At 53.0% G+C, this 85353-nt stretch carries 63 protein-coding genes and 4 tRNA genes; 32 read left to right on the top strand and 35 right to left on the bottom strand.

The annotated features are described in order from the left end of the window. A partial coding sequence (locus IAD09_02585) for a hypothetical protein (protein HIT81115.1) occupies window positions 1-599 on the top strand: 599 nt, incomplete at its 5' end. Window positions 600-754: 155 nt separating this feature from the next. Here the strand turns inward: IAD09_02585 and IAD09_02580 are convergent. After that, window positions 755-925 carry a 4Fe-4S binding protein gene (locus IAD09_02580; protein ID HIT81114.1) on the bottom strand — a complete coding sequence of 57 codons (171 nt, stop codon included), beginning with the start codon at window positions 923-925 and terminating at the stop codon, window positions 755-757. A 151-nt stretch (window positions 926-1076) separates the two neighbouring features. Here IAD09_02580 and IAD09_02575 point away from each other — a divergent pair, with 151 nt between their 5' ends. Together IAD09_02575 and IAD09_02570 are read left to right on the top strand one after the other, a co-directional pair. Beyond that, window positions 1077-1811, top strand: a complete 735-nt coding sequence (locus tag IAD09_02575) for a PorT family protein (GenBank protein HIT81113.1) — start codon at window positions 1077-1079, stop codon at window positions 1809-1811. Between the two features lie 121 nt (window positions 1812-1932). After that, window positions 1933-2005: transfer RNA gene (locus tag IAD09_02570), tRNA-Met, on the top strand. 187 nt (window positions 2006-2192) lie between these two features. Here the strand turns inward: IAD09_02570 and IAD09_02565 are convergent. Together IAD09_02565 and IAD09_02560 are read right to left on the bottom strand one after the other, a co-directional pair. After that, on the bottom strand, window positions 2193-5462 hold the full coding sequence (locus IAD09_02565; protein HIT81112.1) for a UvrD-helicase domain-containing protein: 3270 nt from the start codon (window positions 5460-5462) through the stop codon (window positions 2193-2195). Window positions 5463-5468: 6 nt separating this feature from the next. Next, on the bottom strand, window positions 5469-5816 hold the full coding sequence (locus tag IAD09_02560) for a translation initiation factor (protein HIT81111.1): 348 nt from the start codon (window positions 5814-5816) through the stop codon (window positions 5469-5471). Between the two features lie 124 nt (window positions 5817-5940). On the opposite strand from IAD09_02560, the gene IAD09_02555 reads away from it, so the two are divergent. Genes IAD09_02555 through IAD09_02530 form a run of 6 tightly spaced genes read left to right on the top strand, consistent with a single transcriptional unit; the run spans window position 5941 to window position 13152 of the window. Beyond that, complete coding sequence (locus tag IAD09_02555; protein HIT81110.1) at window positions 5941-6594, top strand: redox-sensing transcriptional repressor Rex; 654 nt, start codon at window positions 5941-5943, stop codon at window positions 6592-6594. A 57-nt stretch (window positions 6595-6651) separates the two neighbouring features. Next, window positions 6652-7269, top strand: coding sequence for a fumarylacetoacetate hydrolase family protein (locus tag IAD09_02550; GenBank protein HIT81109.1), 618 nt, complete (start codon window positions 6652-6654; stop codon window positions 7267-7269). Window positions 7270-7305: 36 nt separating this feature from the next. Next, complete coding sequence (porU, locus tag IAD09_02545; protein ID HIT81108.1) at window positions 7306-10725, top strand: type IX secretion system sortase PorU; 3420 nt, start codon at window positions 7306-7308, stop codon at window positions 10723-10725. A gap of 48 nt (window positions 10726-10773) precedes the next feature. Then, window positions 10774-12003 (top strand): type IX secretion system outer membrane channel protein PorV, encoded by a 1230-nt coding sequence (porV, locus tag IAD09_02540; GenBank protein HIT81107.1) that lies wholly within the window; start codon window positions 10774-10776, stop codon window positions 12001-12003. A 15-nt stretch (window positions 12004-12018) separates the two neighbouring features. Further along, a complete protein-coding gene (locus IAD09_02535; GenBank protein HIT81106.1) occupies window positions 12019-12498 on the top strand; it encodes a 2-C-methyl-D-erythritol 2,4-cyclodiphosphate synthase in 480 nt (159 codons plus the stop codon). A gap of 15 nt (window positions 12499-12513) precedes the next feature. After that, entirely contained in the window at window positions 12514-13152 is a 639-nt protein-coding gene (locus IAD09_02530; protein HIT81105.1) for a hypothetical protein, read from the top strand. 51 nt (window positions 13153-13203) lie between these two features. Here IAD09_02530 and IAD09_02525 read toward each other — a convergent pair whose 3' ends face one another. The 6 genes from IAD09_02525 to IAD09_02500 form a co-directional block, all read right to left on the bottom strand. Then, entirely contained in the window at window positions 13204-13572 is a 369-nt protein-coding gene (locus tag IAD09_02525; protein HIT81104.1) for a GtrA family protein, read from the bottom strand. A 3-nt stretch (window positions 13573-13575) separates the two neighbouring features. After that, window positions 13576-15306, bottom strand: a complete 1731-nt coding sequence (locus IAD09_02520; protein ID HIT81103.1) for a glycosyltransferase family 39 protein — start codon at window positions 15304-15306, stop codon at window positions 13576-13578. Window positions 15307-15319: 13 nt separating this feature from the next. After that, window positions 15320-16081 carry a TIGR00159 family protein gene (locus IAD09_02515; protein ID HIT81102.1) on the bottom strand — a complete coding sequence of 254 codons (762 nt, stop codon included), beginning with the start codon at window positions 16079-16081 and terminating at the stop codon, window positions 15320-15322. Between the two features lie 2 nt (window positions 16082-16083). Beyond that, entirely contained in the window at window positions 16084-16944 is an 861-nt protein-coding gene (gene folP / locus IAD09_02510; GenBank protein ID HIT81101.1) for a dihydropteroate synthase, read from the bottom strand. A 103-nt stretch (window positions 16945-17047) separates the two neighbouring features. Further along, window positions 17048-17326: a hypothetical protein gene (locus tag IAD09_02505; GenBank protein ID HIT81100.1), complete on the bottom strand. Its 279-nt coding sequence runs from the start codon at window positions 17324-17326 to the stop codon at window positions 17048-17050. A gap of 8 nt (window positions 17327-17334) precedes the next feature. Continuing rightward, entirely contained in the window at window positions 17335-18681 is a 1347-nt protein-coding gene (locus tag IAD09_02500) for a sodium-dependent transporter (GenBank protein HIT81099.1), read from the bottom strand. 152 nt (window positions 18682-18833) lie between these two features. On the opposite strand from IAD09_02500, the gene IAD09_02495 reads away from it, so the two are divergent. Beyond that, entirely contained in the window at window positions 18834-19259 is a 426-nt protein-coding gene (locus tag IAD09_02495) for a VanZ family protein (protein ID HIT81098.1), read from the top strand. Between the two features lie 16 nt (window positions 19260-19275). Here the strand turns inward: IAD09_02495 and IAD09_02490 are convergent, their stop codons facing one another. Both IAD09_02490 and IAD09_02485 read right to left on the bottom strand, forming a co-directional pair. Further along, complete coding sequence (locus IAD09_02490; protein ID HIT81097.1) at window positions 19276-19728, bottom strand: MerR family transcriptional regulator; 453 nt, start codon at window positions 19726-19728, stop codon at window positions 19276-19278. Between the two features lie 16 nt (window positions 19729-19744). Beyond that, complete coding sequence (locus IAD09_02485) at window positions 19745-20716, bottom strand: M23 family metallopeptidase (protein ID HIT81096.1); 972 nt, start codon at window positions 20714-20716, stop codon at window positions 19745-19747. 169 nt (window positions 20717-20885) lie between these two features. On the opposite strand from IAD09_02485, the gene alaS reads away from it, so the two are divergent. Further along, the gene (gene alaS, locus IAD09_02480) at window positions 20886-23510 is read left to right on the top strand and encodes an alanine--tRNA ligase (protein HIT81095.1); all 2625 of its coding nucleotides are present in this window, start codon (window positions 20886-20888) and stop codon (window positions 23508-23510) included. A gap of 180 nt (window positions 23511-23690) precedes the next feature. Here alaS and purB read toward each other — a convergent pair whose 3' ends face one another. Further along, complete coding sequence (gene purB, locus IAD09_02475; protein HIT81094.1) at window positions 23691-25037, bottom strand: adenylosuccinate lyase; 1347 nt, start codon at window positions 25035-25037, stop codon at window positions 23691-23693. A gap of 158 nt (window positions 25038-25195) precedes the next feature. On the opposite strand from purB, the gene IAD09_02470 reads away from it, so the two are divergent. The 5 genes from IAD09_02470 (at window position 25196) to IAD09_02450 (ending at window position 27431) form a co-directional block, all read left to right on the top strand. After that, a tRNA-Val gene (locus IAD09_02470) sits at window positions 25196-25270 on the top strand. Between the two features lie 108 nt (window positions 25271-25378). After that, a tRNA-Val gene (locus IAD09_02465) sits at window positions 25379-25453 on the top strand. A gap of 50 nt (window positions 25454-25503) precedes the next feature. After that, a tRNA-Val gene (locus IAD09_02460) sits at window positions 25504-25578 on the top strand. A gap of 343 nt (window positions 25579-25921) precedes the next feature. Continuing rightward, window positions 25922-26377, top strand: coding sequence for a hypothetical protein (locus IAD09_02455; protein HIT81093.1), 456 nt, complete (start codon window positions 25922-25924; stop codon window positions 26375-26377). A gap of 103 nt (window positions 26378-26480) precedes the next feature. Next, window positions 26481-27431, top strand: a complete 951-nt coding sequence (locus IAD09_02450) for a nitronate monooxygenase (GenBank protein HIT81092.1) — start codon at window positions 26481-26483, stop codon at window positions 27429-27431. Between the two features lie 6 nt (window positions 27432-27437). Here the strand turns inward: IAD09_02450 and IAD09_02445 are convergent, their stop codons facing one another. The 3 genes from IAD09_02445 to IAD09_02435 all read right to left on the bottom strand — a co-directional run bounded on the left by IAD09_02445 (window position 27438) and on the right by IAD09_02435 (window position 30759). Further along, the gene (locus IAD09_02445; protein ID HIT81091.1) at window positions 27438-28898 is read right to left on the bottom strand and encodes an ATP-binding cassette domain-containing protein; all 1461 of its coding nucleotides are present in this window, start codon (window positions 28896-28898) and stop codon (window positions 27438-27440) included. A 113-nt stretch (window positions 28899-29011) separates the two neighbouring features. Further along, complete coding sequence (locus IAD09_02440) at window positions 29012-30163, bottom strand: serine hydrolase (protein HIT81090.1); 1152 nt, start codon at window positions 30161-30163, stop codon at window positions 29012-29014. Between the two features lie 389 nt (window positions 30164-30552). Then, window positions 30553-30759: a hypothetical protein gene (locus tag IAD09_02435; GenBank protein ID HIT81089.1), complete on the bottom strand. Its 207-nt coding sequence runs from the start codon at window positions 30757-30759 to the stop codon at window positions 30553-30555. A gap of 31 nt (window positions 30760-30790) precedes the next feature. Here IAD09_02435 and IAD09_02430 point away from each other — a divergent pair, with 31 nt between their 5' ends. The 10 genes from IAD09_02430 (at window position 30791) to IAD09_02385 (ending at window position 56243) form a co-directional block, all read left to right on the top strand. Next, a complete protein-coding gene (locus IAD09_02430) occupies window positions 30791-35023 on the top strand; it encodes a response regulator (GenBank protein HIT81088.1) in 4233 nt (1410 codons plus the stop codon). 461 nt (window positions 35024-35484) lie between these two features. Then, complete coding sequence (locus IAD09_02425; GenBank protein HIT81087.1) at window positions 35485-37584, top strand: pectate lyase; 2100 nt, start codon at window positions 35485-35487, stop codon at window positions 37582-37584. Window positions 37585-37700: 116 nt separating this feature from the next. Beyond that, complete coding sequence (locus IAD09_02420) at window positions 37701-40088, top strand: fasciclin domain-containing protein (protein HIT81086.1); 2388 nt, start codon at window positions 37701-37703, stop codon at window positions 40086-40088. Beyond that, complete coding sequence (locus IAD09_02415; GenBank protein ID HIT81085.1) at window positions 40085-43357, top strand: TonB-dependent receptor; 3273 nt, start codon at window positions 40085-40087, stop codon at window positions 43355-43357. The genes IAD09_02420 and IAD09_02415 overlap by 4 nt, the downstream gene beginning before the upstream one ends. Before the next feature lie 11 nt (window positions 43358-43368). Then, window positions 43369-44937: a RagB/SusD family nutrient uptake outer membrane protein gene (locus IAD09_02410; GenBank protein HIT81084.1), complete on the top strand. Its 1569-nt coding sequence runs from the start codon at window positions 43369-43371 to the stop codon at window positions 44935-44937. A 116-nt stretch (window positions 44938-45053) separates the two neighbouring features. Then, entirely contained in the window at window positions 45054-46733 is a 1680-nt protein-coding gene (locus IAD09_02405; GenBank protein ID HIT81083.1) for a DUF5108 domain-containing protein, read from the top strand. 5 nt (window positions 46734-46738) lie between these two features. Next, window positions 46739-48757 (top strand): hypothetical protein, encoded by a 2019-nt coding sequence (locus IAD09_02400; GenBank protein HIT81082.1) that lies wholly within the window; start codon window positions 46739-46741, stop codon window positions 48755-48757. 19 nt (window positions 48758-48776) lie between these two features. Then, on the top strand, window positions 48777-51926 hold the full coding sequence (locus IAD09_02395) for a SusC/RagA family TonB-linked outer membrane protein (protein HIT81081.1): 3150 nt from the start codon (window positions 48777-48779) through the stop codon (window positions 51924-51926). A 6-nt stretch (window positions 51927-51932) separates the two neighbouring features. Continuing rightward, window positions 51933-53723, top strand: coding sequence for a hypothetical protein (locus tag IAD09_02390; GenBank protein ID HIT81080.1), 1791 nt, complete (start codon window positions 51933-51935; stop codon window positions 53721-53723). A gap of 1290 nt (window positions 53724-55013) precedes the next feature. Continuing rightward, window positions 55014-56243 carry a hypothetical protein gene (locus IAD09_02385; protein ID HIT81079.1) on the top strand — a complete coding sequence of 410 codons (1230 nt, stop codon included), beginning with the start codon at window positions 55014-55016 and terminating at the stop codon, window positions 56241-56243. Between the two features lie 249 nt (window positions 56244-56492). Here IAD09_02385 and IAD09_02380 read toward each other — a convergent pair whose 3' ends face one another. Continuing rightward, entirely contained in the window at window positions 56493-57404 is a 912-nt protein-coding gene (locus IAD09_02380) for an NADPH-dependent 7-cyano-7-deazaguanine reductase QueF (protein HIT81078.1), read from the bottom strand. Then, window positions 57401-58639, bottom strand: coding sequence for an S-adenosylmethionine:tRNA ribosyltransferase-isomerase (locus IAD09_02375; GenBank protein ID HIT81077.1), 1239 nt, complete (start codon window positions 58637-58639; stop codon window positions 57401-57403). Before IAD09_02375 ends, IAD09_02380 begins: the two co-directional genes overlap by 4 nt. A 60-nt stretch (window positions 58640-58699) precedes the next feature. Here IAD09_02375 and IAD09_02370 point away from each other — a divergent pair, with 60 nt between their 5' ends. The 3 genes from IAD09_02370 to IAD09_02360 all read left to right on the top strand — a co-directional run bounded on the left by IAD09_02370 (window position 58700) and on the right by IAD09_02360 (window position 61843). Further along, window positions 58700-59773 carry a DUF2027 domain-containing protein gene (locus tag IAD09_02370; protein ID HIT81076.1) on the top strand — a complete coding sequence of 358 codons (1074 nt, stop codon included), beginning with the start codon at window positions 58700-58702 and terminating at the stop codon, window positions 59771-59773. A 185-nt stretch (window positions 59774-59958) separates the two neighbouring features. Then, window positions 59959-61323 (top strand): histidine--tRNA ligase, encoded by a 1365-nt coding sequence (locus IAD09_02365; protein ID HIT81075.1) that lies wholly within the window; start codon window positions 59959-59961, stop codon window positions 61321-61323. Window positions 61324-61333: 10 nt separating this feature from the next. Then, complete coding sequence (locus IAD09_02360) at window positions 61334-61843, top strand: GNAT family N-acetyltransferase (protein HIT81074.1); 510 nt, start codon at window positions 61334-61336, stop codon at window positions 61841-61843. A 68-nt stretch (window positions 61844-61911) separates the two neighbouring features. Here IAD09_02360 and IAD09_02355 read toward each other — a convergent pair whose 3' ends face one another. The 3 genes from IAD09_02355 to IAD09_02345 all read right to left on the bottom strand — a co-directional run bounded on the left by IAD09_02355 (window position 61912) and on the right by IAD09_02345 (window position 65537). Beyond that, window positions 61912-62823, bottom strand: a complete 912-nt coding sequence (locus IAD09_02355; GenBank protein ID HIT81073.1) for a glycosyltransferase family 2 protein — start codon at window positions 62821-62823, stop codon at window positions 61912-61914. Between the two features lie 14 nt (window positions 62824-62837). Continuing rightward, complete coding sequence (locus IAD09_02350; protein ID HIT81072.1) at window positions 62838-64805, bottom strand: OmpA family protein; 1968 nt, start codon at window positions 64803-64805, stop codon at window positions 62838-62840. 207 nt (window positions 64806-65012) lie between these two features. Continuing rightward, on the bottom strand, window positions 65013-65537 hold the full coding sequence (locus tag IAD09_02345) for a hypothetical protein (GenBank protein HIT81071.1): 525 nt from the start codon (window positions 65535-65537) through the stop codon (window positions 65013-65015). 364 nt (window positions 65538-65901) lie between these two features. Between IAD09_02345 and IAD09_02340 the strand changes: the two genes are divergently transcribed. Then, window positions 65902-66771, top strand: coding sequence for a nucleoside phosphorylase (locus IAD09_02340; protein ID HIT81070.1), 870 nt, complete (start codon window positions 65902-65904; stop codon window positions 66769-66771). A 151-nt stretch (window positions 66772-66922) separates the two neighbouring features. Here the strand turns inward: IAD09_02340 and IAD09_02335 are convergent, their stop codons facing one another. The 6 genes from IAD09_02335 to speA all read right to left on the bottom strand — a co-directional run bounded on the left by IAD09_02335 (window position 66923) and on the right by speA (window position 73806). Then, on the bottom strand, window positions 66923-68494 hold the full coding sequence (locus tag IAD09_02335; GenBank protein HIT81069.1) for an Rne/Rng family ribonuclease: 1572 nt from the start codon (window positions 68492-68494) through the stop codon (window positions 66923-66925). 273 nt (window positions 68495-68767) lie between these two features. Then, on the bottom strand, window positions 68768-69088 hold the full coding sequence (locus tag IAD09_02330; protein ID HIT81068.1) for an integration host factor subunit beta: 321 nt from the start codon (window positions 69086-69088) through the stop codon (window positions 68768-68770). A 132-nt stretch (window positions 69089-69220) separates the two neighbouring features. Further along, complete coding sequence (locus IAD09_02325; GenBank protein HIT81067.1) at window positions 69221-69844, bottom strand: DUF3256 family protein; 624 nt, start codon at window positions 69842-69844, stop codon at window positions 69221-69223. A gap of 368 nt (window positions 69845-70212) precedes the next feature. Next, window positions 70213-71112, bottom strand: a complete 900-nt coding sequence (locus IAD09_02320; protein ID HIT81066.1) for an EamA family transporter — start codon at window positions 71110-71112, stop codon at window positions 70213-70215. Window positions 71113-71124: 12 nt separating this feature from the next. Continuing rightward, window positions 71125-71901: a tRNA pseudouridine(38-40) synthase TruA gene (truA, locus tag IAD09_02315; protein ID HIT81065.1), complete on the bottom strand. Its 777-nt coding sequence runs from the start codon at window positions 71899-71901 to the stop codon at window positions 71125-71127. Between the two features lie 6 nt (window positions 71902-71907). Continuing rightward, a complete protein-coding gene (speA, locus tag IAD09_02310) occupies window positions 71908-73806 on the bottom strand; it encodes a biosynthetic arginine decarboxylase (GenBank protein ID HIT81064.1) in 1899 nt (632 codons plus the stop codon). Window positions 73807-74060: 254 nt separating this feature from the next. Between speA and IAD09_02305 the strand changes: the two genes are divergently transcribed. Then, complete coding sequence (locus IAD09_02305; GenBank protein ID HIT81063.1) at window positions 74061-75071, top strand: class II fructose-1,6-bisphosphate aldolase; 1011 nt, start codon at window positions 74061-74063, stop codon at window positions 75069-75071. Window positions 75072-75549: 478 nt separating this feature from the next. Here IAD09_02305 and IAD09_02300 read toward each other — a convergent pair whose 3' ends face one another. The 7 genes from IAD09_02300 to IAD09_02270 all read right to left on the bottom strand — a co-directional run bounded on the left by IAD09_02300 (window position 75550) and on the right by IAD09_02270 (window position 81791). Next, window positions 75550-77289, bottom strand: coding sequence for a hypothetical protein (locus IAD09_02300; GenBank protein ID HIT81062.1), 1740 nt, complete (start codon window positions 77287-77289; stop codon window positions 75550-75552). 28 nt (window positions 77290-77317) lie between these two features. Then, entirely contained in the window at window positions 77318-78268 is a 951-nt protein-coding gene (locus IAD09_02295) for a substrate-binding domain-containing protein (GenBank protein ID HIT81061.1), read from the bottom strand. A 14-nt stretch (window positions 78269-78282) separates the two neighbouring features. Beyond that, window positions 78283-78519, bottom strand: coding sequence for a hypothetical protein (locus IAD09_02290; protein ID HIT81060.1), 237 nt, complete (start codon window positions 78517-78519; stop codon window positions 78283-78285). 252 nt (window positions 78520-78771) lie between these two features. After that, complete coding sequence (locus IAD09_02285) at window positions 78772-79596, bottom strand: energy transducer TonB (protein ID HIT81059.1); 825 nt, start codon at window positions 79594-79596, stop codon at window positions 78772-78774. Between the two features lie 22 nt (window positions 79597-79618). Beyond that, window positions 79619-80287, bottom strand: coding sequence for a biopolymer transporter ExbD (locus tag IAD09_02280; GenBank protein HIT81058.1), 669 nt, complete (start codon window positions 80285-80287; stop codon window positions 79619-79621). Between the two features lie 23 nt (window positions 80288-80310). Continuing rightward, on the bottom strand, window positions 80311-80931 hold the full coding sequence (locus tag IAD09_02275; GenBank protein ID HIT81057.1) for a biopolymer transporter ExbD: 621 nt from the start codon (window positions 80929-80931) through the stop codon (window positions 80311-80313). A 23-nt stretch (window positions 80932-80954) separates the two neighbouring features. Further along, entirely contained in the window at window positions 80955-81791 is an 837-nt protein-coding gene (locus IAD09_02270; GenBank protein ID HIT81056.1) for a MotA/TolQ/ExbB proton channel family protein, read from the bottom strand. A 456-nt stretch (window positions 81792-82247) separates the two neighbouring features. On the opposite strand from IAD09_02270, the gene IAD09_02265 reads away from it, so the two are divergent. After that, window positions 82248-83066, top strand: a complete 819-nt coding sequence (locus IAD09_02265; protein ID HIT81055.1) for an inositol monophosphatase — start codon at window positions 82248-82250, stop codon at window positions 83064-83066. 75 nt (window positions 83067-83141) lie between these two features. Here the strand turns inward: IAD09_02265 and IAD09_02260 are convergent, their stop codons facing one another. Next, the gene (locus IAD09_02260) at window positions 83142-84380 is read right to left on the bottom strand and encodes a DUF4861 domain-containing protein (protein HIT81054.1); all 1239 of its coding nucleotides are present in this window, start codon (window positions 84378-84380) and stop codon (window positions 83142-83144) included. Window positions 84381-84415: 35 nt separating this feature from the next. Further along, window positions 84416-85084, bottom strand: coding sequence for a PorT family protein (locus tag IAD09_02255; GenBank protein ID HIT81053.1), 669 nt, complete (start codon window positions 85082-85084; stop codon window positions 84416-84418). Between the last annotated feature and the right edge of the window lie 269 nt (window positions 85085-85353).

Here is an 85353-nt window from a genome sequence, read left to right as displayed (position 1 = left end):
ATGCCGACAGTGTAAAGACGACGCTGAACTGTACGGGCAGCCGCATGACGCCGGCCACGTTGCCCCGGTTGTCGCCGAAGAACTACAACTATGCTCCGCTGGCCGCCTATGAGTTGAGTGAAGACATAAAGGCGGGCGAAGCGCTCGACCTGTCGGGATTGGTATCGGCCGGAGACGAAGCCACCTACACCTGGAAATATGCCAATGGCACGCCGGTACCGGCCGACTCCTACAAGGTAGAATCCGGGGTGACGACCTTCACGACCGCCCTCGACAGTGCCGTTTACTGTGAAATCACCTCGACGCTCTTCCCGAAACTGAGCGGCGACAATGCCTACAAGACCACGGAGATAAAGGTTTTGGCAACCTCTACGTCTATCGACGAGACCGAGGCAAGTGCCGAAATCCGATTCTATGCCCTTTCCGGTCGCATCGTGGTTGAGAACGTGGCTGCCGGCACGCCGGTTGCCGTCTATTCGCTTTCGGGCGTGAAATGTGCCGAAGTCGTTTCGGCCGAAGGAAAAGCCACCCTTGAAGTGCCGCAAGGTTATTACATCGTTGTCGCCGGTACCACCGCGCGGCAAGTGATAGTGCCTTAGTGGGTATTGATACCGTAAAAAATGCCGGAAGTTCGCTTCCGGCATTTTTTTATTCATTCGATAGAGGTGGGGTTGGCTTACTTTTGTGACGATGGGGCCCGGAAATAAAAAAGCTCTGCCAAAGCAGAGCTTTTTATTCTTTTCATTTTTGCGGATTATTCACCCGGGTGGATAGCACCAGTGGGGCAAGCATCGGCGCAAGTACCGCAATCAACGCATTTGTCGGGGTTGATTTTGTAGATATCGCCTTCGGAGATAGCGTCGGAGGGACATTCGCTCATGCAGGTACCGCAAGCAATGCAGTCATCGCTAATAACGTAAGCCATAGTTTTGAATTTAAAAATTAGTACTAATTAGTTGTAATGTGTTTGGCAAAAGTACGGTTTTTCTTTTTTCTGACAAATTAAATCGAATGTTTTTTGAACAAAAGACGATTTGCCCAAATATCTTTTTCCCTTACTGGCAATAATTCGATAGATTCTGCGTTTTATTCATACTTCGAAACAACGCGTGAAAAAGATACTTTTCATATTGACGGGACTTGTAGTCGTTCTCTCGGCATGGGGGCAGCAGCAGAAGTTGCAGCGGCTGCCGTTTGTCGACCAACGTCGTCTCCATTTCGGTTTTTCCGTGGGTACGCATGTGCAGGACTTGGCCATCAGGCATACCGGCGCGGTGACCGATGGCGGGGAGACGTGGTATGCCGAGGTGCCTTCTTTTTCGCCCGGTTTCAATGTGGGCTTGGTGAGCGACCTTTACCTCTGCCCCTATCTCAATTTGCGTTTCACCCCCACACTTATGTTCGGCAATAAGACGGTGGAGTTTCGCGAGGACCAAAGCGACACCCGCCGCACCGTCGATTTGAAATCGACCTATATCATGATGCCGGTGACTTTGAAATACAGCGCCAAACGGTTGAATAATTATTGCCCCTATCTTTCGTTGGGCGTGGCTCCTACCATCGACATTTCGAAGAAACGCAATGACCTGTTGCGGCTTAACACCTACGATACCTATCTCGAAGTGGGGGTGGGGTGCGACATCTATCTCTCGTTCTTCAAACTGATTCCCGAATTGAAATTCTGTTTCGGCCTGAGTGATGTTGTCCGCCACAAACGTACCGACCTGGTCGACCCGCTCGATATTAAATATACTCAGGCGGTGAAAAGGGCTTTTTCGCGGTTGGTCGTGTTGAGTTTCTATTTCGAATAGCGCAGAAATTCAGTAAGATAGCACTACGCAAGGATAATGTAACCGAAAAAGTGAGAATATTTAACAGTTTATTGTTTGGATTTTTTGTGCAAGAGCCGTATCTTTGCACCACGAAAAACATCGCGGGGTGGAGCAGTTGGTAGCTCGTTGGGCTCATAACCCAAAGGTCGCTGGTTCGAGTCCGGCTCCCGCAACTCAGATAAAGGCATCGTTCATCGATGCCTTTTTTTTATTTGTGGCCGGAGAAGAGTGCCGGCTTCTGTCCGGTTTTGCGACTTTTGAACCTCTCCCGCTCGAATGCGACGCGCATTCCTGTCACAAATGATGCTTCGCCGTTCATTTTTCAGCGACTTTTGTTTTTTCTTGTTTGGGGGAGGGGTGCTATCCTTCGACGGGAACGACTTTCCCCGAAGGAACGTACCAGATGTACCCCCGGGTTTTGTAGCCCATCTCTTCGAGCAGGTGCATATAACCCGCCACTTGCCTGTTGTGGGCGGTGCGTTCGGCGCCGAACTTGTAGTCGATGACCGTGGCCCCCTCGCCGTCGATGACGACGCGGTCGGGACGGTAGGTGCCTTGCCGGGGGTGGAGAATGTCGCGCTCATTGAGTATGCGGTTACCGGCTTTGAACCAGCGTTGTTTTTCGGGCTCGGCCAGTTGCTGCCGCAGCATGGACTCTATTTCTGCGGCATCGGTTTCGGAGATTTCGCCTGCCTGTATGTGCTTTTGCATGGCCGGTGTTATGTCGTCGGCCGTCGCGATGGAGCTGAGCACGCGATGGCACACCGAGCCGTGGTGGCGTCGGTCTTCGGGGTCGAAGAACCCTTGCCCCATGAGGCGCAAGTGCAGGCGTTTGCCCGGAGGTGTCGAACGGTAAGGGGCGGGTGCCTGTGACGGGGCATGGCGGCTCTTCTCTTTGAGCGGGGCGGGGGTGCCCAGCATGTACCGGCCTGCCTCGGGGTCGTAGCCGTCGTGCAGGTTGGCATAGGGCCTGTCGGTAGCCGAGGGCACAGGCGTGTCCTCTTCGATACATTGTTGCAGGAGGGTGCCGATGTTCAATCCCGAAATTTTGGGCACGAAGATATGGAGTTCTTCGCGGGCGCGCGTGAATGCGACGTATGCCAGGTTGAGGTTGTCGATGTAGGTGTGTATTTGTTCGGTGAAATAGGTGCGGGCATACTGTGTCGCGGCCAGTTCGCTGTTGTAGGCGATGGGGACGATGGGCAGTGTGTCGAATGGCGCCGTCGTTTCGGCCCACAAGATGGGGGCATGTGTCGAGCGGTGGTCGATGGTCCAGTTGCAGAAGGGAATGATGACGATTTTAAATTCAAGACCCTTTGACTTGTGTATGGTCATGATGCGCACGGCATCTTGCTCTTGGGGGGTCGAGAGCGAGCGGGTGACGCCTTTGTCGTGCCACCAGAGGAGGAATGAATTGAGGTCGGAAGAGCGTTTCTCGGTATATTGCAGCACGAGGTCGAGGAAGGCTTGTATGAAGACGTTTTCATCGCCGGTCGTGTCGACGGGAAAGAGGTCGATGATTTTTTCGCATATCTCATAGAGAGGTTCCCCCCGGAACTTTTCGATGCGGCACAGCAGCTCTTCGGCATCGTCTTTTTGCAAGCGGTTGCATATTCCGGGTATCGCTTTGTCGGGCACGGTCTTGCGGTAGGCTGTTTCTATCGAATAGAGAGCCATGAAGCGGGTGAGCGCTTCTTGTGGCGCACGCAGGTAATCGAGCAAGGCGATGATGAGTTGTACGGTCGATGAGTTGCTGATATACAGGGCTTCGTCGGAGATGACGTCGTATCGGTACTTGTCGTTTTCTGCGGAGGCTTGTTCGTGGAGCAGGTATTGCACGATGCGGTTGCCCTCGTCCTTGGTGCGTACCAGTATGGCGATGTCGCGTAGGGCGACGCCGCGGTCTTGGAGGTCGCGCAGCACTTCGACGGTGCGTCGCAGGGCTTTGTCCTTGGCGCGGCTTTCTTCTTCGTTTTCCCGGGTGTTTTCAAAGAAATCGATTTCGACATAACCGCCGTCGGCCGCATTTTTACGGCCTGTCTTTTGGGCGGCGTTGCGGTAGGCCAGCTCTATTTTTTGACACAGGCTTTCATCGTCGCGCAAGTTTGGCGGCAGGTTCTCGTTGAGGACCTGTTGCAGACGGGCGGCGGCACGGTCGAAGAAGGTGTTGTTGAAGCGAACCACCTCTTTTTCGCTCCGCCAGTTGGTGTCGAGGGTCTCGTCGTGCAGTTCCCGTTGGGGAAAATAGTCGGGGAGTTTCTCGTTGAGCAGCTCCCAGTCGGAATTCCGCCATCGGTAGATGCTCTGTTTCACGTCGCCTACCAGCAGGTTGGAGAGTCCCCGGTCGTTGCTCTCTTTGATAAGCGGATAGAAGTTTTTCCATTGTGTGGCCGAGGTGTCCTGGAACTCATCGATGAAGAAGTGGTCGATGTAGGTGCCTATCTTCTCGTAGACGAACGGGGTGTCGTCTTGGCGGATAATCTTGCGCAGTAGGTCGTTGGTGTCGGAGAGCAGGAGGGTTCCGTGTTCGCTTTGGTAATCTTGTATGTGGGTGACGATGTCGTTGATGATGCCCAGCGTGTAGAGGTATTTTTTGGTGTGGAGGGCCGAGAGATAGTCGGCATAAGGCGCTCCGTAGAGACGGACGATTTCCCGGCACACGTTATGGAATACCGGTTCGATGCGCGACATGGTTTCGACGATGTCGTCGGGGGTTTTGCCTTTGGTGTACCACTTGTCGGCGCTGTTTTCGGCCATTTGCCGGAAACGGTCGTTCGGTTGCAAGGCGTAGTTCCCGCCGGCCCATTTGCGCAAGAGGGTGGCGCCTGAGCGGTTGCCGTATTTGAAATCTTCGGGAGAGAGCCCGTTTTGGGAGAGGAGGGTGAGCGCGGCCTCGGCCCGTTCGTGCACCTGCTTCTCGAATGTGCGTTTTTTCTCGTCGAGCGATGCGATGAAGCGGGCGAGGAATTGCTTGTCTTGCAGTTTTTTTTCGAGAATTTCGCTTTGGCTTTTGAATTCTTCTTTGAAAATTTCTTCGGCCAGTTCGTCGATTTTCTTCCGGAAGTTCTTGTAGGAGTCTTCCTCGACCTGTTGCCGGGCATAATCGACCAGCCATTTGAGCAACTCCCGGTTTTCTCGTTTTTCGAGGTCGAAGAACAGGTTGTCGATTGCCTCGTTGAGGACCATGGAGCTGTCGAGCTCGATGTTGTAGCCGCCCGAGTAGCCGATTTCGTGCATGAACGAGCGGGTGATTTGCTGGAAGAAGCGGTCGATGGTGCTGATGTTGAAGCCCGAGAAATCGTGCAGCAGCGTGTAGAGTTGTTCGGCGGCTTGTCGTTTCAACGCTCCGATGTCGGCGGTGATGCCGTCACGGCCGAGCAGTTGGCCGATGTATTCCGATGATTCGGGGTCGTGCGCCAGAATGTCGAGTTGCCTGACGATGCGCTGCTTCATCTCGTCGGTGGCCTTGTTGGTGAATGTCACGGCCAAGATGCGGCGGAAGAGCCGCTGGCGTTCGCCGGGCAACAGTCCCTCCTCGTTTTGGGGCGGGGCGAGCAGGAGCTTGATATATTCGAGGGTAAGTTGGTAGGTCTTGCCCGAGCCGGCCGATGCACGATAGACGTTGAGCATGGTGTCTTATATGATGCGGGTGCGGGAGTAGCCTTCCCGGGTGAGAATCTCTTTTACTTTTTGGCGCAGGTCACCCTGTATGAGGATTTCACCGTCACGGGCCGAACCGCCTACGCCGCATTTGGTTTTCAGGAGCTTGGCCAGCTCTTTCAAGTCGTCGTCCGTGCCGACAAATCCGGTGATGAGGGTGGCCGTTTTGCCGTTGCGATGGCGCTTGTCGAGTTCGATGCGCAAGGCTTGTTTCTCGGCGGGAAGGGTTGCCGGTTGGGGCTCCTCCTCGGTTTCGTAAGAGAAGTCGGGGTTGGTCGAGTAGACGATATTGAGACGTTCTTTCCAGTCGTTGTTCTTGCTCATGGCGGGAGATTGTTTGCTGTGGAAATACCGATAAGGGGGAAATAATCCCCTCAAATTTAAAGCGGAATATGCAGTTTGCCAAAAAAAATATTACTTTTGTGGGTCAAAAAAACAATAACAGGAAATGGCAATCGGAAATTCGAGGACATCAATGAGCTTGCCCGAACCTTCATTGCGGCGTCTGCCTTGGTATTTGGCCTATGTCAAACTGCTGCGCGATAAAGGGGTGGAGTATGTCTCGTCGACACAAATATCGAAAGAGCTCAATGTCGATGCCTCCCGGATTGCGAAGGATTTGTCGTTTATCAACATCTCGGGAAAGACCCGCGTGGGATATGAAGTGGCGTCGCTGGTCGACGCCCTTGAACAGTTCCTGGGTTTCGGCGAGAAACACAAGGCGGTCATCTTCGGTGTCGGGAGTTTGGGCGCGGCCTTGTTGCAGGATACGGGACTGGCGCAGTATGGCATGAACGTCATTGCCGGTTTCGATGTCGACAAGCAGCTTGTCGGCACCCATATCAACGGGATTCCGGTGTATGATGTGGCCGACTTTCCCCGGCTGCAACCTCAGCTCGGCGCTTGCATCGGCATTCTCACCGTGCCGGTCGATAGGGCGCAGGAGGCCTGCAACGACATGATAGCCGGCGGGGTGCGGGCCATTTGGAATTTCACCCCTTACCGCATCAAGACCCCCGATGATATTGTCGTGCAGAACACCTCGATATATGCTCACTTGGCCGTGATGTTCAACCGGCTGAACCATACGCTCGGGAAATAACCCGTAGTTTCCTTTTCAAAATCCCGCAGGCACCCGAGCCTCTCAAAAATCCATGATATGAAAATTTTTGCAGTGGGGTGGAATTACCTCCGCCACAATAAAGAGATGAATCGTGCGTTATTACCTCAGGAGCCGGTTCTCTTCATGAAACCCGACACGGCGTTGCTCAAAGACGGGAAACCTTTCTTCCTGCCGCCGTTTTCGGAACGGGTCGAGTATGAGACCGAGCTGGTTGTGCGTATTTCACGACTGGGTAAGAACGTGGCGCCCCGTTTTGCACACCGTTATTACGATGCGGTGACTGTGGGCATCGACTTTACGGCCCGCGACTTGCAGGCCCGTCTGCGTGCCGAAGGTTCCCCGTGGGAAATTTCCAAGGGTTTTGACGGTTCGGCTGTCGTAGGAGATTTTGTCCCGGTGGAAGAGTTGGCCGGGGGAGTGCAAGACCAACACTTCTCCCTGCGTGTCGGGGGGAAGGAGGTACAGCGGGGACACACGGCCGATATGATATTCCCCATTGACGAGATGATTGCCTATATCAGCCGATTCTATACCTTGCGCATGGGCGATTTGCTTTTTACGGGAACCCCCGAAGGGGTGGGCCCGGTGGCTATCGGAGACCATCTGCAAGGCTTCCTGGGTGAACGTCAACTGCTCGATTTCCACGTTCGGTGATTGTGCCTGATCCGGTAATGACCGAGAGATGAACGTATGAGAAAATATATCCTCTTTGCTACCTTCCTCATTTTATGGCAAGGCGTTTCGGCGCAGGCGTCGGAGCGTTATGCCGCTTCGTCGCGGTTGGCCGCGGGGCAGTGGGTGAAGATACGGGTCGATGATACGGGCATCTATCAACTTGCTTATGACCAGTTGCGGGAGTATGGCTTCTCCGATCCCTCCCGGGTCGCCGTTTTCGGGTATGGCGGAGCCATGCTGTCCGAAGATTTCTCCCAACCTTATGTCGACGATTTGCCTCAGGTACCCGTCTTGCACACCGGCTCCAAGTTGCTTTTCTATGCCCAAGGGGTGCTTTCCTGGAATGTGAGCAACAACCGTTTTGTGCGGACACGCAATCCCTATTCGATGTATGGGTATTATTTCCTCACGCAACTTGCTGAGGCGCCCGCCTCGCCCGAGGTCGTGGCCTCGGCCGCTGCCTCCGAGGCCCAGCTCACGGTCTCCACGTTCCATGACCGGGTGTTGCACGAGCAGGAATTGTCCAGCCCCGGGCGAATGGGTCGGAACTTTTATGGCGAAGATTTCCTCTACCAGTCGTGGCGTGAGTTCTCGTTCGACCTGCCGGGCATCACCTCTACGCCGGTGACGGCCGAAGTCGTCTTTTTGGCGAAATCGACCTCTTCGGCTTCGACGGTCTCGGTGCAAATCAACGGGGGCGAGATAAAAGATGCCTCCATATCGCCGATTCTCGACTCCGACGGACAGAACTACAAATGCGGTGTCGAGGCCAAGATAGAAACCTCTTTTGTGCGGAATGATGCTGACCCCGATGTCGTGCGCATTCTTTTCGACGGTAACGGCGCTTCGGCCGCCTATCTCGATTATATCCTCCTCAATATGGAGCGCGAGTTGCGCCTCTACGACGGATATGTGGCTTTCCGTCACCGTTCGTCGGCGACCTCCCGGTTGCGCTATGAAATTGGCGACGGGGGGGTGTCCTCACCGTGCGTATGGGACGTGACGACCGGTTATGCCCCGCAGGAAATTGCGGCCGAACATGCCGGTGGCGTGATTTCGTTTGTCCCCCGGCAGACGGGCTTGCGCGAATATGTGGTTTTCGACCCTGTCGCGACGTTCCCTTCGCCCTCTTGGGTCGGGACGGTTTCCAATCAGAACCTGCACGCTTTGGCGGCAACCGATTTCGTGATTGTGGCGCCGCCGCTTTTCCGCGACGAGGCCGTTCGCTTGGGCGAGTTCCATCTCGCGCAGGACTCCCTCACCTATCAAGTGGTGCAACCTGCACACATCTATAACGAGTTTTCGTCGGGGACGCCCGATGCCACGGCCATACGCCGCTTCATGAAGATGTTCTATGACCGGGCGGCCGGCGACGAGTCGCAACGTCCGCGGTATCTGTTGCTCTTGGGCGACGGCAGCTATGACAATCGCCGGGTGACGCAAGAGTGGGCATCTTATGACCGTTCGGGCTACCTGCTTACCTTCCAGTCCGACGAGAGCATCGACGAGAGAAATAATTATGTCACAGACGATTACTTCGGTTTCCTTCACGACGACGAGGGCGCCGACCTTTCCCGGGCGACGCTCGACCTCGGCATCGGCCGTTTTCCCGTGCGCACCAAGGCCGAAGCCTCGGCCATGGTCGACAAGCTCATCGCCTATGCCACCAACACCGATTACGGATATTGGAAAAACGACATCTGCCTGGTCGCCGATGACGGCAACTCGGGCACGCACATGTCGCAAAGTGAAGATTTGGTCGAAATCCTCGAAACGAAAAATCCCGAATTTTTAGTCCACAAACTTTACATCGATGCCTACAATCGGGTGAGTGCGGCCACGGGAGCCACCTATCCCGATGCCAAGGAACAGATGCTCAATCTCTTGAAGCGCGACGGGTTGCTCGTTATCAATTATGTGGGGCACGGCAGTACCAAGGGGTGGACGGCCGAGAAAATCCTCGAATGGAGCGACATATCGAACATGTATGTTTCGCGCCTGCCCCTGTGGATTACGGCCACCTGCGATTTCAGCCGCTTCGATGACCGGCCCAATTCGGGCGGCGAGGAACTGTTCCTCAACACCCAGGGCGGCGGTATCGCCCTTATCTCGACCACCCGCGTGGTATATATCCATGCCAACGGCTACATCAACAAGGCGATTGTCGAGCACCTTTTCGACCGTGATGACGACGGCCGGATCGTGCGGCTGGGCGATGTCGTGCGTAGGGGCAAGAACAGTGTGGCCAGCAATGCCAACGATGTGCTGATGAACAAACTCAACTACATTTTGCTTGGTGACCCGGCCTTGCGGCTTAACGCCCCCTCTTACAAGATGGAGGTCACGGCCATCAACGACACGCTGCTCTCCGAGGTCGAGGCCGACAGCCTGTTGCTCCGCGCCCGCTCGTGGGTGACGGTCAAGGGCGAAGTGCGGTCGGCCGACGACCAGAAGCTCCCCGATTTCGACGGACTGGTTTATCCCCGTCTCTATGACTCCGAGCGGGAGGTGGTCACCGGCGGGAACGGGAACGACAACGGGGAGGTGACACCCTATACCTTCTTTACGCGCGACAACATGCTGTATACGGGACGTGATTCGGTGCGTGGGGGAGAATTTGAATTTACCTTCAAAATGCCGAAAGAGTTGAATTATTCCAACGAACCGGGATTGTTCAACCTCTATGCCTGCGACAGTCGGGGTCGGCAGGCCCAGGGCATGAACAGCCATTTCCTGGTCGGCGGCATGGACAACGATACCGAGGCCGACGATGAGGGCCCGACGATACATTCCATGTATCTTAATACGTCGGACTTCGAGGAGGGGGACAAAGTGAACGAAACGCCTCTCTTTGTGGCTCGCGTCGAGGACCCTTCGGGCATCAACATCTCGGGCATCGGGCTCGGCCATGATATGACGCTGTGTGTCGACGACGACCCCGCTCAGGAATATGTCATCAACTCCTATTTTCAACCCGAGGCCGGAGCTTTCGGGCTGGGTGACGTTTACTATGAGTTGCCCACGCTTACCGATGGGAAACATTCGCTCCGTTTTACCGTGTGGGACACCGAGGGCAACTCTTCGTCGCGGACCCTGCAATTTGCCGTGCAAAAAGGGTTGAAGCCTCAGATTTACAGCCTCTATCCCGAAAAGAGTCCCGTGAGCGATGTGGCCCGTTTCTATTTGCGGCACGACCGACCCGACATGCTGATGACCATAAAACTGTCGATATTCGACTGGTCGGGTCGTGAGGTATGGAGCACCGAGCAGACGGCCATGTCGACGATGTGGGTGTCGTCGCCCATCGAGTGGAACCTGACCGACAAGGCCGGCCGCCGCGTGCGTGACGGCATCTATCTCTACCGGGCCATCATCTCTGTTAACGGAAGTAGCGAAGCCACAAAAACACAAAAAATCATCGTTACGCCACAATAAACATCGTAAAAGGAAAGTTATTACCATATTGATATATCTCAACGGAATATGAAACATTCGATAAAATATCTCCTTTTCTCGGGTCTGCTGGCCCTCCTTGCTTTCCCTGTCTATGCCGATGGTGACGGGAAAGACATGTTCAACCCCATCACCACGGGCGTGACCACCCTCAATATCGCGCCCGACGCGCGCGGCGGTTCAATGGGCGATCTGGGTGTGGCCACCGACCCCGATGTCAACTCGCAGTATTGGAACCCGTCGAAATATGCTTTCGCGTTCAGCAGCGCCGGCTTTTCGGTTTCATACACGCCGTGGTTGCGTAAGTTGGTAAACGACATCAACTTGGCTTATGCGGCCGGCTACTGGAAATTCGGCGGCAACGATTTGCAGGCGTTGAGCGCCTCGTTGCGCTATTTCTCGCTGGGTTCGGTGCCCACTTATGATGTAAGTGGCGCATTGCAAAACACGGTCAATCCCTATGAAATGGCTCTCGACTTGGGCTATTCCCGCAAGTTGTCGTCGACGTTCTCGATGGGCGTTGTCTTCCGTTTTGTCTATTCCGATATGGGTTTCGGGGGCTTGTCGTCGGCCGAAGACATGTCGGGAGCGGCCGCTTTTGCCGCCGACATTTCGGGTTACCAGACGGTCTATCCCATCATCGGCCGCAGTGAATGCCAGTTCTCGTGGGGATTCAATATCTCCAACATCGGTTCGAAAGTTTCTTACGACGGCGGTACCAACAGTTCGTTCCTGCCCACCAACTTGCGTCTCGGCTTCTCGTTCCTCTTCCCGATTTACGACTACAATACCCTCTCCATCAACTTCGACGCCAACAAGTTGCTCGTGCCGGCAGCTCCCCGCCAAAGCGACTATACTTACATCGATGGTGACGGGTATGAACAATATGACACCGAAGCTTACAACCAAGCCAAGGAAGACTTCAACAATACCGGTTCCATATCGGGTATCTTCAAGTCGTTTTCCGACGCTCCCGGCGGATTCAAGGAAGAGTTGCAGGAAATTTATTTCTCGACCGGTCTCGAATACTCCTACAACCGCCGCTTCTTTGTGCGGGCCGGATATTACTACGAAAACAAGTACAAGGGCAATCGCCAGTATGCCACGTTTGGCGCAGGTTTTTCGCTGAACGTCTTTTCGCTCGATGCGGCTTATGTGCTGGCCACGGCCCAAAGCAGCCCGCTCGACCAAACGATGCGTTTTACCCTCTCATTTGACATGGACGGAATCAAAGACCTCATCGGTCGCCGTCGCCGCTAAAAACAAGACCAAGAAATGAAAATACGCGTAGGAATGGGCTTTGACGTGCACCGCCTGGTCGAAGGCCGTGAACTGTGGTTGGGCGGCATACGCATCGACCACACCCTCGGGCTGTTGGGTCACTCCGACGCCGATGTGTTGATACATGCCCTTTGCGATGCCTTGCTCGGCGCCGCGGCGATGCGCGACATCGGTTTCCATTTTCCCGATACGGCGGCCGCCTATAAGAATATCGACAGCAAGATATTGTTGCGCGACACGGTGGCTCTCATTCGAGAGCGCGGGTATGAGATAGGCAATGTCGACGTGACGGTGTGTGCCGAACGACCGAAACTCAACCCTCATATTCCGCTCATGCAGGAGACTCTCGCGCGTGTCATGGAGATTGACCCCGACGACATTTCCATCAAAGCCACGACAACCGAGAAACTGGGATTTACCGGTCGCGAAGAGGGCATCTCGGCGTATGCCGTGGCGTTGCTCCAAAAACCTTGAAAGAGTCGTGTCGCCATGCGCCTGTTTGTTGTTTTTGGACTGATTCTGTCGCTCTCTTTTGCCGGGGAGGCGATGGCGGGGCGTCGTTCTCCTCAGAAAAAGAAGACGCCGCTGCCTCGTGTCGAGTATGTGGGGGTGGTCTCGCCCGACTCGTCGAAGATGTTTTTGCTCCGTGATTTCCCTTCGGCGTTGTCGCAATCCGAGTCGTTGTTCACTTCGCTCGAAGAGAGTGTGTTTATCTCGCCCGATTCCCTGTCGTCCTATCCGTCCCGCTGCCGTTATTTGGCTTATGTCAAAGTCAATGGGCACACTTATGGGTATCCCGGGCCTGTCAAGGGTGAAGAGGAGTTGCAACTGGTCATGTTGACTTTGTTCCCGGTGATTCCGCCACAGGCATATATGAAAAGCTCCTACACGACACCACCCTTGCAACTCTCGGTCGATTACACGCTTTGCCTTTACGATACGCAGCGTCGCATGACGCTGGTGATGCACCCTTTCCTTTTTGAGGTGGAACAGACGAAGAAAGAGCGGCGGGCGGTGCAAATCATGCAACCCGAGGGGGTGAAAATTGACTATCCGCTGGTCGATAAATTGCAGGCCGCCTTGGTGGCTGAGTTTGAAACCCTGCTTCAAGACTTGGGCGTCCGATAACCGGCGCCTCTCCTATTCCCTGCCTGACCCTGTTCCCCGGGGGCTTCCCTTTTAGAAATTGAAGAAGTAATTCATAAAGAAGTTCCAGAACGTGACAATGCCGATGGCCAACAGCTTCGAAAAGTAGAAGTTGAGTTTCAGCCGGTCGTTGAAAAGGTATATGGCGGCATTGTTGATGAGGAGCCCCATGACCGATATGCCGATAAAGCGGGCATATTGCCAGGCGATTTCGGGGTCGTGGCTTTCAAAGGTCCAGATGCGGTTCAGGAGGTAGTTGCTCGTGGCGGCGCATATAAAGCCGATGGAGTTGGCCACATATTTGTTGATGTGGCACACCTCCTTGAAGAACCATGTCAGACCGAAATCGACAAAAACGCCCGACCCGCCGACAATGCAGAATTTGATGAATTGAAAAAACATGGCTTACTTCCCGGATAGAATCTCGATGCGGTGACGGGGTGAGTTGTACCAGAATCCCAGTGGCGCCCGGCTTATGGCAAACCCCATGTCATAACCGCTCTCGGGCAGGTCGGCCGGTATGCCGGCTTTGATGCGGGTCATGAGGGTGATGGTCTCGTCGGGGTTGCTGGGCGGAAGGGTGAGGTGCAGGTCTATCGGGACGGCTCTTCTCAGTTTCTTGTCGGCGAGCAGCAGGAGCAGTTGGGTGTTGTCTTCGCCGATGGTGAGCGTGTCGGGATAGGGGTTGGTAAACCCGAGTATGCAGGTGAGGGTGTCGCCGGCCTCGGTTTCATCGGGCATCAACTTTTCGTTGTAGTAAATGTCGACGAGGCGCACCGGTTTGAAATCGGGCAGCACGGTGTAGATGAATTTCTGACCGTTGGCCAGGTTTACGTCGTTCATGCCGGCCGGAGTGGCTTGCTTCTCTTTGATGAGGGTGCCCCAAAGAACCTCTTTCCCGGCGGCTTGCGTGTCATCGTCGCGGAATTGCCACTGGCTGGTGCGGTAGTAGAAGTCGGGCTGGCAGAAGGCTTTGCCTCCCGTGTAGAAGAGGTATTTGGAGGCGACGGCGTAACTGCCGCCGAAGATGACCGGCCGACCGTCTGCGACCTCGGCTATGGCCTCGAACGAAGGCCGGTTGTCGAAAATCTCAAAACGTATGCCCAGCGGGTTGACAACCATTTCGATGCGCATCAGCAAAGCCAAGAACAGGGTGACCCACCCGGCCGTCATGGCGTAGCGGAAGACGCGTCGTGAGGCGTATTCCCGCAGGTAGTAAAAGAGTATGTAGATGAGCCCGAACGAGGCAATGATGAGCCATTGCGGTTGTACGCGGCCTTTCAGGGTCGAGAAGGTGAAGAAGATAAAGAAGAGTATCGGCAGGAAGATGAGGCTTCGCTCGGTGGCATTGCGCGGTCTCACCCGTCGCCAGGCCATGAAGTAGAGCGGGAAGAAAAGCGGGTTGAATACGGCAATCGTGTTGAGCAGGTGCTCGGTGATGTTCGACCATGCGAAAGAACCGTTGCGGTCGTGCAGATGGTAACTCAGCGAGGGCCAGTCGTGTGCCTGTTGCCACCACAGGTGGGGGGCGATGAGCATGAGGGCGAAGATGCCGCTCAGGTAGAGGCGCGGACGGGTGAACAGCCGCGGGTGGGTGAGCAGCGTGAAGAGCACGAGCAGGGCTCCGTGGTATTTGCTGTATGCCATCAGGGCCATGGAGAGGCCGAGCAACAGCATGTTCAGGACCGACTCGTCTTCGGTGAAGCGCTTGTAACAGAGCAGGAAGAGCGCGGCCGTCATCATGAGCGGCACGTCGGGGACGGCGAGGAATCCGTAGAGTTGGAGTATGGGCAGTGCGGCCGAAACGACCAGGAATATGGTGGCGTCGCGGCGGTGCGGGTTACGGGGACGAATGATGCACCAGAGAATCCACAGGTAGAGGGGTTGCAGCAGGGTGAAGAAGATGCGCACGCCCAATTCTCCGCCGATGAAACTTCCCAGCCAGATGAGCAGTGCCGTCATGGGCGGGTGGTCGAAATACCCCCAGTCGAGGTTTTGGGCAAACATGTAGTAGTAGGCTTCGTCATGGGCCAACTCGGTGAATGCCGCTTGCAGCAGGTTGAATATCCACCAGATAAATAGTCCGACAGCCACTCGCTTGTCGACCACTGTTTGTATGTAGGAGCGGTTTTTCATGGTCTTGTGGGGGTTATGCGGTTGTGAGAATCTGTTCCAGTTCCTTGGTCGAGAGGCGCAGTTTGAATTTCCCGTTCATGGCCACCGATATGTTGCCGGTCTCTTCCGAGACGACGACAACGATGGCGTCGGTCTCTTGCGAGATACCCAGGGCGGCGCGGTGCCGCAGACCCAGTGATTTGGGTATGTCGAGGTTGTGCGAGACGGGAAGTATGCAGCCGGCTGCGCGTATGCGGTTGTCGGCGATAATCATGGCGCCGTCGTGCAACGGGCTGTTTTTGAAGAAGATGTTCTCGATGAGGCGGGGATTGACATCGGCATTGATGATGTCGCCCGTCTGTTCGTAGGCGGTGAGGGGCATGTCGCGCTTGATGACGATGAGGGCGCCTACTTTCCCTTTCGACAGGCTGATGCAGGCATACACCACCGGAGCGATGTAGTCGCGTGTTTCGTCTTTGACCTTGTTGGGCCTGAAAAAGTGGAACAGGAAGCGCCATCGCTTGTGCGACCCCAGCTCCACGAGGAACTGCCTGATTTCGTCGTGGAAGAGTATGACCAGAATGATGACGCCGACGCTGATGAGCTTGTCCATGATGGCGCCCATGAGTTTCATGTCGAGAATGCGGGTGACGACCACCCACACGCCGATGAAGATGAGGACGCCGGTGAAGATATTTATCGACCCCGACTCTTTCATGAGGCGATACAGGCTGTATAGCAGCGTCGCGACAATCAGAATGTCGAGTATGTCTTTGATTCCGAAATGAGCAAACATGGTTATGCCGATAATGTTTTGGTTACGATTTGGGTGGTCTCGACGGCTTCGCGCACGTCGTGTACTCTCAGTATGCGGGCGCCGCCCAGCAAAGCAAGAGTATGCAGCACGGTGGTGCCGTTGAGGCTCTCTTCGGGAGTGGTGCCCAGCAGACGGTATATCATCGACTTGCGCGAGACGCCTGCGAGCAGGGGCTTTCCCAGGGGGAGGAACTCGTGCAGCCGTTGCAACAGCAGATAGTTGTCGTCGAGGGTTTTGCCGAATCCGAAGCCCGGGTCGAGAATGATGTCGCTTGCACCGAGTTGGTGCAGGCGGTCGATGCGGCGGGCAAAGTAGTCGGTGATCTCGGCCATGAGGTGCTCGTAGCGCGGAGCCTGCTGCATGGTTTGCGGGGATCCTTGCATGTGGGTTAGGATATAGGGCACATGCAGCGATGCCACGGTTTCGAACATGGCCGGGTCGAGCTCTCCGCCCGAGATGTCGTTGATAATCTGCACCCCGTATTGTTCGACGCTGCGACGGGCTATGTCGGCCCGGTAAGTGTCGACCGACAGAACGGCGTCGGGGTAAAGCCGGCGTATGGCGGCAAGGGCGATGTCGAGCCGTTGCCACTCCTCTTCGGCCGTGGGCCCGGTCGCGCCCGGACGGGTCGAACAGGCTCCGACGTCGATGATGTCGCCCCCTTCCTCGATGATGGCTTGCGCCCGGCGGGTGATGGCCTCTTTGTCGACATGGCAGCGGCTGCCGGCAAAGAAGGAGTCGGGAGTTGCATTGAGTATGCCCATGACCCGCGGACGGTCGAGCGGGAGGAGCCGGCCTCCGATGTTGAGGGTGTATGTTGTTGGGGGGACAGGTTGTGTCATCACTTCGGGCGGTTGCATATATTTTCTCGACGAAGATACTTCTTTTTCATCGAAAAAAAACTATTCTGTCACGGTTAATTTTTGCACGATGGCCGGGTGGGGGTCATTCGAGGTCTTTTTCCATCTCGATGGGTTGCAACTTTTGTTGCCGGGGCCGGTAGGTTTTCTCCGGTTTCTTTGTGTCACCGGGTTTTGAGAGTTGCTTTTCAAAGGCGGGAATCTCCTCTTGAATCCAGGTGGTGTCGCAGAAACCCGTCTCGGGGTTCCTCTGCATGTGGCGGCGGACCAGAAGCGTGGCCGCGATGGCGATGAGCAGTACGATGACGGCCCACCGTTCACCGCGGGAGAAATGCCATAGCCGTTGTCGGTCGTCGAGGTTCATGGCGGTGGTCAGAGCACATGCAGCCCCGAGAGGAAGATGAGAAATATCGACACCGGTGCCACAAACCGCAGGCAGAAAAGCAGGGGCATGTGGTACCAGCGGGCTTTTTCACTGCCGTTGTAGAGCTCGCGTATCACAAACTTTTGGTCGATTTTCCACCCTACGAATATCGAGATGAAGAGTCCGCCGGCCGGTAGGAGAATGTTCGACGAGAGGAAGTCGCAGAAGTCGAATATCGTGAGACCGAAGAGCCGAATGTCGTTGAGCACGCCGAACGAGAGTGAACAAAGACTGGCCAGTATGATGTAGATGCCCGTCATGATGGCTGTCGCCTTATGGCGCGAATAGCCCCGGGCGTCTTGCAGGAAGGCAATCGACACTTCGCTCAGGGAGATGGTCGATGTGAGTGCGGCCAGCGATACGAGAACGAAGAAGAGCGACGACCACAGCCAGCCCAGTTGCATTTGAGCGAAGAGGTTGGGCAGGGTGATGAATATGAGCTCGGGACCTTGCGAGGAACTGATGCCGAACGTGAATACCGTGGGGAAGATGATGATGCCGGCGAGTATGGCCACCAGCGTGTCGAACGTGGCCACCGTCCCGGCCACGCGTGCCAGGCGGGTCTCCTTGGAATAGTACGAGGCGTAGGTGATGAGTATGCCCATGCCCACGCTCATCGAGAAGAAGGCTTGCCCCATGGCCCGTAACACGACATTGGGGGTGATTTTGGAGAAATCGGGCATGAACAGGAAGCGCATGCCTTCGGAGAATCCCGGCAGGAATATCGAACGTATGCAAAAGATGATGAGTATGAGGAAAAGCAGGGGCATGAGTATGTTGGCCGCTTTTTCGATGCCGCTGTTTACGCCGCGCATGAGAATGAAATGGTTGATGAGAATGAAGAGAATGACCCATACGAGCGGTTTGAGCGGCGAGGAGATAAACTGGTTGAACTCATCGGCATAGGCTTCGGCCGACTGGGTTACCATGCCTCCCGGGGTGAGCGACTGTATGACATATTCGAGCGTCCACCCCGAAATGACGAAGTAGAACCCGACGATGATGACCGGCGCCGAAATGCAGATGTAGCCGATGATTTTCCACCACGAACCGGGAGCCAGCTTCTTGAAGGCATGGGAGGCATTGGTGCGCGAACCCCGCCCGATGACAAACTCGGCAATCATCACGGGCATGGCCAGTACCAGCACGCAGATGATGTAGATGAGTATGAATGCGGCACCGCCGTTTTGCCCCGTTTCGTAGGGAAACCGCCAAATGTTCCCCAGCCCTATCGACGAACCGGCCGTGGCGGCAATGACGCCCAATTTTGTGCTGAATGAAGCTCTCTGTCCCATGATTTGCTTAGGTTTTGTTTGTTGTCGTTTGAAAAATAATTACAAATGTAATATCTTTTCAGGAAAAAACTATCATTTGTTATTTATCTTCTTCGCTATTTCTTTTTGTCTTGAAAATCGTATCTTTGTCGCGACACCTGAATCTTGAAACAATGCATTTGAAACTTTTGTTGAAAAAATATCTTTTTACTCTCTTGGTCATTGCCGCCATTCTGTATCTCTCCCTGGCCAAGACAACGCCCGATGCCGATATGCCGAAGATTCCTTATGCCGATAAGATCGTGCACGGGCTCATGTATTTCGGTGTGATGTTGGCGTTTTATTTCGACCTTTGGCGGCAAGGCTTGCAAGTCGTTGCGTTGAAGCGCAGGTCGTTGGTGGGGGCATTGGCTTTCGCTTTGTTTGGAGGCGTGGTCGAGTTGTTGCAGATGTATTGCACCACCTACCGCTCGGGCGATTGGTGGGACTGGGTTGCCGATATTTTTGGGGTCGTTCTCGGCGTGTGGCTGGGGCATTATATAGTGCCTTGGGTCTCCAAATGGTTGCCGAGATGGCTTGTGGGGAATGGCCGGCGTTGATTTCCGGGGGCACCGGTTATTCGTCGAAAAGGGTGGCCTCTCCTTCGGGCTTGCTGCCGGGTTGCGGAGCGTCGGGAGGGGTGTCTCCCGAGGGCGTCGCCGAGGAAGCCCTGTCGGTGACGCGCGGCTGGTCGAGTTCCCGGCGAATGGCCACCAGTTCGGCACGAATGGCTTGTAACCGCGAGAGTACCTCATAGCGCATTTGAGTCTCTCCGTTTTTTCTTTTCAATCGTTCCTTGGCGCCGCTCAGGGTGAGCCGTTGCTCTTTGAGCAGGTGGTAAATCAGCCCGATATTGTGCACGTCTTGCGGCGTGTATGAGCGTATTTTCCGTTGATTGTCCGACCGCTTGGGCGCAATGATGTCGAACTCTTTTTCCCAAAAGCGCAAGGTCGACTCGTTGATGCCGTAGTGTTGTGCCACTTCGGTGATGGAATAGAACATTTTCGGGGGAAGCTCTTGCTTTGCCATGATGCCGTGTCGCTCATTAATCCATTACCAGACCGCTGTTTTCGGCGATTTGTATCATGAGGTCGTAGTCTTCGGGCGAGAGGTCGAAGAAGTAATAATTGATGGGATTCTGGTGCTTCCCTTTGTAAATGACCTCATAGTGCAGGTGCGGGCCGGTCGATTTCCCGGTGCTGCCCACTTTGGCGATGACCTCTCCGCGGACGACCTTTTTCCCTTTTCGGGTGTCGATTTTGCTCAGGTGTCCGTAGAGGGTGCGGTAGTTATATCCGTGGTCGATGATGACGGTGTTGCCGTAGCCTTGTTTCCAGCCAGTGAAGACGACCGTGCCGTTGGCGGTCGAGTAGACCGGGGTTCCGGTGTTGGCCGAGAAATCCATGCCGGCATGGAATTTGCGGGTGTGGTAGATGGGGTCGATGCGCCAGCCATAGCCCGAGGCCGTGCGTTTCAGATCTTTGTTGGAGATGGGTTGTATGGCCGGCATGCGGCTGATGCGGTCGTCGTTTTTCTTGACCATCTCCATCACCTCATTGAATGAGGTGCTCTGCACATAGAGTTGCCGGCGCAAAAGGTCGAGTTTCTTGGTCGATGAGATGATGAGGTCGGCATTGGGGAGGCTTTGCAACTCGCGGTAGTGCGAGTCGTTGTCGATGCCGGCATTGCGGGCTTCACTGCCGATGGGGTTGGCCTGCATCACGATGCGGTAGAGGTTGTCGTCGCGCTGTTGCACGTCGCTCATCACTTCCAGGGCTTCGTCGAGCCGGTGGGAAAGAATGCGGTATTGGGTGGCCATCTGCTCGTTGTCGGCACGCAGCTTTTTCTCGCGCGGGGATTCGAAGAAATGGTAAAAGAGCAGGAAGATGCCCACCCCGAAAAGCAGGCTTGCCAGCAGGTATTTGCATACCGACCAAATGCGAGCGCCCAACGAGGGGTAGATGCGTTCGTAAGAGAGCGTGCTGGGGTTATATTTATAGAAAACTTTCCTCGCCATAAACAGGTGCCGTGCCATTCTTTGCCGGTTATCCGCTTCCGATGTCGCAAAAACAGATGAAACCGCGATTTTTTGCCTGCAATGTCCGCAAAAATAATATTTTTGGGCTATTTTTGCAAGCGCAAAAGGTAAAAACCTCTTTTCTTTTGAATATTTAATAACGAACGATATGCTTACTGCTAAGGAAATTCGAGAGTCCTTCAAGGACTTTTTCGCATCGAAACACCATCAGATTGTGCCCTCGGCCCCGATGGTGATCAAGGACGACCCCACATTGATGTTTACCAATGCGGGCATGAACCAGTTCAAAGACATCATATTGGGCAATGTCCCGGCCAAATATCACCGCGTGGCCGACTCCCAGAAGTGCTTGCGCGTGAGTGGCAAGCACAACGACCTCGAAGAGGTGGGGTTGGACACCTACCACCACACCATGTTTGAGATGTTGGGGAACTGGTCGTTTGGCGACTACTTCAAGAAGGAGGCCATCGACTGGGCCTGGGAATATCTCGTCGACGTGCTGAAAATCGATGCCGGCCGCCTCTATGCCACCGTCTTTGAAGGCTATGCCCCCGAAGGTCTCGAACGCGACAACGAAGCGGCGTCGTATTGGGAAAAGCATCTCCCCGTCTCGCATATCATCAACGGTAACCGTCATGACAATTTCTGGGAGATGGGCGATACGGGACCCTGCGGCCCTTGCTCGGAGATACACATCGACCTGCGCAGCGATGCCGAACGCGCTGCCGTCGACGGCCTTACGCTCGTCAACCAGAGCCACCCGCAGGTCATCGAAATCTGGAACCTCGTCTTTATGCAATACAACCGCAAGGCCGACGGCTCACTCGAACCGCTGCCCGCCAAGGTCATCGATACCGGCATGGGCTTTGAGCGGCTCTGCATGGCCTTGCAGGGAAAAACGTCGAACTACGATACCGACGTGTTCCAACCCCTGATTCAGGCCATCGGCCGTTTGGCCGGCCGCAACTACGGCGACGATGCCCATTGCGATGTTGCCATGCGTGTCATTGCCGACCATGTGCGCACCATCTCCTTCTCCATCACCGACGGGCAGTTGCCCTCCAATGCCAAGGCCGGTTATGTGATACGCCGCATCTTGCGTCGTGCCGTGCGCTACGGCTATACCTTCCTCGGATTCCAACAGCCGTTTATCTATAAGTTGTTGCCCACGCTCATCGACACGATGGGCGACGCCTATCCCGAGCTTGTGGCCCAAAAGAACTTGATAGAGAAAGTTATCAAGGAAGAAGAAGAGGCTTTCCTCCGCACGCTGGCCACCGGCATGCGTTTGCTCGACAAGGTGATGGCCGATGTCCGGGCTGCGGGAAAGGAGTGTGTTAGCGGTGACGATGCCTTTGTGCTTTATGACACCTATGGCTTCCCGCTCGACCTGACCGAATTGATTCTCAAAGAAAACCATCTCACCGTCGACATCGACGGCTTCAACGTGCGCATGCAGGAACAGAAAGAGCGTGCCCGCAACGCCGCCTCCGTGGAGACCGGTGACTGGGTCGTCCTGCGCGAAGGGGAACCTCAGTTTGTGGGATATGACCTTCTCTCTTGCGATACCGAAATTTTGCGTTACCGCAAAATCCGTCAGAAAAACAAGGACTACTACCAACTGGTACTTTCGGTGACCCCGTTCTATGCCGAGATGGGCGGACAGGTGGGCGATACGGGAACCCTTACCTCCGAGAGCGGGGAGAAGGTTGCCGTCGTGACGACCAAACGCGAGAACAACCTGGCCGTGCACATCGTGGAACAACTTCCCTCCGAGGTGTCGGCTGCATTCCATGCCGAGGTCAATGCGGCCAACCGTTTGGCGACGGCATGCAATCACACCGCAACCCACCTCCTGCATGAGGCTTTGCGGGAGGTGCTGGGTTCGCATGTCGAGCAGAAAGGTTCTTATGTCTCGCCCCAGTCGCTGCGCTTTGATTTCTCCCACTTCCAGAAACTGACCAAAGAGGAGCTGCGCGAGGTTGAGCGCCGCGCCAACCAGAAAGTGCGGGCCTGCTTGCCCCTTGACGAGCATCGTTCGATGCCCCTTGCCGAGGCCAAGGCCATGGGGGCCATGGCTCTCTTCGGAGAGAAATATGGCGAAGAGGTACGCGTCATACGTTACGGCTCGTCGATAGAACTTTGTGGAGGTACCCATGTGGCCAATACGGGACAAATCGGTATGATACATATCCTGTCGGAGAGTTCTACGGCTGCGGGCATTCGACGTATCGAGGCCATAACAGCCGAAGGTTCGGAGAAGCATTTTGAGTCGGTCATTGACATCATGGAGCTGGTGCGCAACATGTTCAACAACGTGCCCGACATCATTTCGGCCATTCGTCGCACCGTCGATGAAAACAGTGAGTTGAAGAAACATGCCGAAGAATTTGCCCGTAAACGCGTTGCCGAAATCAAGGATCGCCTGTTGCGTGAGGCTCATCTCGAAAATGGTATTCATGTGATTGCCTTGAAGGTGGCCATGGAGGCCGAAGTGGTGAAGAACCTCGCTTTCCAGATTCGTGCCGAAAAGATGGAGCGTATGCTCTTTGTCGCCGGTACGGTCGATGTGGCCAACAAGCCGCTTCTTACCGTGGCGCTGAGCGATGATCTTGTTGAGGCGGGATTCAATGCCTCGCAGCTGGTGCGCAATGCGGCCAAGCACATACAGGGCGGCGGTGGAGGCCAACCCTATTTCGCACAAGCCGGTGGCAAGAATGCCGAAGGCATACCTGTTGCGGTTGACGAGATTGTCTCTACCGTGACGAAGTGAGAATGAACACCCTTTTATAATATTGAGCGCCGCCCCGCAATTTATCGCGGGGCGGCGCTTTTTTTGTGCTGCGGGGAGCGCTCATCTTTCATGACTGGGCGGGGTGTCGGAGCTGTGAGGTGACAAAAAACAGCAGGAAGGAGACTCCCTGCTGTTTTTCTGAAACGGTTCGTCGGAGGGTTAAAAGCCCGTGTAGTTGTGCGGGGTAATGGCGCGCAACTCTTCTTTCACGGCTTCGCTCACATTGAGTGTCTCGATGAAATCGTGAATGGCTTTCTCGTCGACCACGTTGTTGGTGCGGGTCAGGGCTTTCAGGGCTTCGTAGGGTTTGGGATAACCTTCGCGGCGGAGAATCGTCTGTATGCCTTCGGCGCAGACGTTCCACATCTTGTCGAGGTCGTTGTAGATGGCATTCTCGTTGAGCAAGAGTTTGCCGAGACCTTTCATGGTGCTTTGGAAGGCGATGAGGATATGGCCCATGGGCACGCCGACGTTGCGCAGCACGGTCGAGTCGGTCAAGTCGCGTTGCAGCCGGGAGACGGGCAGTTTCGTGGCCAGGTGTTCGAGAATGGCGTTGGCAAGGCCGAGGTTGCCTTCGGAATTTTCAAAGTCGATGGGGTTGACCTTGTGGGGCATGGCGCTCGACCCTACCTCTCCGGCTTTGATTTTTTGTTTGAAGTATTCCATCGAGATGTATTGCCAGAAGTCGCGGTCGAGGTCGATGAGAATCGTGTTGATGCGGCGCAGTCCGTCGAAGAGGGCGGCCAGATTGTCGTAGTTCGAGATTTGGGTGGTCCACATTTCCCGTTCGATGCCCAGTTTTTCCGAGAGGAATGTCTTGGCAAAAGCGGGCCAGTCGTAGCCGGGATAGGCAAAGCGGTGGGCGTTGAAGTTGCCCGTGGCGCCGCCGAATTTACCGCTGATGGGGGTGGCTTTCAGCAGTTTGACCTGCTGTTCGAGCCGGTAGACGAAAACCATCATCTCTTTGCCCAGGCGGGTGGGTGATGCCGGTTGTCCGTGGGTCTTGGCCAGCATGGGAATCTCTTTCCACGCTTCGGCGTATGCGCGGCATTGGGCGATGAGCTCGTCGAGCATCGGGTAGTAGACCTGGTCGAGTGCCTCTTTGATGGAGAGGGGTACCGAGGTGTTGTTGATGTCTTGCGAGGTGAGCCCGAAGTGGATAAACTCCTTGTAGGCTTCGAGGCCGCCCAGTGCGTCGAATTTTTCTTTGATGAAGTATTCGACGGCTTTCACGTCGTGGTTGGTCACGCTCTCGATTTCTTTCACACGGGCGGCGTCGGCCGGCGTGAAATCCTTATATATGGCGCGGAGGGCGTCGAAACGGTCGTGGCTCAATGATTGGAGCTGCGGAAGCGGAAGTTCGCACAAGGCGATGAAATATTCGATTTCGACGCGCACCCGGTAGCGAATGAGCGCAAATTCCGAAAAGTATTCCGAGAGAACTGCGGTTTTGCCGTGATAGCGCCCGTCGATAGGCGAGACGGCTGTAAGCGAAGACAATTCCATGTTTTTTGAGTTTTTTGCTTGATTGTGAAAAACAAAGGTACAATATCTGCTCGTTTCTCCCAAAGATTTATCGTTTTTTGAAGAAAAAAAGCGATTTTGTTTTGTCAGAAGAAAATTTCTTGTACCTTTGCATCGCTTTAAAAAAGCAAAACTCTTTCGGGTGCTTAGCTCAGCTGGTTCAGAGCATCTGCCTTACAAGCAGAGGGTCGGGGGTTCGAATCCCTCAGCACCCACTCCGATACCCACTTCTGAGGTGCGGGTGTAGGATTCCGGGGTCGTAAAGGCCGAGGAACACGTTTCGAGAGAGAAACCGAGTTTTTTGAAATCATATTTTTTTGAAAGGGTGCTTAGCTCAGCTGGTTCAGAGCATCTGCCTTACAAGCAGAGGGTCGGGGGTTCGAATCCCTCAGCACCCACTCCTTTCAAAAAATATCCATATTTCCCTATCCCTTCGGGGATATTATCCGGGTGCTTAGCTCAGCTGGTTCAGAGCATCTGCCTTACAAGCAGAGGGTCGGGGGTTCGAATCCCTCAGCACCCACTTCCCGATACAAAGCGGCTTGCCACATGGCAAGCCGCTTTTGTTTCTTTTGCTCTTTTTGCGATGTCCTTTCCCCGCTCGACGGGGAATCCACAGGCTTAGCCGTTTGCTCGTCATTTTTTTTCTTGGGTTCCGGGGCTGTTCCGGCGTGACGGACGTGTGTAAGGGTTTTCCTCTGTTCTTTTATATAATGCATGTCCCGGCATGCCCCAACCCGAAAACTTTGCTTCCCTTTTTTGTCCCGACTCTTATCTTTTGCTATATTTGTCATCGGGAGGACGTCGCAGTTGTGAAAGCAATGCCAGACAGACACTTCCTCTGTTTCTCTACAATTTTTTCAGTTATGAAGAAAAGTTCGCTCGTGTGGTCATTCTTGTTGCTGCTGGTGGTGGCATTGGGATTCTATTTTTGGCGGAGCCATCGCGCCACCGAACAGCCTTCGGCGACGGACGTGCCCATCGCCCCGCCGGCGACGGCCGATGAGCCGACCGAGGAAAGTTGGTTCCGTTATGCTCTGGCCGATACGTTGTATCAGCGTCATCATTATGCCTATTTTTGCTTTGTCTCGGCCTATTTCGAAGGAGATGTGTCGGCTTTTGCCGAGGCGAATGATTCCACCCTGTTCCTCGCTCCCGAGGTTGCCCTGACGCGTTTCCCGGCATTGGTGCATGCGGTGCCGCTCGCCGAAAATACCGTCGTGTCGATGATTCCCGCCGGTTCGCGCATGGCCGTGTACCGGGTCGACAGTGTGGCGCCGGGCACCCGTTCTTTGCGTTACAAGCTGCGGCGCGGTTTCTGACGGTGATTCGGGCTCTCCCGACCGCCCCCCCTCATCAAGAACCCGCCGGCTCCCTCGCTTGTTCTTGATGAAGAGAATTTCAGACCGAATAAAAAATCTTCTTATGGCAAATCGTGTATGTGAATTGTTTGGCATTCGCTATCCTGTCGTGCAGGGTGGCATGGTGTGGTGCAGCGGCTGGCGCCTGGCTTCGGCGGTGAGCAATGCCGGCGGCCTGGGATTGCTCGGTGCGGGGTCGATGCACCCCGACACGTTGCGCGAGCATATTGTGAAATGTAAGGCGGCAACCGACCTACCCTTCGGCGTGAACGTCCCGCTCATGTATCCCGAAATGGACCGGCTGATGCAGATTTTGGTCGACGAAGGGGTAAAGATCGTGTTTACTTCGGCCGGGAATCCGGCGCTTTATACCGATTTTCTCCATCGTCACGGTATTCTCGTGGCGCATGTCGTGTCGTCTACCCGTTTTGCGAAGAAGTGCGAGCAGGCCGGTGTCGATGCCGTCGTGGCCGAAGGCTTCGAGGCCGGTGGCCATAACGGCCGGGAGGAGACTTCGACGATGTGTCTGGTCCCGGCTGTGCGCAAAACTGTTTCGCTGCCTCTTCTGGCGGCGGGAGGGATTGCCTCGGGCGAGGCCATGGCGGCCGCGATGATGTTGGGTGCCGAAGGTGTGCAGGTGGGCACTCGTTTTGCCCTCTCTTGCGAAAGCTCTGCCCACGATGATTTCAAGACACGTTGCTTGGGACTGCCCGAAGGAGATACATTGCTGACACTGAAAAGTTTATCACCTACAAGATTGGTTAAAAACGATTTCTTTTACAGCGTAGATGAGGCTCAAAAGAGGGGCGCTTCGGCCGATGAGTTGCGGGTACTCTTGGGGAAAGGTCGTGCCAAGAAAGGAATGTTCGAGGGCGACTTGCAGGCCGGGGAGCTGGAAATCGGGCAAGCCGCTTCGATGCTTTCCGCTATCCAGCCGGCCGGAGAAATTGTTTCGGAGCTGGTCGCGACCTGTCGTTCGCTTTTGCAAAACGCCGGAGAAAAAGCCTTGTTTTGATTCCGATTAGTCGTTCCTTTTGAGTATCAATGTCTTGTCGATGCACCGCGGGAGTTCCTCGGGGTAGTGCGTGACGTAGATGACGGTTTTGCCCGGTCGTGCGGCAAAGGCTTCGATGATGGCGCGAGCCCGTTCTTTATTGAGAATGTCGAGTCCGTGGAGCGGTTCGTCGAGAATGAGCAGGTCGGGGTCTTTCACCATGGCGCGGGCGAGAAGCAGCATGCGTTGTTCGCCCGACGAGAGTTTCACAAACGAACGGTCGCGCAGCCTTTCCACGCCGAATGTCTGCAACCAGCCCGCGCACGACTCGACCTGTCCCGGGGAAAGCCGGCGGAAAAGACCTATCGTGTCGTAGTAGCCCGAGGCCACGATTTCGGCGGCGGGAATGTCTTTGAGGTAGGAGCGGTGTATCTCGGGCGAGACGTAGCCGATGTGGCGTTTGATGTCCCAAATGCTTTCGCCGGTCCCTCGCTTGTGGTCGAAGAGGGTGATGTTTTGCGAGTAGGCTTGGGGATTGTCGGCGCAGACCAGGCTCAACAATGTCGATTTTCCCGCTCCGTTAGGTCCAGATAATGACCACTTTTCCCCGTTTTTAACAGTCCAACTGAGCCGGTCGATAATGGTGCGGTTGCCGTAACGGATAGAGACATTCTCGAAGCGTACGATTTCCTGTGCCGTGCACGATTGCCCTTCGGCGGGTGGGAGAGTGGGCAATACGACGTTGCGGTTATTTATCTCGGCGCGGCGGGCAGTGAGTGTTTCGTGGGTGCGGTATTCCTGCAAGGTGCGTTTGGGAAGGCACTCCATGGCCTCGACTTCGTAGACGTGGGTGATGAACGGGGGTATGTCTTGCGGGGCGGTCACCACGAGGATTATCTGCACCGAAGCCTCTTCGATGAGACGTTGCAGGAGGTCTACCAGTAATTGGCGCGACGGGGCGTCGAGGCCGATGAAGGGACTTTCGAGAATGAGAACCTTGGGGGCAGAGAGCAGGAGGCGGGCGATGTGCATTTTGCGCAACTCACCCGACGAGAGCATGATGATGGGTTTGTCGAGCATGCCCTCGATGCCCAGCAGGGTATAGAGGTGCGTTTTCCATTGCGGGTTGTCGCATTTCTCTCGACTCAGAACCTCTCTCACGCAGGGGCCTTGGTCGCTGTCTTGCGAGTTCCAGCGCTGCTGGTAATAGTAGTCGGCCGTTGCCGTGCCGTAGGCATCGTTGAAGGTGACGTAGCGTATGTTTTCGGAATTGTAGGTGTGGGCATCGGGCCCGAAGTCGAAAGCCAACTTGCCTTTTCGCAGGAAAAGTTGGCCTGTAATGGTCTGTATGAGTGTGCTTTTTCCGCTTCCGTTCAGTCCGATGACGGCTATGTGTTCCCCCTCTTGCAACTCAAAGTTTATGGGGGTTGCAAAGCGGCGGTTTATGTCACCTGCCACTCCGTCGCTCAAAGATATGATTTTGCGCATGTCTGTCGTTCTTCTCTTTTTCGGTTGCAAAAGTAGTTGTTATGGACGGAAAATGTTTCTCTCCGTCCGACTTTGTTTGGAAAAAGTATGAAAACGAAAGAAAAGCACCCTCTCTATCCTTCCCGGGCATCGAGGATTTTCGTGGCCAGTGCGAAGTATCGGAACAGGTCTTCTTGATGCGGCCCGACATAGACGTCGGTCGATTTGTGCCCCATGCGCACGAAGATGGCTTCCCGCTCGGGTATCACGACGATGTACTGCCCATACATTCCCCGCATGTAAGGATAGTTTTTTCCGTCGATGTCCACAATCCAGAATTGAAATCCGTAATAGTCGAGAGGACCGTTGTCCCACTGGTTGCGCAGGTATGAGGCGGGTGTTATGGCTTCGCGCATGTAGTCGGGCGGGACGAGTTGCCGCCCGTGCCAGTTCCCTCCGTTGAGCATCAGGTGCCCGAACCGGGCTGCGTCGCGGGCGGTGGTGTGGAAACAGCAGAAGGCTTTTTCGTTGCCCTCTTTTCGGTCGAGCAGCCAATAGGCATCGTGCTCGGCTTGGAGCGGCCGCCACAATTTCTCTTCGGCGTAGTCGCTCAGCGTTTTTCCGGTGGCGGCTTCGAGGGCGAAGGCCAGGACTTGCGTCTCGCCGCTGCGGTAGGTGTATTGCCGACCCGGTTGTCCCGTAACGTCGAGTTCGGTAACCAGGCGGTAGAGGTCGTCGCCGTAATATCCTTTTGTGGTCATGGAGAAGAGCGAGGTGTAGCTCTCGTCCCAGCTCAGCGAGGCACTCATGGTGAGCAGGTTCCGCAGGGTGACTTCTTTTCGGCGCCCTTCGTTATATGCGGGCAGATATTTGCCCACGGGGTCGTCGAGGCTCTTTATGCGGCCTTCGCCGCACGCTATGCCGGTGAGGAGGCTTACGATGCTTTTGGTGGCGGAGAAGATGTTCGAGGTGAGGGTGTCGCACCCGTCGTTGCGGTAGTTCTCAAACAGAATGCTGTCGTGCTGGAAGACCAGAAATGCCGTGGTCTCCATCGTGTCGAGGTAGGCGGCTTCGGTGGTCGAGAGGCGGTAGTGGTTGTAGTCGGCCGTCGATGGCCATGCCCGGCTGCTGTCGGGGGCGTGCACGATGTGTTTGTCGAAGCGGTCGAGGTCATAGATGTCGGGGTAGAGGTGCAGCAGGGCTTGGCGGGCGTAGTAGGGCAGGCACAGGTAGATGACGAGAAGGAGTGCCGCAAGGGCCAAGATGATTTTTAGACTTCTTTTCATGGCGTGTGATTGATGCTCATAAAGATAGGAAAAACATTTGAGATTGTCGGCCTGTGCGGTTCGTTTTGTCGGTCATGTCATGGAAATGTGCCCGCCGAAAAAATGAAAAAGGCTCCCAAACGCCTTCGGGTAGCCTTTTTCGCGAAAGTATACATGAAAAGAAAATTTCAAGAGATGCCGGTCTCGCTCATCGTGCCCTTTTGGCGGGCGGCCCAGTTCCGAGGGCAGTGGACGGGGCGTCTGGTGCCTTTCTGCCTGTCGTCACTTGTCCGTTATTCGCGAGATGGCCTGTGTCGTTGTTGCCGGCTCTTGTTTTTGTCTTGGAGCTTCATACAACTTGAACTATGCAAATAAAATAAGAAAAAAAATCAAAGAAGTGTATTATTCTGCTAAATGAGTGCATTATTCGGGAATTTGAAGAGCCTGTTTTCGTTTTTGGGGCGAGAAAGGGAGAATTTTTGGTCAAACAGGTGTCTTTTTTTGCATTTTTTCAGCAACGTGTCATCTGTTTGGGGATTATCGCTATATTTGTAAGACATAGGATCGGGCTGGGTGTGACCGACAGAGAAGGTATCCTCCTTTCCTTTGGCTTCCATGCGAATATTTCTCAGTAAAGATAATACCACGATGAAACACTTTTTTACCCTGTTTGTTCTCTTGTTGATGGCTGCGGGGGTGTCGGCACAGGCATCTCATGAGTGCCGTTTGTCGGTGTATACGGTGCACGACGGCCTTTCGCAGGGTCGTGTGACCTCTCTTGCCCAAGACCATGACGGTGTGTTATGGATTGCTACTTGGGACGGCCTCAACCGTTTTGACGGTTACAAATTTACCTGCTACAAGGCGATGCCCGGAAATCATGAACCGTTGCTTCAAAATCGTTTCGACAATATCGTTATTAATAATGAAAACGATATTTGGTGCATAGGCAGGGATCGTTTTTATCTTTTTCGCACGGGAACGCAGCGTTTTGTCGATGTGCATTCGATGTTGGAAGACAAGTTCAACCGTCGTGTCCTGGCCGATAAGATAGAGGTGCTTAAAAATGGATTTACCTGGCTTGTCGACGAAGATGGTACGCTCTTTCGCGTCGAAGACAAAAACATTGACAATATTGAGATTTTCGAACCTTTGCGTCCCGGACGCCGTCGCATATATGATGTGCGTCTTGATTCCCGGGGGAATGAGTGGCTGTTGACCGATCAAGGTGTAATCGTAAATGGAGATATTTCTTTCAAAAGCAAGCGTTCGTATAAAAGTTGCATTGAACGGCATGGCTCGATTTGGCTGGGAACACCCGGAGGGGAATTGGCCGTTTACCGTCTCGAAACAGGAGAATTGTCGTTTATCGAGGATATGCCCGAGGAGGTTCAAAATCTCAACCGCATGTCTCCCATCAATGATTCGACCCTTTTGATGCAGACCGATGCCGGCGTTGTTTTCGTGGATGTGAATGCTTGCCGGACAGAACTGGTAAAACTTCCCAACGGGGCAGGGGTCTCTTATTGTTACAACAGCGGCAATTCGCGTTGCTGTCTCATAACGCATGACCGTAAACTTTATCGTCTCGACATGAGGACCCGACGGGTCGACCCGATTGCTTTGCCCGACAGGACTCCAAATTGGTCTTCGGCCGATGTGTCAAGTCCGCGTTTTTTCAAGAATAAGCAGGGCGACCTTTTCTTTTTCATGCGGGAGAGCGGCTTGTTCAGGGTCGACCTCGACCATTTGACGATGCGCCCTTATGAAGTGGGCAGGTTTCTTTCTCCCTCGGTGCGGACCATTTTCCAGGATCGCCAGAAAAATGTGTGGGTAGGGTGTAACGTGGGGTTGCATAAGTTGCAATTTGGCAACGGCGAGGTGGAGCCGCACCCCGGCTATATGAAAAAAGAGATACGTTGCCTTTTCTCCGACTCGCGCGACCGCATGTGGGTTGCTTCCCGGCAGGGCGAAGTTGAGATATGGGAGGGCGACAAGCGCCTTGGCTACCTCGCTCCCGACGGCCGTATTGCAGGACAGCCGGTATCATTCGGTGTCGGGGTTTATGCCATATATGAAGATCATGCGCACAATTTGTGGCTCGGCACTCGAGGTAAAGGACTTTATCGCCTGCGCTACCGTTCGCCGGGAAAATATGACATTACCGGACATTACATGAAAGATGCCCGGGACGTGTATGGCATAAGCGGTGATGCCGTCTATGCGATTTTGCAGGATTACAAAGGGCGTCTTTGGGTGGCCTGTTACGATTCGGGGCTGAACCTGGTGGAGAATCCTCTTGCCGATACGTTGACATTTTTGCATGCCGACAACCGTTTGGGCTCACAGTCCCGAAATATACCCGAGCAGGTGCGTTGCTTGGCGGAGACCTCCGATAGTGTGATTTTGGTCGGTACCACCCGGGGGTTTTATACGTTCGATGAGAATTTTTCTTCGCCCGAGGATATAATCTTTTATTACAGCGAGCGACAAAAAGATGATGCCAACAGCTTGGGAAGCAATGATATAATGGGTATTGAGGTGACCCGTGGCGGAGATATTTATTTGGCGGTTTTCGGGGGTGGCCTGAACAAGGTGATGACCAAGAACCTGTTGTCGGACCATATCCCCTTCCGTCCTTATATGAAACGCAATGGCGCCTATTCTGATGTGGCCATTAACCTCATCGAAGACCGTGCGGGTTATCTTTGGGTGCAGACCGAGCGGGGACTCATGCGTTTTGACCCACGCAAGGAAAATTTCGAGAACGTGGGCTACGATATGTTGCCACGTTATGCCACACTTTCTGAAAACAAACCGTTGATTGACGATGGCGGCCGTTTGCTCGTGCCCACCAGCCTGGGGGTATATGTCGTTACGCCCGAAAAACTCGATGCCAACCGCTATGTGCCCGCCATTGTCTTCGGGGAAGGTGCCGATTCGGTGCAGTTGAAGCCCGAGGAGCGAACGCTCTCGGTGCCTTTTGCCGCGGTCGATTTCTCTTCGACCCTGCCGGTGCGTTATGCCTACAAGTTGCAGGGGGTCGATGACGAGTGGACGATAACGCAGGAAAATCTGACGGCCAATTATGTGAATTTGCCGGCGGGTACCTTCTATTTGCGTGTGAAGTCGACCAACCGCAGCGGCAAATGGGTCGATAACGAACGCGTGTTGCCCATCACCCGGGAGCCGCTCTTCTCCGAGACCCCTTGGGCGCTGGCCCTCTACCTTTTGCTGGCCGTTGCTTTTGTCGCTGTCGTCGTGTTTATCTATCTGCACATCTATAAGTTGCGCTATAAGCTGACTCTCGAACACCGCCTCACCGAGGCCAAACTCCGCTTCTTTACCGATATTTCGCACGAGTTGCGCACGCCCCTTACCCTTATCGAGGGTCCCTTGTCGGAGGTGCTTGCCGACGAAAAGTTGCCCGAGGAAGACCGGGAATACCTCACCGTGGTGCAGACCAATGCGCACCGCATGCTCAATTTGATCAACCAAATACTCGATTTCAGGAAGATACAAAATGAGAAGATGCGTCTTCTCGTCGAAAAACTCAACGTGAGGGAGTCGTTGGAGACCATCATGGAAAACTTTGAGAATATGGCGCGCATGAACCGAATCGATTTCCGTCTCGAAATGGGAGAGGGTGAGGTCTATGTGTGGGCCGACCGCGATAAGTTTGAGAAGATATTCATCAACATCATATCCAACGCCTTCAAGTACACTCCGCAGGGCAAATCCATCGTCGTGCGTGTGACCAGCGGCGACAACCGGGTGTCGATTGCCGTTGAAGACCAGGGCGTGGGCATACAGCCATCGAAAATCGCCAATCTGTTCCAGCGTTTCGATACGATATTGCAGAACAATATCTACTTGCAATCGACGGGTATTGGACTTTCGTTGGTGAAACAGCTGGTCGATTTGCACCATGCAGCTATCGACGTGCGGAGCGAAGAGGGGAAAGGCAGCACGTTTGAGGTGACCTTCCCCACCGGCAAATCCCACCTCGAAGACGATGAGCGCACGGAGTTCCTCATGAACGACGATATGGAGTCTGATGACGCTTCCCCGTCGGACGAGGCCGAAGAGCCCGAGGGCGACGACCGTTTTTCGGTGCTTGTGGTCGAGGATAACAACGATTTGCGCTCTTTCTTGCGTAACTGCCTTACACGCAGTTACAACGTTTACACGGCGGCCAACGGCGAGGAGGGGTGGCAGATGACCCTCGAATATATGCCCGATTTGGTGATTACCGACCTCATGATGCCCGTGGTCGACGGTTTTGAGTTGGCCGGGCGCATCAAGGGTAATCCTACGACATGCCACATTCCCATTGTCGTGCTTACGGCCAAGAATACCCTCGATGACCGCATACGGGGCGCCAACAGCGGCATATCGGAGTATATGGTCAAGCCGTTCAGCACGCAGTTGCTCAAAGCCCGGGTGGCGATGATTCTGCAACAACAGCAAATCATGCGGGAGAAATATATGGAGAGCATCGAGCAAAAATCGGCCGGAGAGGTCGATTATCAACCGACCGAGCTCTCTATCATGCCGGCCGATGAGCAATTTATGCAACAGTTGATGGCTTATATCGAGGCCAATATCGAGAATCCCGATTTGAGTGTCGACGACTTGGCCCACGAGATGGCTCTCAGCCGCAGTGTCTTTTTCAGGAAAATCAAGGCACTTGTCGGCTATTCGCCCATCAATTTCCTGCAAGTGATACGCATCAAACGGGCCATACAACTCATGCAGACCAGGAATTTCTCGGTTGCCGAGGTCGCCTATAAGGTGGGCTATACCGACCCCAAATATTTTAGTCGCAGCTTCAAGAAGATAACCGGCAAATCGCCCTCGACATATTTGCGAGAGGAATAGCCTTGCGGTCTGTGACCTCTTTGTCCCTGGGGAGGAGATGGTGGTTGTGTCCATCGGATATTCCGCGCGCGCAATCATCATCTCCTCCGCTATTCTGCCCGTGTGTTTTTTGTTTTTGCGCCTGTCCGAAAAAGGGTGGTGGGGGTAAATGAGCACACCTTTTTGTGACATTTCAGAAAAAGGCGGGGCGTGTTGTCGATTGAGCTGAAAAAAAAGATGCGAATTTTCTGTGGAGGGCTGTCAAAAAAAATAGGATTAATAGCAATCTTAAAATATTTTTTGCTATATTTGCCTATTGAAGGAGGCTGTGTGTGCGATTGTTTCACCCTTATTATTAAGGCAAAAAAGCCACTTTGGGAATACAATAGAAGCCGTCAGGAGAAAAAGTACACCTGTTTGGGCAAAAAATCCTCTCGATTTTGATGGAGGATTAAGAAATTTGCCACGATAAAAAGAATGCCATGAAAAAAACGCTACTCTTCATTCTCTGTTTCTGTTCGGCTTTGACCATGGGTAGAGCCGAGGATCTTCCGGCATTTCCCGGAGCCGAAGGCTATGGCCGATATGTGACCGGCGGTCGCGGTGGAGCCGTGTACCATGTGACAAATTTGAACGACAGTGGCGAAGGTTCACTGCGCTGGGCTCTTTCTCAAACCGGAATTCGAACCATTGTTTTTGATGTTTCAGGAACAATCTTTTTGGAATCACCTCTTGCCATTACGCAAGGCAATGTGACCGTGGCAGGACAGACGGCCCCCGGCGACGGTATCTGTGTAGCCGGTTATCCCTTTACCATCAGTGCCAATAACGTTATTATCCGGTTCCTCCGTTTCCGCCTCGGAAATGAGAACGTGGCCAATCATGAAGGTGACGGTTTGGGGGGAATGGATCGTTCGAATATCATTGTCGACCACTGTTCCATCAGTTGGAGCATCGACGAGTGCTGCTCGATTTATGGTAATGAAAATGCCACGGTGCAGTGGTGTATCATTTCGCAAAGCCTCCGCAATTCAGGCCATAGCAAGGGAGCCCACGGCTACGGTGGAAACTGGGGCGGCAAAGGAGCCTCCTATCACCACAACCTGTTGTGCCACCACGAAAGCCGCACACCGCGCCTCGGCCCGCGCCCGGGTACGCAGACGGAGGAATTGCTCGACATGCGCAACAATGTCATTTACAACTGGGCCGGTAACGGTTGCTACGGAGGTGAAGGCATGGACGTGAATATTTACAACAACTATTATAAGCCCGGTCCCGCCACACGCAAAAAAGGGGGGGCGGTCACTTATCGCATTGCCGCTATTGGCATTCGCACCCTTGAATATTGCACCAATCCCGATGGGTCATACAACGGTTGGTATCCGATGTTGCACCATTGGGGACAGTTCTATGTCGACGGCAATGTCATGGAGGGGAATGCCGAAGTGACGGCCGACAACTGGACCAAAGGTATTTATGCCCAAATCTCCAACTCGGGTAACGACAATACCTTTACTTCTGTGACCAAAGACACGATGCGCCTCGACGCTCCGCTCAAATTTTATGCGACGACCACTCATACCGCCGAAGTGGCCTATGAAAAAGTGCTTCAATATGCAGGTGCATGCTACTCTCGTGATGCCCACGACTCTATTATGGTAGCCGATGTGCGGGAGAACAAAGCTACCTTTACCAGTGGCTCCAATCTGCCGGGAATTATCGACTCGCAAGACGACTGTCAGTATGCCGATGGTACTACGGGTTGGCCCGAGTTGGAATCGACCCCGGCGCCCCTTGACAGCGACGGTGACGGCATGCCCGACGATTGGGAACGGGCTCATGGCCTCGACCCGAACAATCCCGATGACCGCAACGATACCGATGTCGAGGGATATACCATGCTCGAATTGTATATCAACGGCTTGGTAGCCGATATTATGGAGGGTTGTACCTCCGATGGCGAGTTGCTGGGCGAGATTAAGGATTCGGAGAATATCGTCGGCTCGTATGACGTGGTTTTTTCCTCGACGACCTATACCGAGAATGACGCCTCCGGAAACTGGGTGTTCAACAACGGTTTTTCCATCTCTTCGGGAAAAGGATATGCCACGGGAAATGCCACGGCTATCAAATATTCGAGAAATGTCGATTTTACAATAAATATTCCCACGGGGAAGCAGGTGACGGCTTTCAAAGTCGAAGCCTATACCAATTATGACGATGCCGCAGGTTACCTGTCTGAGTTGAACGGGGTTACCTATCCTCCGTCGCAATATGCCTTTCCGTTGAAATCGGCAGGAGGCACCGCGACCCATACGATTCCTTTTGACGAGCCGGTTACGGGGACGCTCCCGTTTCGCTTTTCGGGTAACCAGGTAGGAGCCATCATTACGCTTTCGGTGGAGAATGTTACCAGCTCTGTCGCCGAGGAGTATGTGCAATCCGATCCCGACCGCTTGGTCGATGTCTACAATACGGTAGGTATCCTCATTCTCAAACAGGTGCCGTATAGTGAGCTGTTTGGCAAGTTGCCGCGGGGACACTACATTCTCAGCAATCGGGAATCGCTCATCATACAGTAAGATTACACCGCCGTTTCGTTCGTCGGAATTCCGGCGGGCGAGACGCGTTGTCTTGTAAACCTTATTTTGTGAAAAACATATATATTACATAACACACTTAAAGTTATCGAGAATCTATGAAAAACGCATTTGGAAAGTACGTTGTGCTATGCGGTGTGCTTTGTTTGGCTGTTTTTTGGACTTCTTGTCAGGACAATCTCTCGTATTACGATACGCCGGAGTCGCTGAAAGGGAGTATCTATGAAACGTTGCAAGAAAGAGGCAATTACACCATTTTCCTCAAAGGTGTCGACATGGCCGGATATGCTCCCATTCTCCAAGGGAAGGGTGTTTACACGGTGATGGCGCCCAACGATGAAGCCTTTGCGGCTTATCTCAAAAACGAATGTGGCGTGAATTCGATCGAGGAGCTCAGTGCCGAGACGGTGAAGAAACTCATCGGTTTCCACATTCTCTATTATTCGTTCGACAAGAGCAAGTTGATCAATTTCCGTCCCGATGAAGGCGATGGCGCGACCGACGAGGAGCTCATGGTGAATGCCGGGCTTTATTATAAATTCCGCACCAAAAGCCAGGACGATCTTACTTATGAGGTGGTAAACGATACCACGGGTCTTGAAGGCTATGTTTACCATTTGGAACGTTTCCTTCCGATTTTTTCTTATCGCATGTTCCAGACCAAGTTGATCGATGCCCAGTATAACTATGAATATTTTTATCCCAATTCGCAGTGGACGGGTGCCAATGGATTCAACGTGTCGAATGCGTCGGTCGATGAATATTCCATCGTCACGGCTACCGGATATGTCTATCTCATCGATCAGGTGCTCGAACCGCTGAATACCATCTATGCCGAGTTGGACAAGAGTGGAAATTACTCCCGTTTCCTCGACTTCTATGATGTATACAGCGATTATGTGAAAGACGAGCAGCTCACCATCGACTATGGAAACGGGAAAGACCTCTACCAGCATTATCACCGCGCTCCCATGGCCAACATTGCCAGTGAATGGCCGGTGACCGATTATACGCAGATGTCGACCCTTTCGTCGGTTTCATATAGTGTGTTCGCTCCTACCAATGAGGCGCTTGACAATTTCTATATGGAATATTTCGGCGTCGAAGGAACCGGTTATCCCGGCAACGAAGTGGTGTGGGATTCGGTGAAGACTTCGGTTATCCAGGATATTCTCGTCAACAGTGTCTATACCGCCTCCGTGGTCTTCCCCGAGGAGATTACCCGTGGCGACATCAAGAACTCGTCGGGCATGGTGATTAACTTCGACGTCGATGCCGTTCCCCAGGAAAACCGCAAGGTTTGTGTCAACGGCACGCTTTATGGTTGCGACGTGCTCACGCCCCCTGCCCAGTACAATGCGGTGACCGGCCCGGCCTACCAATACAAGCGTTACAACAACTTCCAGATGATGCTCAGCAATTCCGACCTCATCAGCACCCTTTGTTCCAATGAGATGAATTATATCGTGCTCTATCCCTCCGACACGCAGATGGCCTACAACGGCATCACCTACGATGCGGTAGATGATAAGAGGTTGGAAATCAATATGTCGAACCTTTCGAGCTCGGCACAGCAACGTTATGTCTATGCCCATGTCGTTTCGCTCGACGGTTCTACCACCACTCTCACCGAGCTGCCGCTCTCGGGCAACCATGTGTTCAGAACACTCTCTCCCGACTATCGTCTCTACTGGTATGTCAAGGACGGGAAAATTACCAACAGTTTCCTTTTCAACAACCTCATCACCTACACGGGCAACGCCACGACCGAAGCCGATGTGTATTGTGAATTTGAAGAGTTGAAGTTCCGCGGGGAGGATTGGTCCAACGGTCGTGCCTATTCTTACGACGGCACCCGTGCTCAAAAGCTTTTCGAGGGTAGTCTCGACAACGCGCTTTATTCCAACTTCGTCCCCATGATGTATGCCCACCGCAACGATGAGACCACCCTCTTCAATGCCTTCATGCAGTTGCTGATGACCGGTCAGATGATCGATGAGGAGTCGCAGTCTCTTACCCTCATGACCGAGAGTTGCCTCATGTTTATTCCTACCAACCGGGCGGTAAAAGAGGCGATTGTCGCCGGTAAGATACCCGGTATCACGACGACGGCAAACGCCGACGCTACGACGGCCGATTTCTTTGCCGCCTCCGTGGTGACCGACCTTGCCGCCTTGCAAGATTACCTGAAAGTCTATTTCGTGCCGCTCAGCACCGCAGTCATATCGAACTTCCCCTTCCTCGGCTGGGGTGAGGATACCGAGGCCGAAGGCGGCCTGATCACCCTCAACTCGCGCACCGAGGTTGTCGACGGTGCCGTGCAGACGATTGCCGTGCATCTCAATGTCTATGACAACGGCTCTTCGATGAGCGTGAAGGTGGCCGAAGACGGTTACAATGGCGAAGTGGCCATTGTTGGTGATTATGATTATTTCCCCTTCGTCTTTGACGATGGTTGTGTACACTTTATAAATGGGGTATTATGAAAAACAGAATTCTCAACGCAAATCCGCTCCGGTTTAGCCTTCTGTTGCTGTGCCTGCTTCTCAGCACGACCCTATCGGCACAGACAAATTCGGGCTTTATATCGGGTAAAGTATATGAAATCATTCAAGGAAAGCATGAGCCTTCCATTGGCGTGAACGTCTCGATAGAGAACGACCAGCGCCGTGTCTTGACCGGTGTGACCACCGATGTCAATGGTGCCTTCTCGCTCCGTGTTCCTTCCGGTGCAGCAACCCTCGTGTTCTCGTTCATCGGTATGGAAACCCAGCGTATCGCCTACACCGGTCAGAAAACCCTGACCGTCGTCATGGAGTCGAGTTCGCAAGAGCTGGGCGAGGTGACGGTGGCCGCCCAGCGTGCCGAGATGTCCGACATGGGTATTTCGGTGCGTGAACAAACCGCTGCTACCCAGAAAATCAACATGTCGAGTGTCGTGGAAACCCTGCCGGTATCCTCTATCGAAGAGGCTCTGCAAGGACGTCTCGCCGGTGTGGATATTCTCTCGGGTGGTGACCCCGGTTCCAAAGGTTCGATTCGTATCCGTGGTACGGCGACCTTGAACTCAAACACCGACCCTCTCATCGTCATCAACGGTGTGCCCTATTCGACCGACATTGACGACAGCTTCGACTTCAACACGGCCAACAATGAGGATTTTGCCGACATGTTGAACCTCAACCCCTATGATATCGAGTCGGTCGAGGTATTGAAAGATGCCGCCTCTACCGCTATTTACGGAACGAAGGCCGCCAACGGCGTGCTCTTGATTACGACCAAGAAAGGTGCCCGCGGAAAAACCAATTTCACCTTCTCGTCGAAGTTCACGGTGAAAGTCGAGCCCGAATCGATACCGATGCTCAACGGCGACCAGTATGTGGCCTATATGCAAGACGCCATCTGGAACACGGCCAATGCACAAGGTATCCAAAACTCTTCGTCGCTTCTCGAACTGCTGTTCGATACCCCCGAAATCGGATACATGCCCACATGGCGTTATTTCGATGAGTATAATGCCGATACCGACTGGCTCTCGGCCATTACCAAGAATGCTTGGATTTACGATAACAGCTTCTCGATGTCGGGTGGTGGTGAAAAAGCCACTTACCGCTTCTCGCTCTCTTACATGAACGAAGGTGGTACCAGCGTCGGAACCGGTCTCGACCGTATCACGGCCAACTACAACTTGACCTACCGCTTCTCCGACAAGTTCGACATGTATGCCGAGTTTGCCTACACCGATACCCAAAAAGATGAACCCTATTTGGACAACGTCCGTTCCGAGGCTATGCGCAAGATGCCCAACAAGAGCCCTTATTGGATCGACGATGCCACCGGCCTGCCTACCGACAACTATTTCATTCGTCAGAACGCCGAAGAGTTCCAGGGTGCTTATGGAAGTGAGAAGAACTATCACCCCATTATCATGGCCAATGAGAGCTACAACAAGACCTACCAACGGGAGGAACGCATGACCTATCGGGCCAATTACCATATCCTTCCCGGCTTGACTTGGACCGGTTGGGTGGCCATGAAGTTCAAAACCGTCAAGACCCGTCAGTTCCTGCCGCAGACGGCCGGCGACTTCTCGATTGACAACAGCAACGCCAATTATAGCTACGACGGTTATTCCAACAACCTTTCGTTGCAAACCGAGAACAAGTTTATCTTCCGCCGTCAGTTTGGCATTCACGGTCTCACGGCTACCGCCTTGTGGCGCACCGAGCAATCGCGCAGCTCCAACTCGGCCGAAGCCGTTTACGGTGTAGCCTCACCCGGTATGTCCGACCCCGTAGCCGGCGGTTCTATCGTGGAACTCGGGTCGGGAACCTCGGAGTCGCGCATCATGGGTGCTGTGGGTATGATCAATTACAACCTGCTCGACCGTTATGTGTTCAGCTTTACCGTCAACGGTGAGGGCCGCTCTTCTTTGGCCAAAGAAAACCGTTGGGGTATCTTCCCCTCCGTGGGTGTGGCCTGGCACATGCAGGACGAGTATTTTATGGAATCGCTCGACTGGTGGAACCAGTTGAAACTCCGTGCCAGCTGGGGACAAAGTGGTAACGCTCCCAGCGGAACGGCTCCCTATATCGGAACCTACTCGGCCATCGGCAACTACAACACCAATGCCGCCATCGCTCCCAACTCGATGCAACTCAACAACCTGAAATGGGAGACCTCGACCGAGTACAACATCGGTACCGACCTCGGCTTCATGGACAACAAGATGACCATGACCTTCGATTACTACCATAAAGTGACCGATGACTTGTTGCAGACCAAAGTGAAGATTCCCTCTACGGTGGGATATTCGAGCGGCCAGTTGGCTTACTACAACTCGGGTAAGTTGAGCAATACCGGTTGGGAGTATCGCATCGATTATGAAATATTCCGCAACAAGGATTGGACCGTGTCGGCCAACTTCAACATCAACCGCAACGTGAACAAGATTCTCGAACTTCCCGAGAACCTCTCCGAAGAGACCTTCTCCCTCTCGAACGGCTCTTATGCCCAACGCCTCGAAACCGGCGTGGCTGTCGGTTCGTTCTACGGATTCCGTTACCAGGGAGTATATCAGAATACCGAAGATACTTATGCCCGCGATGCCGAGAACAACATCATGTATAACCTCAATGGCGAGCCCATTGTCATGAAGAACGGAACGTATGTATGTTACCCCGGTGATGCCAAGTACGAGGATATCAACCACGATGGTAAAATCGACGAAAACGACGTCGTTTACCTTGGTAACTGCAACCCGATGGTGACCGGTGGTGGTGGTGTCAACGTGAAGTGGAAAAATCTGGCCTTGACGATATTCTTCCACTACCGCTTGGGTCAGAAGGTTATCAATACCGCCCGCATGGACGCCGAGGCCATGTATAACCGCGACAACCAAAGTACCGCCGTGCTCAACCGCTGGCGTACCGAGGGCGATCAGACCGAAATCCCGCGCGCGCTCTATAACTACGGATTGAACTATCTGGGTTCTGACCGCTTCGTCGAGGATTGCTCGTTCCTCCGCCTCAAAACGCTTTCGCTCTCTTACAGCATACCAAAAAATATCTGCAAGAAGATGAAAATCAATGGGCTGAATATATTTGTTACCGGTTATGACCTCTTGACCTTTACCAACTACAAAGGACAAGACCCCGAAGTGAGTCTTCCTTCGAAAGTGACAGATTTGTCCGAAGACGATGCCCAAACGCCTCGCAGCCGCCGCTTCTCGTTCGGATTTAACATTAACTTCTAATCGGAAAAGCTATGAAGATAAAAAATATAAAATATGCCGCAATCGCTTTGGGATTCGGAGTTATGCTTTCGACGACCGCCTGCAAGGATTGGCTCGAAGTATATCCCGAAAATTCACAGCCGAGTATAACTTTCTGGCAGACCAAAGCCGATGTAGATGCCGTGCTCAATGCCGGGTACTATTACTTGCGTGATATGGTAGTGCCTTACCTGATACCTTGGGGCGAGTTGCGCGCCGGTTGTGTTTATGCCAGCAAAGGGAGCAAGTTGCAGGAGTTCCAGGTAAAACCTACCGATAAGGACTTGTGTACCTGGTGTGACCTCTATGAAATCATCAACGTGGCCAACGCGGTGATAAAACGGGCGCCCGATGCACAGAAGGTCGATGATACCTACCAGATGTCGGAAATGCTTTCGCATCAGTCCGAGGCTTATTTCTTGCGTGCGCTCTGTTACTTCTATATCGTGCGCAACTGGCGTGATGCACCGCTCATTACCGAGCCTTATGAAGACGACTCTTACGCCACGAAGGTACCCAAGGCCGGTGAAGCCGAAATCATAGCGCAAATCCGCGAGGATATAAGAACCGCTCTCGCGACGGGTGCCGCCAAGGAGTCGTTCGATACCGCCTGGGAAACCAAGGGGCGTGCCACCAAGTGGGCTCTCTATGCCCTCGGTGCCGATGTGTGCCTTTGGGCCGAAGATTATGAAGCTGCCATTACCTATTGCGATGGCATCTTGGAATCGAACAGTCCCTATGCTCCCGCATTCCTTTCTACCCCGACCCATTCGAGCTGGTTCTCGATGTTCAATCCCGGAAACAGCAACGAGTCGATATTTGAGTTGCAATGGAACTACGAAGAGGAGCAGACCAATACGCTGCCCAAAATCTTCGACGATGTCGATGTCGATGCCAATTATTGCATCTCTTTGGCCTTGACCCAGGAGTTCGGCGATGAGTACACCGAGACACTCGTGGATCTCAAAGAGGCCGTGCGCACGATGTATGGCGGATATTATGTCTCCGACCCCACCACCTATGAGTCGGCCACCGTGTCGTATGTGTGGAAATATCTCGGTTCGCAGACTCTCTCCGACAAACGCACCGTTTCTTACTACGACCCCAATTACATCATCTATCGTGTCGCCGATGTGATGCTCATGAAAGCCGAAGCGCTCATTCTGCGCAGCCACGGTGAGAATGATGATGACAAGGCCGCTGCCATGGCGCTTATCAACCAGATACGCACCCGCTCCAACCTCGAAATCGAATACGAGGCTACGCCCGTTGGCGTTGCATCGCTCGATGAGGCTTCCATGCTCGAACTGGTGCTCTATGAGCGTACGCTCGAATTGGTGGGAGAGGGCAAGGCTTGGTATGACTTCCTCCGTTTCGGACGTCGGAACAACAACGAGTACAAAGAATTGTTCCTTGTCAACAACGTCTTGAAATACAACACACAGGCCGGAGAGTCGTGGTTGCGTACCGTACTCAATAACGACAATGCGCTTTTCTTGCCGATAAGTCAGACCGAGATTGAAGCGAACGATTTGTTAATACAAAACCCCTACTATAATTGATGTCACCTATGAAAAAGTTTTCTTTATTGATTCTGACGTTAGTCACACTGATAACCTCTTGTAAAGATCCATACGAGGGAACTACATTCATAAGGACGTCAAACGATGCCCTTGAGATGACTTGCGCTGCTTATCTTACCCTGAACAGCGATGAATTCTCGATGTGGATCGAACTGTTGAAGTATGCCGATTACTACAACGCCCTGAACGATGCCGATGCCACCGCAACGGTATTCTGTCCCACCAATGCTGCCATGAAGGAATTCCTGGCATGGAGAGGCGTCTCTTCGGTGCAGGAACTCGACCGGGAATATGCCCGGGCCGTTGTGCAGGTGCATATCCTCAACTATGACCTCTCCGACGAGTCTTTGATTACCTATGCCGAGAGCGGCGAATCGATTCCCGCGCAGACGCTCTTCCAGTCATACCTCTCCACCGCCTTCGGTTACACGATTACCGATGTCGATGATGCGGAACTTGACAATACACGCCACAACACCGACTCGATTTATCTCAACAACCAGGCCCGCCTGGCCAAATTCACCGCCGTGAAAACCGCCAATGGCGAAGTCTTTACGATGGGCGATGTGATTCACCCGCTGGCCGAGACGATACTCGAAAAACTCCGTCCCTATGACGAGTACAACATCTTCATCGGGGCAGCCGAGTTGTGCGGATATGACCAAGTCGTTTCGCGCATCAGCGACACCACCTACAACATCAACGGCAGCATGTCTATCAATACGATACGCTTCACCTGCCTGGCTGTTCCCGACGAGGTGTATGCCGCCGAGGGAATAACCTCGGTGTCGGACCTTTGTGCACACCTTGGTGCCGGCACGAACTATACCGATACCACCAATGCCCTTTACCAGTATGTGACCTACCACTTCTTCGATCGTGAGATACCGATTGCCGATTTCTTCAATTTCAACGAAGAAGGCCAAATCAATATCTTCGATACCGAATGCACCTACCAGGTGGTTACCTGCCAGGACATAGCCGGCGTGCATACTTTCAACGAGCGTGCCACGATACTCCGCAGCAATATGGAAGCCCGAAACGGCCTGATACATAAAATCAACCATATTCTCCCCGTATGGCAACCCGATCCTGTAACAGTGATGTGGGACTTCTGCAACACCGCCGAGATTATTTCGTTTGTCAACAACTATGGCGCCGACCAGAACTTGGGTGCCCTTTTCACTTCGGCACTTACATCAAGAGAGACGGCCATCGACCTTTCCGAGGACAAACGTGACGGCGATTATGGTAATGTCTCGGCCTTTGTCGAAGATGAGACTTATGTCGCCAACTCTTCCAAGGCCAGCTATTCGAATTACCGCAAGATTGGCTTCCTGAAATGTAAATACAAGAGCGCTCGCGAAAAAGACGTCAGCAATTATGGCGCTTACATGAACAACCTCATGCAACTCAACCTCGGCTATGCCGGTTGGGTCGAACTGGAAACCCCGACCATCATCAAGGGTCGTTACAAAGTGGAGTTGTGCTATGCCGGCAGCCCCATACTCTATAATTTCTATGGTGCCGGTAGCCTTACCCGTTTCACGCTCGACGACAAGGAGATGTCGAATGCCTACATCTACAAGGGTCTCAGTTCGCAAGGATTCACGGCTGCAACTTACGGGACGGCCATGATTACCTTGTGGGAAGAGCTCGAATTTGAAAACTCCGGTAAGCATACGCTGAAAGCAACGATGATGGACATCAATGCCAAGACCAATTCAAGATACCATCAGTTGTGGGATTATGTGAAATTTACGCCTATTGATTAAATACTATGAGAACAAATAAATTTACAGCATGGATATTGTCGGCCCTGAGTGTCGTTGCCGTATCATGTTCCGACAAGTGGGACGACCACTACGACGTGCGCGACATCACCTCTGCGTCGGCCGATATAGAAGTATATTCGGGAGATGTGGTTTCCTACCTGAAAAGCCAGCCCACATTGTCAGAGATTACCGGGCTTTTCGAGAAAACCGGTATCATGGAAACCCTCCCTGCCGACGGACAATATACCCTCGTCGTGTGTGAGAACGACAACCTCGACATGTCGAAGATTGAGAACGATACCGCTTTTGTCAAGAACAGCATCTCCGATACCCCGGTGTCGCCCGACAAGTTTGCCGAGAATTTCGGCATACTCACCCGCTACGAGACCCTCTATGACAAAAAGAACCTGCGGGTCTACCTGCGTGAAGAAGGGACTTATATCGATGATTACAAGCTCTACAAGCAGGTGAAGACCGATAATGGTTATGTTTACTATATCGACGGAACGATTATTCCCCGCGAATCGGTTTATGAATATTTGAAATCCTTGGGCGAGGACTATTCCCTTTTCAAAGATCTGGTCGCTCGCTATGAAGAAGAATATTTCGACCGCGAGAGCAGTACCCCCGATGGCGTGGACGACATGGGTAATACCTATTATTCCGACTCGGTCATCTCGGTACGCAACACGTTGATGGACCGTTACACCCAAAACGGCATTTCCTATTGGAATATGCGTTCGGAAAACTTCACCACCACGATGTTCGTGCCCAACAACGCTCTTATCGAGAAAGCCCTCAACGATGCTTACGCCAATCTGCCGGTTTGGCTCAACCGGGCCGTGACGGCTGCCGACACGGCCAAGTTTGAGAAATGGATTGTGGAGGCATGTTTTGCCAACCGTCGCCTTTCCCGTGAAGAAGTGTCGGCCGGAGCCCCCGACTTCTATGCCGTGGGTGGATATGTGCGTACCATCGACGAATCGCAGGACCTCGAAGAGTATAACCTTTCCGATTCGGCCTACTGGCGTCCGTCGGTGCAACTCGTCGACCCGACAAGATGCGACACGCTGAGCAATGGCTTGGTCTATTACCTGTCCGATTTTAAGATTCCCAATCATGTGGTCATTTACCGCGTGAAGACAAGATTCTATCAGATATGGGCTGCCATGAGTGATGCGCAGAAAGCCCAATATTTCAGATGGACCAATTGGGTCAATCCGCTCGTGTGCAATGATGCCCAGAGTTCATTCACGCTTTCGGAGACCCTGCCTACGATGTACTATCATGTGTTGACGGCTGTTCCCACGCAAGAGGCCATCTCGGCCGCTACTGCCACCGACTCGCTCACCAAGAGCCGCAATCTCCTGGCCTCGGCGCAAGTAACCCTCGACTCGTTGAGCACCATCGTGTCGCCCGATTCGTTGACGCAGGCCGCCATCGATTCACTGACGTCCAGCATCGACTCGCTCGCCCTGCTTATTCCGCAGCAGGAGTCGTTCGCTGCCGGTGTAAAAGAGTCGGATTATTTGTGTAGCGTCGAGTATGACGGTTTGCTCTACAACAGCGAAGATGCGAATTACGGTTTGGTCGAGTGCAATCTTCCCGCCGGAGAATACAACTTGCGCATGGGCTTCAAGCACTCGCTCACCTATTCGTTGAGCATCTACTTCAATGACCGCCTGTTGGTGCAGGACATGAGTATGGCGGCACAGGGGTCGAACTTCCACTTCGACCGTGGCGGTGCATCGGAAATGACTTTTTATGGGCCTTTGTCGATTACCTACCCCGAAGGATTCGATGCACAAGCCTGGTTTGAACTCGATCCCAAGTCGGTGGCTTACGATACCGACGGTTATCAGGTGGCTGTCGTGAATATTCCCCAAGACGGGAACTTCCGCATTCGTGTCGAGTCGAGCGATATGGCTTCAATCATAACGAGTACGACCGACCGCTCCAAAAACAACGTTTCCCAGTTGATGATGTACCACTGGTGTTTGCGACCGACAGTAAATAACTATTAATCTTAGAAAATTCAGTGTTATGAGAAGAATATATAGTTTCCTGATTATTATACTCATGGTGTCGGTCCTACCGGTTTTTGCCCAGAAGGGAACCCGCATCAAGTCTAAGATTGTGAGTACCGACAATACCCCCTTGCAGGGAGCCATTGTTTCGGTGGTGGGGACGTCGAGCTCGGTCGTCTCCGACGAGAATGGTGCCTTTGAGCTGACCACCGACCTCTCGAAAGGAACGTTGCGCATCGTGGCCGGAGGCTTTTACACGCGTGAATATCCGTTGAAAAGCGGCGTTATTCCCCGTGAAATTGTTCTGGTGCCCGAGCGCTTTTCCGATTATGCCGGTACGACACAGTTCCCGTTTTACAGCGAACGCCGCGACAACCGGAGTGCGGTAAACGCTTCGCTCGACCGTCGAGACATGAAAAATACCCTCTCGGCCGATTTGGCCTGGCAGGACGAAATCTCCGGCCTGCAAGTCATCAAGAAGAGCGGCATGCCCGGTGAAGGCGCCTTCTTCAACCTGCGTGGCATTCATACCCTGAATGCCGACAATGCTCCGCTGTTGGTCATCAATGGTATTCCCTATCTCTACAATACCGATGTCTCGGGCGTGCTCAATGGCTACTCCCGCGATGCCCTCTTCGGGTATAACGTCAACGACATCAAGAGCATCACCGCCCTCAAAGGCGCCGAGGCTTCGCTTTACGGCTCGTTGGGTTCCAACGGTGTTATCCTCATCGAGACCCAGCAGGCTACCTCCGATAACCTCAACACCCGTATCTCCTTTACGGGCAGCTACGGAGTGAGTATGCCTCAAAGCGGCATTCCCACCCTCAATGCTTCGCAATACGCCAACTATCTGCAAGATGTGGGTATGACACGCTATTCGAGTGCGGCCGATTTGCGAGCCGACTATCCGTTCCTCAACCCCGGTGTAAACAGTTACAGTTATCTGTTCGACAATGACATCGATTGGACGAAGGAGATTACCCGCAAGGCATTTGTGACCGATAACATTTTCCGCATCGAAGGAGGTGACGAAATTGCCAAGTACAACATCTCTTTGGGCTATACCAACGAAGGAGGTATCCTCGACAATACCTCGACACAACGTTTCCACACGTTGATCAATTCGAGTGTGATGGTAAGCCGTTGGGTCGACATTTTCACCAACGTGAACCTGGCCTACATTTCGAGCGATTTGCAGGAGCAAGGTATGAAAGAGGCTACCAATCCCATCTTGGCATCGAATTTCATGATGCCCAACCTCTATCCCTACATGCGCGAAATGAATGGCAATTTGCTTCCCAACTACGCCACATACAACGGGTGGAACGTAAATGCCAATCCTACCTATGCCTACAATAACGTAAGTAACCCGTTGGCTCTGGTCGAGACGGTCGAGGGCGATGATAAGATTTACGATGTGAATGTGCGTGCCGGTCTCAACTGGCGACCCACCGAGAACTGGACCATCACCGGCATGCTCAATATCTACTATGACTACACCGAGGAGTCGCTCTTCGTTCCCGGCGTCACCGACAAGGCCATCGTACCCCAGCTCTACGGCACCGGCTTCAACTATGTGAGCAAAGGCGTGCGCGAGCAGTCGTCTTACTTCTACGGCGTGAATGCCATGTACCAGAAACTCTTTGGCAACATACACGACTTCAAGGCTTACGGCGGATTGCGTTTCATTACCAAGAACTTCGAGTATGACTTTGAGTCGGGATACAATACGGCCAACGACAATTACAAGACCTTGGCCAGCGATCTCGACGAGCGTATTATCGACGGTATCAATGACGAGTGGAAGTGGCTCAGCTATTACCTCCATGCCGACTACACCTTCAACCACCTGGTGAAGGCCATGGCCAATCTCTCTGTCGACGGTTCGTCGGTATCGGGAGTAGATGCGCCTCGTTTCGGATTCTTCCCCTCGGCCGGCCTTACTTTCTTCGCGGCCAATACCGGAGCCCTTCCCTCCTGGATCGACATGATGAATCTCTCGGCCGAAGTGAGCCTCACCGGTAACAGCCGCTTCTCTTCGAATTACGCCAAGAACTATTATCTGACGTCGAACCTTTTCAACATGGGAGCCATTGTACGTTCCAACGTGCCCAACACCCGTCTTGAATGGGAAAAGAAAGCGCAGTTCGATGCCGCTCTCGACCTCTCGCTCTATAAACACATGGTCGATTTGCAATTCAACTACTTCTATGCCAATTCCTACGACCTGTTGCTCGACCGCAACATATCGGCTGTTTACGGTTCGTCGCTTTACTACGACAACACCGCTTCCATCTCTTCGCAAGGATATGAGTTGGCTTTGCGCCTCAATCCTGTCCACACCAAGAATTTCGACTGGTCGATTTCAGGCAACATCTCCACGGTGAAGAGCACGGTCGAATCGCTGGGCAATGCGCAGACCGAAGACATCATCGAATTTACGGCGTACAACGAAGACGATGCTCAGGTGATAACCCGGGTGGGCAGTTCGCCTTATGAGTTCTACGGTTATCAGACCGACGGTATCTATGCCACCACGGCCGAAGCACAGGCTGCCGGTCTTAAAAATGCCGCCGGTAAAGCCTATCAGGCCGGCGATGTCCGCTTCATCGACCAAAACCATGACGGGATCATCAATGACGAAGACCGCGTATCGTTGGGCTCGGCAACGCCCGACTTCTTCGGCGGCGTGAGCACCACTCTCCGGTATAAATGGATTTCCCTCAAAGCCGACTTCGGTTATTCGGTCGGCAACAAGGCTTATAATGCCTTGCGTCGTCAGACCGAGTCGATGTCGACTTTCTATAACCAGTCGACGGCCGTGCTCAACCGTTGGCAAGTCGAAGGCCAAATGACCGACATGCCCCGTGCCGCCTATGGTGATCCTTCGGGTAACAACATCTTCTCCGACCGTTGGATCGAAGATGCCTCTTATTTCAAACTGAGAGCCCTTACGCTGGCATTCCATTTCGATAACAAGATGTTGCGTTTCTGTCAGTCGGGAACTATCTATGTTACCGGTGAGAACCTCTTCACCTTGACCGATTATCTGGGCAGTGACCCCGAATTCAACTACTCTTACAGCGAAAGCATGAGAGGATTTGACTACGCCAAGGTGGCTCTCCCCATCACCATAAAAGTCGGATTTAATTTAAACTTCTAATTGACCATGAAACGTATATTTCGATATTCCATATTGTGCCTGACCGCCGCCCTTGCGGTTCTTACCTCGGCGTGTGACGACTTTTTCGATACCGACCCCGATAATATTCTCAATGTCAATGATTATATATCGAGCGAAAATGAGATGTACCGCGGGTTCTTGGGCATTGTGACGCGTATGCAGAATGCAGGTGATCACCCCATATTCCTCACCGACACGCGTTGCAACTTCCTCGAAATAGCCCCGAATGCCCCCATTGCCCTGCAAGACATCTATAATTATGAGCCGACCGACGGAAACGAGTATGCCGACCCGACTTGTTTTTATGAGATTATCACGGCTTGCAACGACTACTTCGACAAGATGGAAGAGTATCACAAGAAAATCGGCGGCTCGATGAGCGAGTCGGCGGCTGCCGACTTTCCCAAGCTCGTGAGCAGCGCCTTGCGCATCAAGGTGTGGGCCTACTACACGTTGGGGCGCATCTACGGTAAGGCTTATTATTACGACGACCCTCTCGAAGAAATCAAGGACCTGAACGACGCTTCGGTCTTCACACCGCTCAATTCGATGTATGAGGTTTCGGAGAAATGCATTGAGTTGCTCGACAACGGCATCACCCTCGACGGCAATCATTATGCAGCCGACCTCGAAATGGATTGGCCCGCTTGGATCGACCCCGAGACACAAAGCTCTTCTTATGATTACTGGAATTACCTGACTCCCCCGTGGTTGCTCATGCGTGCCGAGCTCCTTTCGTGGAGGGCCTCTTATACCAATAGCCTCTCCGATTGGCAGTGGATTCGCGACAATATTCTCGAATACCTCAACAATCTCTATCTCAATGTCGATGGTACGATACCTTCCGATAAGACTCCGGGTTACTATTATAACCTTTGCATACCTCTCACGCACAGCTATTACAGTATATTCTTCTCTGAGCAAGTAGGCTATGACTATCAGCTCATTTCGGGTATCATGTATGACTATGACAATGGCCAACGCAACCGCTTGGTGCAATACTTCTGCCCGGCCTATCCCGGTGACGGGTTCTACCTGCAACCTTCCCAATATGGCATGGACTCTTATGCCGAAACCGACATTCGCAGTTACACGCAGTTGCTGACCATGTATCCCATCAACGGCTCGATAGCCTTTACCAAGTATTATTACAGCCGTCGGGGCGGGAATACGCCCGAATATCTGCGTACCAATATCTTTGAGATACAACCCACCATTGTCCTCTATCGCGGCCATGACTATCACTTCCTCCTGGCCGAGGCCGAGAATCACCTCGGTAACTGGCATCAGACCAAGACCTTGCTCAACAACGGCCTCGAAAACGAATTTGCCGAAGGTCGTGTCGACGGGGTGCCCGTCGATGAGGGTTGGGACGCTCGATATAACACTTGGTTTGGAACATCAGGCGGTTATGGCAACGTAGGTATCGTAGGGTGTGCCCAAGGTGCCGAGCACGACTTGCCCGTGCCTGACGAGACAGGAACCTTCTATGTGACCGATGAGAACGGTGCGAAACGCGCCATTACCGAAGAGGAACGCATCAAAATCTACGACCTTGCCCTGGCCGATGAGTATCTGCTCGAATATACCGGCGAAGGCAAGTCTTACAGCTATCTCGTGAAGATGGCCGAGCGTTACAAAGCCGCAGGCGATGCCCAGGCCGATACGATCGTCTCGAACCGCATCGTACCCAAATATCCCGAAGCCCTCCAAGCCAAGGTGCGGGCATCGATTGCCAACAATTATTTTGTCGATTGGAATTTGGAAGGAAAATAGATTCCGTCCTTTGTCTTGACCGATAAAATTGATTACTTTTGTAAAAATCAAAAACCATACCTTCGCCATCAAAAGCGAAGGTATGGATAGATATCTAACCATAAAAACATCAGAGTTATGAAAAAAATCTTTACACTTGCTGCCGCATTTATGGCAACTGCAGTCTCCTTTCAGGCGGCTGCTGGACATTGGGTAGTAAAAGACAAAGCAGAATTTACTTCTGCTTGGGGAGGACTGGGAAACACGATCGGTTCTCGTGATACTATTGTTATTGCACCTGAAACGGAGGGTGAAATTATTAATGTTGGAAGTATAAAAATGAAGAAAGCCGGTAAGATTTGGCTTATTGGTGCGACGGACGATATTGATAATCTTCCGGGTCTTGCCGTTGGTTTCGATGGAGAGAAACAGACTTTGGATGGCCTTAATGAGGAGCAACAAAAGAATGATTATGGTACGGAAATCGGTAGTGATTTGAGTTTACATTTCGAAAATCTTTCGCTTCATTATCGCAGTGGGGTAACGGCTACCAGTGGTCATATCTTTTATTTCAAAAAGATGTACGCGGACATGGATTCCGTAGTATTCCGTCATTGCGAGATATGTGATTCACCTCGGGGGCTATATCGTTTGGAACCCAAATCATATACGGATGGGGATACAAAAGTCTATTATCCGGGTGGTTCTATCAACTATTTCGAAATCAGCGATAGCAAAATACACAATATATTTGCGACCGAAGGTAACGGTTGGTCTTTGATATATCCGGGACAGAAAGTATATGAAGTGTTGTTGAAAAATAACACATTCTACGATATGCCTTATATACAATCAATATTCCGCATGGGATATTTTACCAATGCATTGGATTTGGCTTCGGGTGTGTTTAATGTTTATAATAACACAATCATGCTGCATTCTGGTAGAGATTGTAACTATTTTTGGTTGGATGGCTTTGTGGGAGCAGATACGCAAGTCAACCTCTATAATAACTTTATTTTGACCCCTGATTGGGATGATGATTTGAATCTTACTTCGACAAATACCAACGTTAGTAAGATTGTAAAAATGACTATGGGGCTGGTATCTGCTAAATCCAATGTAATTGAAGGGCATGCTTCATGGTCAGCAGGTAATAATAAGAACGAAGAAGGTGAGCCTTCTTGGATTGTGGCTGATACGACAGAGAACTATACATTGGCCGCACTTGAAATGACTATGGATAATTTTTATGATCGCACCAATAAAGACTTTTCTTTATTGAAGAGCGATAAGTCTTATACATCAGGTGTGAAACTCGATGAATATCATATGGTCGTTGCCGGAGAAAAAAGTTTTATCGGTGATGGTCGTTGGTATCTCGATGAATTCCCCCAAAAAGCTACTGTGAATGTGTCGATCGAAGGTGGTTCTACCACGGCTACGGTTACCATCCAACCCGAAAAGGCCATTTATTTCGTAGGCGATGAAATCTCTATCAGCATCGACCTCCACGACGGTTTGAATACGTTTATGGGTTGGAGCGACGGTGTGAGCACAATGAACCGTACCATTACCCTTACCGGCGACCTGAACCTCACTGCCAATGTCGTTTCGGCCGACTATGAAATGTTGTGGGACTTCTGCCAACTCAAAGACGGTAACAACAAAACCGTGACCCTCCCGTTTGCTTCCAACCATGCCGCCAATGCCGGGAATCCTGGTGCATTCGGTATCATGACGTATTCGGCCGATGCCCTTGCTTATGTCGATACCACCGGTTGCCAAAGCCGTAACAACAAAGCCTATATCTACAATGGAAGTGAAGAACCCGTTCTCTTCATGGCCGCTCTCTTGCGTAGCCGTCTCGACTCTGTTACCGTAGACCAGGAAGAGGCTGCTGCCGGTTACAAGGAAGAACTCACCAAGGCTTGCTGTCCTAATCCCGACTATTCATACATCACATTCTCGACCAAAGGCATGACCGGCGTGAAAGTATCTGCCGTCCTCCTGGCCGAAGCCCGTATGCACAAGACCACGAAGATGGAATACTCGCTCGACAATGCCAACTGGAACACCCTTACCACCATCGCCATCGACTCCGTGGGCGATTGCTGGCGCGATGCCATCGCCACTCTGCCGGCAGCTGCCGAGAATCAAGATGTCGTGTATGTACGTTGGATTGGTGACGTCGACTCTCCCATCGTAGGTCCCGGTATGGCTGGTACCGATAAAGGTGCAAAACCCGTATCGAGAAAATACTACACCTATCAATTCATCGGTAACATCAAAGTGACGGCCGAAGCCGGTGGTTCTGCCATCGAAGAGGCTCAGGCCGAAACCGCAGCCCTTGTCGTTGCCCAAAGTGGTGACCAAGTAACGGTAAGCAATGCCGAGGCCGCTACCGTGGAAGTTTATGCCGCCAACGGTGCGCTCATTACCTCCGAGGCTGTTGTCAACGGCTCTGCTACGGTTACGTTGCCTGCTCACGGTGTATATTACATCAAGGCCGGTAAAGACGCCAAAGCTGTCGTTTACTAATGATTTGATTGCGTAGACCGATTTCTTTTCGGTCTCGTCATTCAAGAATAAGAGCCGGGTGCGGAATTTCCGCACCCGGCTTGCTTTTTATCCTCTTCCCCGACAACGGGGAAAGGTTTGCTCTTTTCGGTATGAGCGGTTGAAGGAGGTCGCCGCCTTCCCTATTCACATGGAAAAGAAAGCCCGTCGGCCGGAATGGCTGCGGGCTTTCTGTCATTTTTTATCTCCTGCGGCGCGCGGCCTGCCGGGTTATTGGCGGGGAGACTTCACGGCCACATGGGCAAAGCGGGTGATGTGCGGGGCAAGGCGTCCTATCAGTTCGGGGCGGTTGGCTCGCACGGGATTGATGTCGATGCCGCCGCGGCGTGTGTAGAAAGCCATGACCAGCAACTCTTCGGGGGCGAAATGAGCCCAAAGGGCCTGGTAAATCATCTCCACCACCTCTTCATGGAAATGGTTCTCGTCGCGGAACGAGACGATATAACGCAGCAGGGCGTCGACCGAGGGCAGCCGGTTGCCCCGCATGTAGAGGTAGAGGTCGCCCCAGTCGGGTTGTGAAGTGATTTTGCAGCGGCTGCGCAGCAGGTCGGTCATGCCTTGCAGGATTCCTTTCCCGGTGCCGGTACCCAATAAGGAAATGTCTTCTTTGTATGAGGAGAGGGGGTACTCCTCCAAATCGTCAACACCCCAGTAGGACCACTCGACAGGAGGCGTGCAGAGCCGGCCCGGCGATGTTGCCGTGTGCGCCTCAGCTTCGCGGGGCGACTCCACAACGACTTCGACCCGGGTTTCGAGCAGCGTCGAGAGGTCGCGAGCCACCGTGGTGGAGATGTGGCGGGCCGCTTCGTCGGTGCTCCCCCCGAAACGGGTCATGTTGAAGGAGTTGAGGTAGAGTTTCAGCGATTTGCTCTCGACGATGTAGCGGCTCTCGCACGGGTAAAGCAACCGCATGATGAGATTCACGGGAGCTCCACCCTCGGTGAGGGTGCTCACTTCGTATGCGTTCCACAGGTCATAGCCGGTGAAGGGCAGGCTGGCGGTGTCGATGGCGTGCGCCTCGCGGTTATCGGCACGGTCGACCCGTACCAGTACCTCCGGCGCATAATGGTCGGGATAGGCCACTTGTCGGCCTAAGACATGCTGTGTCGGTTCGTGGGTCATGGGTGTGAAGGTTCGGTAGGTAGGAGCAGGGAACTGTCGCCGTAGCTGAGAAAGCGGAAGTCGTGTGTGAGGGCATAGTCGTAGACTTCGTGCCAACGGTCGCCGATGAGTGCCGAGACGAGCAGCAGCAGGGTGCTGCGGGGCTGGTGGAAGTTGGTGATGAGCCCTTGCACGATGTGCCAACGGTAGCCCGGCACGATGATGATGCGGGTCGCCGAGACGAGACGGTCGAGGCGGTTGCGGTCGAGATAGTCGACGAGGGCGAGGAGTGCGTCACGGGCGGGAATGTCGGGTGTGTCGTCGTAGGGCTGCCACTGCTCGACGATGAGCCGTTCGGCCGTGGCATCGGGGTGTTGCACCAGCGTGCGCCCCATGTAATAGAGGCTTTCGAGTGTGCGCACCGAGGTGGTGCCTACGGCGATGACCCGTCGCGATGTCGAGGCCAATGCGACCAAGGTCTCGCGAGATACCGAGATATACTCGGTGTGCATCGCATGGCCGGCAATCGTGTCGCTCTTCACCGGTTTGAAGGTGCCGGCGCCCACATGCAGGGTGAGTTCGAGGCGGGGAATGCCTTTCTCCTGCAACGCGGCGAAGACTTCGGGGGTGAAGTGCAGGCCGGCCGTGGGGGCGGCCACGGAGCCTTCGATGCGCGAATAGACCGTCTGGTAGGTCACTTTGTCGCTCTCTTCGCTTTCCCGATTGAGGTAGGGCGGAATGGGCAGTTCGCCGAAGGCTTCGAGCAGCGAGGCAAACGTGATGCCTGAGTCGTCCCAGGTAAAGGCGATTTCGTGCGTTTCGCTGTCGGTGCAGTCGAGCCGTTCGGCGCAGAGGGTGATGTCCCGGCCCTCGACCTGCAAAGTGCGCGAGAGCCGGCCCTGTTTCCACTTGCGCAGGTTCCCCACCAGGCAACGCCATACGCAGCGGCCGGTCGTCTGGAACGACATCAGGTAGTCGCAGGGGTCGAGCGGTTCGAGGCAGAAAATCTCGATGAGGGCGCCCGTTTCTTTGCGGAAGTGCAGGCGTGCCTGTATGACACGGGTGTTGTTACACACCAGCAGGCTTTCGGCCGGGAGCCAGTCGGGAAGCCGGTCGAATGTCGACTCCGAAACCTCTCCGCCGCGGTAAAGCAACAGTTTCGAGGCGTCGCGGCGGGCGAGCGGGTACTTGGCGATGCGTTCGTCGGGCAACGGATAGTCGTAGTCGTCGATGCGGATATCTTGTGGTTTTTGCATATACAAGTGTTGAATATCTCTGCAAAAATAAGCATCTTTGCATGATAAAATCGAATGATTATGGTAAAAGTAGGAGATAAAGTGCGTTTCCTCAACGCCGTCGGCGGAGGTATCGTGCGCCGGGTCGACCGCGATGTGGCTTTGGTCGAGGAAGAAGACGGGTTTGAAACGCCCGTGCTTGTCAGGGAGTGTGTTGTGATAGAGAGCGGTCGCCGGCAGGACGACGGCGTGGTTCCTGCCGACAAGCAGGAGCCGGCCCGCCGTGCGGTGAAGCAGCCGGTCGCCGCTGTCCGTCCCGATGACGAAGAGGCGCCAAAATGGCCGCTCGTCGAGACCCGCACGGGTGAGCGTCTCAGCCTTTACTTGGCTTTTGTGCCCGATGCCGTCAATCATTTGGGCTCGACGACGTTTGAGACCTATCTCATCAACGACAGCAACTATTACCTCGACTATACCTATGCCGTCTCGGGTGAGACGGGCGAGTGGACGTTGTGTGCGCAGGGTACGCTCGAACCCAATGTGCAAGTGTGTGTCGAGAGTTTCGGACAAGATGCCGTCAACCGTTTCGGGCGCGTGTCGGTGCAGGCACTCGCCTACAAGCGCGGCAAGGGCTATGCCTGCAAGGAGCCGGTGTCGGCACTCCTGCGCATCGACCCGGTGAAGTTTTACAAACTGCACACCTTCGGTGCCAACGACTTCTTCGAAGAAAAGGCTTGGGTATTGCCCCTTGTCGAAGGTGACCTGCCCGCGGTCGAAATCCCCCTCGACGCCAAGGTGCTCGAAAAGGCCATGCAGGAGAAGAACACGCCGCAGCAACCTCGTAAGATTCCTCGTCATAAAGCGCCCAAGGAAGGCCCGGTGGAGGTCGACTTGCACATACACGAACTGGTCGACACGACGGCCGGAATGAGCAATGCCGACATGTTGCAATTGCAGTTGCAGACCTTCCGCGACACGCTCGACCGTTACAAGGGGGAGAAGGGACGCAAAATCATCTTCATTCACGGCAAGGGCGACGGCGTGCTGCGTCGCGCCATTCTCGAAGAGTTGCAGCGCAAATACAAAAATTACGAGTACCAGGACGCCTCGTTCCGGGAGTACGGCTTCGGGGCTACGCAGGTGACGATACGCTGACAGGCGGCACACGCTTCGTCTTTCCCCCGGGAGCACCGTGATGCACTCGTGGTGCCACGAGTGCATCACGGCAGAGACCCGATGCCCGGAAGCGCTTCCCGTGTGGAAAACTTTCGGAACGACAAGACCGTAAAAACGTCGGAATATCGTATCTTTGTGCATTCATCTTACATATCGCAAAAATAATGGCAACAAAACCTTCCATACCCAAAGGAACCCGGGACTTTTCGCCCGAAGAGATGGCGAAACGCAACTATATTTTCAATACGATACGCGAGGTATTCCACCTTTTCGGTTTCCAGCAGATAGAGACGCCGGCCATGGAGAACCTCTCGACCCTCATGGGAAAATACGGCGAAGAGGGTGACAAACTGCTCTTCAAGGTGCTGAACTCGGGCGATTTCCTCGCCGACCTCTCCGACGAGGAGCTGACTGGCCGTCAGACGACCCGCCTGGCGTCGAAACTCTGCGAGAAAGGTCTGCGTTATGACCTCACCGTGCCCTTTGCCCGTTTCGTGGTCATGCACCGCGGCGAACTCTCGTTTCCCTTCAAACGCTATCAGATACAGCCCGTGTGGCGGGCCGACCGTCCGCAAAAGGGGCGTTACCGCGAATTTTTCCAGTGCGACGCCGACGTGGTGGGCTCCGACTCCCTCCTCAACGAAGTGGAACTGTTGCGCCTCATCGACGAGGTGTTTACCCGCTTCGGCATACGGGTGGCGGTGAAACTCAACAACCGGAAAATCCTCAGTGGCATTGCCGAAATCATCGGCGCACCCGGGAAAATCGTCGATATTACCGTCGCCATCGACAAGCTCGACAAGATTGGCCTCGACAACGTGAACGCCGAGCTGCGCGAGAAAGGGCTCGATGAGGAGGCCGTGGCCCGTCTGCAACCCATCATTCTGCTGCAAGGCGACAACCGCTCCAAACTGGCCACCCTGCGCTCGCAACTGGCTGCCTCGGAAACCGGCATGAAGGGTATCGAGGAGTTGGAGTATATTCTCGACCGCATCGAGAAGTCGCCCCTGCGCGCCACGCTCGAAATCGACCTCACTTTGGCTCGTGGCCTCAACTATTACACGGGCGCCATCGTCGAGGTGAAAGCGCTCGATGTCACCATCGGCAGCATTACCGGCGGAGGCCGTTACGACAACCTCACGGGCGTGTTCGGCATGCCGGGTGTCTCGGGAGTCGGCATCTCCTTCGGCGCCGACCGCATCTACGACGTGCTCAACCAGCTCGACCTTTATCCCTCCGATTCGCTCTCGACAACGCAGATTCTCTTTGTCAACTTCGGCGAGAAAGAGGCCGATGCCTGTCTCGACTATACGACCCGTTTGCGTGCGCGGGGCATTCGAACCGAGCTCTATCCCGAAGCGGGAAAATTGAAAAAACAGATGGGCTATGCCGATGCCAAGAAGATCCCTTATGTGGCTCTCGTCGGCGAAAACGAGATTCTCTCGGGGAAAATCACCGTCAAGAACATGGCTACCGGGGAACAGGAGCAACTGTCGCTCGATGAGATGGCCGACCGGTTGAAGAATTAGGATTCCTCCCATGACAAACGATATACGCATCACACCGGCCGCGGAGGCCGACATTCCTTTGCTGCGCGACATGGCGCATGCCACGTTCTATCCTACCTATCGGGCGATACTATCGCCCGGGCAGCTCGATTATATGTATGACTGGATGTATTCCGAAGAGAGTCTGACCCGCCAGATGCGCGAAGGCCATCGTTTTTTCATCGCTTACGATGGCGCGGGCCATGCCTTGGGGTATGTCTCTATCGAGCCCCAGGGTGAAAGGTTGGTGCATCTGCAAAAAATATATGTCTGTCCCGACTGTCAAGGCCGGCGGGTGGGACGGGCGCTGATAGAACGGGCTTTTGAAGAGGCTCGCCGTCTCTTCCCCGACGGCCACGGCCGGGTCGAGCTCAACGTCAACCGTCAAAATCCGGCTCTTGACTTTTACCGGCACATGGGCATGCACATTGCGATGAGCGGCGATTTCGACATTGGCAACGGCTATTTCATGAACGACTATATCATGGCCATAGATTTCTGATGGGCTCTGCCCTTTACCCGACTATACGCGAGCGGCGCATCATATATGTGATGCGCCGCTCGCTGTGTTTATATCGCTTTACCCGAGGAAAGACGATGGTCGAGACGGGCAAGATAGCCCAGCTTATAGAGGTCGAAGAACCGTAGTCGGGGGTGGCGTCCCAACAGATTGCGACGCAACGATTTCCCGCAGAGGGCGAAGAACAACCGCACCGCCGGTTGCAGACCGGCGCGTTTGAGGCGTTGCTGTATGTCGAGAATGCGCACATGGCCCTCCATGCGTTGGCGGTGGAGGAGGGCGTTGCGCAGCCCCGTTTCGGTCTTTTGCAGGAAGGTCGCGCTGCTGTCGGTGATGTCGTGGAATACCGGGTTGTCGATATATCGCATGGCGATGCCGGCCGCTTCGAGCTCTTTGCCGAAGAGGGTGTCTTCGTAACCGTAGGAGGTGAGGGTGTCGCAGAACCGTATGCGCTCAAACACACCTCGGGGTATGAGGCAGCTGAATCCCGAAAAGTGGGCATGGGGGGTGCGGTTACGTTCCTCGGCCGTGCGTTCTTCGCGGGCCCGGGCATAGACATAGCGCAGGTTGCTCATGGCGTCGGCCTCGGAACAGCCGGGAGCGCGGAATTTGATGGTGCCTCCAATCACCGTGTCGGGACGGGCGGCCTGCACATAACGCGCCACAAACCGGTCGTCGCAGGGCATGAGGTCGCTGTCGAGAAATAGCAGATAGTCGTACCGTGCCAGTGTGCCCAGATGGTTGCGGTTGCGGGCCAGCCCTCCGTTGCGGGCCAGCTCGACAAATCGGCAATGGGGCCAGTTGTTGATGACCCGGTTCCCGACTTTGCTCTTTTCGTCGGGCGAACCGTCGTCGCAGACGATGATTTCGTAGGCGACACCCAAGGCATCGGCCTGTGTGGCGAGTTCATGCACAAAGGCCGAACAGTCGAAGTTGTAGGTCGGTATGAGAATGGAGAGCATAATGTTTTGAAGGATTACATGAGACGGTAGTTGGTGTCGAGCACGCGGAACTCGGTGCGGCGGTTCAGGGCGTTGGCGATTTCCTGTTGTTCGGGCGGCAGGGCGAGGATATACTCTTCGGTGAGTACGTCCCCCTCTTTGAACATGGGATAGTCGCGAGCCTGCTTGCGCGTAATGGTGCGGGGTTGCGTTTTCCCGTAGCCTTTGGGTGTTAGCCGGTCGGCGGCCACACCGTGTTGTATGAGGTAGTCGACCACGGCTTTGGCGCGGCGCTCCGACAGGCCGAGGTTGTAGGTCTCGTTGCCTTTCATGTCGGTGTGGGCACCCAACTCTATCGACACGTTGGGATTGTCTTCGAGCATCTGTATAATCTCGTCGAGGGCGGCAGCCGACTCGGGGGTGACATCGGCGCGGTCGAACTCGTAAAACACGTTTTCCACAATCACCGGCTTGTTGATGGCCGCCAGTATGAAATCGAGGCCGTAGGTCTCGTCGCGCTCTTCGGCATCGCTGGTAAATTCACCCCGGGAGTTGAGATACCCGTTGCACCCGGCCATCATCACATAGTCGATGCCCAGGTCGAGGCGGAATTTGTAGGTGCCGTCTTCTTTGGCGTAGGCTTTTTGGTTCGACCCGTCTTTCCCCACGATGCGAATGATGGCATTGGGTATGGGTTCCTCGTCCTGGTCCATGACCAGTCCGGTAATCCACACTTCGATAATCGGCAGTTCGAAACTGTATAGGTGGTCATAGCCGCGGGCGTCGTTGCGGTTGGAACTGAAAAAGCCGGCTTCCCGTCCTGTCTCGAAGGTGATGCCGAAGTCGTCTCCGGCCGAGTTGATGGGGTAGCCGAGGTTCTCGATTTTCCACACGCCGAACTCGTTCATCGTGGCTTTGAAGAGGTCGAGCCCGCCCATGCCCGGGTGGCCGTCGGAGGCGAAATAGAGGGTGCTGTCCGACTTGATATATGGGAACATTTCATCGCCGGGCGTATTGATTTGCACGCCGAGGTTCTCGACCCCGGTGCCGCGTTCGGTCAGGTCGATGCGCCAAATGTCTTTGCCGCCATAGCCGCCGGGCATGTCCGACACGAAGTAGAGGTATTTCCCGTCGGGCGAGACGGCCGGGTGAGCAAAGGCCGAAAGGGTGTCGCCCGTTATCTGGAACAGTTGCGGCTCGCTCCACTGGGCATCGTTGCGCGAGGAGGTGCATATCTCGACCGATGTGTTTACTCCCTCTTCGTGGCGTGCCCGGGTGAGGTACATGGTGTTGCCGTCGGGCGAGAAGGAGATGATGCCTTCGTCGTTCTCGGTGTTCACTCCGCCCTCTGCCGGTTCGGGTCGTTGCCAAGCCCCTTTCTCGTCTTTCTTGGAGAAGAATATGTCGTTGTTTTTCAGTCCGGTAATATCGTTTTTCTTGTCGCCGGAGGCTTTGTCGTTGGTGGAGCAGAAGTAGAGCAGGTCATTGTCGGTGCCGAGGAACATGGGGGCGCACTCGCTGCGGCGCGAGTTGAAGAGATTGGCCCGTTTCACGACATAGCGGGTGGGAGAGGCTTTCCAGCCCGGAGCAGCCTCGCAGCCCTGCAAGCCGTTTTCGGCCATGCGGTCGTCGGGTTTGAGTGCGAGGAAGGCTTCGTAATTTTTTTGAGCCTCCTTGTATTTGCCCTGCATCTGCATGGCGCGAGCCAGGTAGAAGAGCGCGGTGCTGTCGGGGTAGTCATAACGCACGGCGTTTTGGTAGCCTGCCGCCGAGCGGGGGGCGGCATTGAGGCGTCGGTAGCACTCGCCGATGCGGAAAGCGATTTGTCCCCGTTTGGCGCGTTCCTTGGCCGGGGTCTTGTTGTAGACTTTGCGGTAGGTGGTGGCTGCGGCGAAGTATTCTCCCCGCTCATATTGGGCATTGGCCGTGCTTAGCTTGGCTCCGCACCCGTAGACGAGCGAGAGCAAGATCACCGAAAACAGGAGCGGAATACAATGCCTCATTTTAAAATCAATCGTGCCATTCACGGAGGATAAGGAGAAAGACAAAGTAAGAAAGGGGAGTGAATCCCCCGATTGTATTTTTGCCTCGACCTTTCCCGTGTCTACAAATATACGGAGAAACGGCCGTTTTATTGCTTTGGAACCCCTATTTTAAATTTCATGGCCGACCCTCGGGGCCGGCCATGAAAAATGGAAATCTGTCGGATACTATGGAATTGTGACGGTGTAGTCGCCTTGTACGGTAACGTAGGTGATAAGTTCGCCCGAGGGAATTTCGGCGGGTAAACCCTTGATGGCGAGGCAGGCAAAGCAGGGCAGACAGAAGGTCCCCAGCGGGAGTCCGATACCCAGACCGAGAGCCAGTCCACGACGTTTTTTTCCGGTGTATTCGACCGTTCGGGACAACCTGATGTCTTGTCCGTCAACAGCCTGTACGGAAAGAAGATTCAGCCGGATTTTCCCTTCTCGACCCAATCCTTTGGGCTTTTCTACTTTGGCCTCGATTCTCACCGGAGTGCCTCGACGAATAATCGTCTGCCGGGTGACGGGGTCTTTGATGTCGGTGTCGGTGACGGCGTTGATGGCTTGGGGAACGTTTTTACCGTCGAATCCGTCGATAATGCGCACTTCGAGTATTTCTCCGTGCGACAGTTTGGCTTGTGTTTGCGCTGTGGCGGTCATGCCGGCGAATAAGCACACGAAAAGAACAGTTTTCAAAGCAAAGTTTTTCATAGCTCCATATTTTGGTTATATATGCAAATATATGATATATTCTGAATTTTCTCTGTTTTTTCCCGGTTTTATTGAGTATGTCGTTTCCAAAATTATTATTCCGAGAAGTTTGTCTGTATATATAAGTATTTAAGAAGACCTTTTTTCAGGTGTCTCCGGCTCATGTTGTTTCCGAAGGGTGTAATCTGTATCGGGTACCCCGAAGAGGTATTGCGGAAGATTCCTTTTAGGAAAGGAGGCTTTATGCCAACTTTGTTCCTTGGATCTTGCCATGGAGCAGCATGAAATGGAACGATTTTAAGGCATTTTTAAGAAGCGGATAGCGGAGAAAGTATTATATTTAGGCAATAAACGTGTGATGACCATGAAACAGATTCCTGCCTCCGAACTTATCCTTCATGCCGACGGGTCGGTCTTCCATCTCCACCTCCGTCCCGAGCAGTTGGCCGACAAGGTGATACTTGTCGGTGACCCCGGTCGTGTCGATACCGTAGCTTCGTTTTTCGAAGAACGCGAATGCGAAGTGAGCAACCGGGAATTCCATTCGATAACCGGTAGCTACCGGGGTAAACGCCTCACGGTTGTTTCGCACGGCATAGGTACCGACAACATCGACATCGTGCTCAACGAGCTCGACGCTCTGGCCAATATCGACCTCTTTACCCGCACGGTGCGCGACACGCTGCGCCGGCTCACGCTGGTGCGCATAGGCACCTCGGGCGGCTTGCAGCCTCATGTGCCCATCGGTACCTATGTCGTGGCCGAGAAATCCATCGGATTCGATGGTGTACTCAATTTCTATGCCGGGCGCGACGCGGTGAGCGACCTCGATTTCGAACGGGCGTTCTGCGACTTTGTGAGCTGGAATCGCCAGTGGGCGGCGCCCTACGTCGTCGATGCCGATGCCGAGCTGGTGGCCCGCGTGGCCGGCGAGGAGATGGTGCGGGGCATCACCATCTCGGCCAACGGTTTCTATGCCCCGCAGGGGCGCGAGTTGCGTCTCGCACCGGCCGACCCCGACCTCAACCGCAAGATCGAGGCTTTCCGCTACCACGGGCGCACGATAACCAATTATGAGATGGAGAGCTCGGCGCTGGCCGGACTGTCGCGCCTCATGGGACACCGTGCCATGACGGTGTGCTGCATCATTGCCAACCGCCTTGCCGGAGAAGCCGATACCGGCTACAAAGGTTCGGTCGAAGGGCTTATCGAGTTGGTCTTGCAGCGCATCTGACCTTCTGCCGGGTCTTACAGCCGCCCCCTTCTGAGGGTCTGCCCCGACCTTTCCTTCCTGCACGGTGCCACTTGTTCTGATAAGAGAAAAACAGCGGCCCGACGTGTCAATCGTCGGGCCGCTGTTGTGTATAGGGCAAAGAGAAGGGCGGTTATTTGATTTCAATCTCTTCTTTGAGGTCTATTTCCTGACCTTCGCTGTCGTATATTTTATATTCGAGCAAGGCCAAAGACTGATTGGGAATGAGTTTGACCCCACGGGTATATTTGTTTTTCCATCTCCATAGGAGGGAAAAGAACCCTTGGGTGATGTACGCTGCGATGTACGGGTGGACATGCAAGGCGAATTTCTTCACTTTGAATTTTTTCACCAAGAAGGCGATTTTTGCTTCGAGACGATCGGTAAAGAGTATCGACGGGGGAATTTTGCCTTTGCCGTTGCACACGGGGCAGTCTTCGTCGGTCGTGATGTCGAGGGCGGGACGCACGCGGTGACGGGTAATCTGCATGAGGCCGAATTTGCTGAGCGGCAGAATGTTGTGACGGGCACGGTCGCTCTCCATGAGCTCTTTCATGCGGTCGTAGAGCTTCTGCCGGTTGTCGGCATTGTCCATGTCGATGTAGTCGATGACGATGATGCCGCCCATATCGCGCAGGCGCAGTTGCCGGGCAATCTCCTCGGCGGCGGCCATGTTCACCTCGAAGGCGGTGTTTTCCTGGTCGGAGTTGGGTTTCGAACGGTTGCCGCTGTTGACGTCGATGACATGCAGGGCTTCGGTGTGTTCGATGATGAGGTAGGCTCCGTTGCGGAATGAGATGGTTTTACCGAACGAGGATTTGATTTGCTTCGTGATGGCAAAGTGGTCGAAGATGGGAATATCGTCGGTGTAGAGCTTGACGATGTCTTTGCATTCGGGAGCAATGATGTTGACATAGTCGTGGATATGCTGGAAGGTCTCGGGGTCGTTGACGTAGATATTCTCAAATGAGGGATTGAAAATATCTCTCAGGAGGCCGACGGCACGGCCGGTCTCTTCGTAGATGAGCGATGGCGCTTTGGCTTTTTGCAGTTTGGCGAGACTGTCTTCCCAGCGTTTCACCAGCGTTTTCATTTCGTTGTCGAGCTCGGCAACGCGTTTGCCTTCGGCCACGGTGCGTACGATGACACCGAAGTTCTGCGGCTTGATGCTGTGAATGAGCTGGCGTAAACGGTTTTTTTCCTCGTTCGATTTTATTTTCTGTGACACCGATACCTTGTCGGCAAACGGTATCAATACCAAAAACCGGCCGGCAAAGGAGAGCTCGGCGGTGAGTCGGGGTCCTTTGGTCGAGATGGGTTCTTTGGTGATTTGTACCAGAATCTCCTGTCCTACGCTGAGCAGGTCGCTGATGGCTCCTTCTTTTTCGAGCTCTTTCTGCAACTTGTATTTGGGCAGGGAGAGCGTGTGTTTGCGGTCGGAGAGCGACTGCTTGGTAAATTTTGCGCTCGTGGTGAAGAACGGGCCTAAGTCCTGGTAATGAAGAAATGCGTCTTTGTCGTAACCTATGTCGATAAAAGCAGCGTTCAGTCCCGGCATCAGTTTCTTGACTTTACCCAAGTAGATATCGCCCAATGCGAACGTAATGTTGCAGGGCTCTTTTTGCAGCTCGACCAACCGCTTGTCGTTGAGCAGCGCGATGGATACCTCTTTGGGTTGTACGTCTACGACTAATTCGCTTGACACTTCGGGATTGTTTTTAGGTGACTTGACGGTAACAGATTGTTGTTCTTAAAAGCCAAAAGACAAACTCTTGAACGAGTCAGGAGTCTGTCCTTTGTTTGTCTTATTACAGATAAGAAGTCGAAAAAGTTTACTTTTTCTTCTTATGTCTGTTTTTTCTCAGTCTTTTTTTACGTTTGTGAGTTGCCATTTTATGGCCTTTTCTTTTCTTTCCGCTAGGCATGGTAATAAGCGTTTATATGTTAATAATATTGATTGCTCAAAGGAAAGGTGACATTATTTTACCTCGCTCATGAACGTTTTGGCGGGTTTGAATGCCGGAATATTGTGCTCGGGAATGATGATGGTCGTGCTTTTGGAGATATTGCGAGCGGTCTTTTGGGCTCTTTTTTTCACGATGAAGCTACCGAATCCTCTCAGGTATACATTGTTGCCTTTGGCCAAAGAACCTTTTACCGATTCCATGAATTGCTCAACGGTGGCCAATACGATAGCTTTCTCGATTCCTGTATTTTTTGAAATCTCGTTTACGATGTCTGCCTTAGTCATTGTTTTTTGTTTTATAATGATTAGCGTTTTTAATTTTTTGGTTTGCAAATATATAGCTTTTTCTTCTTTCGGCGAACGAATTTAGCTTTTTTTTCTACTCAAATTCTGTGCCTTAATTCGCAAAACGGCTGCAAATATCGGAATTATTTTTGAGAATCTCACCCTTTCTTTCGGGAATATTTATCGGGTAAAGCGCTTCCCGTTCCATGTGTAGGTGACGGGTTCTTTACCCAGCAGGGAGGCGATGCGGTTGTAGACCTCTTCGGGGAGGTATTCTTGCAGGGATTCGCGTGCCAGCAGGGTGTCGCCCTCGATGGTGTATGACCGGGGAAGCAGGTCGATGAGACCGGCGGCCTGGCGTTTCTCTTTTTTAGAACCTTTGCTGAGGAATGTCTCGGGGGTGGGCGCGATGAAAAGCTCGTCGTTTTCTATCGGGTTCCACTGTGTGTCATAGAAGGTGATGCGGCTGTCGGGAGCCGGCAGGTCGACGGTGTGTATGACGGCGATGACCCCCACGGTGTCGGCCGTTGGCAGCAAAGCGATTTGCAGGGTCGATGCGGGTGAAAAATGCACCGTGATTTGACGGTCGTCGATAGAGCCGATTTCGATGTTGCTGCCCAAGGGCCCGGTGATGCGGCTTTCGAGGCCGGCGTCGAACAAGTCGATGAGGTCTTTGCGGTTGTTGGCATCGAGTTGCGGCAGGAGTTGCGTCGGCGCCGAGATGAAGTATGCGTCGACGGTGCGGCGGCCGTAGGCTGTCGTGGCAACCAGCAGGAGCAGGGCAAAGAGTATGGATTTTGGCATATCGGTCTTTTTTGTGAGGACAAATATAGTGAAAGGTGAGCGCAGAGACAAAAGGAAAACGGAGTTTTCTGCTTTTGGCTATGCCGAACCGAATCCTATATGCTGAAAATATAGCGAAAGGTGAGCGCGGAGACAAACGGGAAAACGGAGTTTCCTGCTTTTGGCCATGCCGAACCGAATCCTATATGCTGAAAATATAGCGAAAGGCGAGCACAGAGACAAGCGGGAAAACGGAGTTTTCTGCTTTTGGCTATGCCGAGCCGAATCCTATATGCTGAAAATATAACGAAAGGTGAGCGCGGAGACAAACGGGAAAACGGAGTTTCCTGCTTTTGGCCATGCCGAGCCGATTATAAAACCCTGCGGCTTTATCGGGTACCCAGATAGAGGAAGTACATGCCTATGAGCACGAGCAACAGGTCGATGGCCTTGCTGCGTATGTTTTTCTCGTGGAAAAAGAGGGCGCCGAAGAGGAAGCTCACGACCACGCCGCTGCGTCGTGCCATTGAGACGATGGAAATCATCGAGTCGGGGAAGCTCAGTGCGTAGAAGTAGATGAAGTCGGCTGCCACGAGGAATAGGGAAATGAAGAAGATGCTCCATCGCCACTGGAACGGGGTGGTCTCGTTGCGTTTCTTATACCAGATGAGAAGGATAAAGAACATGATGACCATTTGGTAGTAGGTGTACCACACCTGCACGACCATGCGGTCGAATCCGTTCGAGATGAGGTATTTGTCATACAGTGCGCTGAGGGCGCCCGTGATGGTGGCCAGCACGATGTAGTAAATCCATTTGTCGTGGCTGAAACGTATGCCCTCTTTCTTCCCGGCCGAGGAGAGCATGAAGAAGGAGATAATCGACACGATGACGCCGATCCACTGGTAGAGGTTGAGCCGTTCGCCGAAGATGAGCAGCGCCCCCAAGAGGGTGAGTACCGGTTGCGAAGCCTTTATGGTGCCGGCGATGGTGATGGGCAGGTGCTTCATGGCAAAATAGGCGAAGGTCCATGACGAAAGCACGATGACGGCTTTGAGCATCACATAGAGGTGTGTCACAAAGTCGGCCTTGGGCACGAAAAACAGGGTGTCTTGAAGCACCTCGGGCGCGAATCTCGAAATCAGCACGGCCGGCAAGAAGAGCAGACTGCAAAAGACCGTGTTGAGAAAAAGTATAGGTAGGACGGCGTTGTTGTTGAGCGCCAATTTTTTAAACACTTCGTACATGCCCAGCAAGGCAGCCGAGATGAAGGCAAAAATCAACCACATGACAAATCTTTTTTATCGTAAAAACAGTTCTTCGGGATAGGTGATGTCGGTGAGGAAGAGGGCATTCCCGGGTGCCGATGTGCCGGCTTTGCACCGGTCGCGCGCCTCGATGATGGCGCAGAAGTCGGCTACCGACAGTTTGCCGCGGCCCACGTCGACGAGGGTGCCCACGATGGCTCGCACCATGTTGCGCAGGAAACGGTCGGCGGTGATTTCAAAGACCAGGTCGTTGCCGGTGAGCGACCACCCGGCACGGGTGATGCGGCAGTTGTTGGTCTTTACGTCGGTGTGCAGTTTGCTGAAACTGGTGAAGTCGGTGTGTCGCAGCAAGTGCGAGGCGGCCTCGTTCATGCGGTCGATGTCGAGCCGTTTCCCGTCCATGACCCATCGGTACCTCCCTTGGAAAGGGTCTTTCCGGCAGGCGATGTAGTAGTGGTAAGTCCTCGACAGGGCGTCGAAGCGGCTGTGGGCGTCAGCCCTCACGGGGCAGATGCGGTAGATGACGATGTCGGAGGGCAACAGTCGGTTGAGCCGGTGCACCCACTCTTCGGGTGTGGGCAGGAGGGTGGGGAGGTCGGCATGGGCCACCATCAGGCGGGCATGTACGCCGGCATCTGTGCGGCCGGCGCCCGTGACGGCTGTCTCCCGGCGCAGAAGCAGCGACAAAGCCTCTTCGATGCGTTCTTGCACCGAGAGACCGTTGGGTTGCCGTTGCCAGCCGTGGTAGGCTGTACCGTCATAGGCGAGGTATATGAAGTATCGTTGTGTCCCGGGTTCGTTTTCGGACATGGCCGATCAGTCTTTTTCGAGGTAAGTGTATCCGTAAAGGCCCGACCGGTAGTTCGACAGGAATTCGCGACCCTCTTCGGGGGTGATGACGCCGCTTTTCATGGAACTGGTCACCCACGTTTCGACGCTGCGCACCATTTTCTTGGGGTTGTACTGCACATAATCGAGCACTTCGGCTACGGTCTCGCCGTCGATGACCTGGTCTATTTCGTAGTGGTCTTTATATACGCTCACATGCACGGCATTGGTATCGCCGAAGAGGTTGTGCAGGTCGCCAAGGATTTCTTGGTAGGCACCTACGAGGAACACGCCGATGTAATAGGGCTCTTTGTTGTTGAGCGTGTGCACGGGCAGGTGGTAGTTGAAGTTGCGGGTCGAGATGAAGTTGTCGATTTTTCCGTCGGAGTCGCAGGTGATGTCTTGCAGCGTGGCCGAGCGGTTGGGCTTCTCGTCGAGCCGGCTGATGGGCATGATGGGAAAAATCTGGTCGATGGCCCAGGAATCGGGCAGCGACTGGAAGAGCGAGAAGTTGCAGAAGTATTTGTCGGGCAACATCTTGGCGATTTTCTTCAACTCTTCGGGGGCATGTTTTATCTCATTGGCCATGTCGTAGACATCGCGGGCAATCGACCAAAAGAGGCGTTCGATTTGCGCCCGTGTGCGCAGGTCGATGAGCCCCAGACCGAAGAGGTCGAGGGCCTCTTCCCTGATTTGCAGGGCGTCGTGCCAAGTCTCGATGAGGCGGGGCTGGTTGAGGTTGTCCCACGAGTTGTAGAGCTCGCGCACCAGCTCGTGGTCGGTCTCGGATATTTCGGTGTCTTCGTCCCACTCGGGCAAGGTCGTCGTTTCGAGCACTTCAAATATCAGCACCGAGTGGTGGGCGGTGAGAGAGCGCCCCGATTCGGTGATGATGTTGGGCTGAGGCAGTCCGTTCTTGGTGCAGACATCGACCAGCGTCCATATCGAGTCGTTGACATATTCCTGTATCGAATAATTCATGCTGCTCTCGCTCGTCGACGAGCGGGTGCCGTCGTAGTCGACGCCCAAGCCGCCCCCGATGTCGACAAATTCGATGTTGTACCCCATCTTGTAGAGTTGCACATAGAATTGCGAGGCTTCGCGCAGGGCGTTTTTGATGAGGCGTATTTTGGTGACTTGGCTGCCTATGTGGAAGTGAATGAGTTTGAGGCAGTCCTGCATCTTGTTTTTTTCGAGAATGTCGAGTGCTTCGAGCAGTTCGCTCGAATTGAGGCCGAACTTGCTCACGTCGCCTCCCGAGTCTTCCCATTTGCCGCTACCCGAGCTGGCCAGTTTGATGCGGATACCGATGTTGGGGCGTATCTTCAACCGCTTGGCTATGGAGGCGATGAGGTGCAGCTCGTTGAGTTTCTCGACCACGAGGAAGATGCGACGGCCCATTTTCTGAGCCAACAGAGCCAACTCGATGTAGTTCTCGTCTTTATATCCGTTGCAGATGATGAGCGAGTTGGCGTCGATGTTGATGGCGAGCACGGCATGCAGCTCGGGTTTGGAACCGGCTTCGAGGCCGATGTTCGATTTCTTGCCGTGGCTTACGATTTCTTCCACGACGGGGCTCATTTGGTTCACCTTTATGGGGTAGATGATGAAGTTCTGAGCCGTGTAGCCATATTCGTTGGCAGCCTGTTTGAAGCAATGGGAGATTTTCTCGATGCGGTTGTCGAGAATATCGGGAAAACGTATCAAGGCGGGAGCCGGGACGTCTCTTACTTGAAGCTCGTCCATCAGCTCTTTCAGGTCGACGGCGGCGGCACCTTCTTTGGGTGTTACCGTCACATGTCCTTTTTCGTTGATGGAAAAATACTTTAATCCCCAGCCGGTAATATTATACAACTCGGCCGAATCTTCAATGCGCCATTTTCTCATTCGTTCTCGTACTTAAATAAAAATCTATGTTTCTAAAAATGTCAAACAAACTCTTGGGTTGACGTGTTTTGCTTTTAAATCTCACAAAAGTAGGGATAAAAAACGAACTTCCGCAAGAAGTTCCCGAAATAATCCGATTTTCCCGCTTTTTTTCGTCAAAATCGGGAATCGAATACCGAGATTATTTTCTATATTTGCGAAACATAGTTATAAAAACGGGAAAATATTCAATTCTTAAATAAAACTATTGGAATATGGTAAGTTACAAAGAATTAGGATTGGTAAACACCCGTGAGATGTTTGCCAAAGCCATCAAAGGCGGTTATGCCGTTCCGGCATTCAACTTCAACAACATGGAGCAGTTGCAGGCTATCATTCAGGCTACGGTCGAGACCAAATCGCCGGTAATTCTCCAAGTCTCCAAGGGAGCTCGTCAGTATGCCAATCAGACCCTGTTGCGCTACATGGCCGAAGGGGCTGTGGCTTATGCCAAAGAGCTGGGTTGTGAAAAACCCGAAATCGTGCTGCACCTCGACCACGGCGATTCTTTCGAGTTGTGCAAGTCGTGTATCGACATGGGCTTCTCGTCGGTCATGATCGATGGTTCGCATCTGCCTTATGACGAAAACGTTGCTCTCACCCGCAAAGTCGTTGAGTATGCCCACCAGTTCGATGTTACCGTAGAAGGCGAGTTGGGCGTTTTGGCCGGAGTGGAAGATGAAGTATCGGCCGAGCACCACACCTATACGCGTCCCGAAGAAGTTGTCGATTTCGTCACCAAGACGGGTTGCGACAGCTTGGCCATCTCCATTGGTACGTCGCACGGTGCCAACAAGTTCACCCCCGCCCAATGTACGCGTGATGCCAACGGTCGCCTTGTGCCTCCTCCCTTGCGTTTCGATGTACTCGAAGGCGTTGAAAAGGAATTGCCCGGATTCCCCATCGTGCTGCACGGCTCGTCGTCGGTACCCCAGGAAGAGGTCGATACCATCAACAAATATGGCGGTGCCTTGAAAGATGCCATCGGTATTCCCGAGGAACAGTTGCGCAAAGCTGCTGCTTCGGCCGTGTGCAAAATCAATATCGACTCCGACAGCCGTTTGGCCATGACGGCAGCTATCCGTGAGGTTTTGGCTCTGAAACCTGCCGAATTTGACCCCCGCAAATATTTGGGCCCGGCTCGCGAGAACATGAAGAAACTCTACATTCACAAGATTGTAGATGTTCTTGGCAGCGCCGGCAAATGTGATTGCGGTTGCAAATAATTTTTAGCGAATTGCTTTATTATACCGAAAGGGGAGAACCTTGAAAGGTTCTCCCCTTTTTTATTATTCTCTTTCTATATATCTCTCTATATATCTCTCTCTATATATATTTCTATATATATCTCTATATATCTCTATATATATCTCTATATATCTCTATCTCCCTCCCTCCCTCCCTCCCCTCTCTCATATATATCTTCCCCCACTCTGTCTTGCTTAGCCGGCCTGCGGTGGCCTTTTCCATCTATTTCCTATCTGCCTCCTCGATTGTGGCCATGTCGCGGTTTGCCTGTGTTTTCACGATACTCGGGGGGTGTCTTGCCTTGTGCTTTCGCTGTGGGTGATGATGTCGGCGACAATCTTCTTTTTCCCCTTCTTCAACACCGCGGCCGCTCTTGGGAGAAGTGTGATATGCGGGCGGCAGGTACAAAAAAAGAGGCATCGTGGTTGATGCCTCTTTTCGTGTGGGGAGAAAGAATTACTGCGAGATGATGTTGAGAAACTCTTTCGTTGCAGCGTGGTTGGGGTCAACGCTCAAAATCTTGTTGCACCATTCAATCGTGTTGGTGAATTTGAATGTGTTTCTTTGTTCGTCGGTCATGGCGAGATATTTGTCGTATTCGGCTACATATTCGAAGTTGGCCATGTAGGTGTAGGCTTCGATGAGGTCTTCTTTGAGACGGGCGGCAACGGCCTCGGTGGGAGGTGTTTCGGTGTTGTTGAGGTCTTTCAGAATCACTTCGATGGCTTTTTCATAGAACGGTATGGCTACACCGGTTTTTCTTTCGAGGTCGAGCAGGGCGGTCGACGAAGCTCTCCACAAGTGTCCGCGATAATCTTCGGGAGCTTTTTCCACAACGATGGCAAAGCAACTGTCGGCTTTGGTGGCAGCGATTGTGGTGCCAATCGTGTCTTTGGCTTGGTAGGCTCTTGTGGCAGCCATGTAGTAGTAACGGCCGGCGATGAAGTAATCTTGGGTCTTGTCTTGTTCAAGGGCAACCAGTTGTTTGAGGTAGAGGTCTTGTACTTCGGCGCGACGCATGTATTTGCCCGACTTTTGCAGGGTGGTCATGAGCTCTTTGTAGAGTTCGAGACGGGTGGGGTCTATCTCAACGGCTTTTTCGAGAGCGGCTATCGATTTCTCTTTTTCACCCAAAGCAAACAGCAGTTTGCCATATTGCATGTAGTCGCGGCTGTTGAATTCGACATCGGGTGTCGCGAAGAGGGCTTCGGCTGCGCGCACGGCCGATACATAGTCTTTCAACTCATAGGTGTTGTACATGACAAGGCGTTTCAGCATGAGGTTGTCGGGGAATGCCTGCAACAAATCTTCACTCAGAGAGAGCGATTTCTCATATTGTTTGTCGTAGTAGAGCAGGGCAGCGTAGCGAGGACGGTCGGTCTGGAACGCCGTGGGGTTCTGCATGTAGGTCTCGTAGGCTTTTACGGCTTCGTTGAATTTGTCGGCGCGATAGTATGACTCGGCCAACTCACGTTGTGCGATGGCTGAGTTGGGGCGCATGTTGAGCAGGCGCAGCACGTTGTCGATGGCCATGTCGGGGTTGATGCGGAAGTAGATGCCGGCATATTTGATGTAGGCTTCAACACAGGTCGTGTCGTACCATTGGAATGCGAGCTCGTAGTTCTTGCAGGCTTCACCCCATTCTTCCTTTTGAGCTTCGATGTCGCCCAAGAATACATAGTAGGGAGCATAGTCGGCCAAGAGTTTTTCGTAGTATTTGTCTACGGTCTCTTGGTAGGGAAGATTGTTGTCATAGTAGGCTTTCACGCAGGCCAAAGCTACGGCGGGGTCTTTTTTTGCTCCTTTGATTTTGAGGCCGGCTTTCATCTCTTTTTCTCCGGCTTTGATAGCGGCTTTTATCGATTTTTCGTCGGTGCCGGCGGGTTGACCCATGATGACTTTGCCTTTTCCGATGTAGTTGAGGGCAAATTCAGGATCGGCGGCGATACCTTTTTCGAAGTACATCAGAGCCGAGTCTTTGCTGGTGGGAAAAGCAATTTCACCCAAGTAGTAGTACGATTCGGTTTGTTTGGTTTCGCTATCGTTGAGTGTGCGTTCGAGAATGATTTTGGCACGGTCGGGTTGTCCCGACTTGTAATACTCGATACCGTCGGCGTAGTTTTGTGCCATGGCCGGCGTCAAAGCGGCTCCCAGAAAGAGGAGGGCTGAGGCTAACGTTGTTTTGGTCTTTTGCATAATAAATTCTTCTTGTGTTTTTTTTATCTTATAAGTTCTCTCTCACGTTGACGACCCGCAGGGGTTGGCGGGCGGGCAGGATTCCCGATTTAAGAATGATACGCTGGCCTTTGTCGGAGCTGACAAACGAGGTGAACCCGTAGGGCAGACTGTTGCGGTTCGATGTGCATATCATGTATATTTCACGACTCAGCGGGTAAAGCTCCATGGCCAAATAGGCTTGGTAGGGTTGGTAGCTGTTTCCGTTGAAAGCGAGCGGATCGGAGCTGATGAGCATGACCTGAATGTTGTCGTTGAACGACAGATTGGTTGTGTCGTTGTCGTTTCCTATCCAGTTCGACCCGATGACTCCGATGGCGTTGGGTACGTTGGCTACATAGTCGATAACCCCTTCATTGGTTTGGGTGGCCTTGATGTTCCCTTTGAGCTCGGCTCCTTTGTTGATTTTCTCGATGACGTACCGTACGGTGCTCGAACTGGTGTTGTCGAAGACCACTTCGATTTCCCCCATGCGGGATTTGGGGTCGAGTTGGTCCCAGCGTGTGGTCTTGCCCGTGAAGATGTCATGCAACTGCTCCATGGTCACGAGCGAGTCGGGGTTGTTGCGGTGGCAGATGAGGGCGACACCGTCGATGGCCACTTTCGATATTTTGGGGTAGAGGCTGTTGGCTTGCAGGGCATTGATTTCTTCTTCGCTCAGCGAACGGGTGGCGACAATGAGTTTTACGCTGTCGTTGAAGAGCTGGTTGAATGCCTCAACCTCGGTCGTGTATATGGGTATGATGTTGGCTTTGGGGTAGAGCCCTTCGAAGACTTCGATTTCTTCTTCGATGATGGGTTTGAGGGTCTCATCGACACAGATGGTGATGACCCCCGAAGTCGTGGTGTTTTCCAGCGTGCTGCCTTGGCCTTGTTTGTTGCGGTTGCAACTGCCGAGGGTAAGCGCGCAGCAGAGTAGAAGCAGGGTGGTAAGTCTCATGTCGGGCCTCCTTGTTATTGACCTTTGATAAACCTGTATCCGCGGAAAATGGCGTAAGTGGCAAATACGGCGGCGAAAGTGTAACGGACGGCCGGGTTTTCGAGGGAGTTTTCAAAGAAAGGCGTGAATGCCAGCATGTAGGCCATGGTGAGGTATATGACCAGCATGATGATGCCAAACAGGTAACCTACGCGGCTTCTTTTGGGTTTGGAAATTGCTTCCTCTTTGTTGCTGTTGAGTTCTTCGTTCATTTCCCGATGTTCAGGTTTTGGGTAAAGTTTTCTCTAATGAAAGGCGTTTCTTTCTTTTAGAGCCCTCAAAGATAGGGAAATAATTTGGCCTGTGAAATATTTCGGTGTTACTTATGTTTAAGATTTCAGTGTTTCGGTAAAAAAATCTTTTGTTTTTGCTCGTTGACTGCTGTTTTTGTCTCTTGTTTTGAATTTTTCTGCAAAAAAAGCCCTGCCGAAAGGGCAGGGCTTTTGTAAATGAAAGGTTTCTTGTTAGTTCAAGGTGAAGTTTACAGGTACGTTGTAGTAAACAGCCACGGCAACACCGTTTTGTTTACCGGGGTTCCAGCGCGGGAGGCTTTGTATCACACGCACGGCTTCGCGGTCGAGCAGTTCGTGTACGCCACGGATTACCGTAACGTCTCTTACATAACCGTCTTTGTCTACAACGAAGCGCACGGTAACGCGGCCTTCGATGCCTCTTTCGATGGCCATGGCAGGATATTCCATGTTGTCTCTGATGTATTTCATCAGGGCTTCTTCTCCACCGGGGAAACCAGGCATTTGCTCTACGATGATGTAGACTTCCTCTTCTTCGACTTCGGGGGCTACGAAATCTTTGAAGTCGGCGATGTCTTGGCCGTCGATTTCGTCGTTACCTTTTACGTCGGCGATAGAGATGGCTACATTACCACGGGCAGCCAGTTCGTCTTGCGACTTGATTTCGTCCTCTTCACCTACCTCTTCGTCTTTCTTGATGACGGGGGCGGTAAATTTGATGGTACTCTTCAAGGGGGGCGGCGGTGTCGTCGGCTTCATCATGGGGCGCAACTCTTCGTTGCGTTTGATTTCGGCTTCGGGCAGTTTGGCCAGCGTGGTTACCTCGTTTACAACGATTTTATTTTCTCTTTCGGGTGTGATGAACTTTATCAACATCGGGAGCGTGATAACCAAAATCACGGCGATAACCACGATGAGGGTGGCCATGTTGTGACGTTTGGGGGTGTCGAGACGCATGTCATAGGCACCGTACGCTTTGTTGCGATCTTTGAAAATCAATTCACACCAATCTTTCGAAGTTAAATCTATTTTTGCCATTTTCGTTCGAGTTTAATGTGAATTATTGTTGTTGCATTTGATCGCGGTCGATTTGATTGGTGAGTTCACCTTTCTTCTCGTAGTTTTCTACCAACCATTCGTCGCCTTCGGCTATATCGACGATGGCATAGCGGTTGATGCTGCAAATGTGCATTTCGTCGAGGGCGTCGATGAGGTTTTTGTAGGTGGCGTCGTCGGTAGCTTTGATGATGACGATGGGAGCGGTTTTGGAATCTTTGATTTCAGCGGCTCTCTTGTCGTATTCTTCATCGGACATCTTGGTGTCTATTTTCTCTTTTTTCAGCTCTCTGATCTGCGATACTACTTCCTGGTTGCGGTAGAGCAACATGGCACGGAGACCGTCGTCCTTGTAGGTGGTCTCTTGCAGAGAGGTCCAGTCTTCATAGTTGGGCTCTCCCGAGTAGTAGTACACTCGGTCGTTGCTGCCGAGAATGAGGGTAATAGCACGAGATGCGGCTACTTTGTCGCGTTCTTGCTCTGTCAGCGTTTTATCGTTAGACGGCATACTGATTTCCATCGTCTGAGGTTTGCTCATGGAGGTACAGAGCATAAAGAAGGTAAGAAGCAACATGTTCATGTCGACCATAGGGGTAAAGTCGACGCGAATGTTCATTTTTTTCTGTTTACCTTTTTTCTTGCCGCCGGAGTCTTTTTGTTCTACTTCTGCCATAATTTCTTACATTCTAACAGTTATTAAAAATCGCCGGAGACACTTTTCAGCGTGGTGATCAGGTTATAGCGGTTTTCGCGCAAGTCTTGCAGAGACGACATTACCTTGTGTATTTCGGAGTAAGGCGTGTTCTGTGCGGCTTTTATCGCGATGCGCATATCTCGGTTGGTTTTACGGGCGGCTTTTACCCATGCCTTGAATTCGTTGGAGGGGTTGGCCGTGGTATCGATAGGAATACCGGTTCCCTGTTTTACCATGACCTCTGTTTGAGAGTCAAAAGGCAGGTTGAGCAACGATTTCATTTGTGCAATAGGTACGCCGAAGTAATCTGATGCTTGGAAGGTGGCCAATTCTTGGTCGGTAAATTCATAACCGTATTCGGCTGCTACTTCTTGCAACATCGGTACTCGCATACCCGGGTCGGTTCCCATAAAAATGCGTCCGTTCGATTCTACTAATATTTGCAGTACGTTGGTTTCGGGGATTTTGATTTCCGAAACAGAGGACGGTACGGCAATTTGTACGGGCTCGGGTTCAACGAAAGTCGACGTCAGCATGAAGAAAGTAAGCAGAAGCACGGTTACGTCGCTCATCGCGGTCATATCGATGGCGGTACTCTTCCTTTTTACTTTTACTTTTGGCATAATCGTACAGTTTCGGAAGTTAATTACTTGCTGTGGTTAGCGGCGTAAGATTGTACGATTGAGAAGCCTACTTCGTCGATAGCGTAGGTGATTTTGTCGATTTTGCTGGTGAAGAAGTTGTAAGAGATTACAGCGCAGGCACCGGTGGCGATACCGAAGGCGGTATTTACAAGGGCCTCGGAAATACCGGTCGAGAGGGCTACCGAGTCGGGAGCACCGGTTGCGGTGGCAAGAGCGGCGAACGAACGGATCATACCGAGCACAGTACCGAGAAGTCCGACGAGGGTACCGAGGGTCGTCATGGTGGCGATAACGGCAAGGTTCATTTCCAAGGTCGGAAGTTCGAGAGCGGTGGCTTCTTCTACCTCTTTTTGAATGCTGGCCAGTTTTTGTTCTTTGGTCAATTCGGTGTTGTTCTCCATTTCGGCATATTTTTTCAAGGCCGAAGTTACGACGCTACCTACCGAACCTTTTTGTTTGTCGCAAAGTTCTTGGGCTTTGGCCAAGTCATTGGCAGCAAGAGCGGTCTTTACGTTAACGACAAATTTGGTGAGGCTGCCGGTTCCTTTGGCGGTCATGATGGCAAATGCACGCTCGATACTCAATACCAATACGGTGAGCAAGAGGGTTTGCAGCACAGGCACGATGACACCTCCTTTGTAGATGGTTCCCAACAGGTCACCGGGTTTGGGCTCTGACTTGGTGGCGTCGGTAAAGTGAGATACGTCACCGAGTACAAATACATAGATGCACACGGCGATGATGAAACATACCACGATTACGAGGAATGCTGATTCAATACCACGGAATCCTTTCGATTCTTTCTTGGCTTTTTTTGCTTTGGGTTGTTTTGTCTCCATAATAAAAGAGTCTTTTAATTGGTTTACAGTTTTTGTGAAGTTTTTATGTTCTTTTTTTGTGGTTTAGTTATTCATCTTTCGCTGTCCATTCCCGAATCGGCATTTCTGAGACTGGTTTGCACAAGTCGTTTGTGGTCGAAACGTAAACTTTCAAGCCATTATTTAGGTGGTCAATTCTTTATGTATGATTGTGTTACATGGTATGGACATTTACTGTGCTCAGTTTTTTCTCGGTCTTTTGTCTCGAAAATATGGCTCAAATATAGAACATCTTTTTCAAAAAAAAAAAAACGGGTGAAAAAAGTTGGCCTGCAACTGAGATTTTGGAGAAAAAGTCACTTCTTTTATTTCATTTTTTTGCTTTTTTTCTCGTAGTCTTTGTGCCGGACTTTGGGGAAATTTTCTATCTTTGTTTTCAATCTTAATACGGATGTTATGGTAAATTATGATGTGGCCATGCTGGCCGATCTCACGCAGAAGGTGGCCGAGGCTGCCCGTCAGGCGGGACGATTTATGTTGCAGGAACGTCAGGTCTTTGACCCGTCGCGGGTTGAGGAGAAGGGCTTGCACGATTATGTGTCGTATGTCGACCGTGAGACAGAGCGTCTGTTGGTTGCTTCGTTGTCGGCGTTGCTGCCCGGCTCGGGTTTTATCACCGAGGAAGCGACGGCTTCGCATGCCGGGGAGCCTTGCTTGTGGATTGTCGACCCGCTCGACGGCACGACCAATTATCTTCATAACCAGTCGCCCTATGCCGTGAGCATCGCCCTTTACGGGCGTGGTGCCGGCTTGCTGTTGGGGGTGGTCTATGAGCCTAATCGTGATGAGTGCTTTTGTGCCTGGAAGGGCGGAGGGGCTTATCTCAACGGCGTGCGCCTGTCGGTTTCTTCCATCGATGATGTGGAGGCGGCCTATGTCCATCTCGGGCTGCCTTATGATGCCGAGCGTTTCGGAGCATTGATGACGTCGCTCATGGCCCGTTTTTATGGGCATGTGGGTGCGGTGCGTATTGCCGGTTCGGCGGCCATGGACATTTGCGGTGTGGCAGCCGGACGTTGTGATGCCTACATCGAGCCTTCCCTGCATGTGTGGGACGTGGCTGCCGGTATCCTCATCTTGCAGGAGGCCGGCGGTGTGGTTACCGATTTTGCGGGAAAGGCGTGGTTTGACGGGGTTGCCGGCGTGGATTTCCCCGGAGTCAATGGCTATGATGTGCTGGCGACGACTTCGCTTCTTCACACCGATGTGCAATCGTATGTAAATGATTGTTTGTAGCGGCTGCCGGGGTAAAAGGACGGGCGGGAGCAAAATTATTTTGGCTCCCGCCTGTCTTATATGAGGTGTGTGGCGTTATTTCTTCTTTATTTTAATGGTGCAGGGACGGTCGAGAGCCGTTTTCCAGGTTTGCAGGTGCTCGAACCAAGCTTCGGGTGTCTTGTATCCGAAGGTCTCTTTCATCGACGTAAAGGTGATGTAGTAGGTCATCACGGTCTGTTTCGGCGCGTGTACCTGATAGAGGTAGTTGACCTTGTCGTTGATTTCGCTGACGATGTATTTCTGCGGGAGGTAAGCGCCGAGACCCACGGTTTCCTTGGCATATTTCACGGTGTCGTTCACCGGCCAGTGGGTTCCCCAGCAGCCTACAAGACCTTCGTGGTCGCTGTATGATTGAGAGCCTTTGACGTTTTGCACGCCGGTGCAGAAAATTTCTTCGTTCAACGGCTTGTCAAAGATGACATCGACTTGTGCGTCGCGGTGTCCGCCATAGAGGGTGTAGCGACAGGTCATGTTGAGGCGGCTGTCGCCATATTTCCAGTCGCGGACGGCCATTTGGCACACGGTGCGCACGGGGCCGTAGGCCAATATGGTGGCGGTGCGCTCGGCAACGGGCTCAATGTGTATCGCCTTTTGTTTTTTGGCGTCCCAGCCTTTGAGGGCTCCTACACCGCAACTTCCGCTTACCAAGAGCACGTCGTCGCCGAATCCCTGGGCGAGTTGTTTGTCGTCGGGGTACCAGCCGCTGGCCTCTACTTCAAAGCCTTTGTTGAATTTGCCGTAGATGTCGATGGTCTGTTTTTGGTCGAAATAGATGCGGTAGGCAACCAGTTCCGACTCAAATGCGGGCCCGTGGTGGTAGAGGTTGCTGTATACCTTGGAGGTTCCCGGGACGCTCAGGGAGTTGATTTTGGGGTGCTTGTTGCGTTTGTTGCTTTTGTCGTAGATTTTCATGTCGGCATACACGCGGGCGGGGTAACGGTCGGGTGCGGCTTCCTGGCTCGACACGACGAGTCGCAACTGTTTGGTGGCGCCGGCGGGCATGTCGATGAGGAAGGCGATTTCGTCACCGACGCCGTCGCGGTCGAGGTCGTCGGTCTGAGAGGCGATTTCCTGTTCGCCGTCATACACCGTGGCCGAGGCTATGGGAAAATTGCATTTGAGGTCGGCCGTTTTTACGACTACCGGATAGTCGGTTTTGTCTTGTTCCCAAGGGTTCCCTATTTCGAGATAGAGGGTTTTTTCCTGTGCTGATAGTTGCGTGCCGATGCACAAGGCTGTGAGGCAGAGGCAGAGATGACGGAGTCGTTTCATGTTGAGCGGGTTTTCGGGTATGTGATGAGGGGTTATCAGAATGTGACGCTGAATACCAGTTGCCACATGTTGCTTTTGCTGCTGAAATCATTGGCGAGAATGTCGTTCCACCCTTCGGTGAACGTCTCTTTTGCCGTGCCGCCGAACGGAAGGCGATAGTTGATGCCGGCACGCAGGTGCTTGAACAGAACGACTCCGGCCGTGAAGTTCATGCTTACCGTACTTTCGTTATTGATGAGTCGGGCTCCGTTGGGCTGGGAGTTCTCCTCGCCGACAAGACCATAGAGTTTGTTGGTAAGGTTGTCGTTCTTGAAGTCGAACGTGAATGAGGGGCCTACACCGGCATAGATGCCGAATATTTTCAAAGGGTTGAAGGTGAATTTCAGATACAGGGGAATGTCGAGCGAGTGTCTGAAATAGTTGACCGAAGCATAATCGGCCGTATTGGTGAAGTGGGTGCGGCGTTGCAGATAGAGCAACGAGCCATCGATGGAAAGACCCAGCGGAAAGCTGATTTCGGCCATGGGTCCTACAAAGAATCCGCAATCGTTGTCATATTTGATGTTTTCGGCCAATCCCTTGTAATTGCTGCCCGAGAGGTTGATGCCGCCTTTGACGCCCCAGTTGAAATCGACGGCGCGCGACTGGGTGGATATTCCGAGAAGAACCAGTAATAAACAGATGGTTTTTACAGACTTTTTCATAAGAGTTGTTTTTATTATCATACAAAGATAATGATTTCCTTACGAACTTTCTTGTTCTCTCTGTGAATTGCCGTATAAAAAATCGTTAATCACCCGGTGCGGATATTTTTTCATGGGTGTATGCGTTTTTTTGTCCGATAAAATTTTTTCATTTCAAGAAAAGGTTTTACCTTTGCCCCCGCATTTGGAAGGGAGGCTCCTTCGGGAAGCACTTCATTCCGGGTGTCGATGGCGGGGTAGCTCAGTTGGTTAGAGCGTCGGATTCATAA

It is taken from the genome of Candidatus Caccoplasma merdavium, assembly GCA_018715595.1.
GTDB classification, from domain to species: domain Bacteria; phylum Bacteroidota; class Bacteroidia; order Bacteroidales; family UBA11471; genus Caccoplasma; species Caccoplasma merdavium.
Note: the sequence above shows the minus strand (reverse complement) of the source record. Positions and strands in the feature narration are given on the sequence as shown.

Coding starts and splice junctions, on each gene's coding strand:
- IAD09_02580 (HIT81114.1), bottom strand. CDS start 925: ATGGCTTACGTTATTAGCGATGACTGCATTGCTTGCGGTACCTGCATG.
- IAD09_02565 (HIT81112.1), bottom strand. CDS start 5,462: ATGCTCAACGTCTATCGTGCATCGGCCGGCTCGGGCAAGACCTACCAA.
- IAD09_02560 (HIT81111.1), bottom strand. CDS start 5,816: ATGAGCAAGAACAACGACTGGAAAGAACGTCTCAATATCGTCTACTCG.
- IAD09_02555 (HIT81110.1), top strand. CDS start 5,941: ATGGCAATCGGAAATTCGAGGACATCAATGAGCTTGCCCGAACCTTCA.
- IAD09_02550 (HIT81109.1), top strand. CDS start 6,652: ATGAAAATTTTTGCAGTGGGGTGGAATTACCTCCGCCACAATAAAGAG.
- porU (HIT81108.1), top strand. CDS start 7,306: ATGAGAAAATATATCCTCTTTGCTACCTTCCTCATTTTATGGCAAGGC.
- porV (HIT81107.1), top strand. CDS start 10,774: ATGAAACATTCGATAAAATATCTCCTTTTCTCGGGTCTGCTGGCCCTC.
- IAD09_02535 (HIT81106.1), top strand. CDS start 12,019: ATGAAAATACGCGTAGGAATGGGCTTTGACGTGCACCGCCTGGTCGAA.
- IAD09_02530 (HIT81105.1), top strand. CDS start 12,514: ATGCGCCTGTTTGTTGTTTTTGGACTGATTCTGTCGCTCTCTTTTGCC.
- IAD09_02525 (HIT81104.1), bottom strand. CDS start 13,572: ATGTTTTTTCAATTCATCAAATTCTGCATTGTCGGCGGGTCGGGCGTT.
- IAD09_02520 (HIT81103.1), bottom strand. CDS start 15,306: ATGAAAAACCGCTCCTACATACAAACAGTGGTCGACAAGCGAGTGGCT.
- IAD09_02515 (HIT81102.1), bottom strand. CDS start 16,081: ATGTTTGCTCATTTCGGAATCAAAGACATACTCGACATTCTGATTGTC.
- folP (HIT81101.1), bottom strand. CDS start 16,944: ATGACACAACCTGTCCCCCCAACAACATACACCCTCAACATCGGAGGC.
- IAD09_02505 (HIT81100.1), bottom strand. CDS start 17,326: ATGAACCTCGACGACCGACAACGGCTATGGCATTTCTCCCGCGGTGAA.
- IAD09_02500 (HIT81099.1), bottom strand. CDS start 18,681: ATGGGACAGAGAGCTTCATTCAGCACAAAATTGGGCGTCATTGCCGCC.
- IAD09_02495 (HIT81098.1), top strand. CDS start 18,834: ATGCATTTGAAACTTTTGTTGAAAAAATATCTTTTTACTCTCTTGGTC.
- IAD09_02490 (HIT81097.1), bottom strand. CDS start 19,728: ATGGCAAAGCAAGAGCTTCCCCCGAAAATGTTCTATTCCATCACCGAA.
- IAD09_02485 (HIT81096.1), bottom strand. CDS start 20,716: ATGGCGAGGAAAGTTTTCTATAAATATAACCCCAGCACGCTCTCTTAC.
- alaS (HIT81095.1), top strand. CDS start 20,886: ATGCTTACTGCTAAGGAAATTCGAGAGTCCTTCAAGGACTTTTTCGCA.
- purB (HIT81094.1), bottom strand. CDS start 25,037: ATGGAATTGTCTTCGCTTACAGCCGTCTCGCCTATCGACGGGCGCTAT.
- IAD09_02455 (HIT81093.1), top strand. CDS start 25,922: ATGAAGAAAAGTTCGCTCGTGTGGTCATTCTTGTTGCTGCTGGTGGTG.
- IAD09_02450 (HIT81092.1), top strand. CDS start 26,481: ATGGCAAATCGTGTATGTGAATTGTTTGGCATTCGCTATCCTGTCGTG.
- IAD09_02445 (HIT81091.1), bottom strand. CDS start 28,898: ATGCGCAAAATCATATCTTTGAGCGACGGAGTGGCAGGTGACATAAAC.
- IAD09_02440 (HIT81090.1), bottom strand. CDS start 30,163: ATGAAAAGAAGTCTAAAAATCATCTTGGCCCTTGCGGCACTCCTTCTC.
- IAD09_02435 (HIT81089.1), bottom strand. CDS start 30,759: ATGGAAGCCAAAGGAAAGGAGGATACCTTCTCTGTCGGTCACACCCAG.
- IAD09_02430 (HIT81088.1), top strand. CDS start 30,791: ATGAAACACTTTTTTACCCTGTTTGTTCTCTTGTTGATGGCTGCGGGG.
- IAD09_02425 (HIT81087.1), top strand. CDS start 35,485: ATGAAAAAAACGCTACTCTTCATTCTCTGTTTCTGTTCGGCTTTGACC.
- IAD09_02420 (HIT81086.1), top strand. CDS start 37,701: ATGAAAAACGCATTTGGAAAGTACGTTGTGCTATGCGGTGTGCTTTGT.
- IAD09_02415 (HIT81085.1), top strand. CDS start 40,085: ATGAAAAACAGAATTCTCAACGCAAATCCGCTCCGGTTTAGCCTTCTG.
- IAD09_02410 (HIT81084.1), top strand. CDS start 43,369: ATGAAGATAAAAAATATAAAATATGCCGCAATCGCTTTGGGATTCGGA.
- IAD09_02405 (HIT81083.1), top strand. CDS start 45,054: ATGACTTGCGCTGCTTATCTTACCCTGAACAGCGATGAATTCTCGATG.
- IAD09_02400 (HIT81082.1), top strand. CDS start 46,739: ATGAGAACAAATAAATTTACAGCATGGATATTGTCGGCCCTGAGTGTC.
- IAD09_02395 (HIT81081.1), top strand. CDS start 48,777: ATGAGAAGAATATATAGTTTCCTGATTATTATACTCATGGTGTCGGTC.
- IAD09_02390 (HIT81080.1), top strand. CDS start 51,933: ATGAAACGTATATTTCGATATTCCATATTGTGCCTGACCGCCGCCCTT.
- IAD09_02380 (HIT81078.1), bottom strand. CDS start 57,404: ATGACCCACGAACCGACACAGCATGTCTTAGGCCGACAAGTGGCCTAT.
- IAD09_02375 (HIT81077.1), bottom strand. CDS start 58,639: ATGCAAAAACCACAAGATATCCGCATCGACGACTACGACTATCCGTTG.
- IAD09_02370 (HIT81076.1), top strand. CDS start 58,700: ATGGTAAAAGTAGGAGATAAAGTGCGTTTCCTCAACGCCGTCGGCGGA.
- IAD09_02365 (HIT81075.1), top strand. CDS start 59,959: ATGGCAACAAAACCTTCCATACCCAAAGGAACCCGGGACTTTTCGCCC.
- IAD09_02360 (HIT81074.1), top strand. CDS start 61,334: ATGACAAACGATATACGCATCACACCGGCCGCGGAGGCCGACATTCCT.
- IAD09_02355 (HIT81073.1), bottom strand. CDS start 62,823: ATGCTCTCCATTCTCATACCGACCTACAACTTCGACTGTTCGGCCTTT.
- IAD09_02350 (HIT81072.1), bottom strand. CDS start 64,805: ATGAGGCATTGTATTCCGCTCCTGTTTTCGGTGATCTTGCTCTCGCTC.
- IAD09_02345 (HIT81071.1), bottom strand. CDS start 65,537: ATGAAAAACTTTGCTTTGAAAACTGTTCTTTTCGTGTGCTTATTCGCC.
- IAD09_02340 (HIT81070.1), top strand. CDS start 65,902: ATGAAACAGATTCCTGCCTCCGAACTTATCCTTCATGCCGACGGGTCG.
- IAD09_02325 (HIT81067.1), bottom strand. CDS start 69,844: ATGCCAAAATCCATACTCTTTGCCCTGCTCCTGCTGGTTGCCACGACA.
- IAD09_02320 (HIT81066.1), bottom strand. CDS start 71,112: ATGTGGTTGATTTTTGCCTTCATCTCGGCTGCCTTGCTGGGCATGTAC.
- truA (HIT81065.1), bottom strand. CDS start 71,901: ATGTCCGAAAACGAACCCGGGACACAACGATACTTCATATACCTCGCC.
- speA (HIT81064.1), bottom strand. CDS start 73,806: ATGAGAAAATGGCGCATTGAAGATTCGGCCGAGTTGTATAATATTACC.
- IAD09_02305 (HIT81063.1), top strand. CDS start 74,061: ATGGTAAGTTACAAAGAATTAGGATTGGTAAACACCCGTGAGATGTTT.
- IAD09_02300 (HIT81062.1), bottom strand. CDS start 77,289: ATGCAAAAGACCAAAACAACGTTAGCCTCAGCCCTCCTCTTTCTGGGA.
- IAD09_02295 (HIT81061.1), bottom strand. CDS start 78,268: ATGAGACTTACCACCCTGCTTCTACTCTGCTGCGCGCTTACCCTCGGC.
- IAD09_02290 (HIT81060.1), bottom strand. CDS start 78,519: ATGAACGAAGAACTCAACAGCAACAAAGAGGAAGCAATTTCCAAACCC.
- IAD09_02285 (HIT81059.1), bottom strand. CDS start 79,596: ATGGCAAAAATAGATTTAACTTCGAAAGATTGGTGTGAATTGATTTTC.
- IAD09_02280 (HIT81058.1), bottom strand. CDS start 80,287: ATGGCAGAAGTAGAACAAAAAGACTCCGGCGGCAAGAAAAAAGGTAAA.
- IAD09_02275 (HIT81057.1), bottom strand. CDS start 80,931: ATGCCAAAAGTAAAAGTAAAAAGGAAGAGTACCGCCATCGATATGACC.
- IAD09_02270 (HIT81056.1), bottom strand. CDS start 81,791: ATGGAGACAAAACAACCCAAAGCAAAAAAAGCCAAGAAAGAATCGAAA.
- IAD09_02265 (HIT81055.1), top strand. CDS start 82,248: ATGCTGGCCGATCTCACGCAGAAGGTGGCCGAGGCTGCCCGTCAGGCG.
- IAD09_02260 (HIT81054.1), bottom strand. CDS start 84,380: ATGAAACGACTCCGTCATCTCTGCCTCTGCCTCACAGCCTTGTGCATC.
- IAD09_02255 (HIT81053.1), bottom strand. CDS start 85,084: ATGAAAAAGTCTGTAAAAACCATCTGTTTATTACTGGTTCTTCTCGGA.